At 71.8% G+C, this 113,990-nt stretch carries 105 protein-coding genes and 3 pseudogenes (2 of these 108 cut by a window edge); 39 read left to right on the plus strand and 69 right to left on the minus strand.

Features of this window, described 5'->3' with window-relative positions; all coding sequences use genetic code 11:
- Positions 1-632, plus strand: partial view of an enoyl-CoA hydratase/isomerase family protein gene (locus AMK16_RS09995; protein WP_073912026.1) — the 3' portion only. The gene continues 172 nt to the left of window position 1, outside the view; 632 of the gene's 804 nt are visible here — the last part of the coding sequence; its start codon lies off the left edge, out of view; it ends in the stop codon at positions 630-632.
- Between the two features lie 82 nt (positions 633-714).
- On the opposite strand, the gene AMK16_RS10000 is transcribed toward AMK16_RS09995, so the two are convergent.
- Positions 715-1,305 carry a DNA-3-methyladenine glycosylase I gene (locus tag AMK16_RS10000; protein WP_073912029.1) on the minus strand — a complete coding sequence of 197 codons (591 nt, stop codon included), beginning with the start codon at positions 1,303-1,305 and terminating at the stop codon, positions 715-717.
- Between the two features lie 8 nt (positions 1,306-1,313).
- Positions 1,314-1,718 (minus strand): DivIVA domain-containing protein, encoded by a 405-nt coding sequence (locus tag AMK16_RS10005; RefSeq protein WP_443333547.1) that lies wholly within the window; start codon positions 1,716-1,718, stop codon positions 1,314-1,316.
- Between the two features lie 82 nt (positions 1,719-1,800).
- On the opposite strand from AMK16_RS10005, the gene folP reads away from it, so the two are divergent.
- Entirely contained in the window at positions 1,801-2,661 is an 861-nt protein-coding gene (gene folP, locus AMK16_RS10010; RefSeq protein WP_073912035.1) for a dihydropteroate synthase, read from the plus strand.
- A gap of 306 nt (positions 2,662-2,967) precedes the next feature.
- Here folP and AMK16_RS10015 read toward each other — a convergent pair.
- Positions 2,968-3,729, minus strand: a pseudogene (locus tag AMK16_RS10015) (TIGR00730 family Rossman fold protein); the annotation flags it as partial.
- Positions 3,730-3,793: 64 nt separating this feature from the next.
- Positions 3,794-4,873: a succinyl-diaminopimelate desuccinylase gene (gene dapE / locus AMK16_RS10020; RefSeq protein WP_073912038.1), complete on the minus strand. Its 1,080-nt coding sequence runs from the start codon at positions 4,871-4,873 to the stop codon at positions 3,794-3,796.
- An 86-nt stretch (positions 4,874-4,959) separates the two neighbouring features.
- On the opposite strand from dapE, the gene AMK16_RS10025 reads away from it, so the two are divergent.
- Entirely contained in the window at positions 4,960-6,003 is a 1,044-nt protein-coding gene (locus AMK16_RS10025; protein WP_443333548.1) for a hypothetical protein, read from the plus strand.
- 226 nt (positions 6,004-6,229) lie between these two features.
- Positions 6,230-6,658: a hypothetical protein gene (locus AMK16_RS10030; protein WP_073912042.1), complete on the plus strand. Its 429-nt coding sequence runs from the start codon at positions 6,230-6,232 to the stop codon at positions 6,656-6,658.
- An 82-nt stretch (positions 6,659-6,740) separates the two neighbouring features.
- Here AMK16_RS10030 and dapC read toward each other — a convergent pair whose 3' ends face one another.
- On the minus strand, positions 6,741-7,835 hold the full coding sequence (dapC, locus tag AMK16_RS10035; RefSeq protein WP_073912045.1) for a succinyldiaminopimelate transaminase: 1,095 nt from the start codon (positions 7,833-7,835) through the stop codon (positions 6,741-6,743).
- A 113-nt stretch (positions 7,836-7,948) separates the two neighbouring features.
- Positions 7,949-8,278: a ferredoxin gene (fdxA, locus tag AMK16_RS10040; protein WP_030713714.1), complete on the minus strand. Its 330-nt coding sequence runs from the start codon at positions 8,276-8,278 to the stop codon at positions 7,949-7,951.
- A 117-nt stretch (positions 8,279-8,395) separates the two neighbouring features.
- Between fdxA and AMK16_RS10045 the strand changes: the two genes are divergently transcribed.
- Positions 8,396-9,385: a GNAT family N-acetyltransferase gene (locus AMK16_RS10045; protein ID WP_073912048.1), complete on the plus strand. Its 990-nt coding sequence runs from the start codon at positions 8,396-8,398 to the stop codon at positions 9,383-9,385.
- Complete coding sequence (locus AMK16_RS10050; RefSeq protein ID WP_073912051.1) at positions 9,382-10,179, plus strand: transglutaminase-like domain-containing protein; 798 nt, start codon at positions 9,382-9,384, stop codon at positions 10,177-10,179. Before AMK16_RS10045 ends, AMK16_RS10050 begins: the two co-directional genes overlap by 4 nt.
- Positions 10,180-10,396: 217 nt before the next feature.
- Here AMK16_RS10050 and AMK16_RS10055 read toward each other — a convergent pair whose 3' ends face one another.
- The 21 genes from AMK16_RS10055 to AMK16_RS10155 form a co-directional block, all read right to left on the minus strand.
- Positions 10,397-11,014: a response regulator transcription factor gene (locus AMK16_RS10055; RefSeq protein WP_073912054.1), complete on the minus strand. Its 618-nt coding sequence runs from the start codon at positions 11,012-11,014 to the stop codon at positions 10,397-10,399.
- Positions 11,011-12,243 (minus strand): sensor histidine kinase, encoded by a 1,233-nt coding sequence (locus AMK16_RS10060; protein ID WP_079191430.1) that lies wholly within the window; start codon positions 12,241-12,243, stop codon positions 11,011-11,013. The genes AMK16_RS10055 and AMK16_RS10060 overlap by 4 nt, the downstream gene beginning before the upstream one ends.
- Positions 12,244-12,247: 4 nt before the next feature.
- A complete protein-coding gene (locus tag AMK16_RS10065) occupies positions 12,248-12,988 on the minus strand; it encodes an ABC transporter permease (protein WP_073912057.1) in 741 nt (246 codons plus the stop codon).
- Positions 12,985-13,926 carry an ABC transporter ATP-binding protein gene (locus AMK16_RS10070; RefSeq protein ID WP_073912060.1) on the minus strand — a complete coding sequence of 314 codons (942 nt, stop codon included), beginning with the start codon at positions 13,924-13,926 and terminating at the stop codon, positions 12,985-12,987. Before AMK16_RS10070 ends, AMK16_RS10065 begins: the two co-directional genes overlap by 4 nt.
- A 128-nt stretch (positions 13,927-14,054) precedes the next feature.
- Positions 14,055-16,019 (minus strand): peptidoglycan binding domain-containing protein, encoded by a 1,965-nt coding sequence (locus AMK16_RS34970; protein ID WP_338014432.1) that lies wholly within the window; start codon positions 16,017-16,019, stop codon positions 14,055-14,057.
- A gap of 354 nt (positions 16,020-16,373) precedes the next feature.
- The gene (locus AMK16_RS10080; RefSeq protein ID WP_073912066.1) at positions 16,374-16,757 is read right to left on the minus strand and encodes a DUF6113 family protein; all 384 of its coding nucleotides are present in this window, start codon (positions 16,755-16,757) and stop codon (positions 16,374-16,376) included.
- Entirely contained in the window at positions 16,754-17,671 is a 918-nt protein-coding gene (mshB, locus tag AMK16_RS10085) for an N-acetyl-1-D-myo-inositol-2-amino-2-deoxy-alpha-D-glucopyranoside deacetylase (protein ID WP_073912069.1), read from the minus strand. Before mshB ends, AMK16_RS10080 begins: the two co-directional genes overlap by 4 nt.
- A 73-nt stretch (positions 17,672-17,744) precedes the next feature.
- Positions 17,745-17,939, minus strand: a complete 195-nt coding sequence (locus AMK16_RS10090; protein WP_069921796.1) for a hypothetical protein — start codon at positions 17,937-17,939, stop codon at positions 17,745-17,747.
- 364 nt (positions 17,940-18,303) lie between these two features.
- Positions 18,304-19,365 (minus strand): ABC transporter ATP-binding protein, encoded by a 1,062-nt coding sequence (locus AMK16_RS10095; protein WP_073912072.1) that lies wholly within the window; start codon positions 19,363-19,365, stop codon positions 18,304-18,306.
- A complete protein-coding gene (locus AMK16_RS10100; RefSeq protein ID WP_073912075.1) occupies positions 19,358-20,341 on the minus strand; it encodes an ABC transporter ATP-binding protein in 984 nt (327 codons plus the stop codon). Before AMK16_RS10100 ends, AMK16_RS10095 begins: the two co-directional genes overlap by 8 nt.
- A gap of 12 nt (positions 20,342-20,353) precedes the next feature.
- Positions 20,354-21,376, minus strand: a complete 1,023-nt coding sequence (locus AMK16_RS10105; RefSeq protein WP_073912078.1) for an ABC transporter permease — start codon at positions 21,374-21,376, stop codon at positions 20,354-20,356.
- The gene (locus tag AMK16_RS10110; protein WP_073912081.1) at positions 21,369-22,292 is read right to left on the minus strand and encodes an ABC transporter permease; all 924 of its coding nucleotides are present in this window, start codon (positions 22,290-22,292) and stop codon (positions 21,369-21,371) included. The genes AMK16_RS10105 and AMK16_RS10110 overlap by 8 nt, the downstream gene beginning before the upstream one ends.
- A 70-nt stretch (positions 22,293-22,362) precedes the next feature.
- The gene (locus AMK16_RS10115; RefSeq protein WP_073912084.1) at positions 22,363-23,988 is read right to left on the minus strand and encodes a peptide ABC transporter substrate-binding protein; all 1,626 of its coding nucleotides are present in this window, start codon (positions 23,986-23,988) and stop codon (positions 22,363-22,365) included.
- A gap of 107 nt (positions 23,989-24,095) precedes the next feature.
- A complete protein-coding gene (locus tag AMK16_RS10120; RefSeq protein WP_073912087.1) occupies positions 24,096-25,031 on the minus strand; it encodes a GNAT family N-acetyltransferase in 936 nt (311 codons plus the stop codon).
- Positions 25,032-25,197: 166 nt separating this feature from the next.
- Positions 25,198-26,244, minus strand: coding sequence for an ABC transporter ATP-binding protein (locus AMK16_RS10125; protein ID WP_073912090.1), 1,047 nt, complete (start codon positions 26,242-26,244; stop codon positions 25,198-25,200).
- Positions 26,237-27,292, minus strand: coding sequence for an ABC transporter ATP-binding protein (locus AMK16_RS10130; RefSeq protein ID WP_073912093.1), 1,056 nt, complete (start codon positions 27,290-27,292; stop codon positions 26,237-26,239). Before AMK16_RS10130 ends, AMK16_RS10125 begins: the two co-directional genes overlap by 8 nt.
- A gap of 13 nt (positions 27,293-27,305) precedes the next feature.
- Positions 27,306-28,271: an ABC transporter permease gene (locus AMK16_RS10135; protein ID WP_073912096.1), complete on the minus strand. Its 966-nt coding sequence runs from the start codon at positions 28,269-28,271 to the stop codon at positions 27,306-27,308.
- Entirely contained in the window at positions 28,264-29,208 is a 945-nt protein-coding gene (locus AMK16_RS10140) for an ABC transporter permease (RefSeq protein ID WP_073912099.1), read from the minus strand. The genes AMK16_RS10135 and AMK16_RS10140 overlap by 8 nt, the downstream gene beginning before the upstream one ends.
- 93 nt (positions 29,209-29,301) lie before the next feature.
- Positions 29,302-30,924, minus strand: a complete 1,623-nt coding sequence (locus AMK16_RS10145; protein ID WP_073912102.1) for a peptide ABC transporter substrate-binding protein — start codon at positions 30,922-30,924, stop codon at positions 29,302-29,304.
- Between the two features lie 448 nt (positions 30,925-31,372).
- The gene (gene typA, locus AMK16_RS10150; RefSeq protein ID WP_073912105.1) at positions 31,373-33,277 is read right to left on the minus strand and encodes a translational GTPase TypA; all 1,905 of its coding nucleotides are present in this window, start codon (positions 33,275-33,277) and stop codon (positions 31,373-31,375) included.
- 366 nt (positions 33,278-33,643) lie between these two features.
- Complete coding sequence (locus AMK16_RS10155) at positions 33,644-36,037, minus strand: ABC transporter family substrate-binding protein (RefSeq protein WP_073912108.1); 2,394 nt, start codon at positions 36,035-36,037, stop codon at positions 33,644-33,646.
- A gap of 346 nt (positions 36,038-36,383) precedes the next feature.
- On the opposite strand from AMK16_RS10155, the gene AMK16_RS10160 reads away from it, so the two are divergent.
- From AMK16_RS10160 to AMK16_RS10175, 4 genes are all read left to right on the plus strand, one after another.
- Positions 36,384-36,617, plus strand: coding sequence for a hypothetical protein (locus tag AMK16_RS10160; RefSeq protein WP_073912111.1), 234 nt, complete (start codon positions 36,384-36,386; stop codon positions 36,615-36,617).
- 258 nt (positions 36,618-36,875) lie between these two features.
- On the plus strand, positions 36,876-37,700 hold the full coding sequence (locus tag AMK16_RS10165) for a hypothetical protein (RefSeq protein ID WP_073912114.1): 825 nt from the start codon (positions 36,876-36,878) through the stop codon (positions 37,698-37,700).
- A 1-nt stretch (position 37,701) separates the two neighbouring features.
- The gene (locus tag AMK16_RS10170) at positions 37,702-39,636 is read left to right on the plus strand and encodes a fumarate reductase/succinate dehydrogenase flavoprotein subunit (protein ID WP_073912118.1); all 1,935 of its coding nucleotides are present in this window, start codon (positions 37,702-37,704) and stop codon (positions 39,634-39,636) included.
- Positions 39,633-40,409 (plus strand): succinate dehydrogenase/fumarate reductase iron-sulfur subunit, encoded by a 777-nt coding sequence (locus tag AMK16_RS10175; RefSeq protein ID WP_073912122.1) that lies wholly within the window; start codon positions 39,633-39,635, stop codon positions 40,407-40,409. Before AMK16_RS10170 ends, AMK16_RS10175 begins: the two co-directional genes overlap by 4 nt.
- Before the next feature lie 185 nt (positions 40,410-40,594).
- Here AMK16_RS10175 and AMK16_RS10180 read toward each other — a convergent pair whose 3' ends face one another.
- The 7 genes and pseudogenes from AMK16_RS10180 to AMK16_RS10210 form a co-directional block, all read right to left on the minus strand.
- Positions 40,595-43,213: a SpoIIE family protein phosphatase gene (locus AMK16_RS10180; protein ID WP_443333549.1), complete on the minus strand. Its 2,619-nt coding sequence runs from the start codon at positions 43,211-43,213 to the stop codon at positions 40,595-40,597.
- 178 nt (positions 43,214-43,391) lie between these two features.
- Positions 43,392-43,820 (minus strand): ATP-binding protein, encoded by a 429-nt coding sequence (locus AMK16_RS10185; protein ID WP_073912129.1) that lies wholly within the window; start codon positions 43,818-43,820, stop codon positions 43,392-43,394.
- A gap of 152 nt (positions 43,821-43,972) precedes the next feature.
- Positions 43,973-44,410 carry a (deoxy)nucleoside triphosphate pyrophosphohydrolase gene (locus AMK16_RS10190; RefSeq protein WP_073912132.1) on the minus strand — a complete coding sequence of 146 codons (438 nt, stop codon included), beginning with the start codon at positions 44,408-44,410 and terminating at the stop codon, positions 43,973-43,975.
- Positions 44,411-44,451: 41 nt separating this feature from the next.
- Positions 44,452-44,637 (minus strand): hypothetical protein, encoded by a 186-nt coding sequence (locus AMK16_RS10195; protein ID WP_073912136.1) that lies wholly within the window; start codon positions 44,635-44,637, stop codon positions 44,452-44,454.
- Between the two features lie 423 nt (positions 44,638-45,060).
- A complete protein-coding gene (locus AMK16_RS10200; RefSeq protein ID WP_073912140.1) occupies positions 45,061-45,813 on the minus strand; it encodes a GntR family transcriptional regulator in 753 nt (250 codons plus the stop codon).
- A gap of 137 nt (positions 45,814-45,950) precedes the next feature.
- Positions 45,951-47,144 carry a DUF4190 domain-containing protein gene (locus AMK16_RS10205; protein ID WP_079191431.1) on the minus strand — a complete coding sequence of 398 codons (1,194 nt, stop codon included), beginning with the start codon at positions 47,142-47,144 and terminating at the stop codon, positions 45,951-45,953.
- A 125-nt stretch (positions 47,145-47,269) separates the two neighbouring features.
- Positions 47,270-48,187 (minus strand): annotated as a pseudogene (locus AMK16_RS10210) (S8 family serine peptidase); the annotation flags it as partial.
- On the opposite strand from AMK16_RS10210, the pseudogene AMK16_RS36605 reads away from it, so the two are divergent.
- The 3 genes and pseudogenes from AMK16_RS36605 to AMK16_RS10220 all read left to right on the plus strand — a co-directional run.
- Positions 48,184-48,369, plus strand: a pseudogene (locus tag AMK16_RS36605) (S8 family serine peptidase); the annotation flags it as partial. The pseudogenes AMK16_RS10210 and AMK16_RS36605 sit on opposite strands and share 4 nt — an antisense overlap.
- Before the next feature lie 210 nt (positions 48,370-48,579).
- Positions 48,580-49,692 (plus strand): pyridoxal-phosphate dependent enzyme, encoded by a 1,113-nt coding sequence (locus AMK16_RS10215; protein ID WP_073912147.1) that lies wholly within the window; start codon positions 48,580-48,582, stop codon positions 49,690-49,692.
- Positions 49,693-50,304: 612 nt separating this feature from the next.
- Positions 50,305-51,141, plus strand: a complete 837-nt coding sequence (locus AMK16_RS10220; RefSeq protein ID WP_073912151.1) for an isocitrate lyase/PEP mutase family protein — start codon at positions 50,305-50,307, stop codon at positions 51,139-51,141.
- 122 nt (positions 51,142-51,263) lie between these two features.
- Here the strand turns inward: AMK16_RS10220 and AMK16_RS10225 are convergent, their stop codons facing one another.
- The 4 genes from AMK16_RS10225 to AMK16_RS10240 form a co-directional block, all read right to left on the minus strand.
- Positions 51,264-52,055: a trypsin-like serine peptidase gene (locus AMK16_RS10225; RefSeq protein WP_073912154.1), complete on the minus strand. Its 792-nt coding sequence runs from the start codon at positions 52,053-52,055 to the stop codon at positions 51,264-51,266.
- Entirely contained in the window at positions 52,052-53,143 is a 1,092-nt protein-coding gene (locus AMK16_RS10230) for an alpha/beta hydrolase (protein WP_073912158.1), read from the minus strand. Before AMK16_RS10230 ends, AMK16_RS10225 begins: the two co-directional genes overlap by 4 nt.
- A 120-nt stretch (positions 53,144-53,263) precedes the next feature.
- Entirely contained in the window at positions 53,264-54,418 is a 1,155-nt protein-coding gene (locus AMK16_RS10235; protein WP_073912161.1) for an alpha/beta hydrolase, read from the minus strand.
- A gap of 264 nt (positions 54,419-54,682) precedes the next feature.
- On the minus strand, positions 54,683-55,120 hold the full coding sequence (locus AMK16_RS10240) for a MarR family winged helix-turn-helix transcriptional regulator (RefSeq protein ID WP_199885400.1): 438 nt from the start codon (positions 55,118-55,120) through the stop codon (positions 54,683-54,685).
- A gap of 122 nt (positions 55,121-55,242) precedes the next feature.
- Between AMK16_RS10240 and AMK16_RS10245 the strand changes: the two genes are divergently transcribed.
- The gene (locus AMK16_RS10245; protein WP_073912164.1) at positions 55,243-56,253 is read left to right on the plus strand and encodes an SMP-30/gluconolactonase/LRE family protein; all 1,011 of its coding nucleotides are present in this window, start codon (positions 55,243-55,245) and stop codon (positions 56,251-56,253) included.
- Positions 56,254-56,455: 202 nt separating this feature from the next.
- Here the strand turns inward: AMK16_RS10245 and AMK16_RS35730 are convergent, their stop codons facing one another.
- Positions 56,456-56,896 carry a hypothetical protein gene (locus AMK16_RS35730; protein ID WP_158071215.1) on the minus strand — a complete coding sequence of 147 codons (441 nt, stop codon included), beginning with the start codon at positions 56,894-56,896 and terminating at the stop codon, positions 56,456-56,458.
- 487 nt (positions 56,897-57,383) lie between these two features.
- Between AMK16_RS35730 and AMK16_RS10255 the strand changes: the two genes are divergently transcribed.
- A complete protein-coding gene (locus tag AMK16_RS10255) occupies positions 57,384-57,965 on the plus strand; it encodes a Uma2 family endonuclease (RefSeq protein ID WP_073912170.1) in 582 nt (193 codons plus the stop codon).
- 257 nt (positions 57,966-58,222) lie between these two features.
- Here the strand turns inward: AMK16_RS10255 and AMK16_RS10260 are convergent, their stop codons facing one another.
- The 3 genes from AMK16_RS10260 to ychF form a co-directional block, all read right to left on the minus strand.
- Positions 58,223-58,696, minus strand: coding sequence for a hypothetical protein (locus tag AMK16_RS10260; protein ID WP_143196807.1), 474 nt, complete (start codon positions 58,694-58,696; stop codon positions 58,223-58,225).
- Positions 58,693-60,312, minus strand: coding sequence for a restriction endonuclease fold toxin-2 domain-containing protein (locus AMK16_RS10265; RefSeq protein ID WP_242438672.1), 1,620 nt, complete (start codon positions 60,310-60,312; stop codon positions 58,693-58,695). The genes AMK16_RS10260 and AMK16_RS10265 overlap by 4 nt, the downstream gene beginning before the upstream one ends.
- A gap of 221 nt (positions 60,313-60,533) precedes the next feature.
- The gene (gene ychF / locus AMK16_RS10270; protein WP_073912176.1) at positions 60,534-61,622 is read right to left on the minus strand and encodes a redox-regulated ATPase YchF; all 1,089 of its coding nucleotides are present in this window, start codon (positions 61,620-61,622) and stop codon (positions 60,534-60,536) included.
- Between the two features lie 214 nt (positions 61,623-61,836).
- Here ychF and AMK16_RS10275 point away from each other — a divergent pair, with 214 nt between their 5' ends.
- The gene (locus AMK16_RS10275) at positions 61,837-62,271 is read left to right on the plus strand and encodes a DUF6542 domain-containing protein (protein ID WP_242438673.1); all 435 of its coding nucleotides are present in this window, start codon (positions 61,837-61,839) and stop codon (positions 62,269-62,271) included.
- A 100-nt stretch (positions 62,272-62,371) separates the two neighbouring features.
- Here AMK16_RS10275 and ppgK read toward each other — a convergent pair whose 3' ends face one another.
- Together ppgK and AMK16_RS10285 are read right to left on the minus strand one after the other, a co-directional pair.
- Positions 62,372-63,109 carry a polyphosphate--glucose phosphotransferase gene (ppgK, locus tag AMK16_RS10280; RefSeq protein ID WP_073912183.1) on the minus strand — a complete coding sequence of 246 codons (738 nt, stop codon included), beginning with the start codon at positions 63,107-63,109 and terminating at the stop codon, positions 62,372-62,374.
- A gap of 21 nt (positions 63,110-63,130) precedes the next feature.
- Complete coding sequence (locus AMK16_RS10285) at positions 63,131-64,135, minus strand: 4-hydroxy-3-methylbut-2-enyl diphosphate reductase (RefSeq protein WP_073912186.1); 1,005 nt, start codon at positions 64,133-64,135, stop codon at positions 63,131-63,133.
- An 86-nt stretch (positions 64,136-64,221) separates the two neighbouring features.
- Between AMK16_RS10285 and AMK16_RS10290 the strand changes: the two genes are divergently transcribed.
- The 4 genes from AMK16_RS10290 (at position 64,222) to AMK16_RS10305 (ending at position 68,014) form a co-directional block, all read left to right on the plus strand.
- The gene (locus tag AMK16_RS10290; protein ID WP_073912189.1) at positions 64,222-65,604 is read left to right on the plus strand and encodes an APC family permease; all 1,383 of its coding nucleotides are present in this window, start codon (positions 64,222-64,224) and stop codon (positions 65,602-65,604) included.
- A 33-nt stretch (positions 65,605-65,637) separates the two neighbouring features.
- Positions 65,638-66,849, plus strand: a complete 1,212-nt coding sequence (xseA, locus tag AMK16_RS10295; protein ID WP_073912192.1) for an exodeoxyribonuclease VII large subunit — start codon at positions 65,638-65,640, stop codon at positions 66,847-66,849.
- Between the two features lie 146 nt (positions 66,850-66,995).
- Positions 66,996-67,214, plus strand: coding sequence for an exodeoxyribonuclease VII small subunit (locus AMK16_RS10300; RefSeq protein WP_073912195.1), 219 nt, complete (start codon positions 66,996-66,998; stop codon positions 67,212-67,214).
- A gap of 209 nt (positions 67,215-67,423) precedes the next feature.
- Positions 67,424-68,014: a malonic semialdehyde reductase gene (locus tag AMK16_RS10305; RefSeq protein WP_073912198.1), complete on the plus strand. Its 591-nt coding sequence runs from the start codon at positions 67,424-67,426 to the stop codon at positions 68,012-68,014.
- A 205-nt stretch (positions 68,015-68,219) separates the two neighbouring features.
- On the opposite strand, the gene AMK16_RS10310 is transcribed toward AMK16_RS10305, so the two are convergent.
- Complete coding sequence (locus tag AMK16_RS10310; RefSeq protein WP_199885425.1) at positions 68,220-68,738, minus strand: DUF4245 domain-containing protein; 519 nt, start codon at positions 68,736-68,738, stop codon at positions 68,220-68,222.
- A 260-nt stretch (positions 68,739-68,998) separates the two neighbouring features.
- Here AMK16_RS10310 and glpX point away from each other — a divergent pair, with 260 nt between their 5' ends.
- Entirely contained in the window at positions 68,999-70,039 is a 1,041-nt protein-coding gene (glpX, locus tag AMK16_RS10315) for a class II fructose-bisphosphatase (protein WP_073912200.1), read from the plus strand.
- A gap of 120 nt (positions 70,040-70,159) precedes the next feature.
- Here the strand turns inward: glpX and AMK16_RS10320 are convergent, their stop codons facing one another.
- Both AMK16_RS10320 and AMK16_RS10325 read right to left on the minus strand, forming a co-directional pair.
- A complete protein-coding gene (locus AMK16_RS10320; RefSeq protein ID WP_443333550.1) occupies positions 70,160-70,558 on the minus strand; it encodes a WhiB family transcriptional regulator in 399 nt (132 codons plus the stop codon).
- A 397-nt stretch (positions 70,559-70,955) separates the two neighbouring features.
- Positions 70,956-71,717 (minus strand): DUF1707 SHOCT-like domain-containing protein, encoded by a 762-nt coding sequence (locus AMK16_RS10325; RefSeq protein ID WP_073913568.1) that lies wholly within the window; start codon positions 71,715-71,717, stop codon positions 70,956-70,958.
- Positions 71,718-71,866: 149 nt separating this feature from the next.
- Here AMK16_RS10325 and AMK16_RS10330 point away from each other — a divergent pair, with 149 nt between their 5' ends.
- From AMK16_RS10330 to AMK16_RS10355, 6 genes are all read left to right on the plus strand, one after another.
- Positions 71,867-73,531 carry a fumarate hydratase gene (locus AMK16_RS10330; protein ID WP_073912203.1) on the plus strand — a complete coding sequence of 555 codons (1,665 nt, stop codon included), beginning with the start codon at positions 71,867-71,869 and terminating at the stop codon, positions 73,529-73,531.
- 126 nt (positions 73,532-73,657) lie between these two features.
- Complete coding sequence (locus AMK16_RS10335; protein ID WP_073912206.1) at positions 73,658-75,097, plus strand: hypothetical protein; 1,440 nt, start codon at positions 73,658-73,660, stop codon at positions 75,095-75,097.
- 11 nt (positions 75,098-75,108) lie between these two features.
- A complete protein-coding gene (locus AMK16_RS10340; protein WP_073912209.1) occupies positions 75,109-75,720 on the plus strand; it encodes a hypothetical protein in 612 nt (203 codons plus the stop codon).
- 43 nt (positions 75,721-75,763) lie between these two features.
- Positions 75,764-76,615 (plus strand): histidine kinase, encoded by an 852-nt coding sequence (locus AMK16_RS10345; protein WP_073912212.1) that lies wholly within the window; start codon positions 75,764-75,766, stop codon positions 76,613-76,615.
- A gap of 75 nt (positions 76,616-76,690) precedes the next feature.
- The gene (locus tag AMK16_RS10350; RefSeq protein ID WP_073912216.1) at positions 76,691-77,131 is read left to right on the plus strand and encodes a hypothetical protein; all 441 of its coding nucleotides are present in this window, start codon (positions 76,691-76,693) and stop codon (positions 77,129-77,131) included.
- A gap of 288 nt (positions 77,132-77,419) precedes the next feature.
- Positions 77,420-78,190 (plus strand): glycerophosphodiester phosphodiesterase, encoded by a 771-nt coding sequence (locus tag AMK16_RS10355; RefSeq protein WP_073912220.1) that lies wholly within the window; start codon positions 77,420-77,422, stop codon positions 78,188-78,190.
- A 77-nt stretch (positions 78,191-78,267) separates the two neighbouring features.
- On the opposite strand, the gene AMK16_RS10360 is transcribed toward AMK16_RS10355, so the two are convergent.
- Positions 78,268-79,794, minus strand: a complete 1,527-nt coding sequence (locus AMK16_RS10360) for a ricin-type beta-trefoil lectin domain protein (RefSeq protein WP_073912224.1) — start codon at positions 79,792-79,794, stop codon at positions 78,268-78,270.
- A gap of 108 nt (positions 79,795-79,902) precedes the next feature.
- Here AMK16_RS10360 and AMK16_RS10365 point away from each other — a divergent pair, with 108 nt between their 5' ends.
- From AMK16_RS10365 to AMK16_RS10375, 3 genes are all read left to right on the plus strand, one after another.
- Positions 79,903-81,306, plus strand: a complete 1,404-nt coding sequence (locus AMK16_RS10365) for a class II fumarate hydratase (RefSeq protein ID WP_073912228.1) — start codon at positions 79,903-79,905, stop codon at positions 81,304-81,306.
- Between the two features lie 111 nt (positions 81,307-81,417).
- Positions 81,418-82,128: a cytidylyl-2-hydroxypropylphosphonate hydrolase gene (fomD, locus tag AMK16_RS10370; RefSeq protein WP_073912232.1), complete on the plus strand. Its 711-nt coding sequence runs from the start codon at positions 81,418-81,420 to the stop codon at positions 82,126-82,128.
- A gap of 796 nt (positions 82,129-82,924) precedes the next feature.
- Complete coding sequence (locus AMK16_RS10375) at positions 82,925-84,802, plus strand: SpoIIE family protein phosphatase (protein WP_443333555.1); 1,878 nt, start codon at positions 82,925-82,927, stop codon at positions 84,800-84,802.
- A gap of 68 nt (positions 84,803-84,870) precedes the next feature.
- Here AMK16_RS10375 and AMK16_RS10380 read toward each other — a convergent pair whose 3' ends face one another.
- Positions 84,871-87,144 carry a transglycosylase domain-containing protein gene (locus AMK16_RS10380; RefSeq protein WP_073912236.1) on the minus strand — a complete coding sequence of 758 codons (2,274 nt, stop codon included), beginning with the start codon at positions 87,142-87,144 and terminating at the stop codon, positions 84,871-84,873.
- A 231-nt stretch (positions 87,145-87,375) separates the two neighbouring features.
- Between AMK16_RS10380 and AMK16_RS10385 the strand changes: the two genes are divergently transcribed.
- Both AMK16_RS10385 and AMK16_RS10390 read left to right on the plus strand, forming a co-directional pair.
- Positions 87,376-88,281 carry an SPFH domain-containing protein gene (locus AMK16_RS10385; protein WP_073912239.1) on the plus strand — a complete coding sequence of 302 codons (906 nt, stop codon included), beginning with the start codon at positions 87,376-87,378 and terminating at the stop codon, positions 88,279-88,281.
- Complete coding sequence (locus AMK16_RS10390; protein ID WP_242438674.1) at positions 88,278-88,547, plus strand: hypothetical protein; 270 nt, start codon at positions 88,278-88,280, stop codon at positions 88,545-88,547. The genes AMK16_RS10385 and AMK16_RS10390 overlap by 4 nt, the downstream gene beginning before the upstream one ends.
- Positions 88,548-88,594: 47 nt before the next feature.
- Here the strand turns inward: AMK16_RS10390 and AMK16_RS10395 are convergent, their stop codons facing one another.
- Positions 88,595-89,542: a hydrogen peroxide-inducible genes activator gene (locus AMK16_RS10395; RefSeq protein ID WP_073912246.1), complete on the minus strand. Its 948-nt coding sequence runs from the start codon at positions 89,540-89,542 to the stop codon at positions 88,595-88,597.
- 135 nt (positions 89,543-89,677) lie between these two features.
- Here AMK16_RS10395 and AMK16_RS10400 point away from each other — a divergent pair, with 135 nt between their 5' ends.
- Both AMK16_RS10400 and AMK16_RS10405 read left to right on the plus strand, forming a co-directional pair.
- Positions 89,678-90,232 carry a peroxiredoxin gene (locus tag AMK16_RS10400; RefSeq protein ID WP_073912250.1) on the plus strand — a complete coding sequence of 185 codons (555 nt, stop codon included), beginning with the start codon at positions 89,678-89,680 and terminating at the stop codon, positions 90,230-90,232.
- Between the two features lie 3 nt (positions 90,233-90,235).
- Positions 90,236-90,772 carry an alkyl hydroperoxide reductase gene (locus tag AMK16_RS10405; RefSeq protein ID WP_073912254.1) on the plus strand — a complete coding sequence of 179 codons (537 nt, stop codon included), beginning with the start codon at positions 90,236-90,238 and terminating at the stop codon, positions 90,770-90,772.
- Positions 90,773-90,881: 109 nt separating this feature from the next.
- Here AMK16_RS10405 and AMK16_RS10410 read toward each other — a convergent pair whose 3' ends face one another.
- The 4 genes from AMK16_RS10410 to AMK16_RS10425 form a co-directional block, all read right to left on the minus strand.
- Complete coding sequence (locus AMK16_RS10410; protein ID WP_073912257.1) at positions 90,882-92,234, minus strand: AI-2E family transporter; 1,353 nt, start codon at positions 92,232-92,234, stop codon at positions 90,882-90,884.
- Between the two features lie 115 nt (positions 92,235-92,349).
- Positions 92,350-93,060 (minus strand): transglycosylase SLT domain-containing protein, encoded by a 711-nt coding sequence (locus AMK16_RS10415; protein ID WP_073912261.1) that lies wholly within the window; start codon positions 93,058-93,060, stop codon positions 92,350-92,352.
- A gap of 414 nt (positions 93,061-93,474) precedes the next feature.
- Complete coding sequence (locus AMK16_RS10420; protein WP_073912265.1) at positions 93,475-94,791, minus strand: PhoH family protein; 1,317 nt, start codon at positions 94,789-94,791, stop codon at positions 93,475-93,477.
- Positions 94,792-95,133: 342 nt separating this feature from the next.
- The gene (locus AMK16_RS10425) at positions 95,134-95,895 is read right to left on the minus strand and encodes an isoprenyl transferase (RefSeq protein ID WP_030385783.1); all 762 of its coding nucleotides are present in this window, start codon (positions 95,893-95,895) and stop codon (positions 95,134-95,136) included.
- Positions 95,896-96,019: 124 nt separating this feature from the next.
- Here AMK16_RS10425 and mgrA point away from each other — a divergent pair, with 124 nt between their 5' ends.
- Positions 96,020-97,057, plus strand: coding sequence for an L-glyceraldehyde 3-phosphate reductase (gene mgrA, locus AMK16_RS10430; RefSeq protein WP_073912268.1), 1,038 nt, complete (start codon positions 96,020-96,022; stop codon positions 97,055-97,057).
- A gap of 142 nt (positions 97,058-97,199) precedes the next feature.
- Here the strand turns inward: mgrA and AMK16_RS10435 are convergent, their stop codons facing one another.
- Positions 97,200-98,147 (minus strand): prepilin peptidase, encoded by a 948-nt coding sequence (locus AMK16_RS10435; RefSeq protein WP_073912272.1) that lies wholly within the window; start codon positions 98,145-98,147, stop codon positions 97,200-97,202.
- A 586-nt stretch (positions 98,148-98,733) separates the two neighbouring features.
- On the opposite strand from AMK16_RS10435, the gene AMK16_RS10440 reads away from it, so the two are divergent.
- From AMK16_RS10440 to AMK16_RS10450, 3 genes are all read left to right on the plus strand, one after another.
- Positions 98,734-99,102, plus strand: a complete 369-nt coding sequence (locus AMK16_RS10440; protein ID WP_073912276.1) for a DUF192 domain-containing protein — start codon at positions 98,734-98,736, stop codon at positions 99,100-99,102.
- Between the two features lie 59 nt (positions 99,103-99,161).
- Positions 99,162-99,779: an SMI1/KNR4 family protein gene (locus AMK16_RS10445; protein WP_079191435.1), complete on the plus strand. Its 618-nt coding sequence runs from the start codon at positions 99,162-99,164 to the stop codon at positions 99,777-99,779.
- A gap of 332 nt (positions 99,780-100,111) precedes the next feature.
- Positions 100,112-101,404, plus strand: coding sequence for an extracellular solute-binding protein (locus tag AMK16_RS10450; RefSeq protein WP_073912280.1), 1,293 nt, complete (start codon positions 100,112-100,114; stop codon positions 101,402-101,404).
- Positions 101,405-101,546: 142 nt separating this feature from the next.
- Here the strand turns inward: AMK16_RS10450 and AMK16_RS10455 are convergent, their stop codons facing one another.
- On the minus strand, positions 101,547-102,206 hold the full coding sequence (locus tag AMK16_RS10455; RefSeq protein ID WP_073912283.1) for a hypothetical protein: 660 nt from the start codon (positions 102,204-102,206) through the stop codon (positions 101,547-101,549).
- 268 nt (positions 102,207-102,474) lie between these two features.
- Positions 102,475-104,163: an MDR family MFS transporter gene (locus AMK16_RS10460; protein WP_242438675.1), complete on the minus strand. Its 1,689-nt coding sequence runs from the start codon at positions 104,161-104,163 to the stop codon at positions 102,475-102,477.
- 121 nt (positions 104,164-104,284) lie between these two features.
- On the opposite strand from AMK16_RS10460, the gene AMK16_RS10465 reads away from it, so the two are divergent.
- Entirely contained in the window at positions 104,285-104,863 is a 579-nt protein-coding gene (locus AMK16_RS10465) for a TetR/AcrR family transcriptional regulator (protein ID WP_073912287.1), read from the plus strand.
- 144 nt (positions 104,864-105,007) lie between these two features.
- Here AMK16_RS10465 and AMK16_RS10470 read toward each other — a convergent pair whose 3' ends face one another.
- From AMK16_RS10470 to AMK16_RS10525, 12 genes are all read right to left on the minus strand, one after another.
- Entirely contained in the window at positions 105,008-105,646 is a 639-nt protein-coding gene (locus AMK16_RS10470; protein WP_073912291.1) for an OmpA family protein, read from the minus strand.
- A 4-nt stretch (positions 105,647-105,650) separates the two neighbouring features.
- The gene (locus AMK16_RS10475; RefSeq protein WP_073912295.1) at positions 105,651-106,235 is read right to left on the minus strand and encodes a hypothetical protein; all 585 of its coding nucleotides are present in this window, start codon (positions 106,233-106,235) and stop codon (positions 105,651-105,653) included.
- Positions 106,236-106,273: 38 nt separating this feature from the next.
- Positions 106,274-106,906, minus strand: a complete 633-nt coding sequence (locus AMK16_RS10480; RefSeq protein WP_073912298.1) for a pilus assembly protein TadG-related protein — start codon at positions 106,904-106,906, stop codon at positions 106,274-106,276.
- Positions 106,906-107,154, minus strand: a complete 249-nt coding sequence (locus AMK16_RS10485) for a hypothetical protein (protein WP_073912301.1) — start codon at positions 107,152-107,154, stop codon at positions 106,906-106,908. Before AMK16_RS10485 ends, AMK16_RS10480 begins: the two co-directional genes overlap by 1 nt.
- A gap of 110 nt (positions 107,155-107,264) precedes the next feature.
- On the minus strand, positions 107,265-107,951 hold the full coding sequence (locus AMK16_RS10490; protein ID WP_073912304.1) for a response regulator: 687 nt from the start codon (positions 107,949-107,951) through the stop codon (positions 107,265-107,267).
- The gene (locus tag AMK16_RS10495) at positions 107,948-109,189 is read right to left on the minus strand and encodes a sensor histidine kinase (protein WP_073912308.1); all 1,242 of its coding nucleotides are present in this window, start codon (positions 109,187-109,189) and stop codon (positions 107,948-107,950) included. The genes AMK16_RS10490 and AMK16_RS10495 overlap by 4 nt, the downstream gene beginning before the upstream one ends.
- Before the next feature lie 3 nt (positions 109,190-109,192).
- The gene (locus AMK16_RS10500; RefSeq protein ID WP_073913575.1) at positions 109,193-110,083 is read right to left on the minus strand and encodes a DUF5936 domain-containing protein; all 891 of its coding nucleotides are present in this window, start codon (positions 110,081-110,083) and stop codon (positions 109,193-109,195) included.
- A 13-nt stretch (positions 110,084-110,096) separates the two neighbouring features.
- Positions 110,097-111,035, minus strand: a complete 939-nt coding sequence (locus AMK16_RS10505; protein WP_073912311.1) for a type II secretion system F family protein — start codon at positions 111,033-111,035, stop codon at positions 110,097-110,099.
- A complete protein-coding gene (locus tag AMK16_RS10510) occupies positions 111,032-112,375 on the minus strand; it encodes a CpaF family protein (protein WP_073912315.1) in 1,344 nt (447 codons plus the stop codon). Before AMK16_RS10510 ends, AMK16_RS10505 begins: the two co-directional genes overlap by 4 nt.
- A complete protein-coding gene (locus AMK16_RS10515; RefSeq protein WP_242438676.1) occupies positions 112,372-112,740 on the minus strand; it encodes a TadE/TadG family type IV pilus assembly protein in 369 nt (122 codons plus the stop codon). The genes AMK16_RS10510 and AMK16_RS10515 overlap by 4 nt, the downstream gene beginning before the upstream one ends.
- Position 112,741: 1 nt before the next feature.
- Complete coding sequence (locus AMK16_RS10520) at positions 112,742-113,110, minus strand: TadE/TadG family type IV pilus assembly protein (RefSeq protein WP_073912318.1); 369 nt, start codon at positions 113,108-113,110, stop codon at positions 112,742-112,744.
- Between the two features lie 3 nt (positions 113,111-113,113).
- Positions 113,114-113,990 carry the 3' portion of an AAA family ATPase gene (locus AMK16_RS10525; RefSeq protein ID WP_073912322.1) on the minus strand. 407 nt of this gene lie beyond the right edge of the window, so only the last 877 of its 1,284 coding nucleotides appear in the window; the start codon falls outside the window, past its right edge; it ends in the stop codon at positions 113,114-113,116.

The following is a 113,990-nucleotide window of genomic DNA, read 5'->3' on the forward strand; positions in this document are numbered from 1 at the left end:
ACCGGGCCTTCTGCGTGGGCCAGGACCTCAAGGAGCACATCGGGAACCTGGCGGCCGACCGCGAGACCGGTTCCCGCCTGACGATGAGCACCGTCGCCGAGCACTACAACCCCATCGTGCGGGCGCTCACCGAGATGCCGAAGCCGGTGGTGGCCGCGGTGAACGGCGTCGCGGCCGGGGCGGGCTTCGGTTTCGCGCTGGCCGCGGACTTCCGGGTCGTCGCCGACACCGCCTCCTTCACCACCTCGTTCGTCGGGGTGGCGCTGACCGCCGACTCCGGGGTCTCGTGGACCCTGCCCCGCCTGATCGGCGCCTCCCGCGCCAGTGACCTGCTGCTCTTCCCGCGCTCGGTGAAGGCGCAGGAGGCGTACGAGCTCGGCATCGCCAACCGCCTGGTGCCCGCCGGTTCCCTGCGCGCCGAGGCCGAGTCCGTCGCCCGGGCCCTGGCCTCGGGCCCCACGGTCGCCTACGCGGCGCTGAAGGAGTCCCTGGCCTACGGCGCCTCGCACTCCCTCGCCGAGTCGCTGGAGCGCGAGGACGTCCTGCAGACCCGCGCGGGGGCCTCCGAGGACCACTCCATCGCCGTGCAGGCCTTCCTGGCGAAGCAGCCGCCGCGGTACCTGGGCCGCTGAACCACCCGCCCGCGGCGGGCAGTGCCGTCCGTCCCGCGGACCCGGACCCGCACCTCCGCGGACGGCCCCGCCGCGGCCCGGCTCAGGCCGGGTCGCGCGCGGCGCGGTCCGCCAGGTCGCGCGAGGCGCAGTCCGCCAGGTGGTCGTTGACCAGGCCGCAGGCCTGCATCAGGGCGTAGGCGGTCGTGGGCCCCACGAACCGGATGCCGGCCTTCTTCAGGGCCTTGGCCAGGGCGGCCGACTCCGGGGTGACCGCGGGGACCTGGGTGAGCGCCCGCGGGGCCGGGCCGGGCTCCTGCGGGGCGTGGGACCAGATCAGGGCGTCCAGCTCGCCCGGCTGCCAGCCCGCCAGGACCTTCGCGTTGGCGAGCGTCGCCTCGATCTTGGCCCGGTTGCGGATGATCCCCTCGTCGGCGAGCAGCCGCTCGGTGTCCCCTTCTCCGAAGGCGGCGACCGCCTCGATGCGGAAGTCGCAGAAGGCCTTACGGAATCCCTCCCGGCGGCGCAGGATCGTCAGCCAGGACAGCCCCGACTGGAAGGCCTCCAGGCACAGCCGCTCGTACAGCGCGTCGTCGCCGTGGACGGGGCGGCCCCACTCGCCGTCGTGGTAGGCGACGTAGTCCTCGGTGGACAGCGCCCAGGGGCAGCGCAGCAGCCCGTCCGCGCCCGCCATTGCAGCGCTCACCGCTGCTCACCCTTGCCCAGGTCGACGTGCCCGGGCGCCTCCGCCGGCCCGGAGGGCGCGTCCGCGGGGGCGCCGCCGCGGGTGCCCGCGGAGCCGTCCTCGGGGGTGGCGGGGGTGCGCGCCGCGGCCGTCAGCTGCGCGATCCGCGCGTCCCGCTCGGCGAGTTCCGCCGCGAGCCGTTCCAGTACGTCGTCGACCTCGGCCATCCGGTAGCCGCGCGGCGCGACCGGCAGCCGCAGCGCGTCGATGTCCTCCCGCACGACGGGCCGGGTCTCCGGCAGCGCGTCGGCCACCCGGTCCGGCTCCGCTTCCGGCAGGACGGCCTGCGAGCCGCCTCCGATCACCGCCAGGGTGACCGCTGCCACGACCACGACCAGCGCGATCATCAAGAAGAAGAACACGATCAACTCCCCTGAGAGACTCCGGCCACCAGGTTAAGGTCGCTGGCGAGGCGCGAGGGCCGCCGAAGGAGGAAAGAGCAGGATGCTGCGACTGGGCAGGCGCGAGTTCGACACCCACGAGCCGGTGATCATGGCCATCGTGAACCGGACTCCGGACTCCTTCTACGACCGGGGTGCGACGTTCCGCGACGAGCCCGCGCTGGAGCGGGTCGAGCAGGCCGTCGCCGAGGGCGCCGCGATCATCGACATCGGCGGGGTCAAGGCGGGCCCGGGCGAGCACGTGGACGCGGCCGAGGAGGCCCGGCGCACGGTCGGCTTCGTCGCCGAGGTCCGCCGCCGCCACCCGGACGTGGTGATCAGCGTGGACACCTGGCGGCACGAGGTCGGCGAGGCCGTGTGCGAGGCCGGCGCGGACCTGCTGAACGACGCGTGGGGCGGGGTGGACCCGGAGCTGGCCGTGGTCGCCGCCCGGTACGGCGCCGGACTGGTGTGCACCCACGCGGGCGGCGCCGAGCCGCGCACCCGGCCGCACCGGACCGCCTACGAGGACGTGATGGAGGACATCCTGCGCGTGACGGTCGGGCTCGCGGAGCGGGCGGTCGCGCTGGGCGTGCGCCGGGACGCGGTCATGATCGATCCGGGGCACGACTTCGGGAAGAACACCCGCCACTCGCTGGAGGCCACGCGCCGGCTGGAGGAGATGACGCGGACGGGCTGGCCGGTGCTGGTCTCGCTGTCGAACAAGGACTTCGTCGGCGAGACCCTCGACAGGCCGGTCAAGGAGCGCCTGCTGGGCACCCTGGCCACGACGGCCGTCTCGGCCTGGCTGGGCGCCCGGGTCTACCGCGTCCACGAGGTCGCGGAGACCAGGCAGGTCCTGGACATGGTGGCCTCGATCCAGGGCCACCGGCCCCCGGCGGTCGCCCGCCGCGGCCTGGCCTGACCGCCCGGCGCCGTACGGACGGCGCCGTACGGGCGGCGCGGGCGGGGCGGGTCGTGCGCGCCGCGTGCGCCCTGCGCCGCGCTTGCGAGACGAGCGGCGGCCCCGGACGGCCCGGGCGGTGAGGCGGGGCCCCGAAACCGGGCGCAGGGGCGGGGGCCCGGCACGGGCCGGGCGCAGGGGCGGGGGCTCAGGCGGAGCCGGACCGGACCGGAGACCCGGCCCCGCCCGCCTGGCGGCCCGCTAGTCGCCGGTCTCCCGGGCCGCCTCTTCGGTGGCGGCGAGGACGGCCCGCTCGTTCGTGCCCTCCCCGACCTCCTTGCTGACCAGCGTCACCGCTTCCTCCACGTCGTCCGTGACGTGGAAGAGCATCAGGTCGAACTCGGACGCCTTGCCCTGCGCGATCACCGTGTTCTTCAGCCAGTCGATCAGACCGCCCCAGTACTCCGTGCCGAACAGCACGATCGGGAACCGGGTGATCTTCCGGGTCTGGACCAGGGTCAGCGCCTCGAACATCTCGTCCAGCGTGCCGAGGCCGCCGGGCAGGACCACGAAGCCCTGGCTGTACTTCACGAACATCGTCTTGCGGACGAAGAAGTAGCGGAAGTTCAGGCCGAGGTCGACGTGCTCGTTCAGTCCCTGCTCGAAGGGGAGCTCGATGCCGAGGCCGACCGAGATGCCGCCCGCCTCGCGGGCGCCCTTGTTGGCCGCCTCCATCGCGCCCGGACCGCCGCCGGTGATCACGGCGAAGCCGGCGTCGACGAGCGCGCGCCCGATCCGCACGCCCGCGTCGTACTCCGCCGATCCCACCGGGGTACGGGCCGATCCGAACACGCTGATCGCCGGCGGCAGCTCCGCCAGCGTGCCGAACCCCTCGATGAACTCCGACTGGATGCGCAGGACCCGCCAGGGATCGGTGTGCACCCACTCGGAGGGCCCGTCCGAATCCAGCAGCCGCTGGTCCGTCGTGCTGCCGCCCGCCTGGAGCTGGCTCCGCCTCCTCAGCACCGGCCCGAGCTGCTGCTCCTCGGGCCGACGAGCGTACCCGCCGGGATTGCCGTGGTTGCCCATGATGTGCTCCCTCCTGCTGATCGTTGGATCAGGGTAGGCGCACAGAGGTGACGAGAAGCGGAATTCAGGAGGTCAGCCAGGCGCGGAGTCGCTCCTCGCAGTGCAGGATCGCCTTCGTCCCCACGCGTTCGTCGACCTTGTGGGCCAGCAGGGCGTCGCCCGGGCCGTAGTTGACCGCCGGGACACCGAGCGCGCTGAAGCGCGACACGTCCGTCCAGCCGAACTTCGGCATGGCGTGGCCCCCGACGGCCTCCATGAAGGCCGCGGCGGCCGGGTGGGACAGGCCGGGGAGGGCGCCGGGCGAGGAGTCGTCGACCACGAAGGCGTCGATGTCGCAGTCCGCGAAGACCTCGCGGACGTGGGCCAGCGCGTCGGCCTCGGTGCGGTCCGGGGCGTAGCGGAAGTTGACCGTCACCGTGCACGCGTCCGGGATGACGTTGTTGGCGACGCCGCCCTCGATGCGGACGGCGTTGAGGCCCTCGTGGTACTCCAGGCCGTCGATGACGGGCCGGCGCGGCTCGTAGGCCGCCAGCTTCGCCAGGATCGGGCCGGCGGAGTGGATGGCGTTGGAGCCCATCCAGCTGCGCGCGGAGTGGGCCCGCTCTCCCCTGGTGCGCAGCAGGACCCGCAGGGTGCCCTGACAGCCGCCCTCGACCTCGGCGTTGGAGGGCTCCAGGAGCACGGCGAAGTCCCCGGTGAGCCAGTCGGGGTGGGCGGCGGCGACCTTGCCGAGGCCGTTGAGGTCGGCCGCGACCTCCTCCTGGTCGTAGAAGACGAAGGTGAGGTCGCGGTTGGGCTCGGGGACGGTGGCCGCGATGCGCAGTTGTACGGCGACCCCGGACTTCATGTCGGTCGTGCCGCAGCCCCACAGGACGTCGTCCTCGTCGAGGCGGGAGGGGACGTTGTCGGCGATCGGCACGGTGTCGAGGTGGCCGGCGAGCACGACGCGCTCGCCGCGGCCCAGGTGCGTGCGGGCGACGACGTTGTTGCCGAGGCGGTCCACGGTCAGGTGCGGCAGGGTCCGCAGCGCGTGTTCCACGAGGTCGGCGAGTACCTTCTCGTCGCCGCTCACGGACGGGATGTCGACGAGCCGGGCGGTCAGCTCGGCGGCGTCCAGGGTGAGGTCCAGCTCGGATGGGGACATGGACCCGACCCTAACCCCACGGGCCGCGGCGCGGCCCGCCCGTCCGGCCGCCGGACGCGTCATATGCCTCAAGTACGGTGGGCCGCGTGTCCGAGATCCGTGATCCCCGCCCCCGTCGCCGCAGGCCGCTGCGCGTCGCCGTCGGTCTGCTCGTCCTGCTCGGGGTGATCGGCTACTTCGTGGTCCAGAAGTACTCCGACGGCGGCGCGGGAGCCCCGCACTGCACGGCGGCGGCTACCGGCGCCGCGGGATCGGGATCCGCCACCGCGGTGCAGACGTACGAGATGAGCCCGGAACAGGCGGCGAACGCGGCGACGATAACCGCCGTCGGCATCTCCAAGGGGCTGCCGGACCGGGCGGTGACGATCGCGCTGGCGACGGCGATGCAGGAGTCGGCGCTGCGCAACCTCGACCACGGCGACCGGGATTCGCTGGGCCTGTTCCAGCAGCGCCCCTCGCAGGGCTGGGGCACGGCGGAGCAGATCATGGACCCGGTGTACTCGGCCGGGATCTTCTACGACCGCCTGGTCGACGTGCCCGGCTACTCGCGGCTGCCGCTGACGGTGGCGGCGCAGAAGGTGCAGCGCAGCGGCTTCCCGCAGGCGTACGCCAAGCACGAGACGGACGCGTCGGTGCTGACGGCGGCCTTCGGCGAGAACGGCACGCTGTCCTGCTCGGGTCCGGCGCCGCTGCAGGGCGATCCGGAGAAGGTCAGGACGGAACTGGGCCGGGCCTTCGGCAAGGAGGCCGTGGGCGGGGTGCGGGGCGGTGAGCCGGCCGGACGGACGGAGGCCGGCGGCACCGGTGGCAGCGGCAGCGGCAGCGGCAGCGGTGGATCCGGCCGCGGCGGGCCGAGTGCGGCCGGCGGATCCGGTGAGGCCGAGATCAGTCTGCGGCTGAAGCGGGACGGCGGGCCGGGCGAGCAGCGCCGGGGCCGGGCGATGGCGCACTGGGCGGTGGCCCGGTCACAGGAGCTGGGCATCTCCCGGGTCTCGTACGACCTGTCGTCCTGGGTCGCGGGCCGCCAGGGCGGCCAGTGGCGGCCCACCGCCGGCGGCGGAACCAAGGGCGGCCGCACGGACCCCATGGGCCCGGTGCCGGACGAGGTGCGGATCTTCATCGCCCGCTGAGACCCGGTCGCGCGTGCGAAGGGGTCACTCCTGCGGGGGTGGCGTGCGCCGGCGCCCCCAGGGGTCACGGACGGACAGAAGGCCAGGTCGGCGGGGAATCAATGCGCTTGTCGCGGAAGCCGATTAAACGATGCGTTACCCATCCTTTACCCGTCCTGTCCGCAACTCCACCCGGGTCCCGAGCGGTTGTACACGGCGTACTCAGCCGCTACCGCTTAGGAGCATCATGTCCCTCCCCCTGACCCGTCGGATCGCCCGTGCCGCGCTGCTCGTCGCAGCCGGGGCAGCGCCCGTGGTCGGTGCGGCCGGCGCGGCCAGCGCTGCGGGCCTGGAGTCCGTGCCGCAGCTGGGCGCGCTCACCGCCCCTGACGCCACGGGCGCCACGGGCGCCACGGGTGACGCCGCCGCCGTCGCCGGCGACACCGCGGCCGCGGCCACCGGTACCGTCGCCAAGGCCCTCCCCGCCGCTCCGGCCCCCGATGTGGCCGCCACCGCGGGCGGCCTCCTCGGCGGCCTGCCGGCCGCCAAGGACCTGCCGGTGCGCGAGCTGCCCGCGGGCGACGCCCTGCCCGGCGGCGTCGCGGGTGGCCTGCCGGGCGGTCTGCCCGACGGCCTGCCCGGCGGTCTCGCGGGCGGTCTGCCGCTGGGCGGCTGATCACCGCGGGAACACCGAGGGGGCCGGGAGCACGAACTCCCGGCCCCCTCGGGCTTGTCCCGCGCAGACCCGCCGGGCCCGGTCAGCCCAGGCGCTTGACCGCCGCCTCGACGCGCTCATCGGTGGCGGTGAAGGCGACGCGCACGAACCGGGCGCCCGCCTCGCCGTAGAAGTCGCCCGGTGCGACGAGGATGCCCAGCTCCGCGAGGTGGGCGACGGTGTCCCAGCAGGGCTCGTCCCGGGTCACCCAGAGGTAGAGGCTCGCTTCGCTGTGCTCGACCCGGAAGCCGTGCGCCTCCAGGGCCGCGCGCAGGGCCGCGCGGCGGGCGGCGTAGCGCGCCCGCTGCTCCTCGACGTGGTGGTCGTCGCCGAGGGCCGCGACCGTGGCCGCCTGGACGGGGGCCGGGGGCATCATGCCGCCGTGCTTGCGGATCTCCAGCAGTTCGCCGAGGACGTCGGCGTCGCCGGCGACGAAGGCCGCGCGGTAGCCGGCCAGGTTGGACCGCTTGGACAGCGAGTGGACGGCCACGAGGCCCTCGTACGAGCCGCCGCACACGTCGTCGTGCAGGACGGAGACCGGCTCGGCCTCCCAGCCCAGCTCCAGGTAGCACTCGTCGCTGAAGACCAGGACGCCGTGCTCGCGCGCCCAGGCCACGATCCGGATCAGGTCCTCCTTGGGGAGGACCTTCCCCGTGGGGTTGGAGGGCGAGTTGAGCCACAGCAGCTTCACCGCGGCCGGGTCGAGCTCGGTCGGGTCGTCGTAGACCACGGCCTCGGCCCCGCAGAGCCGCGCACCGACCTCGTACGTCGGGTAGGCGAGGCGGGGGTAGGCGACCTTGTCGCCCGCGCCGAGCCCCAGCTGGGTCGGCAGCCAGGCCACCAGCTCCTTGGAGCCGACGACCGGCAGGACGTTGCGGTGCCCGGCGGCGCTCGCGCCGAGGCGGCCCCGCACCCAGCCCGTGATCGCGTCGCGCAGGGCGGGCGTGCCCCACACCGTCGGATAGCCCGGCGAGTCGGCGGCCTCGACGAGGGCGCGCTGGATCAGCTGCGGCACCGGGTCCACGGGTGTGCCGACCGACAGGTCGACGATGCCGTCCGCGTGGGCCGCCGCCGTCGCCTTGTACGGCTCCAGCTTGTCCCAGGGGAAGGCGGGAAGACGGTCGGATACTGCGGCCACGGTGGTCTCTGCTCTCTCTGGGTGCCGGGTGCCCGGTGCCGGGCGGGAAAACGCCTCGGTCCCGTGCGGCGGGAAGGCCGTACGGGACCGAGGGGCGCTTCTGCCGTGGAAGGTCAGTGCTCGCCGTTGATGCCGGCGGGCAGCGCAGCGATGAAGGGGTGGTCGCGCTCGATCAGGCCGAGCTTGGAGGCACCACCGGGCGAACCGAGCTCGTCGAAGAACTCGACGTTCGCCTTGTAGTAGTCCTTCCACTCCTCCGGGGTGTCGTCCTCGTAGAAGATGGCCTCGACCGGGCAGACCGGCTCACACGCACCACAGTCGACGCACTCGTCCGGGTGGATGTACAAGGACCGCTGGCCCTCGTAGATGCAGTCGACGGGGCACTCTTCGATGCATGCCTTGTCCTTGACGTCGACACAAGGCTCCGCGATGACGTAGGTCACGCTCTCGTTCCTCCTCGGTAGGGCTTTCCATATCGCGCGGGAGCGCGGCGTCGTCGATGCCCGCACCTAGTATCTCCGTTCCCGGGCACGATCCGAACAGGAGGGGCGGACAGAGCTGTGGAAATAACTGCCGGTGGGCTGCTGGAGGTCCGTATCACCCCGGCTGACGTGGGTAAACGAGTCTCTGTACGACGGGTGGAGCACGGGTCGGGCGGATCGCCCGAGTTCACGGACACGGTCGGGGTTCTCACATCCTGGAACGAGGGTGTGCTGCTGATCACACGAAAGGACGGCCGGTCCGTCCGCATCGCGGAACAGGCGCTGGTGGCGGGCAAGGTCGTACCCCCCGCGCCGGCCCGCCGGCGGGGTCCCGCGGCCTCCTTCGAGGAGCTGGCCCCGGTCATGGCGCGCTCCTGGCAGCCGCTGGAGAGCGAGCGGTTGGGCGGGTGGACGCTGCGGGCGGCCGCCGGTTTCACCCGGCGGGCCAATTCGGTGCTGCCCCTCGGCGATCCGGGGATGCCGCTGGACGACGCGCTGGCACGGGTGGGCGCCTGGTACGCCGGGCGGGGCCTCCCGGCGTACGTGCAGGCCGCCACGGGGGCCGTGGGCACGCAGGAACTGCTGATCGGGGAACTGGAGCGGCGGGGCTGGGCGTCCGAGGTGTCGGCGGAGGTACGGACCGGGGCGCTGGCGCCGGTGGGCGATGTGGACGCGCCCGCGGCCGGGGACGTACGTCTGACGCGTGCCCCGGACGAGGAGTGGCTGGCGCGCTACGGCAGGGTCGCCGACCCGGACCTCGCCCGGCGGATGCTGGTGGAGGGGCCGTCGGTGTGGTTCGCGGCGCTGCCCGGGGGCCGGGCCGTCGGACGGTGCGTGGTGGACGGGAGGTGGGCCGGCTTCGCGGCGGTGACCGTCGATCCGGCGTACCGGCGGCAGGGGCTGGCGACGGCGGTGATGGCGGCGCTGGCGCGGCGGGCCCTGGAGGAGGGCGCGTCGGCGGCGTGGCTGCAGGTGGAGACGGACAACCCGGGGGCGCTGGCCCTTTACGACGGCCTCGGCTTCGCGACGCACCACATGTACCACCACTACCGGGCGGCGGGACAGTGAGCGCGGCGGCCCGGCGGGAGCAGTTCGCGGCGCAGGCCCGGTCGGAGCGGCCGGACCTGGCGCTTCTGTGCCTGCTGATGGCGGCGGAGGGGGATCCGGAGCTCGACGAACGCGCCATGGACTGGGCACAGATCGAGCTGGACCGGCTGGCCGGGATGCTGCCGTACGGGTTGCGGGGCGGGCGGGCCTGGGCGTCGGCGGTCACCGAACTGCTGGGCGCACGGCTCGGCTTCCACGGCACCCCGGCGGACTACGACCGGCTGTCGTCCTCGCTGCTGCACGAGGTGCTGCGGCGGCGGCGGGGGCTGCCGATCCTGCTGTCGGTGGTGTGGCTGGAGGTCGCCCGGCGGGCGGGGGCGCCGGTGTACGGGCTGGGGCTGCCGGGGCACTTCGTGGTGGGTTTCGGGGATCCGGAGGAGGGCGTGGTGGTGGACCCGTTCGCGGGCGGCGCCTCCCTGGGGGCCGGACCGGCGGAGCTGGCGCAGGGGGGGCCGCGGACGCCGGCCAGCACGCTGGACATCGTGCTGCGCATCCTGAACAACATCCGCGCGTGGGCCGCGACCCGTCCGGAGCAGTCGGGTGTGGCGCTGTGGGCGCTGGAGCTGTCGCTGCTGCTGCCCTCGCACCCGGCGTCGCTGCGGTACGAACGGGCGCGGCTGCTGGTGGAGCGGGGCTCCTTCCGGGAGGGGGCGGCGGAGCTGGACGCGTATGCCGAGGTGGTGGACGCGGTGGACGCGGGCGCGGCCGCCCGCATCCGCGGCGAGGCCGCCTCCGCGAGGGCCCTGCTGAACTGACGGCGCCGGCGCAGGCGGGGCCCGGGGCGGGACGGGGGCCAGGACCGGGGCGCGGGCCCCGCGTCGCGCGCGCCGGCGCGGCGGAGGGGCCGGCCGGGTCCCGGGCGTAGTCGGGTGGGCCGGCAGCGCGGAGACGTGCGGTGCCGGGCAGCGCGGGCCCGGCAGGCTCCGGAAGAGACGGCCTGGCCGCCCGGGGCCGTCTCCCGCCGCCGGCGGGCTACAGCCAGCCCTTCTCGCGGGCCGTGCGGACGGCCTCCGCGCGGTTGCGGGCCGCCAGTTTCTGGATCGCCGTCGAGAGGTAGTTGCGAACGGTGCCCTGCGACAGGTGCAGCCGCTGCGCCAGCTCGGCGTTGGTCGCCCCGGATTCCGCCGCGCGCAGCACCTCGCGCTCGCGGTCTGTCAGCGGATTGGCGCCCTCCGCCAGCGCGGCCGCGGCGAGCGTCGGGTCGATGACCCGCTCCCCCTCCAGGACCTTGCGCACCGCGGCCGCCAGCTGCGCGGCCGGCGCGTCCTTGACCAGGAAGGCGGAGGCGCCCGCCTCCATCGCCCCGCGCAGGTAGCCGGGGCGGCCGAAGGTGGTCAGGATGACGATCCGGATCCCGGGCAACTCGGACCGCAAGGCCGCGGCCGCCTCGATCCCGGTGAGCCCGGGCATCTCTATGTCCAGCAGCGCGACGTTCACGTCGTGCCCGCGGGCCGCCTCCACCACCTCGTCGCCGCGGGCGACCTGGACCAGCACCTCGATGTCGGGTTCCAGGCCGAGGAGGGCGGCGAGGGCCTCGCGGACCATCGACTGGTCCTCCGCCAGGAGGATGCGGATGGGGCGTGGGCTCATGACGGCGATCCTAGGGGGACGCGGGCGACCAGCCGGAAGCCGGTCCTGGCCCCGGCGGCCGTCAGACCGCCCAGACCGCCCGATCCGCCCCGGCCGCCCCGGCCGACCGGGCGGCTGCCCGGCCCCGCCGACAGGCTGCCCCCCACCGCCTCCAGGCGCTCCGACAGCCCGGTCAGGCCGTTGCCGGCCACCGGCACGGCCGGTCCCGCGGCGCCGTCGTCCGACACCGTCAGCTCGGCCACCGGCCCCGCCAGCGTCTGGTGGGTCTCCAGCGTGACCCGGCACCGCTTCGCCCCGCTGTGCCGGACCACGTTCGTCACGGCCTCGCGCAGGGACCAGGCCAGGGCGGATTCCACGTCCTCCCGGAGGTCCTGCGGCGGCTCCGCCGGCAGGTCCGCGACCACGCCCGCCGCGGCCAGCGCCGTCCTGGCGCCCGCGAGTTCGCCGGGCAGGGTGGCCCGCCGGTAGCCGCTGACCGCCTCGCGCACGTCGACCAGCGCCTGCCGGCTGACCGCCTCGATGTCCGCCACCTGCAGGGCCGCGGCCTGCGGCTGTCCGGGCAGCATCCGGCCCGCCAGCTCGCTCTTGAGCGTGATCAGGGACAGCGAGTGGCCCAGCAGGTCGTGCAGGTCGCGGGCCATCCGCAGGCGTTCCTCGTTGGCCGCGAGCTGCGCCACCGTGGCCCGGGCCTGACGCAGTTCCATGGTGGTGCGGATCATCGCGCGCACCCCGACCATCGCGAAGCCACCCATCAGGGCCGGGATCAGCAGCCCCGCCAGGTAGGCGTCGCCGTCCGGGACGGCGTTCGCCGTGACCGCCAGCAGGGCGGTCGTGCCGAGGACGGTCCAGCGGGAGATCTCCGCGGGCAGCGCCGCGCCGGAGGAGATGGCCACGTAGACGAAGAGCACGAGCCACTCGCGGCCCAGGGTCAGTGACAGCACGGCGGCCTGGGTGGCGAGCACCGCCACGGAGAACAGGACCCGGGGCACGGCCATCTGGCGGGCGGTGCGGATGACGAGCACCAGGTACCAGCCGACGAAGACCGTGAGGCCCAGGCCGCCGAGCACCCGCGCCTGCGTGCCGTGGCCGCCGCGGACCAGGTCGGTGACGGGCGCGCTCAGGTAGAAGAGCCAGATGGCGGTCCACAGGGCCTTCACCGTCTTGTGGCGGCGCGTCTCGGGCGTCCTGACGATCGTCGCGAGGTCGTCGTCTTCCTGCGTCAGCACCACGGGTTCATGCCTTCAGTGAGTCCTTGCGGTACAGCCAGGCGGCGGCACCGGTGAACAGTACGAAGTACACGGCCAGGATCGCCACGTCCTTCAGGTGCGGCGCGTCCCCGAGCTCGATGGCCTGCCCGAGGCCCGCGTAGGCGTGGGTGGGCAGCCAGTTCGCGAAGGACTGGAGCCACTGCGGGAAGTTCGCGGTGGGCATCCACAGGCCGCCGAGGATCGAGAGGCTGAAGTAGCACAGCATCGTGAGGGGGCGGACGTTGTCCCCGCTGGCCAGGTAGCCGATGGCGACGCCGAGCGCGGCGAAGACGAGACTGCCGGCCCAGATCGCGCCGGTGAGGGCGAGCCACTGCCAGAGCTCGAAGCGCACGCCCTTCGCGGCGGCCGCCACCGCGAAGACGACCAGGATGGACGGCAGGGAGAGGACCCCGGCGCTGGCGGTCTTGGCGAGGACGTAGCCGCGGCCCGGCAGGGCGGTCAGCCGCAGCTGGCGGACCCAGCCCTTCTCGCGTTCCTTGGCGATGCGTTCGCTGTTGCCCATCAGGACGGCCGTCAGGGCGCCGAAGGAGGCCATGGCGACCATGTAGAAGGCGGGCATGGTCAGTTCGGTGCCCATGACCTTGGTGGTGCCGTCGAGGGTGCCGCCGAGCATCAGGAAGAGGGCGGCCGGGTAGAGCACGGTGAAGAAGAGGTACTTCTTGTTGCGCAGGGCGCGGGCGATTTCCAGTGTGACGAGCGCGTTCACTTCGAGGTCTCCTCGGTGAGGGCGATGAAGGCCTGTTCCAGGCCGAGGCCCGCGACCTCCAGGTTGCGGGGGTAGAGCCCGAGCGCGTACAGCGCGTGCACGGTCGCGTCGGCGTCGCGGGTCTGGAGCCGTACGGTGGCGCCGTGCCGCTCGTAGGCGGTGAGCGCCGGCAGGGCGCGCAGCACGTGCTCCTGCGCCGCGTCCCGGTCGTCCAGGTCGAAGGAGACCTTGCGGGCGCCGGCCTTGGCCTTGATCTCGGCGGCGGTGCCGTCGGCCAGCAGCCTGCCCTTGGCCAGGACCAGCACCCGGTCGGCGATCGCGTCGGCCTCCTCCAGGTAGTGCGTGGCGAACAGGACGGTGCGGCCCTGGGCGGCCTGTTCCCGCATGGTGGCCCAGAAGGCCTGGCGGGAGGTCACGTCCATGCCGGTGGTCGGCTCGTCCAGGATGATCAGGTCGCCGCGGCCGGCGGTGGCGAGGGCGAAGCGCACCCGCTGCTCCTGGCCGCCGGAGAGCTTGTTGACCATGCGGCCGGCGATGTCGTCGACTCCGGCCCGGGTGAGGACCTCGTCCACCGGGTACGGGCGCGGGTGCAGGGAGCAGCCGAGCGAGACGAGTTCGCGTACGGTCACGTCCTCCATCAGGCCGCCGCTCTGGAGCATCGCGCCGACGCGGCCGGCGGCGACGGCCTCGCGGGGGCTGGTGCCGAAGAGCCGCACGGATCCGGAGTCCGGGGGGCGCAGGCCCAGCAGGAGGTCGAGGGTGGTGGACTTGCCGGCGCCGTTGGGGCCGAGGAGCGCGACGGTCTCGCCCGGGTGGAGTGCGAGGGAGAGGCCGTCGACCGCCCGGACCGGGCCGTAGCTCTTGGTCACGTTCTCGAAGCTCACCACGGTGTCGGCGGCGGTGGGCGGCTGCGCGGTGCGTGTCGCGGTCGTCGTCATGGCCCAAGATTCGCCCGTACGGGGCCCCGCGCGGCAGTGTCGCCCGTCGTGGGTGCCGCATGACGGATGTCATGCGGCGGACATGACAGTGCCCCCGCCCGGCCGGGGCGGGGGCACGTGCGGGCGCTCTAGCCGGCGTTGGTGTCGACCACGACGATCCGCTCGGCGGGCGTCTTGCCGCGCAGGGCCTTGCCGAGGGCGCCGGCGATGTCCTGCGGAGTGACCGCCGTCCTGGCTCCCGTGCCGCGGGTGATCAGGATGCCGTCGAAGGTGTTCCCGTAGGTGTCCTTGAGGGCTTCCAGGTCGAGCTTCTCGACGAGGTGGCCGTCGACGGGCTGCATGCTGAGGATGCGGGGCAGGGACTTGCTGCCGAAGGCGATGGACTTGGCGCCGACCTTGACCGTGGCGTTGGCGGACATCGCGGGTTCGGCGAAGTCCTTCATGGCCCGGTTGAGTTCGGCCTCGTTGATGACCGGTTCCTTGGTGGCGACCGGCAGTTGCGCGACATCGGCCTTGCCGGTGGCGACCATGTCGCGGAAGGCTTTGGTGACCTGTGCGACGGAGGCGTCCACGTCGAGGGTGGTCCCGGGGGTGCCGGGAACGGCGACGGCCTTGCCGGTGTCGAACTTGATCGTGCCTTCGGTGGCCGTGCCGGCGCTGCCCGCGAGTTCCTGGAGCGCGACCTGGAGCTTCTCCTCGTCGACCGGCATGACGGCCTCGGCCTTGCGCTCGTTGCCCAGGAGGGAACCGATGACGGTGACCGGGTTGTAGTCGCTGCCGGCCGCGTTGCGGACGGTGGTCTGGCTGTCGAGGGTCAGGCCGGCCTTCTCGGGCTTGAGCTCGACCTGCTTGCCGCCGACGCCGAGTTGGAGCGGGGCGGCGGCGCGGGTGCCGAAGGCGGTCTGGAGCTTGGTGACGGCCTCGTCGCGGCTGCCGCTGATGTCGACGCCGAGGACGGTGGTGCCCTTGGGGACGTCGGAGTGGTTCAGGAGCAGTCCGGCGCCGTAGGCCAGGCCGAGCAGGGCCACGACGCCGCCACCGAGGAGGACCAGTTTGGAGCGGCCCTTCTTGGCGGGCTTGGCGGGCTTGGCGGGCTTGGCTGCGGAGGCCTTCTGCTGCGGGGGCGCGGGCCGGGGGGCGCCCGGTGCGGGCGCGGGGACCGGGGTGGGCGCCGGGCCCGCCTCGGGTCCGGGCCAGCGCGGGCCTCCGTCGGCCCGCAGGCCGTCGGCGGGGGCTCCCCCCGGGCCGCCGACGGCGCCGGTGGCGAAGCCGCCTCCGGTGGGGCCGGCGGGGAAGGCCTCACCCTGGCTGCCGTAGACGGGGAAGGCCTCGGTGACGGGGCCCGCGTCCTCGGCGGGCCGGCCGTTGCCGTACGCCGGGACGCCCTGGGCCGGGCCGGCGCCGGGGCCGGCCGGGGGCGGGCCGGCGGGCGCGGAGCCCTGCGGGAAACCCTGCCCGTAGTCGGAGACCGGCGGCGGCGGGGTGCGCGGCGGGGCGAAGCCCGCGTCCGGCGCCGGCGGGCCCTGGGTGCGGGGCGGCGGGAAACCCGCGCCCGGTCCTGCCGGAGGCGGCGGGGTGGTCCCCTGACCGGGCGCCGGGCCCGGACGCGGCGCGGGAGCAGGCTGAGGCACGGGAGCCGGCCGTGGGGCCGGCGCCGGACCGGCGCCGGGCCCGCCGCGCGGCGCGGTGGGCGCGGGACCCGGACCGGGCGCCGGAGCGGGGGCAGGGGCCGGGGCGGGGGCAGGGGCCGGGGCGGCGCCCTTGCGGGGCGCGAACCAGTTGCTGCCCGACTCCCCGGCCTCGCCCGGGCCCTGCCCGCGGCCGGGCTCCGCCTCGGCCTCGATGCGCGTCGGCCGGGGCTTCGGCCGCCGCTCCAGCGGCGGCTCGGCCGCCCGCGCGGGCGCGGGTTCCTGCCGCGGCGTCGGCGGTTCGTCCGGCTCGGCGCCGGGCGCACCGGCGCCGGGGCCCATCGCCTTGCGGACGACCACCGGCGGGATCGGCCGCGAACCCGGGATGTTGATCCGGATCCGCGTCGTCAGGGTGGTCTCGGTCTTGGGCCCGTCGGATTCGGGCGTGGACGGCTTCGAGGTCACAGGGTTCTCCTCCGGGGCGGTCGTCGCGCCAGGCCGCGGCACAGTCGTGGACGGGGGCTGGCCGGTTCCGTACGGCGGTGTACCCGAGGGGTAGGCGGCTCCGCCGTGCCCCGTGGGCCCGGAGGACGAACTGTCGGTTTCACGACTCAAGGCAGGTTCTCCCGGTTGGCTCCGCCGCCCGTCATACCGTGCGCGGGCAGCTCGGCGGCCCGTCCACCATACTGGCCGCCGCCCTCGCGCAACTGACCACCGGGAATCAGCGGTTCCCCATGGCCCCCGCCGAACCCCCCTGAGCGGGCCCGGGAGCTGCCGCGCCGTTCGTCCCGCCGGCCTCATGAAGAGTCCGACACCACGTCACTTGGCGGGCCGGGCGGCCGAAACCGGCCGATCCTGCGGACCGCGCATCGTGGCACACATCACAGCGAGCACCGTTCCCCCCAAAAGGTAGGCGTACATACCGATTCCGGACGAACCGAGCAGGAAGTCTCCCTCCGGCCGCGGGACACCGAGCAGGACGTACGCGAGGAACCAGCCGGCCGCGGGCCCGCCCACGCCGAAGCCGACCCCCAGCGCGATGCGGCCGCCCAGGAACAGCCCGAGGAGCGCCGCCAGGGCGAGCAGCAGCCCTCCTGGGGACCACAGGTCCACCACCAGCCAGCCGGCCGCGCCGGTGAGGGCGCCCACGACGAGCAGGGCGAGGCCCCCGGCGATCCGCCAGGGGGTCGTCTTCCCCCTCACGCCTCCACCCCCGCGAAGAGGTCCCGCTCGCGCTCGCCGGCCGGCGCGCCGGACCGGCCGGCGACCAGCTCGTAGTACTCCCGCGCGAACAGCGGCTGCGCCAGTTCGTTGGAGAGGGCGAAGGAGGACCCGTCCACGGCGATCTGGGTGGCGTGGGCGCGCATGGCGGCCGCCTTCGCCGCCGCGTACCGCTCCGCGCCGCCGATCTCGGCGGTGATCCGCGCGTCGGCGACGACCCCCGGCACGTCCTGCGGGGAGGCGAGCCCGGGCGGCGGCCCGGCGCCTTCCGCCTCCGGGCCGTGCCCGCGGGCGGCGCGCAGTGCGGCGAAGCCCTCCTCGACCACCGAGAGGGGGACGCGGTTCCAGTAGATCTTCTCGACGGTGTGCGGCTCGCCGAGTTCGGGCCGGTACGCGGCCCCCGCGGCCAGTTCGGCCGCGCGCATGGCGACCCGGTGCGCCTGGATGTGGTCGGGGTGCCCGTAGCCGCCGTCGGGGTCGTAGGTGACGAGGACCTGTGGGCGCACCTCCCGGATGACCTCCACGAGGTGGACCGCGGCTTCGTCCACCGCGGCGGACCAGAAGGACCCGGGGTGGTCGTTCTGCGGGGCGCCCCTCATCCCGGAGTCCCGGAAGCGGCCGGCGCCGCCCAGGAACCGGTGGTCGGCGACGCCCAGTTCGGCCATGGCGGCGGCGAGCTCGCCGACGCGGTGGGCGCCGAGGGTGTCGTCGCGGTCGGCCGCCAGATGGGCGAGCCCGGGCGGGATGACCTCCCCCTCCTCGCCGAGGGTGCAGGTCACCAGGGTGACGTGCGCGCCTTCGGCCGCGTACTTGGCCATGGTGACGCCGTTGTTGATCGACTCGTCGTCGGGGTGCGCGTGCACGAGGAGCAGACGACGGGCGGGGAGACCGTTCATGGGGCCCAGCCTACGAGGCGGGGCCCCGGCGACACGACCTGGTGCTGTGACCGGGGTTCACCGGTTCACAGCACTAGAACTTGAGGCCGCTGATCATGCTGGCCACGTTCGAGGTGAGCTGGTTGAGGGTCGGGGCGATGGTGGAACTCGCCAGGTAGAAGCCGAGCAGCACACAGACCACCGCGTGTCCCGCTTTCAGGCCCGACTTTCGGACCAGCAGGAATACGACGATCGCCAGCAGCACCACGGCCGAGATCGAGAGTGCCACGGCGGTTCACCTCCACGTCGAGCGGACATCGGTTCGCGTATTCGTGCTCGGCGGGAGTCATACCCACCGTGCGCTACGGATCATAACTATCCGTACCAGCGCATCGATCGAAATCCGGCAGCACAAGGGGCGCACGACGCGCATGGACAGGGTCACGGGGGAGGCCGGCCAGGGCGCCCGTACGCCGCTCCGTCCGGCTGCCGGCCCCTGTGAGGCCGCCGGTGCCCGGAGCGCATGCCCCGGATCTCGGGTCAGAAACGGTCAAGTCGCCCGCGTGCGGACGGCGTTGCCGCGGCGGCGCCGGTTGCGGATGGCATACCCGCGCGTGGCGTGAAATGAGCGGTCGCGGCGATCGGTTTCGAAACTACTCCCCCACCGGCGGACCGGCCGGCGGGGGCCGTTCCCCGGCCTGGGGAACCACCTGTTTCTCCGCCGCGAAGTGACAGGCCGACGGGTGCGCCGCGGGACCGGTGGGGAAGGCCTCCGGGACCGCCAGCAGCGGCACCTCCACCGCGCACCGCTCCCGGGCCTTCCAGCAGCGGGTGCGGAAGCGGCAGCCCGAGGGCGGGTTGGCCGGGGAGGGGACGTCGCCGGTGAGGATGATCCGCTCGCGGTGGGCGCGGGCCCCGGGGTCGGGGACGGGCACGGCCGACAACAGGGCCTGGGTGTAGGGGTGGGTCGGGTGGTTGTAGATCTGGGCGTCGGAACCGATCTCGACGATCCGGCCCAGGTACATGACGCCGACCCGGTCCGAGATGTGCCGGACGATCGAGAGGTCGTGCGCGATGAAGACGTAGGAGAGGTCGAATTCGCTTTGCAGGCGGTCCAGGAGGTTGACCACCTGCGCCTGCACGGAGACGTCGAGCGCGGAGACCGGCTCGTCGGCGACGATGATCTCGGGCTGGAGTGCGAGGCCGCGGGCGATGCCGATGCGCTGGCGCTGGCCCCCGGAGAACTGGTGCGGATAGCGGTTGATGTACTCGGGGTTGAGGCCGACCACGTCCAGGAGCTCCTGGACCTTGCGGCGCCGGTCGCCCTTGGGGGCCACCTCGGGGTGGATCTCGTACGGCTCGCCGATGATGTCGCCGACCGTCATGCGCGGGTTGAGCGAGGTGTACGGGTCCTGGAAGACCATCTGGATGTTGCGGCGGACCGCCTTCAGCGCGCGCCCCGACAGCTTGGTGATGTCCTCGCCCTTGTAGGAGATCGCACCGGCCGTCGGCCGCTCCAGGTTGACCAGCAGCTTGGCGACGGTCGACTTCCCGCAGCCGGACTCGCCGACGATGCCGAGCGTCTCGCCGGCGCGCAGGTCGAAGGAGACCCCGTCGACAGCCTTGACCGCGCCGATCTGCTTGCGGAAGACGACGCCCCGGGTCAGCGGGTAGTACTTGACCAAATCCTTCACCACCAGAAGGGACTCAGGCATGGAGGCACTCCTTCCAGAAGTGGCAGGCGCTGGCGCGGGGCACCGGCGACCCGGTCACCTCGTACAGCGGCGGGACCTGGGAGCGGCACAGGTCCCGCGCCATCGGGCAGCGCGGGTGGAAGGCGCAGCCCGGCGGGATGGCCAGCAGGTTCGGCGGCAGGCCCTTGATGGCGTAGAGCTCCTGGCCCTTCTGGTCGAGGCGCGGGATGGAGTCGAGCAGGCCGCGGGTGTACGGGTGCGCGGGCGCCCGGTAGATCTCGTGGACGGGGGCCGCCTCCACGATCCGCCCCGCGTACATGACGGCGATCTTGTCCGCGACGTCGGCGACGACGCCGAGGTCGTGGGTGATCAGGATCAGGCCCGTGTTCATCTCGCGCTGGAGCTCCGCCAGCAGGTCCATGACCTGGGCCTGGACGGTGACGTCCAGCGCCGTGGTCGGCTCGTCCGCGATGATGAGGGAGGGCTCCAGGGCCATCGCCATGGCGATCATGATGCGCTGGCGCATGCCGCCGGAGAACTGGTGCGGGTAGTCCCCCACCCGTTCCTTCGCCGCCGGGATCTTCACCCGGTCCATCAGCTCGACGGCCCTGGCCCGGGCGTCCTTGCGGGACATCCCCCGGTGCACCTCGTACATCTCGCCGAGCTGGGCCCCGACGCTGAGCACGGGGTTCAGGGAGGACAGGGCGTCCTGGAAGATCATGGCCATGTCGGCGCCGCGGATCCTCCGGCGGTCCTCCTCCTTCATCTTCAGCAGGTCCTCGCCCCTGAAGAGGATCTCGCCGCCCGCGATCCGGCCCGGTGGCACGTCCAGGATGCCCATCACGGCCTGGGCGGTCACCGATTTGCCGGAGCCGGACTCGCCGAGCACGGCCAGGGTCTCGCCCTCGTCCACCGAGTAGCCGACGCCGTTGACCGCCTTCGCGACTCCTTCGCGCGTCGTGAATTCCACGTGCAGGTCGCGGACTTCGAGCAGCATGTGCGGGGCTCCTCAGCGCAGCTTGGGGTCGAGGGCGTCGCGCACCGCGTCGCCGAGCATGATGAAGGCGAGCACGGTCAGGCTGAGCGCGCCCGCCGGGTAGAGCAGCATGTGCGGGGCGTTGCGGATCTGCGAGGCCGCGTTGGAGATGTCGATGCCCCAGGAGACGGTGGGCGGGCGCAGCCCGACGCCGAGGAAGGACAGCGTCGCCTCCAGGGCGATGTAGGTGCCGAGCGCGATGGTGGCGACGACGATGACGGGCGCGACGGCGTTGGGCGCGACGTGGCGCAGCATCATCCGGCCGTTGCCTGCGCCCAGCGCCCGGGCGGCCTGGACATAGTCGTTCTGCTTGACGGTGATGACCGAGCCGCGGGCGATGCGGGCCAGCTGCGGCCAGCCGAGCAGCACGATGAAGCCGACCACGGGCCACACGGTGGTGCTGGTGACCACGGACAGGAAGACCAGTCCGCCGAGGATCACCGGGATGCCGAAGAAGATGTCCGCGACGCGGGAGAGCAGCGCGTCCGACCAGCCGCCGAAGAAGCCGGCGAGTCCGCCGAGCGCGGAGCCGAGGAGGGCGGCGCCGAGGGTGGCGCAGATGCCGACCGTGATGGAGGCGCGTGCCCCGTAGACGGTACGGGTGTAGACGTCGCAGCCCTGGGTGTCGTAGCCGAAGGGGTGCCCGGGGGCGGAGCCCTGCTGGGACTTGGACAGGTCGCACTGGAGCGGGTCGCCGTCGGCGATGAGCTGGGGCCAGATGGAGATGACGACGAGGAAGAGGATCACCAGGGAGGAGGCGATGAAGAAGGGGTTGCGGCGCAGCTGGTGCCAGGCGTCGGACCACAGGGAGCGGGCCTTCTCCTTGGTTCCGGAGCCGCCGGCGGGGCCCTGTCCGGGAGCCTTGTCCAGGCTGTCGGCCTCTTGGAGGGCCAGGTCCATGACACCGCCCTGGCCGGTGGGCGAGACCGCCTCGCGGGGGCGGGGGCCGACGGGGTCGTAGCCGCCGCGGCCTTCGGAGCGCTCGGGCTCAGGCATAACGGATCCTCGGGTCCAGGACCGCGTAGAGCAGGTCGACGAGCAGGTTCGCCAGCAGGAAGACGATGACGAGGATGGTCACGAAGCCCACGACGGTGGGGGCGTTGTTGCGCAGGATGCCCTGGTAGAGCTGGTAGCCGACGCCGTGGATGTTGAAGATCCGCTCGGTGACGATGGCGCCGCCCATCAGGGCGCCGATGTCGGTGCCGATGAAGGTCACCACCGGGATCAGCGAGTTCCGCAGCAGGTGGCGGGTGACGACGCGGCGTCGGGGCAGGCCCTTGGCGGTGGCGGTGCGGACGTAGTCGGCTTTGGCGTTCTCGGCGATCGAGGTCCGCGAGAGGCGGGTGACGTACGCGAGGGAGACGAGGGCGAGGACGATGCCGGGCAGGATCAGCTCGCTGAAGGGGGCGTCCGGGGAGACGGTGGGCCGCACCCAGCCCCATTCGACGCCGAAGAGGTACTGGAGCAGGTAGCCCGTCACGAAGGTCGGCACCGAGATGACGACGAGGGTGAGCACCAGCACGGAGGTGTCGACGGACTTGCCGCGGCGCAGGCCGCTGACGACGCCGAGGGTGATGCCGACGACGATCTCGATGACGATGGCGACGACGGTCAGGCGCAGGGTGACGGGGAAGGCCGACGCCATGAGCTCGGTGACCTCCTGCCCGTTGAACGCCGTGCCGAAGTCGCCCTGGAAGATCTGGCCCATGTAGTGGAGGTACTGCTTCCACAGGGGCTGGTCGAGGTACAGGTCCTTGCGGATGCGCGCGGCGGTGGCGGGATCGGGGGCCTTGTCGCCGAAGAGGGCAGCGACCGGGTCACCGAGTGCGTACACCATGAAGAAGATCAGGAACGTGCTGCCGATGAACACCGGGATCATCTGGAGCAGCCGCCGGATCACATAACGTCCCATGGGGGTCTCCAGGGTGTGTGCGGGCCCCCCGCGGGGCGGGGGGCCCGGATCCGTTCGGTCGTGCGGCGGGTCAGCTGACCTTGATCGCGTTGTAGACCGGGACGCTGAACTGGTTGAGCGCCACGTCCGAGATCCGCTCGGAGTGTCCGGCGCTGCCGTTCTGGTACCAGAGCGGGATGGACGGCATCTGCTCGGCGAGGATCTTCTCGGCGTCCTGGAAGGTGGCGGTCGCCTTGGCGGCGTCGCTCTCCTGGTTGGCCGCGTCGACGAGCTTGTCGAAGTCGGGGTTGCTGAACTTGCCGTAGTTGGAGGAGGCGCCCGTGTAGTACAGCGGCTGCAGGAAGTTCTGGATGAGCGGGTAGTCGGCCTGCCAGCCGGAGCGGAAGGGGCCGGTCAGCTTGAAGCCGCTCTGCTGGTTGCGGAAGTCGGCGAAGGTGCCGACGGGGTTGACCGTGCAGACCGGGCCCTCGCCCAGGGCGTTGTTGATGCTGTTGCAGACGGCGTCCATCCAGTCGCGGTGCGAGCCGGTGTCCACGTTGGAGGTCAGGGTGACCTTGCCGCCCGGCAGGCCCCCGCCCTCCTGGATGAGCTTCTTGGCCTCGGCGGGGTTGAAGGTGCAGGCATCGCCGCAGACGGTGGCCTTGAATCCGCCCTTGTCGCCGAGGGCCGGGGAGGTCCAGTCCTTGGCGGGGGTGCGGGTCTCCCGGAAGATCTGCTTGGTGATCTCGTCGCGGTTGATGGCCATCGAGATGCCGCGGCGGACCTTCTCCATGCCCTCCTTGCTCCACTGGGGGTCGTACAGCGGGAAGGTGAGGGTCTGGATGATGAGGGCCGGCTGGTTGATGTAGCGATCGCCGAGGTCGTTCTTGACGTTCTTCAGCTGCTGCGCCGGGACGTCGTCGACCAGGTCGAGGTTGCCGGAGATCAGGTCCGTGTAGGCGGTGTTGTTGTCGGTGTAGACCTTCAGGTCCACGCCGCCGTTCTGCGCCTTGTCCTCGCCGGGGTAGCCGTCCCATGCGCGCAGCTTCATGCCGGTGCCCTTGGTGTACGACTCCACCGTGTACGGGCCGTTGCCGACGGGCTTGGCGAGCCAGCCGGCGTGGTCGGTGAAGAAGGCCTTGGGCAGCGGGGAGAAGGCCTGGTAGCCCAGGGTCTCGGGCCAGGTGGAGAACTTCGACTTGAGCGCGACGGTGAAGGTCCTGGCGTCCTTGACGACCAGTCCGGACATGGTCTTGGCCTTGGGGTCGCCCGACTTGGGGTGCAGGTCGTCATAGCCGACGATGTCGGAGAAGAAGGGCGAGTTGTTCTGCTTGTTGCGCACGTCGGCGCCGTAGTTCCAGGCGTCCGTGAAGGACTGGGCGGTGACCGGCTCGCCGTTGCTGAACGTCCAGCCGTCCTTCAGTGTGATCGTGAAGTTCTGGCTGTCGGTGGTGTCGATCTTCTCGGCGAGCCAGTTCACCGCGGCGCCGGTCTTCGCGTCGTACCGCTTCAGGCCGCGGAAGAGCATGTCGAGGACCTTGCCGCCCTGCACCTCGTTGGTGTTGGCCGGCTCCAGCGGGTTCTGCGGGTCACCCCACGAGGAGCTGATGACTCCCGCGCCGCCCCCGCCGCTGTCGCTCCCGCCGCCACAGGCCGTCGCCGTGAGGGCGACGGCGACCGCACATGCGGCCCACTTGGCGTGGGTGGCTGCGCGCATGGAGTGCCTCCTAGGGGTCCCGAGACTCGCTTAGGGGCCAATGTCACCCCATGAGGGGTCCGGCACACTCCCCGTTGGACCGATTGCACCCGCGCCCGCGCCGCCTGTCACCCCTCCGGGTGCAATGCCAGCTCCCATGTGTCCACCGCGTAGTGCAGGCCCATGCCGTGCGCCTCGTAGAGCGCGAGTGCACCCGTTTCGTTGAGGGTGTCCACGCCGAGGCCCACGGTGTCGCGGCCCCGGGCGGCGTAGACGGCGAAGCCGTGGCGCAGCAGGCAACCCCCGATGCCGCGGCCTCGCACGTCCTTGCGCACACCGATGCGGCTGAACCAGCCCATGCTCGTACGGTCGTCCCGCGTGACGAGTACGGCGACGTCGCCCTGGCCGGGCAGGGCGGCGATCCACACCAGCGACCAGTCGAGCGCGTGGGCGTCGATGTGCTCCAGCCAGGTTTCGTACGCGCGCTCCACGTGTCCGAAGTGCGCCGCGAAGGTCTCCTCGACCAGGGCGTGGGCGCGGCGGCGGTCGGCCTCGTCGGCGCCGCAGTGGCGCAGGGTGAGCCCGGCGGGCACGGCCGGCGGGGCCGGCGCGTCCGGGGACAGGGCGCGGGTCATCACCTGGTAGCGGCGCACGGTGCGGTAGCCGCGCTCGCGCAGCAGGGAGAGGTCGAGGGTGGGTTCGACGTTGAGCTGGAGGCTCAGCCGGCCCGCCGCGGCGGCCGCGAGTTCGCGGGCGCGGGCCTCCATCAGCTCCAGCAGCCGCAGCGCGGCCCGCGGACGGCCGGGCAGGACGTAGTGGTCCCCGTCGACACGGCCGGGGCCCGAGTCCGCCCAGACCAGGGCGTAGGCGACGAGCCGGCCGCCCTGGAAGGCGAGCCAGGAGTCGGTGGCCAGGTCGACGCCCGGGTGGCACAGGTCCGCCTCGACGGCGGCGAGGTCGGTCTCCGGGCGGCCGATCTCGATCACGTCGATGGCGTTGAGCAGGGCGCAGATGTCGGACGCGTCCCCGGGCCCGGCGGGCCGGACGGTCAGCATGGCGGTCATCGCCCAACTGTCGTGCCGCGCGGGCCGCGCCCGCAACCGGCTTCCCCCGGAAGGGACTTCACCCGGAGGGGACTTCGCACGCCGGCCCCGGCGCGGGCAAGGCGCGACGGCCGGTCCCCGGCGCCGCGCGGGCGCCGGTGACCGGCCGTCGGGTCACACGGAGGGGTCAGACCGCCAGAACGGCCCTCTCCTCGGCGAAGTGGCACGCCGATTCGTGCGCGGCCGGGGTGGTCGCGCTCACGAAGCGCTCCGGGATCGCCAGCAGCGGCTCCTCGGTGGCGCACTTGTCCTGGGCCTTCCAGCAGCGGGTGCGGAAGCGGCAGCCCGACGGCGGGTTGGCCGGGGACGGGACGTCACCGGTGAGGATGATCCGCTCGCGGGCCTCGCGGACCGCGGGGTCCGGGACCGGCACCGCGGAGAGCAGCGCCTGCGTGTACGGGTGGGTCGGGTGCTCGTAGATCTCGGCGTCGGAGCCGATCTCGGCCATCTTGCCCAGGTACATGACGCCCACGCGGTCCGAGATGTGCCGGACGATCGAGAGGTCGTGCGCGATGAAGACGTAGGAGAGGTCGAACTCGTCCTGCAGCTTCCCCATCAGGTTGATGACCTGGGCCTGAACCGACACGTCGAGCGCGGAGACCGGCTCGTCGCAGATGATGATCTCCGGGTTGAGCGCGAGGCCGCGGGCGATGCCGATGCGCTGGCGCTGGCCGCCGGAGAACTGGTGCGGGTAGCGGTTGATGTACTCCGGGTTCAGACCCACGACGTCCAGGAGCTCCTGGACCTTGCGGCGCCGGTCGCCCTTGGGAGCCACCTCGGGGTGGATCTCGAAGGGCTCGCCGATGATGTCGCCGACCGTCATGCGCGGGTTGAGCGAGGTGTACGGGTCCTGGAAGACCATCTGGATGTTGCGGCGGACGGCCTTGAGGGCCTTGCCGGACAGCCGGGTGATGTCCTGGCCCTTGTAGAGGACCTCGCCGGCGGTGGCCGTCTCCAGGCTCATCAGCAGCTTGGCGACGGTGGACTTGCCGCAGCCGGACTCGCCGACGATGCCGAGGGTCTCGCCCTGGTAGAGGTCGAAGGAGACCCCGTCCACGGCCTTGACCGCGCCGACCTGCTTCTTGAACAGGATGCCCTGGGTCAGCGGGAAGTGCTTGACCAGGTTGCGCACCTGGAGGATCGGCTCGCCCTTGGGCTTGGTGAGGTCAGCCATGGATCTGCTCCTTCCAGAAGTGGCACGCGCTGCCGCGGCCGGGCAGCTCGGTGCCGTCCCGCTCGGTCACCTGGTGCAGGACCGGAACGTCCGTGCGGCAGATGTCCTGCGCCTTGGGGCAGCGCGGGTTGAACGCGCAGCCCGGCGGGATGTTGAGCAGGTTGGGCGGCAGGCCCTTGATCGCGTAGAGCTCCTGGCCCTTCTGGTCCAGACGCGGGATCGAGTCCAGCAGGCCGCGGGTATACGGGTGCGCGGGGCGCTTGTAGATCTCGTGGACCGGGGCGTTCTCCACGATCCGGCCGCCGTACATGACGGCGATCTTGTCCGCGACGTCGGCGACGACGCCGAGGTCGTGGGTGATCAGGATCAGGCCCATGTTCATCTCGCGCTGGAGCTCCGCGAGCAGGTCCATGACCTGGGCCTGGACCGTCACATCGAGAGCCGTGGTCGGCTCGTCGGCGATGATCAGGTCGGGCTCCAGGGCCATCGCCATGGCGATCATGATGCGCTGGCGCATACCGCCGGAGAACTGGTGCGGGTAGTCACCCACGCGCGCCTTGGCGGCGGGGATCTTCACCCGGTCCATGAGCTCGACGGCCTTGGCCGTGGAGTCCTTCTTGGACATGCCCCGGTGGACCCGGAACATCTCGCCGAGCTGCGCGCCGACGGTGTGCACCGGGTTCAGCGAGGACAGCGCGTCCTGGAAGATCATGGCGATCTTCTGGCCGCGGACCTTGCGGAACTCCTCGGCCGGGAGCTTCAGCAGGTCGGTGCCCTGGAAGAGGATCTCGCCGCGCGGGATCCTGCCGGGAGGCATGTCGAGGATGCCCATGATGGCCTGCGCCGTCACGGACTTGCCGGAGCCGGACTCGCCGAGGACGGCGAGGGTCTCGCCGGCGTTGACGGAGTACGAGACACCGTTGACGGCCTTGGCCACGCCGTCGCGGGTGTGGAACTCGACGTGCAGGTCGCGCACTTCGAGCAGCGGGATGCCCGCCGGCGCCGATCGGGGCGCGGGGACGTTCGAGGTCTTGTCGATGATGGTCAACGTACGCCCTTCCTCAGCGCAGCTTCGGGTCGAGGGCGTCGCGCACCGCGTCGCCGACCATGATGAACGCGAGCACCGTGATGCTGAGCGCGCCGGCCGGGAAGAGGAGCACGTGAGGTGCCTGGAGCCAGCGGACGGAGGCGTCGCTGACCATCAGGCCCCAGGAAATGCCGGGCGGCTGGACACCGATGCCGAGGTACGACAGGGCCGCCTCCGCACTGATGTACACACCGAGACTGATCGCGCCGACCACGATGACGGGGGCGACGGCGTTCGGCAGGATGTGCCGCATCGTGATGCGCAGGGTGCCGGCGCCGAGCGCACGGGCCGCGACCACGTAGTCGTTGTTCTTGTTCTGCAGCACCGAGGACCGCATGATGCGGAAGATCTGCGGCCATCCGAGGGTGGCGAGCACGACCGAGACCGTCCAGGCGTTGCCCTTGCCGAGCCCGGACATGATCAGCATGCCGCCGAGCAGCAGCGGGATGGCGAAGAAGATCTCGGTGAAGCGGGACAGGATGCTGTCGACGAACCCGCCGGCCCAGCCCGCGAGCAGGCCGAGCAGGCCGCCGACGAGGAGCACCAGGGTGGTGGTGACGACGCCGACGATGATCGAGTTGCGGGCGGCCCACACGGTACGCGTGTAGACGTCGCAGCCCTGGACGTCGAAACCGAACCAGTGGTCGCTGCTCGGGGTCTTCAGGGAGTCCTGGAGCTTGCAGGCGCCCGCCTGGAAGGGGCTGCCCGAGGTGAACCACTGGGGCACCACGGACAGCACGACCAGGAAGACGACCAGGGCGGCGCCGATCAGGAAGATGGGGTTGCGGCGCAGGTCCGCGAGGGCGTCCGACCAGAGGCTGGCCTCGCGCTCCTTCTTGGGCTTCTTGCGGGAGTTGCCGGTGACGGGGCCGGTCGCGGAGGGAGCTCCGGCGGTCTGGGTGTCGGTCAACTCGTCCCCCACCGTAGTTGTGTCACGCATAGCGGATCCTCGGGTCGAGCACGGCGTACAGCATGTCCACGATCAGGTTGCCGACGAGGTAGACGATGATCAGGAGCGAGACGACGCCCACGATCACGGTGCCTTCCTTGCGGTAGACCGACTCGGCCAGCAGGCCGCCGATCCCGTGGATGTTGAAGATCTTCTCCGTGATGACCGCGCCACCCATCAGCGAGCCGAGGTCGGCGCCGAGGAAGGTGACGATCGGGATCAGCGCGTTGCGCAGCGCGTGGCGGCCGACGACACGGCGACGGGGCAGGCCCTTCGCGGTGGCGGTACGCACGTAGTCCGCGCGCATCGTCTCCATCAGGCTGGTACGGGTCAGTCGGGCCACGTACGCCAGCGAGGTCGAGGCGAGCACCAGCGCCGGGAGGATGTAGGCGCGGATGCCGTCGTTCTCGTTGAAGGAGACCGGGAAGAAGTCGATGCCCCAGCTGTTCTTGAGCTGTACACCCAGCGTCAGCTGGAGGATGAAGCCGCTCACGAAGACGGGGATCGAGATGACCATCAGGGTGGAGAGGAGCACCAGCTGGTCAAGGAACTTGCCGCGGCGCAGGGCGGCCATGATGCCGGCCAGCACACCGACGCCGGCCTCGATCGCGAAGGCGACGAGGGCGAGGTTCATGGTGTACGGGAAGGATTCGGTGATCTTGTCCCACACGGAACGACCGGTCAGGGTCTCACCGAAGTTCCCCTGGAACAGGTTGACCATGTAGTTCCAGTACTGCGACAGGAACGAGTCGTTGAGGTGGTACTTCTCGCGCAGCATCGCCGCGACGATCGGGTCTGCCTTCTTCTCGCCGGCCAGTGCCTGAATCGGGTCACCGGGGAGCTGGAAGGACAGGTAATAGATGAGGAACGTGGCACCGATCAGGACAGGGATCGCCTGTATGAGTCGGCGGATGAGGTAGCGGCCCATCAGACCTCCAACAAAGAGCAGGGGGAAGGGGCAGGCAGGCGGAATACCGTCTTCCGCCTGCCCGCCCCCGTTTCCCCTTGGTGAAGAGGGGTGTTAGTTGAGTTCGACCTTGGCCAGGTCCATGCGGCCCTGGGCGTCGACCTCGACGTTCTTCACGGTCTTGGAGTAGGCCGAAGAAGACATGTAGGTGAAGACCGGGATGTACGGAAGGTCCTTGATGATGATGTCATCGGCCTTCTGGTACAGCTTCAGGCCCTCGGCCGGGTCGGTGGCCTTGTCGGCCGCCGCCAGCGTGGACTCGAACTCCTCGTTCACGTAGTGACCGTAGTTGGAGCCGTTCTCGATCGCGACCTTCGAGAAGATCGGACGGAGGTAGTTCTCGGCGGCCGGGTAGTCCATGACCCAGGCCATGCGGAAGGCGCCCTTGTACTTCGAGGCACCCAGGTCGTCCAGCAGGTCACCGAACTTGGTGAACGGCTTGGCGGTGACCTCGATGCCGAGGTTCGCCTTCAGCTGGTTCGCGACGGCCTCGATCCACTCCTTGTGGCCGCCGTCGGCGTTGTAGCCGAGCTCCAGCTTGTTGCCGGGGACGCCGCCCGCCTGGGCCAGGAGTTCCTTGGCCTTGGTCGGGTTGTACGTGCCGGCCTCGCCGAGCGCGCCCTTGCGGTAGCCCGGGATGATCGGGCTGATGAAGTCGTCGGCCGGCTTGCGGGTGCCGTTGAAGATGGTCTTCGTGATGGCCTCCCGGTCGATGGCCATCGAGATCGCCTTGCGGACCTCGGGCTTGCCGAACGCCTCGGGGTTCTGCTCCAGCGGGAGACCGATGTAGCCGACGCCGGACTCGGGCTTGTAGATGTAGCGGTCGCCGAACTCCTGGGAGACGGTGGCCATCGCCGAGATCGGGAGCTTGTCGACGATCTGGATGTTGTCCGAACGCAGGTCGTTGTACGCCGTGTCCAGGTTGTCGTAGATCTTGAACGTGACGCCCTCGAGCTTCGCGCGGCCCTCGGCCGGGTACTTGTCGTAGCGCTTGATCTTGATCTGCTTGTTGTGGTCCCAGGCGCCGTCCATCTGGAACGGACCGTTGCCGATCGGCGCCTCGCCGAACTTCTTCGGGTCCGCCTCGAAGGCCTCGGGCAGCGGGTAGAAGGCGTTGTAGCCCAGCATCGTCTTGAACTGGGAGAAGGGCTCCTTCAGCGTGACGGTGAAGGTCTTCTCGTCAACGAGCTTGAGGCCCTTGAGCTCCTTGGCGGTGGGCTTCTTGTCCTTGCCCGGAGCCAGCTCCTCGGAGCCCTCGATCTTCGTGAAGAACGGCATGCCCTCGGCGGCGTTGTCCTGGTTGGCACCCCAGTTCCACGCGCGGACGAAGGACTTGGCGTCGACCTTCTCACCGTTGTGGAAGGTGAAGCCGTCCTTGACCTTGATCGTCCAGGTCTTCGAGTCCGTGGACTCGATGGACTCCGCCGCCGCGAGCTGCGGCTCGTTGGTCTTGTTGTCGTAGGACACCAGACCGGTGAACAGCGCGTTCAGGACCTCGGCGCCCTCAGACTCGGCGGTGTTCTGACCCACCAGGCCGTGCTGCGGCTCGCCAAGCACCACGGTGATGTTCCCGCCGGCCTTGCTGCCCGCGTCGTCCTTGCCGGTACCACAAGCCGTGGCAGCCATCGCCACGATGACGGCACCCGCGACCCACTTGGCGCTCGTTGCTCCGCGCATGGGTAATTGCCTCCTCAGGAGTCACTGTTGATACGTGAAGGTCCGGCCTCCGCTGACACCCCTGACAGCGAATTCCGGCCCCATCGTGTGTGCTCGTGAGTCGGCGCTCCCCACAGCGCATGACCCATTGACCCGAGCTCAATGGAGCCATCCTCGGGGACACCCAGACCGTAAACCACACTTAAGTGGTCTCGTTTTCACAACATCACCCCAGGCCGAAAACCCGATATCCGGACAAACGGATAGGAGACAGACACGTGCGAAACGGACGGTTAGCTCACCTTCCGGAGTGTCACGGTCGGAATGCGGACACCTGAACGCAATAATCCGCTTGACAGACGCGAACAGCCCCTCGCATCACGGACGTCGTGACGCGAGGGGCTGCTGCGTTCAGCGGGGTTTCGGCCAACCGGTCACCGCACGAGCGGTGACCCGGCCGACCGGGGTGCTACTTGGCGGACTTGGCGCGCGACGCGGTGCGCGAGCGCTCCTTCTGGTCCAGGACGACCTTGCGGATGCGGACGGCCTCCGGGGTCACCTCGACGCACTCGTCGTCACGGCAGAACTCCAGGGCCTGCTCCAGGGAGAGCTTGCGCGGGGGCACCACGTTCTCGGTGTTGTCCGCGGAAGCCGCACGCATGTTGGTGAGCTTCTTCTCCTTGGTGATGTTCACGTCCATGTCGTCGGAGCGCGAGTTCTCGCCGACGATCATGCCCTCGTACACCTCGGTGCCGGGGTCGGTGAACAGGACGCCGCGCTCCTGGAGGTTGATCATCGCGAACGGCGTGACCGAGCCGGCGCGGTCGGCGACCAGGGAACCGTTGTTACGGGTCACCAGCTGGCCGAACCACGGCTCGTGGCCCTCGTGGATGGAGTGGGCGATGCCGGTGCCGCGCGTGCCCGTCAGGAACTCCGTGCGGAAACCGATGAGGCCGCGGGAGGGGACGACGAACTCCATGCGGACCCAGCCGGAACCGTGGTTCGACATGTTGTCCATGCGGCCCTTGCGGACGCCCATGAGCTGCGTGACCGCGCCCATGTGCTCCTCGGGGACGTCGATCGTCATGCGCTCGACCGGCTCGTGCACCTTGCCGTCGATCTCCTGCGTGACCACCTGGGGCTTGCCGATGGTCAGCTCGAAGCCCTCGCGGCGCATCTGCTCGACCAGGATGGCGAGCGCGAGCTCACCTCGGCCCTGGACCTCCCAGGCGTCGGGGCGCTCGGTGTCCAGGACGCGGAGCGAGACGTTGCCGACGAGCTCGCGGTCAAGGCGGTCCTTGACCTGGCGGGCGGTGACCTTGCGGTCCTTGACCGCGGACTTGGCGTCCGCGCCCTTGCCGCTGCCGCCGCGGCCGACCATCGGGGAGGTGTTCGTGCCGATGGTCATGGAGATCGCCGGCTCGTCCACCGAGATCAGCGGAAGCGCGATCGGATTCTCCGGGTCGGCCAGGGTCTCGCCGATCATGATGTCGGGGAAACCGGCGACCGCGCAGATGTCACCCGGGCCCGCCACCTCGGCCGGCTTGCGGGTGAGCGCCTCGGTCATCATCAGCTCGGTGATGCGGACGTTGGAGACGGTGCCGTCACGCTTGATCCACGCGACGGTCTGGCCCTTGCGCAGCTCGCCCTGCTCGACGCGGACCAGGGCGATGCGGCCGAGGAAGTTGTCGGCGTCCAGGTTGGTGACGTGGGCCTGCAGCGGGGCCTCCTCGTCGTACACCGGGGCGGGGACGTGCTCCAGGATGGTGGAGAAGAACGGCTCCAGGCTGTCGCTGTCCGCGGGGACGGTGCCGTCCTCCGGCTTGGTCAGCGAGGCGACGCCGTCACGGCCGCAGGCGTAGACGATCGGGAATTCGATCTGCTCCTCGTCCGCGTCCAGGTCCAGGAACAGGTCGTAGGTCTCGTTGACGACCTCGTCGATCCGGGAGTCCGGGCGGTCGGTCTTGTTGATGCAGAGGATGACCGGCATCTTCGCCTGCAGGGCCTTGCGCAGGACGAAGCGGGTCTGGGGCAGCGGGCCCTCGGAGGCGTCCACCAGCAGGACGACCGCGTCCACCATCGACAGACCGCGCTCGACCTCACCACCGAAGTCGGCGTGGCCGGGGGTGTCGATGATGTTGATCGTGATGGGCGCCCCGCCGTCCTTGGGGTGGTACTTCACCGCCGTGTTCTTGGCGAGGATCGTGATGCCCTTCTCACGCTCCAGGTCGTTCGAGTCCATCATGCGGTCGTCGAGGTGCTGGTGGGCGGCGAAGGCACCGGCCTGCTTGAGCATGGCATCGACGATGGTCGTCTTGCCATGGTCGACGTGGGCGACGATGGCGACGTTACGGATGTCGTGGCGCGTGGGCACTTCGGCGCTTCTCCCGGGATCGTGGATGGCGTCGCGTACGGCCTGGCACGCGCGCCTCGACCGGGCGAAAACCTGCCACGGCCTTACCCCATGGTACGTCGCGCAGCGGGAACCGCCTGCCGGGGGGCTGTCAAGAGGCCGGACGAATGAGCGGGGCCGGATGCGGGGTGGGGTGTTCCGGCCCCCTGTCCAGCCGGTAATCATGCGGGTCAACGGGTATGCACGACCTTGCCCGCCGCAGATCCGGCGGGCAAGGAACTTGAGTCACATCTGAGGTTGTGACCCGCGGGTCAACCCGACAGGCACCCCTTTGTCACCACTTCTTCGCCCGCTCTCCTCATCCGGCCTTCCCGGCGCGCGGCGGGGCTAATTTTTCTTGTCGTCCTTGGCGGAGGCCGGCTTCTTCCATCCGATGTCCTGGAAGCGGGGAGCCCCGAGGCCGAAGGCGCCCGCGTTGACCAGGGACGGCTTGACGGCCACCAGCTCCGGGCGCTGGTAGAGCGGGACGGAGCCGGCGGCGGCCCAGATCCGGGCGTCGGCCTTGCGCATCAGGTCGCGGGCCTCCCCCTCGTCCAGTTCGCCGAGGGCCTGGTCGAAGAGCTGGTCGATGTGGTCGGTGCCGACCCGCGTGTAGTTCTGCTCGACGAGCAGCGAGCCGTCCGCGGCCGGCTCCGGCTTGGCGAAGATCGGCCGGGCGTCGGTGGCCGGGTAGGCGGTGGCGGGCCAGGAGTAGAGCGCGAGGTCGTACTGGCCCGAGGCGACGTGGTCCTTGAAGAAGCTGTCGTCGGCCACCTTGGTGATCTCGGTGTTCACACCGATCTTCCGGAGCATCTGGGCGATCCGCTCGCCGACCGTGCGCAGGGACTCCGACCCCGGTCCGGCGGGCAGGACGAAGCGCAGGCTGAGCGCCTTGCCGTCCTTGGCCAGGGTCGCGCCGGAGGTGCGCGTCGCCTGCTTGGCCGGGGGCGTGGAGGCCTTGCCGGGCTCGGCCGCCTCCCCCTCGCGGGCCGGGCTGTGCTTGTCGTCGTCGACGCTTCCCGCGGCGGCGGACTGGGCGAGGAGTGAGAGCTCCTGCTGGGCCGCGAACGGCGCGGGGGCCAGCACCGGGGAGCGGCGGTCCCGGTCGGCGCCCGGGGTGAAGGCTCCCCCGGCTGCCGCCGGGGGTGCCCCCCGGTCGGCGTTCTCGCCGTCGGGGCCCTGGGCTTGGTCCTCGGCGAGCACGCCGTCGCCGGCGTGGTCGGCGGGGCGGCCCTCGCCGTGTGCGGCGCCGTGGTCGCCGTTGCGCTCGTCGTCCTGGCCCACGATGTACAGACCGTCGTTGCCGGTGCCGGGGCCCGACGGGGTCTTCCCGTCGTCCTGCTTGGTGCTCTCGGCACCCGCCTTCGCGCCCGGCGGCTCGGTGATCTTGCCGTCCCGGCGCCAGCCCGCGTCCGCGAGGAGGGCCTGGGCCGCCTGGGTGTCCTGGCCGCCGAGGGCCTCGCTGTTGTCGGCGTACGCCTGCTGCCCGGCCAGGGCCAGGTGGCTGCCGACGGGCTTGGCGGGCAGCCCCAGCGGCTTCAGCACGAGCTCGGCGAGCTCCTTGCGGTCCAGCGCCCGGGCCACCGCCCGGCGCACCCGTTCGTCGGCCAGCGGGCCGGTGGCGCCGTTCATCGCGAGCTGCGTGTAGGCGGGTTCCAGGGACTTGCGGACGGTGAAGCCGCGCAGGGCCGTCTGCTCGTCGGCGTACCGCTTGACGGACTCGGCGTGCTTCTGGCGCGCCTCCTGCTCCTCGGCGGCCTTGCCCTCGTCGGCGCCGAAGGCGGCCGCCCACGAGAGGGTGGCCTGCGCGGCGGTCATCGAGGCGGCGGGACCGTGGGCCGGGGCCCCGCCCGCGCCGGCGCCCTTGGCGCCGGCGTCCCGCTGGGCCAGCGCGATCCGCTCGGCTCCCGCGCGGTCGATCTCGGCCATGTCCAGCTTCCCGGCGGCGAGCGCGGCCGGCCGGTCGGCGCGCGGCACCGCCGTCAGGACCAGGCTGTCGAGCTTGGCCGGCCGCCCCCACCAGCGCGGATTTCGGTTAAGGGCGGCGGTGCCCGTCTTCTTGTCGATGGCGCCGAGGCCGAAGGGGCCGGCGGTGACCTTGAGTGCGCCCCGGGCTCCCTCGTTGAAGGCGTCCGGCGTGCCGGTGACCTGCTTGGGGTACAGCGGGCTGAAGAGGGAGCGCCAGTCGGCGTACGGCTTGGCGAAGGTGACCTTGACCTCCAGGTCCGTCTTGCCCCGCTCGATCTTCTCGATGCGCTCGTAGCCGGCGTTGCGGGCCGTCCAGTAGCCCGAGTCCTTGCCGTTCAGGGCCCGCCACTGGGCGACGAAGTCGGCGGCGCCGATCTCCCGGCCGTCGCTCCACACCGCCTGCTGGTTCAGTTTGTACAGGACGACCTGCTTGGGCTCCCGTTCGACGACCGAGGCCTTCTCCAGGTAGTCGGGATTGGCCACCGGCCGGCCCTTGGCATCGAGCACGTACAGCTGCGGCAGCACGGCGGCCGCGATCCGGCTGGTGGTGGCGTCGGCGTCGGCCTGGAAGGTGTTCAGGGTCTCCGGGAGGGAGTCGACCGCCCACCGCAGCACACCCCCGTCCGCGACCTTGTCCCGGGCGGTCGTCGCGATGTCCGGTCCGGCCGCGACCGGACCGCCCTCGTCCTCACCCGCGCCGCAGCCCGTGAGCAGCGGCAGTGCGAGGACTCCCGAGGTCAGGAGCGCCACTGACCTGCGCCTTCTCTGGGACATGGGTGGTACCTCCGGGGCGGGGCGTGGGGGGAAGCATGATCACGTTCGGCGGTATATGGAGCTGATCACACCGGTTGCCGGGACCCACTGAAATCGACCGCTCCCCGCGCCCCCCGCAGCCGCCTCGCGCCACGCCGCGAACCCCACCCGTGCGGACCAATCCGGCTTGTGCGCAGCCCGCCGCCCGGGCGGGACGGGAGGACGGCGGGTGCCCGCCGGGGGCGCACGGTTCACGCCTGCGCGCCCGCAATCGACGCACGTCCCTTCACAACGGGGGACAGGAGGCGCGACACTCGCAGGCGCACATGAGCGTTGCCACCGCACCCCGCGGAAGTGAGGGCAAGTCATGTCCCTGCAAGACGACCTGCATGCCGTACGGCGCCACCTGGACGAGCTGACCCGCAAGGTCGAGCGGCTCGAACAGCAGGCCGGGCGGCAGAAGCCGGCGGCCGGGCGGGTTACCGCCGCACCGCCCGACCCGTCCCGGATGGTGACGGTCCCGGACACCCCGTACGACAGCTCGCTGTGGACGGACTCCGACGACGAGGGCCTGGGCGCGCGCGACCGCCGCGCCCCCTGAGCTCCACGTCTCCCGAACCCCACGAGCCCCACCGGCCCCACCAGCCCCACCAGCCCCACCGGCCCCACCGGCCCCACCGGCCCCACGAGCCTCACGCGCCCGTCGGCCACAGGCCCGTAGACCGACGGGCCCGCCGGTCCACGGGCCGCCGGTCCACGGGCCTGCCGGCATCGTCCGGCCACCCCGTCCCCCATCTGGCCCGGCCGCCTGCGGCGGGGCCTCCTGGGCCACCCTTCATCACTCCACCCGGAGTCCCCTTTGGCCACAGGCACACGACCTCCTCAGCAGCGGCCCGGCGGTGTCCACGGCGCCTCCCGGGCCGCGATCGCCGCCCGCCACCTGCGCACCGACCGGTGGTGGCTGGCCCCCGCCGGCACCGCGGCCGGGCTGCTCGCCTTCATCGCCTACTCGACGTGGCGCGCCTTCGCGAACGCCGACTACTACGCGGCCCCCTACGTCTCCCCGTTCTACTCCCCGTGCCTCGCGGAGAACTGCCGGGAGATGCGCGGCGGCCCCAACTGGGACCTCTTCGGCAGTTGGTGGGGCCTGTCGCCGGCCCTGCTGATCCTGGTCTTCCCGCTCGGTTTCCGCCTGACCTGCTACTACTACCGCAAGGCCTACTACCGGGGTTTCTGGGCCTCCCCGCCCGCCTGCGCGGTCGCCGAACCGCACGCGGCGTACACGGGCGAGACCCGCTTCCCGCTGGTCTTGCAGAACATGCACCGGTACTTCTTCTACGCGGCGCTGCCGGTGGCGGGCATCCTCACCTACGACACCGTGCTGACCTTCCGCGACACGCACTACGCCTGGGGCCACATGGGCCTGGGCACCGTGCTGTTCCTCGTCAACATCGCCCTGATCTGGGCCTACACGCTGTCCTGCCACTCCTGCCGCCACATCATCGGCGGCCGGCTCAGGCACTTCTCGAAGCATCCGGTGCGCTACCGCCTGTGGGGCTGGGTCAGCCGGCTCAACTCCCGCCACATGCAGCTGGCGTGGGCCTCCCTGCTCAGCGTCGCGCTCTGCGACTTCTACGTGTACCTGGTGGCCAGCGGCGCCTTCACCGACCCGAGGATCTTCTGAGATGGCTCAAGTGGAACGGCAGCAGTGGGACGTGGTGGTCGTCGGCGCGGGCGGCGCCGGGCTGCGGGCCGCGATCGAGGCGCGCGAGCGCGGCGCCCGGACGGCCGTGATCTGCAAGTCCCTCTTCGGCAAGGCCCACACCGTGATGGCGGAGGGCGGGATAGCCGCCTCCCTGGGCAACGTCAACCAGGGCGACAACTGGAAGGTGCACTTCCGCGACACCATGCGCGGCGGCAAGTTCCTGGGCCAGTGGCGGATGGCCGAGCTGCACGCGAAGGAGGCACCGGACCGGGTCTGGGAGCTGGAGACCTGGGGCGCCCTTTTCGACCGCACCCCCGACGGCAGGATCTCCCAGCGCAACTTCGGCGGCCACGAGTACCCGCGCCTCGCGCACGTCGGGGACCGCACGGGGCTGGAGCTGATCCGCACCCTCCAGCAGAAGATCGTCCAGCTCCAGCAGGAGGACTTCCGGGAGTGCGGGGACCACGAGGCGCGCCTGAAGGTCTTCCAGGAGTGCACCGTCACCCGGGTCCTCAAGACCGGGCCCGCCGGCAGCTCCGCCGCGGACTCCCGGGTCTGCGGGACCTTCTGCTACGCACGCGAGTCGGGCCGCTTCTTCGTCCTGGAGGCCCCCGCGGTGGTCCTGGCCACGGGCGGGATCGGCAAGTCCTTCAAGACCACCTCCAATTCGTGGGAGTACACGGGCGACGGCCACGCACTGGCCCTGCTCGCGGGCGCACCCCTGCTGAACATGGAGTTCGTGCAGTTCCATCCGACCGGCATGGTCTGGCCGCCCTCGGTGAAGGGGATCCTCGTCACCGAGTCGGTGCGCGGCGACGGCGGGGTGCTGCGCAACAGCGAGGGCCGGCGGTTCATGTTCGACTACGTCCCCGACGTGTTCAAGGAGAAGTACGCCGAGTCGCAGGAGGAGGGCGACCGCTGGTACGAGGACCCGGACCACAACCGGCGCCCGCCGGAGCTGCTGCCCCGCGACGAGGTGGCCCGGGCCATCAACTCCGAGGTGAAGGCGGGCCGCGGCTCTCCGCACGGCGGGGTCTTCCTGGACGTGTCCACGCGGATGCCGGCCGAGCGGATCAGGCGGCGGCTGCCCTCGATGTACCACCAGTTCAAAGAGCTGGCCGACGTGGACATCACGGCGGAGCCGATGGAGGTCGGGCCGACCTGCCACTACGTGATGGGCGGGATCGCGGTCGACTCCGAGACGGCCGCCGCGGTCGGCGTGCCGGGGCTCTTCGCCGCGGGCGAGGTCGCCGGCGGCATGCACGGCTCGAACCGGCTCGGCGGCAACTCCCTCTCCGACCTGCTGGTCTTCGGGCGGCGGGCCGGTCTGTACGCGGCGCAGTACGCGTCCGCCTCCCCCGCCGGGCGCCCCGCGCTCGCCGAGGCGCAGATCGACGAGGCGGCCGCGGAGGCGCTGGCCCCCTTCCACGCCGCCGAGGGCGCGGAGAACCCGTACACCCTCCACCAGGAACTCCAGACGACGATGAACGACCTGGTCGGCATCATCCGGCGGGCCGGCGAGATGGCCGAGGCGCTGGAGCGGCTGGCGGACCTGCGCGTGCGGGCCTCCCGGGCCGGGGTCGAGGGGCACCGGCAGTTCAACCCGGGCTGGCACCTGGCCCTGGACCTGCGCAACATGCTGCTGGTGAGCGAGTGTGTGGCCCGGGCGGCACTGGAACGCACCGAGAGCCGGGGCGGGCACACCCGTGAGGACTGCCCCGCGATGGAGCGGAGCTGGCGTCCGGTGAACCTGCTGTGCGTCCCCGTCGAGCACGGCCCGGCCCCGGTGGATCCGGCGGCCGACCGGATCAGGCTGGTCCGGACCCGTACCGATCCCATCCGCCCGGACCTGCTCGCACTGTTCGAGAAGGAAGAGCTGGTCAAGTACCTCGCCGAAGAGGAGCTCCACGAGTGACCACCTACGACGCGCGCTTTCGGATCTGGCGGGGCGATGCCGGGGGCGGATCGCTCACGGACTTCACCGTCGAGGTGCACGACGGCGAGGTGGTCCTGGACATCGTGCACCGGCTCCAGGCCACCCAGGCCCCGGACCTCGCGGTGCGGTGGAACTGCAAGGCCGGCAAGTGCGGCTCGTGCAGCGCGGAGGTCAACGGCCGGCCGCGCCTGATGTGCATGACGCGGATGTCGGTCTTCGACCGGGAGGAGACGATCACGGTGACCCCGCTGCGGGCGTTCCCCGTGGTCCGGGACCTGGTCACGGACGTCTCCTTCAACTACGCCAAGGCGCGGGAGGTCCCCGCCTTCGTGCCGCCGGAGGGGGTGGCGCCGGGCGCGTACCGGATGCAGCAGGTGGACGTGGAGCGCTCGCAGGAGTTCCGCAAGTGCATCGAGTGCTTCCTGTGCCAGGACACCTGTCACGTGGTGCGCGACCACGAGGAGAACAAGGCGTCCTTCGCCGGTCCGCGCTTCCTGATGCGGGTGGCGGAGCTGGACATGCACCCTCTGGACGCGGCGGCGCAGGCGGGTCTGGACCGCAAGCGCTCCGCGCAGGAGGAGCACGGGCTGGGTCTGTGCAACATCACCAAGTGCTGTACGGAGGTCTGCCCCGAGGGCATCAAGATCACCGACAACGCCCTGATCCCGTTGAAGGAGCGGGCGGTGGACCGCAAGTACGACCCGCTGGTCTGGCTGGGGAACCGGATCGGGCGCCGCTCCGGCCCCGCGTGACACCGCCTCCCGGGCCCCCGGCGACCGCCGTGCCGTGGGCCCGGGAGGCGCGGGCCGCTCTGGTCGCCGCCGCGCCGCTTTCGCTCGGCGGCCTGGAGGCGGCCGGGGCGCCGCCGGCCGCGGCGGGGGGCGGGTCCGGCCGCGGCGGGTCCGGCCGCGGCGGGGCCGCAAGCGGCCGGGGCCGGTCAGCCGTACATGTTCAGCAGCTGCTCCGCGGACAGCTCCGCGACGGCCTCGGCGGCAGCCCCCGGCAGCGGCAGTTCGAACCAGACGGTCTTGCCCCGGTGGGTGCGCCGGGTGCCCCAGCCCGCCGACAGCAGGCCCACCAGTTGCAGGCCGCGGCCGCCCTCGTCCGTGTCGCGGGCCCGCCGGCGCCGCGGCTGCACCAGGTTCGCGTCCCACACCTCGCAGACCAGCGTCCGGTCCAGCAGCAGGCGCAGCCGGATCTCACCCTCCCCGTAGCGCAGGGCATTGGTGACCAGTTCGCTGACCAGCAGTTCGGTGGTGTCCAGCAGTCCCTCCAGGCCCCAGGCGGGCAGCTTGGCCCGCGCCAGCTCCCGCGCCCGCCCCACCGAGCGGGCCTCGCGGGGCAGTTGCCAGTCCCCGACCGCGTCCTGGGGCAGGCCCTGCACGCGCGCCATCAGCAGGGCGATGTCGTCCTCCCCGTGCCGGGTGTCCAGCGTGTTCAGCACGTGGTCGCAGACGTCCTCCAGCGGCCGCACCGGATCGGTCAGGGCCTCCCGCAGCCCGCGCAGCCCCTCTTCCAGCGGGTGGTCCCGCGATTCGACCAGTCCGTCGGTGTACAGCGCGAGCAGCGCGCCCTCCGGCAGATCCACCTCGACCTCCTCGAAGGGCTCCCCGCCCACTCCCAGCGGCATCCCCGGCGGCACCTCCAGCAGCAGCGCGGGCCTCGGCGCCCCGCCCTCGCCCGGCGGCTCCACCAGTACGGGCGGCATGTGGCCCGCGTTGGCGATCGTGCAGCGGCGCGTCACCGGGTCGTAGACGGCGTACACGCAGGTGGCCAGGTACACCTCCGAGCGGTCCGCGTCCCTGGAGTGCAGGGCCGCCCGTGAGGCCTGCTGGGATCCGCCGGGCGCCCCGAGGCCCCGGGCGATCTCGTCGAGCGCGGTCAGCACCTCGGCGGGTTCGAGGTCCAGCAGCGCCAGGGTCCGTACGGCGGTGCGCAGTTCGCCCATGGCGACGGCGGCCCGCAGCCCCCGCCCCATCACGTCCCCGACGACCAGCGCCGTGCGGTGGCCGGGCAGCTCGATGACGTCGAACCAGTCGCCGCCGACCTCGGTGGCCGCGTTCCCCGGCAGGTAGCGGCAGGCGATGTCCAGGCCGGCCGCCTCCGGATCGCCGGGCGGCAGCAGGCTGCGCTGCAGTATCAGGGCCCGCTCGTGCTCGCGGCGGTAGAGCCGCGCGTTGTCGATGCAGACGGCCGCCCGCGCGGCCAGCTCGACCGCGACCGCCCGGTCCCGTTCGCCGAAGGGTTCGCTGCCCTTCGTACGGGAGAACTGCGCGAGGCCGACCACCGTGTCGTGGGCGACCAGCGGCACGACCAGGGTCGACTGGACCAGGTCGTCGGGCCCTCCGCCCTCGATCAGCCGCGGTCGCGCCGTCCGCAGCGCGAGCGCCCCCGGCGAGGCCGCCGGGTAGCGGTGGATCTGCCCCACGGAGACCGGTACGCCCGGCCCCGAGAGCGGGGCGTCCGACACGGCCGAGGCGAAGGCGACCCTGCGCAGCTGCGCGGACGGCGCCCGTCCGGCCCCCTGCCCGGGCAGCGAGGGCACCCCGGGGCCCTGCGGCCGGGCGGGCCGGTCGTCGTCACCGAGCAGCAGCCCCTGGTAGAGGTCGACGGAGGCCAGGTCGCAGAAGCCGGGGACGGTGACGTCGAGGAGTTCGCGGGCGGTGGTCTCCAGGTCGAGGGAGTTCCCGATGCGGTGTCCGGCCTCGTTCAGCAGCGCGAGGTTGCGCCGGACCCCGGCGGCCTCGCGCGCGGCGAGGTGACGGCGGGTGACGTCGGTGCCGATGCCGGCGACGCCGACGGGGCGTCCGGTTCCGCCGTGCACGCGGTAGAGGTTGATGGACCAGTGGCGGTCCTCCCGGCTGCCGGGGGCGGCCCCGGTGATCCGCAGGTCGGTGACCGAGTCCCCGGTGTCCAGCACCCGGCGCAGGGCCTCGGCCATCCGGTCGGCCTCGTGGGCCGGCAGGTAGTCGTGGACGGTCCGGCCCCGGTGCTCCTCGGCGGCGCCGCCGAAGACCGTGGCGAAGCGCCGGTTGGCCCGCTGCACGGTGAGGTCCGTACCGAAGAGCAGGAAACCGAAGGGCGATTGGCCGAATATGGCCTGCGAGGCCGCCAGATCGGATTCGATCCGGCGCAGCGCGCGGACGTCGACGACGACGCACAGCGCGGCCCGCTGGGCGGTCGCGGTCTGGGTGGGCATCACATAGATCTCGGCCACACCGTGCGCCCCGCCCCCGCCGGGGATCCGGAAGGGGATCAGGCCCGTCCATTCCTTGCCGTCGAGGATTTCGGCGACCCGGCGGTGGGCGTCGGCGCGCAGCTCGGCCGGCATGAAGGCGTCGACCGGGTCGCGCCCCACGGCCTGCGCGGCCGTCAGACCGAACAGGTCTTCGGCGCGCAGGCTCCATTGGTCGATGAGGCCGTCGGGCCCGATCGAGAAGGATGCGACCTTTATGTAGTCATATATCGAGCCAGGCAGACTGCTGTGCCACAGGGAGTCGTGCCATGCCTCCCGGGGCACACCGGTCTGATGTGCCTGCGCAGGTATCTCGCTCACGCGACCGTCCCCTCCAGCTCACCGCAACCGGACCGGTCATGGACCGAAGTATTCAGCACCACGGCTCCCGACGGCACGGCGTTCACGATCACAAAAAGGTCCCGTTAGTTTCGGCCATGCCGTGTGGTCTGCCCCCGGACTTCCTCAAGGGGGTGTCCCCGGGCCACCCTTCACCTTGTTACTCACCAGGAAGAGCCAACTCGAACCACACAGTCTTGCCCGACTTCCCGTGGCGGGTTCCCCAGCGCTGCGAGGAGACGGCCACCAGGTGCAGTCCGCGGCCGCCTTCGTCGTCCGTCCGGGCGACGCGTTCCCGGGGCGGATCCGGAAGCGGATCGGAAACTTCCACGAGCAGGGCGGCCCCGCCCGCCGTGCCGTCGGCGGCTTGATCGCGCCGTACCAGGCGGACGCCGATGGGGCCGGAGGCGTAGCGCAGGGAATTGGTGACGAGCTCGCTGACCAGCAGGACGGTCACGTCGCCGACGGCTTCCAGGCCCCAGTCGTGGAGCGTCCCGCGCACGGCGTGCCGGGCGGTGCGGACGGCGCCGGGCTCCGCAGGGAAGGCCCACTGGACGCACTCACCGTCTGGGTCGAACACGCCGATCACTTCCCGGGCCAGCTGCGGACCCCGTCCGGTTCGCCTGCGAGAAAGAAGGACGAGATAGGGATCAATAGCGACATACCCGATATTTGGGGCGTCGTACCACTGACTTCCGCACCTGCGGCGCACTGGGGCGCAGACGGCCTAGAGCGCGAGCGTCACGCGCCCCCGGCGCCGCCGCCCGGACTGCGAGCGGACCTGTGGCCGGCCGTCAGCCTGCGGCCGGCTTCGGCGACCGCGGGCCGGTCCTGGTCCAGCCAGTCGACGGAATCCAGCTCGCCGGGCGTCAGCCAGCGCAGCTCGTCGTGGTCCTCCAGCGGCGCCGGCTCGCCGGAGACCAGGCGCGCGGTCCACACGTGCAGGACCAGGCCGGGCTTCAGCGGCCACTCCCCAGGGATCCGCTCCAGCGGCTCGGCCTCGATGCCCAGCTCCTCGCGCAGCTCGCGCACCAGCGCCTCGGGGACGGACTCGCCCGGCTCGGCCTTGCCGCCCGGCAGCTCCCAGCGGCCGGCCAGCTCGGGGGGCGCACTGCGGCGGGCGGCCAGCAGGCGGCCCTCATGACAAAGGGCTCCGCCCACGACCACGCGTTCCGTCATGGGGCGGAGCCTATGCCAGCGCCGCGACAGCCGCGGCGCGCTCAGTTCATCGTGGCGGTCTGACCGATCCGCTCGACCCAGTAGAGCTGCTTGTGCACGCCGTCGTCGAGGCTGTCGACGACCTTCTGGGCTTCGGCCCGGGTGGGGTAGCGGCCCACCCGGTAGCGGTTGCCGTTGTCGTCCTGACGTATGACCAGCCACGGGAGCAGGGCACCGCTGTCGTTCATCGCGTTTCACCCTCCGCCGACGTACCTGCCCGGGAAACCGCATTGCGCATATGCCCGAGCTTACGCCCGACCTTTACGGAGCGGATACGGTTTTTCACGAACAGGTACCTCGCGGGCGTAGGCATCCGGCCATGCGTACGAGTGCGCCGTGTGCGCCGGCTCGGACCCGGCGCGCGAAGGGCGTCGGGAGGAGCACCGCCCCGCCTCTCGCGCCGCCGCTTGTTGATCACGAGGGCGGCGGCGACCACGGCGATCCAGGCCTGCGGGGCGGGGCCGCCGCGTGACGGCCCGTCACCCCCGGCGCACTGCCTGCCGCCTTACGCCGCCCCACCGGAGCTCAACGGGCGGCCCACGCCCCCTGCCCGCTCTGCGGTACGCCCACACGGCCGGGGCCCGGACGCCGGGGCTCTCCCGCGGGACCGATCACCTCACCGGCAGGTGGTAGGCCAGGCGGTAGCGGTCCGCCGGAACCACCACATCGGCCGTTTCCACCGCGCGGCCGGAGGCGAAGTAGGTGCGGCCGATGACCAGCACCACGTGCCCCGGGACCCCGCCGAGGAGGACGAGCTCCTCGGCCAGCCCGGGCCGGGCGCCGACCTCCTCGACCACGTTGTCCACGACGACGTCGATCGCGGCCATCCGGTCCACCACGCCGGAGCCGCCCAGCGGGCCCTCCTCCGGCAGCATCACCGGGGTCCGGCCGGTCACGGCGAGCGGCTCCCAGGAGGTCGACAGCATCATCGCCTCCCCCGCGTCGCGGAAGACGTAGCGCGTCCGCATCACCCGCTCGCCCGGTTCGATGCCGAGCCGTCCGGCGATCTCCGCGGACGCGGGCCGCTGCTCGCTGTTCGACTCCCACGTGCCGCGCGCGCCCGATTCCGCCTGTTCCTGCCGGAACGGCGTCGAAGTGCCGCCCGTGCGGTAGCCGGAGCGGGCGACCCGGCGGGGCACCGGCTGCTCGCGCACGTACGTACCGGAACCGGACCGGCCCTCGACCAGCCCCTCCGCCATGAGGACCTTGCGCGCCTCCAGTGCCACGGTGTCGGACACCCCGTACTCCTCGCGGATGCGGGCCTGCGAGGGGAGCCGGGCGTGCGGGGGCAGAGAACCGTCCACGATCTTCCGTCGCAGGTCCCCGGCCACGCGCAGATAGGCCGGCTGCTCACCGAAAGTCACTGGCCACTCCCATCAGGTTGACAGACAGCTACAGCCTGGCAACCGGCGGTTGTACGCCGCAAGCGAAGGCCAGAGTTTCACCCGAAGTGATGAAACCTGGTCACACAAACCCGTTACCGCGCGTTACCCCGGGGGCGTCACGCGGCCTGGGACGAGGGGCCTCGCCCGGCACCGTTCCCGGGGCCGCCGCCCGGGCCGTTCCCGGGCCCGTTCCCGGGGCCCCCGGGGGACTCCTCCAGCCACTGCGGCACCTCCGTCGCCAGCCCGTAGGCGCCCCTCAGCGCCTTCTCCGTCTCCACGGACAGCGCGCCCAGGGCGCCGTCCCACTCCCGGTCGAACTCCGCCGCCGTCCTCGCCCGCGAGCTGCGCTGCCACGCCGCGCGGGCCGCCTCGATCTCCCGGAGCCGCGCCCGGACGGCCTGCTCCATCCCCGGCCGGGCCCTGTGGCCTTCCAGCACCTTCGCCTCGTCGCCCAGTGCCGAGTCCACCTCGCGGGCCCACGCCCGGTGCTCGGCCAGTGCCTCGTCGAGGTCCCCCTCGGGCGGCCGGCCGATGGCGAACTCCACGGCGTTCGCGGCCTCCAGGAAGGCGGACTGCTCGGGCCCCAGCATGTCCCTGTCCTGCCGCAGGCTGCCCCGCCGCTCCTGGTCCGTCGTGCCGATCACGCACAGCAGCCGCCGGTCCCCCAGCCGCCAGGACCGGCGCGAGGGCGCGAAGTAGTACATCCGCGCGTCCGCGGGCAGCGCCCACGTGTCCATGGCGTAGCCGTCCTGGGCCTTCCAGCACGCCTCCTCGGCGGCACGGACCGCCCCGGCCGAACCGGGCTCGTCCGCCTGCTCCAGCAGCTGCGAGGCGGTGACCTCGCCGTCGTGCACCCGCGCGCAGTCGATCGCGTACGTACGGGGCCGGTCGGCCAGCAGGTCCCCCCGCGGGACGTTGAAGCAGTCGCCCTGCCGCAGGTCGTCCAGGTCGGTGAGGTCCCCCTCGGCGGACCCGCCCAGGGCGCCGAGCCGCTCGCGCACCGAGCCGGCGAACTGGCCGGCGGTGACGGCCAGGACGGCGGTCGTCACCAGCGACACGACCAGGCCCACGACGGCGAGCGCCCGGCCCCGCTGGCGGCGCCTGCCCGCCTGTACGAGTGCCACGGCCGCGAAGACGACGCCCAGGGGCGGCAGACACAGCAGCCCGACCAGGAGCGAGGCGAGCGCGAAGCCGTTGAGCGGCGCCGGGGAATGCGGCCCGTCACCGGGCGGCGGCCCCCATCCCGGCTGCGGCGCCGGCGGGGGCCAGGAGGGGCCCGGTCCGGGCGGAGGGGGCGGCAAAATGCTCACGGGGTGAGGTGCTCCATCACAGGGGGCGCGAACGAATGCGCGAATAGTACGCAGCGGGGGCGACCGTCCGCCGGTCGCCCCCGCCCGTTCCGCGCGGCCCGGTGGCCGTGCCCGGTGGCGGTCCGTCAGAACTGCAGCGCCCAGGAGTCGATCTTGCCGGTGTCGGCGTTCGCGTTGTCGTTCACCCGCAGCTTCCAGACCCCGTTCGCGACCTCGGAGGAGGCGTTGACGGTGAAGGTCCGGATGATGTTGTCCGCGCTGCCGCCGGTGCGGTCGGACAGGGTGTAGACGCTGCCGTCGGGGGCGACCAGGTCGACCTTCAGCTCACCGGAGTAGGTGTGCTTGATGTCGACCGGCACGCTGAGCGCGGCCGGGGCGCTGCCGGAAACGCCGCTGACGGTGATCGGCGATTCGACGGTCGCATTGTCGTTGACCGCGTAGTCCGCGGTGTTCTCGAAGCGCGGTCCGGGCGGGACGGTGCCGCCCGCGCCGACGTGGAGCAGCCGGTTCGGGGAGCCCGCGCCCGGGCTGGTCACGACGTTCGGCGTCGAGGCGCTCACCAGGCCCGCGGCGACCTGCGCCGGGGTGCTGGAGGGGTTCTGCGAGAGGTAGAGGGCGCCCGCGCCCACGACGTGCGGCGTGGCCGTGGAGGTGCCGGAGATGGTGTTGGTGGCGGTGTCGCCGGTGCCCCACGAGGAGGTGATGGAGGAGCCCGGAGCGAAGACGTCCAGGACGGAGCCGTAGTTGGAGTAACCGGCCCTGGCGTCCGTGTTGGTGGTGGCGCCGACCGTGATGGCCTCGGTGACGCGCGCCGGGGACTTGGTCGAGGCGTCGGTGGACTCGTTGCCCGCGGCGACGCCGTAGGTGATGCCGGCGGCTATCGAGTTGCGCACGGCGGTGTCGAGCGCGGAGTCCGCGCCGCCGCCGAGCGACATGTTGGCCACGGCGGCCTTGACCGCGTTGCGGGTCACCCAGTCGATGCCCGCGACGACCTGGGCGGTCGTGCCGGAACCGTTGTTGTCCAGGACGCGGACGCCGACGATCCATCATCGACACCGGCGTGCGCATCACCCACCAGGACCTCGCCGGCCACGCCTCCTACGGCTACGACGCCATCGACAACGACAACACCGCCCAGGACGGCCACGGCCACGGCACCCACGCCGCCGGCACCGTCGCGGGCAGCTCGTACGGCGTGGCGAAGAAGGCCCGGCTGGGTGGCGTCGACGGTGAAGACGCGGTTCTGCACGACCGACGTGACGGCCGGGTCGGCCGCCAGCTTCCTGGCCTGCGCCATGTACATGACAAAGATTTCGGCCCAACGGGCTGCCGCCTCCGAAAGGTTGGCCCATCCCCGGCTCGTCCCACAAGAGGACAACGGACGCGTAACATCCGTGCCATACAGCGGCCATGATCGAGCAAAGGCGTTCCGCACATGACGCATGCACTCCCCGGATACGTCTGCCCCGAGGACGGCACGCGCGCGGACGTCCGCACCGCCCCGTGGTGCTGCCCGCTCTGCGGCGGCCCGTGGGACCTCGACTTCGCGCCCGATCCGGCCATCGCGCTGGATCCGGCCGCCGGACCGAATTCGCTGTGGCGGTACGCACCGGCCCTGCCGCTGCCGGGTGCGTTCTCCGTCTCCCTGGCGGAGGGGCACACTCCGCTGGTCCCGCTGGCGGAACGCCTCCACGCCAAGCTCGACTTCCTGATGCCGACCCTCTCCTTCAAGGACCGGGGCGCGGTGATGCTGGCGGAGCTGGCCCGGCGGCTGGCTCCGGAGCGGGTCGTAGCGGACAGCAGCGGCAACGCGGGGACGGCGGTGGCCGCGTACTGCGCCCGGGCCGGGCTGAGTTGTGAAGTCTTCGTGCCCGGGGGCACCTCCGAGAAGAAGACCGACCAGATGCGGGCGCACGGTGCGGTCGTACGGGTCGTCCCCGGCGGCCGCGAGGCCGCGGCGTCGGCGGCCCGGGAGGCCGCCGACGGGCCGGGGGTCTTCTACGCGAGCCACGTCTTCAACCCGTACTTCCTCCACGGCACCAAGACGTACGTGTACGAGGTGTGGGAGGAGCTGGGCGGCCGGCTGCCGGAGGCACTGGTCGTCCCGGTGGGCAACGGCACCCTGCTGCTGGGGGCCGCACTGGCCGTGGAGGAGCTGGCCGGGCGCGGTGTCCGGCCGCCGGCGCTGATCGCCGTCCAGGCGGAGGCGGTGGCCCCGCTGGCGCGGGCGTTCGCGGCGGGCGCGCAGGACGCCGATCCGGTGGAGCAGCGGCCCACCCTGGCGGAGGGCATCGCGATCCCGGCGCCGCCACGCGCCCGGCAGGTCCTGGCCGCGGTCCGCAAGTCCGGTGGGACCTTCCTCACCGTCCCGGACGCCCGCCTGCGCGAGGCCCAGCGGGACCTGGCCCGGCGCGGACTGTTCGTGGAACCGACGGCGGCGGCCTGCTGGGCGGCGGTCGGCCCCCTCGCCCCGGACGACCCCTTGCAGGGCCGCACGGCAGTCCTCCCCCTCTGCGGCGCCGGCGCCAAAACGGGCCTGGCCCCGTAACAGGCCGGACCGGAATCCCGGCCGACACGGCCCCCGGGGCCCCCAGGCCCCCGGTGGACCGGGCCCCCGGCCGACGCGCCGAGGGCCCAGCCCCGCGGTTCGAGGCCCTCCGGCGTCGCGCCGAGAACCACGCGGCCCCGGAACCGCGCCGGACCGGAACCACGGCTGGGCGGCCGTTCCGTCAGACCGGCCCCAGGACCCCCGTGGCCCGGAACCACCGCACCGGCCCGGCCCGGTGGCCACCTCCCCGGAACGCCGCCTGCCGACCCCCGGGGGCCCCGCCGGACCGGAACCCTCGCCGTCGCGCCGAGGACCAGCCCCGGCGTCGCGCCGAGGAGCAAGCCGGACCGGCACCACGGCCGACGCGGCCCCGGGACCCCGGTGGACCGGAACCACCGCACCGGCCCGGCCCGCCTGCCCGCCGCCCCCGGGGCCCCCGCCGGGCAGGCGGCCGCGGGGGGGAGTTCGAGTCTCGGGCTCCGGGGCGCAGCCCGGGCCACGGGGCCATCGGAGCCCCGCGCCCCCGCGCCCGGCCGCCGAACCGCGTCCCGCGCCCACGCACAGGTCGGAAACTCGCGCGCCCGTGACCCGGTCCTCTGCTGGACTGACCCCATGACCAACGCCCCCAGCGCCGAAGCACGCGCCCAAGCCCGCGCCGCCGCCCTCGTCTTCGCCCGGCTCCACACCTCCGCCGCCCCCCTCGCCCTGGCCAACGCCTGGGACGTCGCCAGCGCCCGCATCGTCGAGGCCGCCGGCGCTCCCGCCGTCGCCACCACCAGCGCCGGAGTCGCCTGGTCCCTCGGATCACCCGACGGCGACGCCCTGGCCCGCGACCGCGCCCTCGATCTGGTGGCGCGCGTGGCCGGCGCCGTCTCCGTCCCCGTCACCGCCGACATCGAGAGCGGCTTCGGCGCCGACCCCGCCGCCGTCGCGGAGACCGTCGCCGGGGTCCTGGCCGCCGGCGCGGTCGGCATCAACATCGAGGACGGCACCCGCGCCCCCGCCGAGCACGCGGAGCGCGTGGCCGCCGCCCGCTCCGCGGCCGAGGCCGCCGGGATCCCGCTGTTCGTCAACGCCCGCATCGACACCTACCTGTTCGGCCTCGGCGACCCGGCCACCCGCCTCGACGAGACCCTCGCCCGCGCCGCCGGCTACCTCCGGGCGGGAGCCACCGGCATCTTCGTGCCCGGCGTCACCGATCCGGCCACCATTGCCGAGCTGGCCCGGGGCATCGACGCCCCGCTCAACATCCTCGTCGGCCCCGGCGCCCCCTCCGTCGCCGAACTCGGCGCCCTCGGCGTCTCGCGCGTCAGCCTCGGCTCCTGGGTCGCGGGAGCCGCGTACGCCGTGGTGCGCCGCGCCACCGAGGAGCTGGTCGCCGACGGCACCTACGGTCCGCTCGCGGACTCTCTCCCGTACGGGGAACTGAACGGCCTGCTCAAGGGCTGACGAACCCGGCAGCACCGGGCGGCCCGCACGGGCAGGCGGCCCGCACGGCCGGGCGGGCCGGCAGCCGAACGGGCCGCCTGCCTGTCCGGCCCGCGCGGCCGGGCCGTCCCGGGCCCTCGCGCTCAGCCCAGGGCCGCCCGCTCGTACAGCGCCTTCGCGTGCTCGTCGAACAGCGCGGCGGTGGAGTCCACGTCCGTGTTCCCTCCGCTCAGCACACCGATGAGCTGCCCCGGGCGGTCCGACCCGCCCCGGTCGGCGATCCAGGGACTGCCGCTGGTGCCCGTCCAGAAGCCGGCGCAGCTGATGTAGAGCATGTCGGGGTCGTCGTCGGCGTGGCGGGTCTGCGTCGTGCAGGAGACGGGCTTGTTGTGCGGGTTGTGCTCGGACTCCGGGTAGCCGATGACGGTCACCTCCCGCTCGTAGCCGGAGGTCCAGTCCGGCGCGGGCGCCTCGGCACGGCCGCCGACGGCTTCCTGGAGGCTGCGCCCGTCGGCGTCCGGCTCGATGCTGAGGAAGGCGAAGTCGGCGGTCTCCTCGCCCCACTTCGTCCAGCGGTCGTCCACGTGGATCGAGCGGACCTTCCACCTGCCCAGCGGCTGGGTGCCGGCGCCCTCGCCGGAGAAGGCGGGGGCGAAGGCGAGCTCGCCGATGGCCAGGCCGTCGTGGGCGACCTCGCCGGGCCTGCCCCCCTCGCCGGCCGGGGCCACGCAGTGCGCGGCGGTGGCGACGACATTGCCCTTCGGGCTGTCGACGACGCTCGCCGTGCACCAGTGCTCCCCGTTGGCCATGAGGACGCCGACGGTGGGGAAGGGGTGCACCTGCCGGTCACCTGGCGCCTCCATGAACGCGACGGCGAACACCACGGCGATCCCCGCCGCGGCGGCCGCGGACGCCCCCTTCGCCACCGCGCTCATCGCACGGCGGGGTCGGGTGTCGGTGCCAGCATCACCTTGCTGATCCACGCCAGGGAACCCTCCCTCATGCCGCGTACGTACGACTTTCCGTTGTGCTCACCATCCTGGATCACCTGCAGCCAGGTGTGCACGGGACCCTTCCCGTACTGCGCCATGAACCGCTCGGCCTTGTCCCGGCCGCTCTCCTTGGTGCCGATCTGGAAGTTGATGTAGACGTCCGGGCCCCCCGCCTCGATGAGCTTCTGCGCAAGCTTCTCGGGGTTGTTCGCGTCCATGGCCTGCGTGTTTCCCTTCCACAGGGGCGAATCGGGGACGATGTCGACGCCGCTCGCGATGGCCGCCTTGAAGCGGTCGGGGTACTTCAGGAGGTGCTTGAAGGCGCCGAATCCGCCGGCCGAGGAGCCCATGAAGGCCCACCCGTCGCGCGAGGTGAAGGTCCGGAAATTGGCCTTGGTGAAATCCGGGATGTCCTCGGCCATCCAGGTGCCCATCTTGGGCTCTCCGGGGATGTCCGAGGCGTCGAAGTGGTGCTTGGTGTCGGCGTTGTGCACCGGCATCACGAGGATGAAGGGCAGGCTCGTACCGGCCTTCGCCCCGTCGCTCACGGCCTTCTGGAGGCCGAGGCCGGGGCCCGTGCCCCAGTAGTTCGTGGGGTACCCGCGGCCGCCGGGCAGGGAGATCAGGACCGGGAAGGCGCTCTTGGCGTACTTCGGGTCGTCGTACTCCCTGGGCACCCACACCCACACGTCACCGGTGAAGCCGGACTTCGCGCCGGTGAGCGTCGTACGGGCGATCTGCGTGCCGTCCGGCAGCCTGCTGGTGCGGACGAACTCGGCCTTCGGGCCGGTCGGCATCCGTACGCCCGGTCGGACGTCGGTGGCCGTGGCGGCCTTCTCGTGGGCCTGGACCTTCCCGAAGGAGACCGGATCCCCTATGTCCGAGAAGAGCCCGTACGCGTACGCCGCCGCGCCGCCCCCGGCGGCCAGGGTGAGCGCGAGCCCACCGCCGATCAGCTGCAGGCGCAGGCGTTCGGGGCGACGGCCGCCCGTGGTCGTGGGGCTGCCGTCGCCTTGCTGGTCATGCTGCACGGAATTGTCCCGTTCCCTCTCCGGCGCTCACTGCGGGAGCGCGGGCCGGACCGATCGGTCCCCCTTACACCCTTTACAGAGGTATGAACGACGGGATGGGTTGCCTGGGACGGGCAGCCGTCAGCCGGTGGTGTCGGGCCGCGGAGCCTTGAGCACCTTGCTGATCCACTCCAGGGAGCCTTCCTTCATGCCCCGGACGTAGTGCCAGCCGTTGTGCTCGCCGTTCTGTATGTCGCGGATCGTCGTCTTGACCGGGCCCTTGCCGAACTGCTGCTGGAACTTCGTCATCCGCTCCTTCCCGGTCTCCTTGGTGCCGATCTGGAAGTTGATGTAGACCTCGGGCCCCTTGGCGTCGATCAGCTTCGCGGCGAGCTTCTCCGGGTTGTTCGCGTCCATCTCCGCCTGGTGGCCCTTCCAGAGCGGGGAGTCGGGGACGATCTCGCCGCCGCTGGCGATCACGGCCTTGAAGCGGTCCGGGTACTGCAGGACCGTCTTCATGCCGACGAAGGCGCCCGAGGAGGAGCCCATGAAGGCCCAGCCGTCGCGGGACTTGTAGGTACGGAAGTTGGCGCGGGCGAAGTCCGGGACGTCCTCGGCGATCCAGGTGCCCATCCTGGGCTGGCCGGGTATGTCGGCGCCGTCGTAGTAGTACCTGTTGTCCGGGTTGAGCACCGGCATGATCACGACGAAGGGGAGGCTGGTGCCGGCCTGGACCCCTTCGCTGATGGCCTTCTGCAGGCCGAGGCTGCGGTCGGACCAGTAGTTGGCCGGGAAGCCGTTGCCGCCGGGCAGCGCGATGAGCACCGGGAAGCCGCTCTTGGCGTACCTCGGGTCGTCGTATTCCTTGGGCGCCCACACCCACACGTCACCCTCGAAGCCGGACTTCGCGCCGGCCAGGCGGGTCTTGGCTATGACCGTGCCGTCGTCCAGCCTGGTGGTCTGCTTGAAGCCGGACCGGGGGCCCGTCGGCATCAGCACGTCCGGGTCGCCGGAGGGCTTGGCCGCCGGGGACCGGCTGGGGCCCTTGTCCTCGGCGACGGGCGACGGGGCGGCCTTGCCGAAGCTCACGGCCTCGCCGTCGCCGGAGAACCAGTCGAGCTTCCAGGCGGCGAACCCGCCACCGCCGAGCAGGAGCGCGAGGGCGAGCACCGCGCCGATCCCCGCACGGCGGCGGGAGCGCGGGGCGGACGGGACGGGCAGGGCGGGCGGGGCGGGCGGGGTCTCCTCGTAGAACTGCTGGTCATCAGGCCGCGGGCGCTGCGGGTACTGGTGCACGGACTTCGCTCCGAACGGTCTGGACTGACTGCCCCCGAGGGCAGAACGGCTGGGGCATCCCCTAGTGCTGATGTGCGAATGCTCCCGCACAGTTCCAAATCCGAGCAAAAACATGACGGGGATCTCAACCGGACGGAGCGGTCTTCCCAGGCGGGAGGGCTCGGGCGGAGGGGAGCCGGCTGCTCGGGCGGACGGGGCCGGCCTCTCGGCGGTCCCAGGCGGGGGCCGGTCCCTCAGACGGACGGGGCGGGCGCGGCCCCGGTCTCAGCGCCGGCCGTCGAGGACCTCGGCGCAGCGGCCCAGCAGCCGGATGAGCTGGTCCCGTTCCTCACCCGTGAAGGCCGCGGCCAGTGCCCGCTCCACCCGCACCGCGCCGGAGTCGGCCAGCTCCAGCGCCGTACGCCCCTCGTCCGTGAGCCGGGTCTCCAGCACGTTGCGGTGCCACTCGTGCGGGGTCCGCTCGATGAGGCCGCGCTCCTGGAGGTTCTTCAGCACGGTGTTCATGGTCGGCGGGGTCACCCCGCACAGCCGGGCGAGCGCGGCGGCGGAGATGCCGGGCTTCTCGGCCAGCCAGAGCAGCGCGGCGTACTGCGGGACCGTCACTCCGGCCGGCTTGCACGCGCCGTTCTTGGCCGCGAGAAGTGCCTGCTCGGCGCGTTTGAGGTGAGAGCCAATGCGCTCCTCGGGGGCCATGGAGGTCATGACCGCATCCTACGACCCTTGCATGCATTAGAGCTCTAACATAGATTCGCCCTCACCTACTCAGTAGAGGACACCTAATGATGCGCGCAACGATCCCTGAGGCACGGACGCCGAGGAAGCGGATGCCGGGGACCACGCTCCCGGGCCGGGGCCCCGCCCTCTCCCTCGCACTGACCGCGGTCCTGGCGGGGGCACTCACCCTGGGAGCGGCTCCGGCCCGGGGCCAGGACCCGTCCGGCGGTGCCCGTGTGTCCACCGCTTTCACCCTGCCCGGCTCGAAGGTCTACCCGGAGGGCATCGCCACCGACCCCCGCACCCGCACCGTCTACGTCGGCTCGTACGCGGACGGCACCGTCTACCGGGCCCGCCCCGGCCGCCGCGCGGCGGAGGTCTTCCTGCCCGCCGGCACCGACGGCCGCCACACGGCGAACGGCCTGCGCGTGGACGGGCACGGCCGCCTGTGGGTGACGGACTCCACCGCCGGCGTCGCCGTCTACGACACCGCCACCGGGGGCCGCCTGGCCCGGTTCGAGGCGCCCGGAGCACCGTCCGGCCACTTCGTCAACGACCTGACCATCACGCCGGACGGCACCGCGTACCTGACGGACAGCGTCCGCGGGGTGGTCTACCGCGTGACCCCGGCCCAGCTCGCCACGGGCGGCGGCACTCTCACGGAGGCGTACGACCTCACCCCGGCACTGCGTCCCCGCCCCGCGGGCACCATGAGCCTCAACGGCATCACCTCGGACCGGGCGGGCCGCTACCTGTTGACGGTCGACATGACGGCGGGCGACCTCTACCGCGTCGACCTGCGCACGGGAGCCGTCCGCCGGGTCGACCTGACCGGCGGCGACCTGAAGGCCGGCGACGGCCTCGACCTCTCCCCGGACGGCACCCTGAGGGTGGCGCACAACGTGACCAACACGCTGACGCGCTGGCAGCTCACCGCGGACGGCACCCGCGGCCGCCTGGTCCGCTCGCTCACCGACCCGTCCCTCCAGATCCCCACGACCCTCACCCACACGCCGGGCCGCACGCTGGTGGTCCGCTCCCAGTTCGACAAGGGCGGCCCCATGACCCCCGACACGGGCCCCCCGACCACCTTCACGATCGCCACGGTCCGAAACCTCTGACGCCCCCGACCCGGCCCGCGGCTCGTGCGGTATCTCCTGGAGGGGGAGGGAGCCGGGCTCCCCGCTCCCGGACCGGAAGGGACGGGCGAAGGCCCTGGCGGCCGATGTGACGCCGGCCCTCGCCCCCGCCGACCGCGGGCGCCCGCGGAAGTTGAACGACCCGCGCACGGACGAGCGGCGGCAGGCTCTCCGACAATCCCCTTCACCGCACACCGCGGCGGGAGATGCCCTCCCTGCCCCGAGACCGATCACCGGTCCCGCACGGTCCAACCGCTCCATCGTTGGCGCCACCTGACGCCGACTGATGTGGCGTCAGGATGTCCAGCACCGATCCAGCGCGGTGATGGCGAATGTCCGCCCCGCGTTCCGGGCTCTGACGCTCCAGCGCCCTCTGGATCTGACGGCTCAGTGCTTCGAAGGAGCGCGACTGCCCTTCCTGCGCATCCGCACTTCTCTTGAGGTGTCTGGCGATCTGGTGCGCGCTCCACTCCGTCGAATCGGTCTCAGGGGCACCGTCCCTGAGAGCTTCGAGATCCACCGTGTAGGTGCGCGGGTCCACGCGACCGAAGGGTCCGTCCGACTCCACCCGGAACTCGTAGACCTTGGGCAGTTCCGAGGAGAACAGTTGATGGCCCACATCCATGACGAAGGGGATGCGGCGCTTGGGAGGAAGGGTCGCGATGCGCCGGCCAACAGCACGGTTGAGGGTCTCGGCCCGCTCGGCCCCCAAAGTGGTCTGGAGGGGAGGTCACCGAGATGCGCACGTTGCGGGCCAACGTCTGGCCGATGTTCTCAATCACCAGCACAAGCAATGACGAACCAGGGATGCGGGGCCTGATGTCGACGATGACGTACGGTTCCGCCTGCTCCCGTTGAGCCTTCTCCGTGAGGGCGTTGGCTTGGGCAACCGCCCTCGTCTGACGCCGGTTGTAGACGAGAGCCGAAATAGCGGCCGTCGTGGAGAAGACGAGAGCCGCAACGGAAATGACCACCGTGGCGATCTGAACCACCGAATCGCTCATGACCGGATGCTGGGCAGATGACGGGTTACAGCGTGGAAAGTTGCCGAAAATCAACCGGCCGAGATCGTTGGCTCTCCACCCTGAGCTTCAGGCCGCTACCGTGAACCCATGACCGCACTGCCCGACTGGATGCGCCCGCCGCGCGCGGAAGGCTGGTTCGCGGAGGACCTCGACCGCCTCCCCGAGGCGCCCCGCCACACCGAGCTGATCGACGGAGCCCTCGTCTTCATGATGTCGCCCCAGCGGTCCTGGCACGGCCGCCTCGTCACCGCCCTGACCACCACGCTCATGGCGCAGGCGCCGGCCGGCTTCGAGGTCGAGCGCGAGATGACGATCCGCCTGGACGCCCGCAACCGCCCCGAGCCGGACCTTCTGCTGACAGACCTGCCGTACGACCCCGACCGGACCTGGTACGCCCCAGAGGACGTGAAGCTCGTCGTGGAGGCGGTCTCACCCGAGTCTGCCCATCGTGATCGCACAGTAAAGCTCCGCAAGTACGCGGAGGCCGGCATCCCGCACTACTGGTGCATCGAGGACGAGGACGGGGCACCCGTCGTCCACGTCTACGAGCTCGACGTGCCAACCGGCGCCTACGCGCCGGCCGGGATCTTCCGGAGCACCCTCCAGCGCCCGGTGCCCTTCGAGATCATCCTGGACCTCGACAAGCTCACGCCGCCACGCAGCAGCTGAAAAGTCAGCACCAAGTCAGCACGGGAACGCAGAAGAGGTCGGACTCACCAGAGTCCGACCCCTTCTGACCTGCACACTTGACGAAATAACCTAACGCGCGGTAATGAGACGACTACACGTTGAAGCGGAATGCTTACGGCCCGAGTCTGACCTGCGGCGGAGCCCCGTAAAGGGCCCTGACCAGGCGTTTCTCCGTTGGCGAGCGTTGGGTCCCGACGGTCGCTTACGGGCGTCCTGCGGACTGTCTGCGGACTGACCTACGGGGTCTCGACGGAGTCGAGGTGCCTGCGCAGCTCCGCCGCGATCTCTTCCCCCCCACCCTCGGCCGGCAGCGGCCACGGGTCCTGCTCGCCGTTCGCCACAGCGAGGCTGCTCGCGAACCAGACGAGGTGCGGTGCGGGCACAAAGGAGTCCCGAAGCCACCGCGCGAAGACAGCGGCTTCGCCGGCGGTCACGTCGGTCAAAGTGATGTAGGCATAGTCGGGCTTAGGCATCGACGCCGTCCCGTCGATCCATACGCCAGGCGCCAGCTCGATCTCGAAATCGAGGACGGGCACACTGTGGATCCCCGAGATCCGATACTCCACGGCCGGCTCGGGGAACGCCTCCCTCAGAGCCCTCTCCAGAGACTCGGCCGTGGCTCGCCAAGCTCCGCCGTCGCCCTGGGGCGGGTAGAAGGCAAAATTGGTTCGGATATTCCGTTCAGTGGGCACGGTCTTCCTCTGTCTCACGGCACGTATCGCGTCGAGCCCGGCGTACCCGACATCGCCATCATGGACTGCCAGTAGGCAGCGTTGTCCTTGCCGTTCGTGACGATCTCCAGACCCCGTATCTCGCTGTTCGCGGGGTTTTCCATTGCTTGCTTGTACCGGACCAGCTCCTTCTCGTCACCGGCGTACATGGAGTCGATGACGGGATCCCAAGCGATCTTTCCCTGCGAGTCCACCTTGACCGGTTTGGTCAGAGTCTCTTCCAAGCGGTCAAGGGATCGGAAGCTCTTCTTCTTGCAGTCGGGATCACGAACGTGCTTCGCCTCGACGAGGTATCCGTCAACGGGCCGTATGCCGTCCACCATCAGTCCACGGTTCTTCCCGGCCAGTGGCACCTCCCGTTCCGGGTACCCGGAAGTGCGCAGCTGATAGGCGTTATCCGGGTCGCTAGGGCCTCCGCCGCCAGCGAAGCCGCCAGGCGTGAGCGAGTTCATCCACGTACGGAACTGCTGCTGCTCCGAGGCCGTGAGTAGCTTGGTAGTACCGGGCACCGGGGCAATGGGATCAGCGAACGGGATGCCGGGGTCGACAGAGTTGACCATCGGCAGGAGTGCAGGGGTCCCCGCGTACGACGCGAGCCTGATCGGCAAGGGAACGGGCAGGCGGATGAGCGGGGGCAGGAACGGCACCCCGGGGAGCCCCGGAGCCGCCGGGCCTCCTGCATCGGGGAGCGTGACTCGCGCTGCGGAAGAGTCGAGCGCGTGGGCGACGTCTCCCAGGTCGTGTATCCAGGAGTCGCCGAGAACGGCATCGTGCAGCCCGCCATCGTAGCCGTTGCCTCCGAACATGGGTGTGTCCCAGGGCATGTCCACTTCGAACAGGTCGCTCTTGTGGTCCCGGATCTTCGCCTTGGCGGCCTCCACGTGATCGGCGTACCGAGCACATGCCTTTGCCAGCTGAGAGCACGCGGCCACCAGGTTCGTCACCAACGGCTCGTCCTGCTGCGCCTTTGCTGGAGGGCAGGTAAGACCCACGCAGTGCTTGAAGTACGACTGGAAGGCATCCGCTGCCTCCCCCGAGTGCGTTTTACTTGCGGTCGAGGCGTAGGTCTGGGCATCTTCCAGGAACCGCTGCAAGAGGGAGCCGGCGTGCTGCCAGGACCGACCAACGTCGCGGATCTTCTCCGGTGAACCACGGAACCGGTCGCTACGTCCTGCTGGCGCGTACTGGTCGTACCAAGCGGTTTCGCCCACCACTCCGGGGAGCTCCTGCCCGAGGCCGAGGTAGCTCTCCGAACAGTCGGCGCCCGGGTCACCCATGCCCACAGTCAGGTCGACCTGTTTCCCCAGGAACGCCGACGCCGTGCGGCTCTCCTGAGCCATGAATTCACGGGCATTACGCATCAAACCACGGCTCGTGGCCCCGAGGATGTAGGAGCTGAATCCCATCTTGTCCAGAGCTGTGGACGCCGCTGGCGTGTAGACCTTGGCAAACGAGCGTCCTGCGTCGTCGTCACCGGCCATCCCCTGCTGCCGTGCCAGCTCATGCCCCAGCGCAATGGCGGTGTCCCGAGCCCCACGCATCGTCTCGATCAATCCCATGGAACCGCGGATCATGCCCTCCGCGATGAACTCCAAGTCAGGCGCAAGCCCACTCACGACGCCCCTCCCCACCGCTGACGTGAACGATCAAGCTAACGCACGAATACGGCGACGTCTGCGCGACATTGCGCCTGCAGTTCGAAGGACCCAGCGGCGTACTGATTCCCCCTCCGGATCGACCCGATCTGCGGACTGTTGCGGACAGCACCACGCCCTGACCCGCGTTCTAGCAGGTCAGGGCGCCTCTAGGGATGCGATCAGACGTTGAAGCGGAACTCCACCACGTCGCCGTCCTGCATGACGTAGTCCTTGCCCTCCATGCGGGCCTTGCCCTTGGCGCGGGCCTCGGTCACCGAGCCGCATTCGACCAGGTCCGCGAAGGAGATGACCTCGGCCTTGATGAAGCCGCGCTGGAAGTCCGTGTGGATCACGCCGGCGGCCTCGGGGGCGGTCGCACCCTGCTTGATCGTCCAGGCGCGGGTTTCCTTCGGGCCGGCCGTCAGGTAGGTCTGCAGGCCCAGGGTGGCGAAGCCGACGCGGCCGAGGGTGGCCAGGCCCGGCTCGTGCTGGCCGACCGACTGGAGGAGTTCGAGGGCTTCCTCGTCGTCCAGCTCGGCGAGGTCCTGCTCCAGCTTGGCGTTGAGGAAGATCGCCTCCGCCGGGGCGACCAGCGCGCTCTGCTCCGCCTTGAAGGCGTCGTCCGTCAGCTCGTCCTCGTCCACGTTGAAGACGTAGAGGAAGGGCTTCGTGGTCAGCAGGTGCAGCTCGTGGAGGAGGTCGCCCCGCTCCGTGCCCTTGGTGATGCCCTTGGAGAAGAGGGTGTCACCGGCTTCGAGGATCTTCTGGGCCTCGGTGACCGCCGCCAGGACCGCGACCTTCTCCTTCTGGAGGCGGGACTCCTTCGTCAGGCGCGGCACCGCCTTCTCGATGGACTGGAGGTCGGCGAGGATCAGCTCGGTGTTGATCGTCTCGATGTCGTCCTTCGGCGAGACCTTGCCGTCGACGTGCACGACGTTCTCGTCCTTGAAGGCGCGGATGACCTGGCAGATCGCGTCCGACTCGCGGATGTTCGCCAGGAACTTGTTGCCGAGGCCCTCACCCTCCGAGGCTCCGCGCACGATGCCCGCGATGTCGACGAAGTCGACCGTCGCCGGGATGACCTTCTGCGAGCCGAAGATGCCGGCGAGGACCGCGAGGCGCTGGTCCGGGACGCCGACGACGCCGACGTTCGGCTCGATGGTGGCGAACGGGTAGTTGGCCGCCAGCACGTCGTTCTTGGTCAGGGCGTTGAACAGGGTCGACTTGCCGACATTCGGCAGGCCGACGATTCCGATCGTGAGCGACACGTTGGCGACTTCCCGTAGCTGGAGGGGCGGCGGCCCGGAGGTGGGCCGTCGGACAGTTTACTTTCCGATGAGTGGCACTGGATGTACGCGCGTGTCCGGGCCCGGATCCGGGGGCCCGCCCGCCTAGTTTGGTGGGGTGGAGCAATACAGGACGCGACCGGCCCCTCACCCCAGGCGACCCCCGGCCCAGCGCAGGGTCGCGCGGCGCCCCACCGTGCCCGTCCAGGGCGGCGGCGCGCTGCCCGCGCTCGGACGCAGACTGCCCCGGCCCCGGCTGACCGGGCTCGGCGGCGGGCTGTTCGCGTGCGCCGCCATGGTGCTGGCCGGCGGGATCTCCTGGCTGGTCTTCGGGTCCTCGCTGTTCGTCTACGGGCTGCTCTCCCTGCCCGTGGCGGCCGTCACCGCCCTGTGGGTGCGGCCCGCCGACCTGATCACCGCGCCGATCACCGTGCCGATCGCCTTCGCCGCCGGAGTGTGGCCCATCTCCGGCGGCTCCGGCGGTATCGGCGGGCAGCTCATGGGGCTGGTGTCCGCCCTGTCGCTGCACGCCGGCTGGCTGTACGCGGGGACGCTGGTCGCCGCGCTGATCGTGGTCGTGCGCAAGGCCGTGCTCATCGGCAAGCGCCGGCTGCCCCGCAGCACGGCCTGAGCCGGGCCCGGCCCCGCGCGCCCAGCCCGACCACCGCGCCCGCCCAGGCCGACCAGGCCGCCCGGCACGGCCCGGCCCGGGCCGCCCGGCACGGCATTGCCTAGTGCTTGGCCGCCATCGCCGCTCCGACGATGCCCGCGTTGTTCTGGAGCGCGGCGGGGACGATCTCGGCGCGGATGCCCTCGATCAGGGGCAGGAACTTCTCCGGCTTGCGGCTGACGCCGCCCCCGATGATGAAGAGGTCCGGGGAGAAGAGCATCTCCACGTGGGCCAGGTACTTCTGGACGCGGTGCGCCCAGTGCTCCCAGCTGAGGTCGCCGTCCTCCTTGGCCTTCACCGAGGCCCGCGTCTCCGCGTCATGGCCCTTCAGCTCCAGGTGGCCGAGCTCGGAGTTCGCGACGAGGTGCCCGTCGGTGAACAGGGCGCTGCCGATGCCCGTGCCCAGCGTGAGCAGGATGACCGTGCCGCCGCGGTCGCGCCCGGCTCCGTACGTCATTTCCGCGACGCCCGCCGCGTCCGCGTCGTTGAGGACCGTCACCGGGCGGCCGTCCAGACGGCTCGAAAGGAGGGCGGCCGTGTCGACGCCGACCCACGCGGCGTCCATGTTGGCCGCCGTACGGGTCACGCCGCCGGTCACGACACCGGGGAAGGTCACTCCCACCGGGCCGTCCCAGCCGAAGTGGCTGACCACCTCGACGACGCGGTCGGCCACTCCCTCGGGGGTGGCCGGCTGCGGTGTCGCTACTTTGTGGCGTTCTTGCGCCAGATCGCCGCGGTCCAGGTCCACGGGCGCGCCCTTGATCCCGGTACCGCCGATGTCCACACCCATGATCTTCATGGACATACCGTACGAAACGACTTACTTCTCGGCGACCAGTTCTGCCGCTTCTGCCCGCAGATCGCGGCGCAATTCCTTCGGCAGCGAGAAGACGATGGACTCCTCGGCGGTCTTCACGATCTCCACGTCCGCGTACCCGCGCTCCGCGAGCCATTCGAGCACCTGCTCGACGAGGACCTCCGGTACGGAGGCGCCCGAGGTCAGGCCGACCGTGGTGACGCCCTCCAGCCATGCCTCGTCGATCTCGCTCGCGAAGTCCACGAGGTGCGCGGCGCGCGCGCCGGCGTCGAGGGCGACCTCGACCAGCCGGATCGAGTTCGAGGAGTTCTTCGAGCCGACCACGATGACCAGGTCGGAGTCGGCGCCCATCGCCTTGACCGCGGCCTGCCGGTTGGAGGTGGCGTAGCAGATGTCGTCGCTGGGCGGCGAGACCAGCAGCGGGAACCTGGTCTTCAGCGCGTCGACCGTCTCCATCGTCTCGTCGACCGACAGCGTGGTCTGCGACAGCCAGACGACCTTGGACTCGTCGCGCACCTCGACGTCCGCCACGTCGTCCGGGCCGTCCACGATCGTGATGTGGTCCGGGGCCTCGCCGGAGGTGCCGATGACCTCCTCGTGGCCCTCGTGGCCGATGAGGAGGATGTCGAAGTCCTCGTTGGCGTACCGGATGGCTTCCTTGTGCACCTTGGTGACCAGCGGGCAGGTCGCGTCGATCGTCGCGAGCCGGCCGCGGGCGGCCTCCTCGTGCACCACCGGCGCCACCCCGTGCGCGGAGAACATCACGATGGAGCCCTCGGGCACCTCCTCCGTCCGTTCGACGAAGATCGCGCCCTTCTTCTCCAGGGTCTGGACGACGTACTTGTTGTGCACGATCTCGTGCCGGACGTAGACGGGCGCACCGTACTGCTCAAGGGCTTTCTCGACGGCGATCACGGCTCGGTCCACGCCCGCGCAGTAACCGCGGGGCGCGGCGAGCAGGACACGGCGGGAAGCGGGAGCAGGGGCGGGAGCAGTCATGCGCTCCATCGTACGGGGGTCTCCAGGAGGTCACTCGTCGCCCGTTCGGCAGAAACTGGGGCGAAAGCCTGTCCCGCCTATCCCCCGGAGGACGGATGGCGTCCGTTACGGATTCCAGCGAGGCGGCGCCGGCCGCGCTGCGGCGGAGCCTCGGCTTCCGGGATCTCGTCGTCTACGGCCTGCTCTTCATCGCGCCCATGGCCCCGGTCGGGGTCTTCGGCACGCTGGACGCCACCTCGCACGGCGCCGTGGCCCTGGTCTACCTCGCCGCGACCGTCGCCATGGCCTTCACCGCCTTCTCCTACGCCCAGATGGTGCGGGTGGCCCCGCAGGCCGGTTCGGTCTTCACCTACGCGCGCGAGGGCCTGGGCGAGGGGCCGGGCCTGATCGCCGGCTGGATGGCCATGCTCGACTACCTGCTGATCCCGGCGGTCGCGTACCTGTTCTCCGGGATCGCGATGAACGCCCTGGTGCCAGAGGTCTCCCGGTGGGTGTGGACGGCCCTCGCCGTCGCGGTCACCACCCTGCTCAACCTGTGGGGCGTCAGGGCGGCGGCGCGCGTGGGCTTCGCGGTCCTGGCGATGGAGATCGTGGTGCTGCTGGTCTTCCTGGCCGCCGCGGTGGCCGTGCTGGTGCAGGACGGGCCCCGGCGCGGCTGGCTCTCCCCGCTGACCGGCGACGGTTCGCTCGGCTTCTCGGTCGCCGCCGTACTGGGCGCCGTCTCGGTGGCGGTGCTCTCCTACCTCGGCTTCGACGCCATCGCCTCCTTCGCGGAGGAGGTCACGGGCGGGTCGGCGCGGGTGGCCCGGGCGGTGCTGTTCTGCCTGGCGCTGACCGGCGTGCTGTTCATCGCCCAGACCTACCTCGTCGCGCTGCTCAGCCCCTTCTCCTCGGCGGAGCTGGCGGCCGATCCGGCGAAGCAGGGGCCCGCCTTCTACGACGCGGTGGAGTCCTCGGTCGGCTTCTGGCTGCACGACCTGGTGGCGGTCGGCAAGGCGATCGGAGCGGCCTTCGCGGCACTGGCGGGGCAGGCGGCGGCCGGCCGGCTGCTGTTCGCGATGGCCCGGGAGCGGCGGCTGCCGCGTGCGCTGGCCCGGACCTCGGGCGGCGGCACCCCGCGGCCGGCCCTGCTGGCGGCGGCCACCGTCACGCTGGTCGCGGCCGTGTGGGCGGCCCGCCGCGACGACGGGCTGGACCACCTGGTCTCGGTCGTGGACGTGGGGGCCCTGGTGGCCTTCACCCTGCTGCACGCCTCGGTGGTCGGCTGGTTCGTCGTCAAGCGCATGGAGGGGCCGCCGAACTGGTGGAAGCACCTGGTGGCCCCGGCGCTGGGCGCGGTGGTGACGGTCGCAGTGATCGTCGGAGCCTCGTGGACGGCGCAACTGGTGGGGGCGGTGTGGCTGGCGGTGGGGCTGGTCCTGCTCGTCGCACAGCGCGGCCGGCGGGACCCGGAGCCCGACGTGCACGCCGGAGGCTGAGACGCTGTCACCGCGGCCCGTTAGCCTGCGTGCATGGGTCTGAATACGTCGGCCGAGGCGCCGCTGCCGGTAGGCCGGGTGTCCCGGCTCATCGGGGGCTGGATCGAACGGCTCGGACAGGTGTGGGTGGAGGGGCAGATCACGCAGCTCTCGCGGCGGCCGGGAGCGGGGGTGGTCTTCCTGACGCTGCGCGACCCCTCGCACGACATCTCCGTCAGCGTGACCTGCTTCCGCCAGGTCTACGACGAGGTCGCGGACGCGGTCTCGGAGGGTGCGCGGGTGGTCGTCCTGGCCAAACCGGAGTGGTACGCCCCGCGCGGGCAGCTGTCCTTGCGGGCCACCGAGATACGGCCGGTCGGGATCGGGGAGCTCCTCGCCCGGCTGGAGCGGCTCAAGCGGTCCCTCGCCTCGGAGGGACTGTTCGCGGCGGACCGCAAGAAGCCGCTGCCCTTCCTGCCGCAGCTGATCGGGCTGGTGGTCGGGCGGGCCTCGGCGGCCGAGCGCGACGTGCTGGAGAACGCCCGGCGGCGCTGGCCGGCGGTCCGCTTCGAGGTGCGCAACGTCGCCGTCCAGGGGGTCCACGCGGTGCCCCAGGTGATCGAGGCGGTCAGGGAACTGGACGCTCTGCCCGAGGTCGATGTGATCATCGTGGCGCGCGGCGGCGGCAGCGTCGAGGACCTGCTGCCCTTCTCGGACGAGGAAGTCGTACGGACGGTCGCGGCGGCCCGCACCCCGGTGGTCTCGGCGATCGGCCACGAGCCGGACTCCCCGCTGCTGGACCTGGTCGCGGACCTGCGGGCCTCCACGCCCACGGACGCGGCCAAGAAGGTCGTCCCGGACGTCGGCGAGGAGCTGGAGCGGGTGCGCCAGCTGCAGGGCCGTGGGCTGCGTGCGGTGGGCGGGCTGCTCGACCGTGAGGAGCGGGGGCTCGCGCACGCCCTGGCCCGGCCGGTCTTCGTCCACCCCCAGCGGATGGTCGAAACCCGCGAGGACGAGGTGGAGGCGCTGCTGGCGCGCGGCCGGCGCACGCTCGGCCACCTGCTGGACCGGGCCGACTCGGAGCTCGCGCACACCCTCGCCCGGGTGGTGGCGCTGTCCCCGGCGGCGACGCTGGAGCGGGGCTACGCCGTACTCCAGCGGGCCGACGGGCACGTGGTGCGCTCGCCGGAGGAGGTATCGGACGGGGAGGTGCTGCGCGCCAGGGTGACGGAAGGCGAGTTCTCCGTACGGGTCGCCTCGGACTGACGGGCGGGGGCGGGGCCGGGAGCGGGAGCGCAGCAGGGCCCGCAGCGGGAAGGCAGCCGGGCCCGGAGCGGGAACGCGGCCGGCCCCAAAGGGGCCTCACCGCCGCAAACAATTCGTCGTACTACGCACACAGGGTGGAAAAGGGAATGGCAGAGGCCGAGACGGCGCTGGGGTACGAGCAGGCCCGTGACGAGCTCATCGAGGTCGTCCGCAAACTGGAGGCCGGCGGGACCTCCCTGGAGGACTCCCTCGCGCTCTGGGAGCGCGGCGAGGAGCTGGCGAAGGTCTGCCGGCACTGGCTGGAGGGCGCACGGGCCCGGCTGGACTCGGCGCTCGCGGCGCGCGAGGCGACCGAGGAGGAGTAGGCGCGGGGCGCAGGAGGAGCAGGCGGGGGGTGGCGGCTTCCGGCCGCCCCCGGCGCGGGGCCCCGGCGGAGCCGCCCGGATCCGCCGGAGCCGCCGGAGCCGGAGCGCGTGATTCCGGTCACGCCCGAGTGGATTTAGTTGAAAATTCATCTATCGCCGCCGTACAGTCGGAGCAACGCTTCACCACCGTACGGAAGAAGGCTTTCCCGATGTCTCTCGTTCTTGACTCCGCCGCGCAGGACCTGCTGTTCCGCGAGGCCCGCACCGCCAACTCGTTCTCCGACGAGCCGGTCACCGAGGAGCAGGTGCAGGCGATATACGACCTGGTGAAGTACGGCCCCACCGCCTTCAACCAGACCCCGCTGCGCATCACCCTGGTCCGCTCCCCCGAGGCCCGCGAGCGCCTCGTGAAGCACATGGCCGAGGGCAACGCCGCCAAGACCGCCGCCGCGCCGCTGGTCGCGATCCTCTCCGCGGACAACGAGTTCCACGAGGAGCTGCCGCAGCTGCTTCCGCACTTCCCGCAGGCCAAGGACGTCTTCTTCGCCGAGCGCCCGGTCCGCGAGCAGTCCGCGCTCCTCAACGCCGCGCTGCAGGCCGCCTACTTCATCGTCGGCGTCCGCGCCGCCGGCCTGGCCGCGGGCCCGATGACCGGCGCCGACTTCGCCGGCATCCAGAAGGAGTTCCTGGACGCCGACCACACCCCGCTGATGGTCGTCAACATCGGCAAGCCCGGCGAGGACACGGGCTTCCCGCGCTCCCCGCGCCTGGAGTTCGACCAGGTCATCACCACCGTCTGAGCCGGTCCGGCCGCCTGAGACGCGAGAACGGCCGCGCGCCCCGGGATTCCGGGGCGCGCGGCCGTTTTCGCATGCCACCTGCCTGCGGGGCGGCTGGGCGGGGGCGGGGCCACGGCGTGCCGTTCCCCGGCGCACCAGCCCTGCCGCGCCCGGGCCGACGGCCCGCCGGCCCGCCGGCCGTCTGGCCTTACCGATTTTACCGGCTTTACTGACCCTGCTTGAACTCCAGGGCCGCCGCCATCGCGCCCAGCTGCTCGAAGGAGGCGGTGCCGGTGACCACGGTGACATGGCCCTGCTCCTGCTTCACGAGCGCGTCGTACTTCTCGCCGTCCCAGCGCTCCCAGGCCGCGTCGCCGACCTGCTGCGTCCGGCCGGTGGGCTTCGCCCTCTGGGTGACCGAGCCGACGTACTTGGCCGAGGTGTCGCTGGACTGCTCCACCGCCACGTACTGCCGGTCCGGGTCCTGGAAGCCCAGGTGCCAGGCGTTGGCGTTCTTGCGCTCGAACGCCACCGACGTCGCCCGCCACTGCTCCGGCAGCCCCACGGGGGCGGCCACCGGGTACGGGGCCGCGCGCCGGGCCGTCAGCGTCTCCACGCGGTAGTCGACCGCGTGCGTCGGGTCCGCGTCCTCGTCGTGCGGGATGAAGAGGTAGATGCCTCCCACCACGATGCCGATCACCGCCAGCGACCGGACCATGTCCCAGACCGTCTGCTTGCCTTTCATACCTGCCACGGCACCATCGTCCCGCATCACCGGAGGCGATCACCGCCGGGGTGCCCCCGGAGCGGCGCGGCGGGCGGCGCGCGGCGGACCGCGAGTCGGCGGCGCGGCGGGACCGCAGCAGGTGCAAGACGGCCGCTCAGGCCAATCGGCTGACCGGTATCCCGCTCATACGTGACCCGCGCTGCTCAATTTATCGACGTACCGATAGAGTTCGAGCACCCTCACATCCCGGTCGTCGTCGTACAGAAAGGTGCGCTCCGATGTCCGAGCACAACCTGCCGCCCCAGCTCGAAGTCTCCCCCGAAGCCCCCGACCGCAACCTCGCCATGGAACTGGTCCGGGTCACCGAGGCCGCCGCCATGGCCGCCGGCCGGTGGGTCGGCCGCGGCGACAAGATCGGCGCGGACGGCGCCGCGGTCAACGCGATGCGCACCCTGATCTCCACCGTCTCGATGAACGGCGTCGTCGTCATCGGCGAGGGGGAGAAGGACGAAGCCCCCATGCTCTTCAACGGCGAGCGGGTCGGCGACGGCACCGGCGCCGAGGTCGACATCGCCGTGGACCCGATCGACGGCACCACCCTGAACGCCAAGGGCATGCCGAACGCGATCGCCGTGCTGGCCGCCGCCGACCGCGGCACCATGTTCGACCCGTCCGCCGTCTTCTACATGGAGAAGCTGGTCACGGGTCCCGAGGCCGCCGACTTCGTCGACATCAACGCCCCCGTCTCGGTGAACATCCGCCGCGTCGCGAAGGCCAAGGGGATGTCCCCCGAGGACGTCACCGTCGTCATCCTCGACCGCCCCCGCCACGAGGGCATCGTCAAGGAGATCCGCGAGACGGGCGCCCGGATCAAGTTCATCTCGGACGGCGACGTCGCGGGCTCGGTCATGGCGGTGCGCGAGGGCACCGGCGTGGACCTGCTCCTCGGCATCGGCGGCACCCCCGAGGGCATCATCTCGGCCTGTGCCATCAAGTGCCTCGGCGGCACGATCCAGGGCAAGCTGTGGCCCAAGGACGAGGCCGAGCGCCAGCGCGCCCTCGACGCCGGCCACGATCTGGACCGCGTCTTGACCACGACCGACCTGGTCTCCGGCGACAACGTCTTCTTCGTGGCCACCGGCATCACGGACGGTGAACTGCTGCGCGGCGTCCACTACCGCCGCCAGACCGCGACGACGTCCTCCCTCGTCATGCGGTCGAAGTCGGGCACCATCCGGCAGATCGACTCGACGCACCGCCTGTCGAAGCTGCGCGCGTACAGTGCGATCGACTTCGACCGCGCGGTGGGCCCCCAGTAGGCGTGCGCCAGACGTAGGCCGCCGCGGCATACGTGAGGGGCGGTCCCTGTGCGGGGGACCGCCCCTTCGCCGTGTCCGGACACCTGGTGACAGGGCCTGGGCCCGCCCCGGCGGCGCGGTTCAGCCCGCGGCGGCGACGGGCCCGGCTGCCGGGGCCTGGCGCAGTTCGGTGGTCCTGCGCCGCATCCGCCCCAGCAGCACACGGCGCTCGGCCGCGGTGAGACCGCCCCAGACCCCGTAGGGCTCGGGCTGGAGCAGGGCGTGCTCACGGCAGGCGACCATGACCGGGCAGCGGGCACAGACCCGCTTGGCGGCATCCTCGCGGGAGAGCCGGGCCGCGGTGGGCTCCTTGGAGGGGGCGAAGAAGAGCCCCGCCTCGTCGCGGCGGCACACCGCCTCCGCGTGCCAGGGGCCGTCCTCTTCCCTCGCCGGCACCCTCGGCCTGGGCACGGCGGCCGAGCGCTCCTGAAGGCTCTGGACGGCGGCAACCTGCAGGGACTGATGCGGCGGATGCGGCACGGTCTACTCCTGACGACGGATACGCGAGCGAGAGACGATGCACCTGTCCCTACCCGCTGTACGCGCCCCTAAGCACGGCGTGTCGCGCACCGGAGCAGGTTCGTCCGAAACGCGACGGCACGGTTCCACCCCGTCAGCGCCCTTGCCCGGCGGGGCGGTTGCCGCGCCTCCCGGTCGTCTGCCGGCCCCGCTCCGAGCGCTGACCTCGGCCCGGATCGCCGGAGCGGACGGGCTCGGGCGACGGCCGGGCGCGGCGCTGCGCGTGCTGCGTACGCCCCGCCTACCCGCGTCGGGCCGTCCCACGCACCTGCGTCCGCGCGGCGGGCCGGGGCGGGCGCCTTCGGCCGGATCCCCACCCCGGCGGGCCGCTCGGCCGTGGCCGGCGGCCCGGCCCTGCTCAGCCGTCGAGGCCCTTGCGGATCCGGCCGGCGAGATCGACCAGTCGCGAACCGGGCTTGGGCCGGGCCTCGATGTTGCCGAGCAGGGCGAAGCCGCGGACGATCACGACGGGGGCCTGCGGATCGGCCTCCGTACGGCCCTCGCCGTGCACTTCGAAGTTGCCGAGGACCCCGCTGCCGTAGCCGCGCAGGGTGACGTTCTCCGCGACCAGGACCTCGACGTTCCCCAGGACGCAGGTCACGTTGATCTCGGTGACCTGCTGCTCGAAGACCGCCCCGGTGAGGTCGATGGTGATGTCGCCCATGACCGAGACCGCACGGGTGTTCCCGCCCGGCCGCCAGCGGCCCTTGCGGGCGGCGCTGCTGCACACGGCCAGGACGGTCTCGACCGGTCCGCCGAGCACGCCGCCCGGCGCGGGGGTCGCGTACGCCGCCGAGCCGTAGGCGGGCCGGGCGTGGGCGCCGCCGGGGGCGGGCAGGTCCCGTACGAGCACGTCCAGCTCGCCCACCGTCTTGACGGCGTACAGCGAGTCCAGGCGCTCGGAGTGCTCCTCCGAGGTCAGCCGGCCCTCCGCGAGGGCGTCGGCCAGGATCTGCGCGATCCCGTCCCGGTCGGCGTCGGAGGCGCGCAGCCCGGACGGGGCGGTCGCCGCCGCGGGGGCGGTCGTCGCCGGGTCAGCGGCCGGCACGCGGGCGGTTGCCGGCGCGGCGGCGGGGGCGGTTGCCGGCGCGGGGGCGGCGGGATGCTTTTCCAGGTCCACGCCACCCAGCATAGCGAGACACGATAGATCGCGATACTGGCGAGTGAGCCTTACCTCACAACCACCGGCTGTACGGAAGGTCCTACGCTGGTGGACGCGCTGCCAATTGGTCGTCAGCGCTGTCTGCCGAGTGAGGAATGACTGCCGTCATGCCAGAGTTTGCGTACACCGACCTGCTGCCCCTGGGCGAGGACACCACCCCGTACCGGCTGGTGACCTCCGAAGGCGTCTCCACCTTCGAGGCCGACGGCCGTACGTTCCTCAAGGTCGAGCCCGAGGCCCTGCGCAAGCTGGCCGAAGAGGCCGTCCACGACATCCAGCACTTCCTGCGCCCGGCCCACCTCGCGCAGCTGCGCCGCATCATCGACGACCCGGAAGCCTCCGCGAACGACAAGTTCGTGGCCCTCGACCTGCTGAAGAACGCGAACATCGCGGCGGCCGGCGTGCTGCCGATGTGCCAGGACACGGGCACCGCGATCGTCATGGGCAAGCGCGGCCAGAACGTCCTCACCGAGGGCGGCGACGAGGAGGCCCTCTCCCGCGGCATCTACGACGCCTACACGCGGCTGAACCTGCGCTACTCGCAGATGGCCCCGCTCACCATGTGGGAGGAGAAGAACACCGGCTCCAACCTGCCTGCGCAGATCGAGCTGTACGCGACCGACGGCGGCGCCTACAAGTTCCTCTTCATGGCCAAGGGCGGCGGCAGCGCCAACAAGTCCTTCCTCTACCAGGAGACCAAGGCGGTCCTCAACGAGGCCTCCATGATGAAGTTCCTGGAGGAGAAGATCCGCTCCCTCGGTACGGCCGCCTGCCCGCCCTACCACCTGGCGATCGTGGTCGGCGGCACGTCGGCGGAGCACGCGCTGAAGACCGCGAAGTACGCCTCGGCGCACTACCTGGACGAGCTGCCGCGCGAGGGCTCCCCGCTGGGCCACGGCTTCCGCGACGAGGCGCTGGAGCAGCAGGTCTTCGAGCTGACCCAGAAGATCGGCATCGGCGCGCAGTTCGGCGGCAAGTACTTCTGCCACGACGTGCGCGTGGTGCGCCTCCCCCGGCACGGCGCCTCCTTGCCGGTCGCGATCGCCGTGTCCTGCTCGGCGGACCGCCAGGCCACCGCGAAGATCACGGCCGAGGGCGTCTTCCTGGAGCAGCTGGAGACGGACCCGGCGCGCTTCCTGCCGGAGACCACGGACTCGCACCTGGACGACGCGGCCGACGTCGTCTCCATCGACCTGAACCGGCCGATGGAGGAGATCCTGGCGACCCTGACCGAGCACCCGGTCAAGACCCGGCTCTCGCTGACGGGCCCGCTGGTCGTGGCGCGCGACATCGCGCACGCCAAGATCAAGGAGCGGCTGGACGCCGGCGAGGGCATGCCGCAGTACCTGAAGGACCACCCGGTGTACTACGCCGGTCCCGCGAAGACCCCCGAGGGTTACGCCTCGGGCTCCTTCGGCCCGACGACGGCCGGCCGCATGGACAGCTACGTCGAGCAGTTCCAGGCGGCCGGCGGCTCCAAGGTCATGCTGGCCAAGGGCAACCGCTCCCGGCAGGTGACGGACGCCTGCGGCACGCACGGCGGCTTCTACCTGGGCTCCATCGGCGGCCCGGCGGCGCGCCTGGCCCAGGACTGCATCAAGAAGGTCGAGGTCCTGGAGTACGAGGAGCTCGGCATGGAGGCGGTCTGGAAGATCGAGGTCGAGGACTTCCCGGCCTTCATCGTGGTGGACGACAAGGGCAACGACTTCTTCCAGAACCCGGCCCCGGAGCCGACGTTCACGCACATCCCGGTGCGGGGCCCCGGCCTGTAACACGTCCCCGGTGGCCCTCCCCCGAGCGGCGGCGGGCCACCGGCCGACCCGGTACCCCTGACGGGTGGCCGGAACCGGATGTATAAGCTGCCGGGTGGTCTTGATCGACACGCGGCGGGGAGCGGCATGCTGACGTACCAGGAAGTGATGACGACCGACTACGGGCGCCTCCTGACTGCGGCCGACAGATGGCAGTCCATGGCGGAGCAGATCCACAAGGTCGAGGGGCGCTACCGGGACAGCGTTCAGAAGATCCACACGACCGGCAACTGGATCGGGCTCAGTTCGACCGCGTCCTCCACGAACTTCGCCGCGACCCGGTACGAGTACCAGGCCGCCCAGACGCAGGCGAAGGCGACCGCCACGCTGCTGCGCAACGGGCACCAGCAGCTCACCGAGCTCAAGAAGAAGCTGGAGGACGCGCGCGCCGACGCGGTCAAGGCGGGCATGAGCGTCTCCGGGCAGGGGGTCGTGGCCTTCGACTACGACAAGCTCAGCGCCGCCGAGAAGAACGCCATGCGGCACGACCCGGACTACCTGCGGAGCGTCAAGACCGCCGAAGAGTCCTGGCGCGAGTACATCAAGGAGTGCGTCAAAGCGGTCGACGAGGCCGACCAGGATCTGCGCAAGGACCTGGAAGCCGTCGTCAAGGACGGCTCCGGCGGCAAGGGCGACGGCACGCTGGGCACCGGGTTCAACGGGCAGGCCGGTGCGGTCGCGAAGGCCGACGACGCGCAGAAGCAGGAGCGCCTGGACCTCGCCTGGTTGAAGAAGAGGGACAACGAGACCCTCGACGACTACATGGAGCGGCTCCAGAAGGAGGGCGTGACCCGTCTGACGGGCAACCCGAAGCTGGCGGAGCTCGTCTCCAACGTCAGCAAGGGCACCGCGACGGCCGGCGCCTTCGCCGCGGCGCTCACTGCGGCCGGCATGAACTCCTGGAAGCTGTCGAAGTACTTCAAGGACGTGAAGGCCGGCAACTTCCCGAAGGCCTTCACCGCCCCGGGCACCCTGATGTCGCGCGAGGCCAACGCGCGGCTCGCGGGCGCGGCTCCGGGCAGCCTGATGAGCAAGCTGCCCCCCAATGTCGCGGCCGTGTTCACGGGCTCCGACGAGGCGGCCATGTGGGGCGGCAAGATGCAGAACGGCCGCTTCTTCATGCCGACGGCCGCCGAAGCGAACCTCGTGACGGTCGCCCGGCAGGGCGGCGCGATGAACGCCATGAAGGCGGCCGGCGCGCTGCGCGGCCTGGGTGTGGTGGGAGGCGTCGCCGCCACCGCGTACGGCATGGCGAACCTGGCCACCTACGACACCGACATGATCAAGAAGGACCCGGCGAAGTTCGCCACCGACCTGACCGGTACGGCGTTCAGCGCTTCCATGACGGCGCTGACCGTGGCGCCCACTCCGGTCACCGCCGCCCTGGCCGTGGGAACCGGTGTCGCGTACGGGGCCGCGCTGATCTGGGACAACCACGAAGCCATAGGCAAGGGCCTGGAGAAGGCCGGAGACAGCCTGGCCAGCGGCGCCAAGAAGCTCGGCAGTGCGCTGAACCCGTTCGACTAGGAGGCAGGGACATGCACACCCAGAGCACCGCGTTCACGCTGGGCAAGTGGCAGGGCGGCGAGAAGGGCCAGGCCCGCCGGACCGGCTGGCAGGGGACGTCCCCGGAGTGGGGCGAGATCACCGTGTCCTCGGTACCCCACGCGCTCGACAACGTCCGTGCCGTCGAGGTCACCGGCGGACGGATCCCCACGGTCGCCTACCAGTCGCGCGGCATCCAGGTCATGGCCACGGAGCGGCCGACCCTGAACGGGGCGACCCTGCGCGTCGGGGGCGCGGCGGTGTACCTGACGCGGAACCGGTGGGGAGCCACGCACCGGGGCCGCGCCCTGCACATGACGTACGCGGGCGACCGGTACCGGCTCTGGGCGGTCAGCCGCCAGGAGTACGTCGTCATGCGCGAGGCGGACAACCAGGACCGCGGTGTCACCGTGACCGTCAGGGAGTCCGGCTTCGGCAAGAGGAAGCGCGTCGAGGTGAGCGTGGCGGGCCGCGCCGTCGGGGCCGACATCGCGCTCGCCGTCCTGTTCGCCGGGGTCGACCGGTCCGTGCTGACCCGGCGGGGCGCGGTGCGCGCGGGTGTCTCGCGGGTCTTCCACGTGGCGGCGGATTCCGCCATGACGTGATCCCCGACCGACCGATCAGCCGACCGACGAAGCGAGTGAGCGCATGCCTTCCTATGACCTGTCCCGAGCCCGGTTCCGCCTGAGCGACGAGCACGTCCACGTCCTCGTCCAGGAGGCGACCGGGGAACCCGTACCGGGCGAACTCCTCGCGGAGCGCGAGGAGCTGCGGGCGTGCGGGCTGATCGACGAGAACGGGCAACTGGCCCACGTGCTCATGCCCCTGCTCGACACGCTGATCACCCCGGTCGTGGTCGTCTCGCTGGAGGCGGCGGCCCGGCAGGGCGAACTGCACCACGGGCTGTTCATCGGACAGGACCACGCCATCTCCCACCAGGCGTGGCCGCAGGCGCGCGAGTCGGAGTACGCCTGCGTCGAGCCGAAGATGGCGGTGTGGGCCCTGGCGAACATGGTCAACCTCCAGCACTCCGCATCCCCGGTCGGGGCCGACCCCGTCGCGCAGCCGGCCGGCACGGTGGTCGAGACCCGGCTCGGGACGGTCGAGGCCGGTCTCACCGCTCTCAAGGGTGTTCCCCTGGCCGAGGCCGCGGGATCCGAACGGTCTTACATCCGCAAGGCACTGGCGCAGGACGCGGCCCTCGGTGAAGCGCGGGGGGCGCTGCTCGCCGACCTGATCGCCGAACTGCGGTCGAGCTGGCGGATGACCGCGGCGTGGCGGGGCCACGAGGAGGGCCAGGACGGCGTGGCGGGACGCGGTTTCGCGATGTGGGACTGCGGCCCGCTGGGGTACTGGCACCGGGAACTGCCGGCCGAGCCGGTGGCCGCGGGCCAGGTCGGTCAGGACAGCACCATGCGGCTCGTCCGGGTGGAGCCGAAGCGGGTCTGGGACATGATCGCGGAACTCCTGCCCGGAGAAGGCGAACTGCGGCGCGCCTGAGGTCCTGACGGCGGTGCGCGCCGTGGGTCGGGACAGAGGGTCATCCACGGAAGAGGACGAAGGTGAGGACGGGACATGTCGGAGCGCTTTGACCAGGGGTCGGACCAGCCGGGTGTCGGCGGACCCGGTCAGCAGGTGGACATGCGGCTGAACGGCGCGGGTCCCGCCGGGCCGCCGGTCCCCGGGGGGCCGGGAAACTTCGGCTCCACGCCGGCCGAGAAGACGGCGGCGGCGAACACGATCGAAACCGAGCTGCAGCCGGACACCAAGACGGCCACGGAGCACGCGGACGAGGCAATGACCAGCGCGGTCGCCGGCTTCGACGGGTGGGAGACCGCCAAGGGCCTGAAGAAGGTGGCCGACACCTGGGACCAGCAGGTCAAGACGCTGATGGGGCGGCTCGCGTCCGAGAAGAGCGCGCTGCGGGGCACCGCCGGCCTCTTCGTGCGCAATGACATCGGCGTGGGCGGCCAGTTCCACCCGATCGGTGGCCAGTCGAAGCTGAACGGCCTGTAAAGGGGCGTCGCCTGCCGGCGCGGCCTCCATGGCGGGGTGCCGCTCCGGCTTTCCGGGGCGGTCGCGTGCGGGGCAGGGCGGGTGCGGGGCGGGTGCGGGGCGGGTGCGGGGCGGGCAGGTCGGGTGCGGCAGGGCGGCTGCGGCAGGGCGGCTGCGGCGCGGGCGGAGCCGCCGTGGACGGCCGCGGCATGGCGCCGGCCTGCCCCGCCCCGGGAGCCGTGTATCCGGTTAACGTCGGTGACACGGCGTCGCACCAGGCCGTTCATCCCGGTTCGCAAGGATTTGCCCATGACTTCTCCGCCCTCCGCCCGCACCGCCCGCGCGACGCGGGTGATCGCCCACCGCGGGGCCTCCGACGAGCACCCCGAGCACACCCTTGCCGCCTACCGGCAGGCCGTCGACGACGGGGCCGACGCACTCGAATGCGACGTACGGCTGACCGCCGACCACAAGCTGGTCTGCGTGCACGACCGGCGCGTCGAGCGGACCTCCGACGGCCGGGGCGTGGTGTCGGCGATGACCTACGAGGCGCTGTCCGCCCTCGACTTCGGAGGCTGGAAGGGCCCCGGGCACGCCGGCGCCCGGGTGCTGCTCTTCGAGGACCTGCTGCGGGAGGCACTGGCCGCGCCCCGGCCGGTGGGACTCGCGGTCGAGACCAAGCACCCGTCCCGCGCGGGCGGGCGACTGGAGGCCGAGCTGGTGCGGATGCTGCGGGAGTACGGACTGTCGGACGGCTCCGCGGGCCGCGTCGAGGTGATGAGCTTCTCCCGCAACGCGCTGACCCGGCTGCACCGCCTCGCGCCCGGGCTGCCGGCCGTGTACCTGATGGAGCGGCGGCTGCGCCCGGTGCGTCCGCCGTACGCCACGCACGCGGGCCCGGGTATCGACCTCGTGCGCCGGGATCCGGGACTGGTGGGGCGGCTGAAGGCCAGGGGGCTGTCCGTACGGGTGTGGACGGTGGACGAGCCCGAGGACGTGGAACTGTGCCTGCGCCTGGGCGTGGACGCGATCATCACCAACCGGCCGCGGCAGGTGCGGGAGCAGCTGGAGGACCGCTGAGGCCCCGGCCGGGCGCCCCACCCGGCCGGTGTGCACCGGCCGGGTGGGGGGTCCCGGGTGTGGGGGGCGCGGGAGCGTTACGCGAAGCGCTGGGCCGCCGAGCCGTCGCAGGTCTGCAGGCGCAGCGGTTCGTGGGCGGCCGAGAGCGTCAGGCACATGCCGGGGGCGGCCGCGGGGCGGAGGGTGGCGCCGTCGCGGACGAACTGCTGGTTGGCCCCGCCGTGGCAGTTCCAGAGGATCAGTGCGGTGCCGGCGCCGTAACCGGATCCGGGGGCGTCGAGGCAGCGGTCCTGGGTCAGCTCGACGTGGAGGGTGTTGCGGGGGGCGTCGTACCACCAGCCCTGGTTGCGGCCGCCGTGGCAGTCCCAGCCCACGACCTTGGTGCCGTTGGCGCTGGCCGCGCCATCGGCGTCGAGGCAGTCGCCGGTCGCCCCGTTCTTCAGCGGCGCGTACAGGGCGTCCCAGGCGCCGGCCTGGAGGACGGGGGTGCCGGTGCTCGCCGGGTCGGCGCAGGAGGCCTCGCGCAGGCCCGACGCGTAGAGCTGGGTCAGGCAGGAGGCGAAGGCGCCGTGACCGCGGTAGTTGGGGTGGAAGGACTGGCGGGCGGTGTTCTCGTCCCACGGGAAGTGGTCCCCGAGGTCGAGGTACAGGCCGCGGGCCCAGGCGTCCTCCATGCACACCTCATGGCCGTGGAAGAGCCGCGAGTTGTCCAGGTAGGTCGCGCCGGAGGCGAGGGCCGCCGCGCGCATGCCCTTCTCGAAGGCGGGGACCGCGTGGTTGCGGCCCCAGGCGGCGTCGGAGTCGTAGCCCGCGCAGCCGCCGGGGAGTTTGCCCGGGAAGCCGGGGTTGTCTTTGAAGTCGGGCCCGATGGGGCTGGGGTAGCCCATCACGACGAGCTTGTAGTCGGAGTCGGCGTACCCGGCGTCGCGCATGACCGTCCTGAGGTCGGCGACCGTGGCCTCGACCTTGGGTTTCAGGCCGTCGACGCGTGCCTGCCAGCCGGGGCCGTACTTGGGCTCGCAGGTACCCTGGCTGAGGACCCAGCGCGTGACGCAGTCGGTCATGACCGGACCGAACTGCAGGTCGTCGTTGGCCCCGGCGACCAGCACCACCATCTTGATCTTCGCGTTGCGTGCCTTGACGGCCAGGTTGTCGCTCTGCACCAGCTCGTCGGCGTACTGCTTCGCGCCGCCGATCCGGATGTTGCCGGTGTACCCGCCGGAGCAGGCGACGTTGAAGGTGAGGTCGGCCGGGATGCCCGTGCGGTGGATCGCCGCGTCGGGCGAGCGGTGGCACTGGTTGGCGGCCGTGTTGGTCGCGGGGTCGTAGGTGCCGACGCCCTCACCCGAGATCTCGCTGTCGCCCAGCGAGATCAGGCCGGTCTTGCGCTGGTTGGGCGGCCGGACGGCCGCATCGCCGTAGATCCTGACGGATTCCGCCGCGCGGATCGCCTCCAGCTCGGGCGGGAGGGGAGTGACGGCCGCGGCGGGGGTCGCCGCCTGGGCCATGGGGGTGACGGCGCTGATGCCCCCGAGGGCGGCCGCGACCGCCGCGACGGCGGCGAGGGTAGATCTGAGCCTGGATTTCTGCGGTGCACGTGCCATGAACGCCTCCCCGGATGCCAGTGTTACCCACGGTATTTACTGGTCGGTAGGGGAGTTGGGAACACTTCGAACAAGACAATTGCTCAACTTTTTGAGGAGGCCACCAACATGACCGAAGACCAGCAGGCCGACGCGTTCCGCACCGAGCACGACTCCATGGGCGACGTACGGGTGCCCGCCCACGCCAAATGGCGTGCCCAGACCCAGCGCGCGGTGGAGAACTTCCCCATCTCGGGGCAGCGGCTGGAGCGCGCCCACATCGAGGCGCTCGCCCGCATCAAGGCCGCGGCCGCCGCGGTGAACGCGACGCTCGGCGTGGTGGACCAGGACATCGCCGACGCGATCGCCTCGGCCGCCGCCGAGGTCGCCGAAGGCCAGTGGGACGACCACTTCCCCGTCGACGTCTTCCAGACCGGCTCCGGCACCTCGTCCAACATGAACGCGAACGAGGTGATCGCGACCCTGGCCACCGAGCGGCTGGGCCGCGACGTGCACCCCAACGACCACGTCAACGCCTCGCAGAGTTCCAACGACGTCTTCCCGTCCTCCATCCACATCGCCGCCACCGCCGCCGTCACCGGCGAGCTGATCCCGGCTCTGGAGCACCTCGCCGGCGCGATGGAGCGCAAGGCCGCGGAGTTCGAAGAGGTCGTCAAGGCCGGGCGGACGCACCTCATGGACGCCACTCCGGTCACCCTCGGCCAGGAGTTCGGCGGCTACGCGGTCCAGATCCGCTACGGCGTCGAACGGCTGCGCGCGGCCCTGCCCCGGCTCGCCGAACTGCCCCTGGGCGGAACCGCCGTGGGCACCGGGATCAACACCCCGCCCGGCTTCTCCGCCGCCGTGATCGCCGAGGTGGCCGCGGCCACCGGGCTGCCGCTCACCGAGGCCCGCAACCACTTCGAGGCCCAGGGCGCCAGGGACGCCCTGGTGGAGACCTCGGGGATGCTCCGCACCGTCGCCGTCTCGCTCACCAAGATCTCCAACGACCTGCGCTGGATGGCTTCCGGACCCCGCACCGGATTGGCCGAAATCAACCTCCCGGATCTCCAGCCGGGCTCCTCGATCATGCCCGGGAAGGTCAATCCGGTCGTCCCGGAGGCCGTCCTGATGGTCGCCGCGCAGGTGATGGGGAACGACACCGCCGTCGCCGTGGCGGGCGCCGCCGGCAACTTCGAGCTCAATGTGATGCTCCCCGTGATGGCCAGGAACCTCCTCGAATCCATCCGGCTGCTGGGCAACGCGAGCCGCCTGCTGGCCGACCGCACCATCGACGGGATCACCGCCAACACCGCCCGGGCCAGGGAGTACGCCGAGTCCTCGCCCTCCGTCGTGACTCCGCTCAACCGGTACATCGGCTACGAGGAGGCCGCCAAGGTCGCCAAGCGGGCCCTCGCCGAGCGCAAGACGATCCGGGAGGTCGTCCTGGAGTCCGGCTACGTCGACCGTGGCGCGCTCACCCTGGAGCAGCTCGACGAGGCCCTGGACGTGCTGCGCATGACCCGCCCCTGACACACCCGCAAGCCCCCCGGGCGGGGGCCGGATTCGGTCGATTCCCGTCCCCGAACCCCTCCGTGACCTGCACCGCAGCGGGGGCGCGGGCCCCCGCCCTAAGATCTGCGCATGACAGGTACCTTCCGGCCCGGCAGCGGCGCGGCCGCGCGCGGCGGCGTCCCGGGCACGCGCTGGGCACCCGGGGACCAGATCCTCTGGCGCTACCGCGACCACGCCCCGGGGCCGAAGGGCCAGGTCCACATCTGCCGCCCGGTGACCGTGGTGCGGGACACCGAGGAGCTGCTGGCCGTCTGGATGGCCCCGGGCACCGAGTGCGTCAAGCCGGTCCTCGCCGACGGCACCCCGGTCCACGAGGAGCCCCTCGCCACCCGTTACACGGCGCCGCGCACCACCGTGCGGGCGCGCTGGTTCGGCGCGGGCGTGCTCAAGCTCGCCCGCCCCGGGGACCCGTGGTCGGTGTGGTTGTTCTGGGACCACGGCTGGCAGTTCAAGAACTGGTACGTGAACCTGGAGGAGCCCCGGACGCGCTGGTACGGCGGCGTCGACTCCGTCGACCACTTCCTCGACATCTCCGTCTATCCGGACCGCAGCTGGAAGTGGCGGGACGAGGACGAGTTCGCCCAGGCACAGCGGTCCGGCCTGATGGACCGGCAGCAGGCGCGGCGCGTGCGGGACGCGGGACGGGCGGCGGTCCGTGTCATCAAGGAGTGGGGGGCGCCGTTCTGCGACGGCTGGCAGGACTGGCGGCCGGATCCGGCCTGGACGGTCCCGGCCCTGCCGGAGGACTGGGACCGCACCCCGGCGCATATGACCTCATGAGACCCTTGATGCGCCCCCGGGGTCCAAACGTAGGATCGTCCTCCGCAGGCTCGCGCAGGCGGGACGGCGCGGCCGGACCGGGTGGGCGCAACTGTCCTGCCGCCCGCGGGACTTGACCGGAGGCCGACGCCGAGCGAGAGGTGACGACGGGGGTCCCGCGGAGGAAGTCCGGGGGAGGATACGCGGGGCGATGGTGCCCCGGCCGCTGAGCGGGTATACCGCGACTGACCGAGTTGAGTGCAGCGCACATCCAGCGCAAACGGACGGAATTCCACGCGTGACGGAGTACCCCACCTCTCAGGAGGGCCCGCAGCCCGCGGCGGCCACCGCGACACCCGCCCCGGGCGGCTCCGGCATGGCCGCCACCGGCGGGAGCAAGCACCTGGCCGCCGGCGGGGCCGAGCGCGTCGCCCCCGGAGCCGGTGAGCACGCGGCCCCGGGCGCGGGCCGCGCGGCCGCTTCCGGCCCGGGCCACGACGCCGCGTCCCATGCGGGCCGGCAGGCCGCCCCCGGCCCGGGCCGGCACGCGGCCGCCGGCGCGGGGACGGACGAGCCCGGCCACGGCAAGGCGTCCGTCCCGGCGGTGGAGGCCACCCGTCCGGAGATCCCGGCGGCCCGCCAGGCGTCCGGCGAGGGCGCGGGAACGGGCACCGGCACCGGCACCGGCACCGGTCACGAGAACTCCGACGCTCCGGACCCCACCGGCGTCCGGCCGGCGTCCGCCGGACCCGGCCTTCCCGGCCCGCACCACGCCGCCGACGACACCGCGGACCGCACGGGCGACGCCCGCGACGCCATGGCGGCGCGGGGCGCTGCCGTGACGGGAGTCCCCTACCCCGCGGGCGGCAGTGGCGGGACGGGCCTGCCGGGCGTCCCGGGCGCCGGGGACACCGCCGCCCGCCGCGAAGGGGACCGGCTGCGCTTCGTCGGCGCCGCCACCCGGCGGATCGCCCGCGGCATCGACCTCGACGAGATCGTGCTCGGCCTGTGCCGGGCCACCGTGCCGACCTTCTCCGACGCCATCCTCGTGTACCTGCGCGATCCGCTCCCGGTCGGCGACGAACGACCCGTCGGGCCGGTCGTTTTACGGCTCCGGCGCACCGACCGGCTCCGGCCGATCGACGACCTGACCGACATCGGCAGCACGATCGGCGCGGGGATGGACCTCGCCGGGGCCGCGGGGGCCACCGGCGGGCTCGACTTCAGCCAGCTGCCGCTGGTGGGCCCGCAGGGTGACCTGCCCGCGGCCGAGCTGTGCGAGATCACGCCCGGCGGCGCGCTCGCCGAGGTGCTGCGCGGCGTACGGCCCGTCTTCGGGTCCTCCGCCGCCGCCCGGGCCGCGTTGCCCGAGCTGCTGGGCGTGGACCATCCGCTGCCCCGGGGCAACCGGGCCGTCCTCGCGCCGCTGCGCGGCCGGCGCAGGGTGATCGGCGCCGCCGTCTTCCTGCGCAGTCCCGAGCGGCCCGCCTTCGAGCAGAACGACCTCCTGGTCGCCGCGCAGCTGGCCACCCACACCGCGCTCGGCATCGACAAGGCGGTCCTGTACGGCCGCGAGGCCTACATCGCCGACGAACTCCAGCGCACGATGCTGCCCGACAGCCTGCCCCAGCCCACCGGGGTGCGGCTCGCCTCGCGCTACCTGCCGGCCGCCGAGACGGCCCGGGTGGGCGGCGACTGGTACGACGCCATACCGCTGCCCGGCAGCCGCGTCGCGCTCGTCGTCGGCGACGTCATGGGCCACTCCATGACCTCCGCGGCGATCATGGGTCAGCTCCGCACCACCGCGCAGACCCTGGCCCAGCTGGACCTGCCGCCCGCCGAGGTCCTGCACCACCTCGACGAGCAGGCCCAGCGCCTGGGCTCCGACCGCATGGCCACCTGCCTGTACGCCGTCTATGACCCCGTCTCGCATAGGATCACCATCGCCAACGCCGGGCACCCGCCGCCGGTGCTGCTGCACCTGGGCGGACGCGCCGAGGTGCTCCGCGTACCGCCGGGCGCCCCGATCGGCGTGGGCGGCGTGGACTTCGAGGCGGTCGAGCTGGACGCGCCCGCCGGGGCCACCCTGCTGCTCTACACCGACGGCCTGGTGGAATCGCGGCTGCGGGACGTGTGGACGGGCATCGAGCAGCTCCGCGAGCGCCTGGCGACGACCGCGCAGCTGACCGGCCTGGACCACCCGCCACCGCTGGAGGCCCTGTGCGACGACGTTCTGGACATGCTGGGCCCGGGCGACCGGGACGACGACATCGCGCTCCTCGCGGCCCGCTTCGAGGGGATCGCGCCCAGTGACGTGGCGTACTGGTTCCTGGACCCGGAGGAGACCGCTCCGGGCCGGGCCCGCCGGTTCGCCCGCCGGGCCCTGACCCGTTGGGGCCTGGAGGAGCTGAGCGATGCGCTGGAGCTGCTGGTCAGCGAGGTGGTCACCAATGCCGTCCGGTACGCCGAGCGGCCGGTGACCCTGCGCCTGCTGCGGACGGACGTGGTGCGCTGCGAGGTCGGCGACGACTCCCCGCAGCTGCCGCGCCAGCGCCGCGCCCGGGACACCGACGAGGGCGGGCGCGGCCTGTTCCTGGTGAACCGGATGGCCCGCCGCTGGGGTGCCACCCGCCTCAGCAGCGGGAAGGTGGTCTGGTTCGAACTCGCGCTGCCGGGGGTGCAGGAGCGGCGCTGACGGCGTCCGGCCGGCCGTGGAAGACCGCCGCCCCGCAGCCTGGAGGCTGCGGGGCGGCGGTCTGTGCGTCACCGGTCCTGGTGCTGCGGCGGGAACAGCGGCGGGTCCGGCGGCTTCGGCGACGGGTCCGGGGACTTGGAGGTGCTCTTCGTCGGATCGGGCGACTTGGAGGTGCTCTTCGTCGGGTCCGGCGACTTGGACGTGCTCGGCGAGGGGCTGGTGCTCGGCGAGGGGCTGGTGCTGGCCGGCGGGCTGGAGGAGGGGCTCGGCGAGGGCGACGGGGAGGCGCTGCGGGAGGGGACCGCGGCGGGGCCCATGTCCGCTTCCGACAGGTCGAACTTCCCCGTGTTCACGCCCTTGAGCGCGGCGAGCGTGTACGCCTTCCAGATCTCGGCGGGGAAGCTGGAGCCGCCGGCCCGGCCGCCGCCGGCGGTGCCGGTCAGCGTGACCTGCTTGTGGGTGCCGGGCTCTTCGCCGAACATCGCGACGACGGTGACCAGTTCCGGGGTGTAGCCGGTGAACCAGCCCGCCACGTTGGACTCGGTGGTGCCGGTCTTGCCCGCGGCCTCGTAGGCGCTGCTCTTGACCTTGTTGGCGGAGCCGTCGTTGACCACGCCGGTGAGGACCTTGGTGACGGTGTCGGCGGTCTCGCGGCTGATGGCCTGGGCGCCCACGGGGGGCTCGAGGGGCTTGTAGTCGAAGTCCTTGTGCTCGGCGGACTTGATGATGGTCGGCGTGACCTTCTTGCCGTGGTTGTCGAAGGTCGCGTAGACGCCGGCCATCTCCACGGTGTTGGCGCTCATGGTCCCGAGCGACATGGCCGGCTTGTCCTCGGGCCAGCCGTCGCGGTCCTTCATGCCCAGGGCCAGGGCCTTCTTCTTCACCTCGGGAGGCTTCACGTCCACGATCATCTGGGCGTAGACGGAGTTCACCGAGTAGTTGGTGGCGTCCTGGACGGTGATTTCCTTGCCGTAGTCCTTGTCGTCCTGGTTCTGCGGGTTGAAGGGGATCTTGCTTCCCACCACGGGGCGCTTGCTGGTGCCGTCGTAGAGGGTGTTGGGCTGGATCAGCTTGCCGTCCTGGGTGGTCGCCTTGGTCTCCAGGGCGGAGGCGAGGACGACCGGCTTGAAGGTCGAGCCCGGCTGGTAGTCCTTGCGCAGGGCGTTGCTCGACCACTGCTCGGACAGGCTGGTGCCGCCGTACATCGCGACGATGGCGCCGGTCTTCGGGTCCACGGAGGTGGCGCCCGCCTGCACGCTCTGGTCCTGGGGCCGTCCCTTGGTGTCCTTGCGGTCGAGCTTGGACTCCAGCTCGTCCTGGACGGCCTTCTCCAGGGCGGCCTGCTTCTTCGGATCGATGTTGAGCGTGATCGTCCATCCGCCGGCGTCGATCTGCTTCTTGTTCAGCACGCCGCCCCTGATGAGCTCGGCGTCGGCCGCCTCGACCAGGTAGCCCTTCTGGCCGTCCATGCCGGCGCGGCCCTTGGGCTTGATCGGCTCCTGGAAGGTGACCGAGCTGCGCTTGGCGGGGTCCAGCTCGCCCATGTCGACCATGTTGGCGAGGGTGCCGTTGAAGCGGACCATGACCAGGTCCCGGGCCTTGGGGCCGGCGACCGCCCAGTCGTACTGGCTGGGGGCCTGGAGGAGGGCGGCGAGGTAGGTGCCCTGCGCCAGGGTGAGCTTCTCGGCGTCGACCCCGTAGTACGCCTGGGCCGCGGCCTGGATGCCGTAGGCCCCGCGCCCGAAGTAGCTGGTGTTCAGGTAGCCCGCGAGGATCTCCGGCTTCTTCATCCTCTGGTCGACCTTGATGGAGATCACCATCTCCTTCAGCTTGCGGGTCGCCGTCTGGTCCTGCGTCAGGTAGTAGTTCTTGACGTACTGCTGGGTGATGGTGGAACCGCCGGCCTTGCCCCGGCCCGTGACGGTGTTGAACAGGCCTCGGGCCAGGCCCTTGAAGTCGACGCCGCTGTCCTTGTAGAAGGACTTGTTCTCGATGGCGATGAACGCCGCCTGGACGTCCGCGGGGATCTTGTCGATCGGCAGGATCTCGCGGTTGACCTGGCCGGTGCTGGCCATGGTCGAGCCGTCGGCCCACTTGTAGACGTTGCTCTGCTGGATCGCCTGGGCGTTGGGGTTGGGCTCGTCGACGTAGAAGTACAGCGCGACCAGCGCCGCCACGGCGAGCAGGATCGTCCCGAAGAGCGTGCCCAGGACCTTCTTCCAGGTGAAGAAGCGGCGTATGCCACTGCGCTTGCCGGCGCTCCCCTTGCCCTTGGTGCCCGCGCTCGGCGCCCGCCGCGCACCGCGCTGCTGCTGCGCCTTACGCGCTTCTGCTCGGCCCATCGCTCCCGCTCCGCTCGATTACCCCCGACGTCAGCTCAGAAAGCTAACACCGCAGGCTGTGACAAAGGCTGGCCAACCGTGGCCATTACCGGTCAATTCGGACGTGAGAATCAGCACCCACACCACAGGAACCGACGCACGTGGAGCCGGAAGGGTTGCCGTCCGCCGAAAAAGTGATATCACTTTGCTAAGCGACCCGACCGGTCGCGACCACGAGAAACGGGGCAAACGATGACGAACCCTGTCACCACACCGCAGGGCATACGGGAATTCGACGCGCGCAGCGTCGGCGGCGGGCTGGCGCTGTCGCTCGGGCTGGCGGGCGTCCTCGCGGGGGCGGGCCTGGTGGCCTTCGGCGCCTCCGCGGACGGTGGCCTCAAGGCGGCCCTGACAGCGGCCGGCATCGTCCTGGCCCTGGCCGCCTTCGTCGCGATGAGCGGGCTGAACACGGTGGCTCCGGGCGAGGCCCGGGTGGTCCAGCTGTTCGGCCGCTACCGGGGCACCATCCGCGCCGACGGACTGCGCTGGGTCAACCCGCTGACCTCCCGCGAGAAGATCTCCACGCGCGTGCGGAACCACGAGACGGCCGTCCTGAAGGTCAACGACGCCTACGGCAACCCGATCGAGCTGGCGGCGGTCGTGGTGTGGCGGGTCGAGGACACGGCGCGGGCGACCTTCGAGGTCGACGACTTCACCGAGTTCGTCGAGACCCAGACCGAGGCGGCGGTGCGCCACATCGCGATCGAGTACCCCTACGACGCGCACGAGGAGGGCGGCCTCTCCCTGCGCGGGAACGCCGAGGAGATCACCGAGAAGCTGGCCGTCGAACTGCACGCCCGCGTGGAGGCGGCCGGGGTGCACATCATCGAGTCCCGCTTCACGCATCTCGCGTACGCTCCGGAGATCGCCTCCGCGATGCTCCAGCGCCAGCAGGCCGGAGCGGTCGTGGCGGCCCGCAAGCAGATCGTGGAGGGCGCGGTGGGCATGGTCGAACTGGCCCTGACCCGCCTGCAGGAGGAGGACATCGTGGAGCTGGACGCGGAGCGCAAGGCCGCCATGGTCTCCAACCTGATGGTGGTCCTGTGCGGGGACCGCGCCGCGCAGCCGGTGCTCAACACGGGCACCCTCTACCAGTGACCCCGCCCGGCAGCACACCGCCCCCGCCCGGCCCGGCCCCCGAGCCCGGGGCCCGGCCGGCGGCCCGGCAGACGCGCAAGCAGGTGCTGCTGCGACTGGACCCGCAGGTGTACGACGCGCTGGCCCGCTGGGCGGGCGAGGAGCTGCGCAGCGCCAACGCGCAGATCGAGTTCCTGCTCCGGCGCGCCCTCGCCGAATCGGGCCGCCTCCCCTCCTCCCCCGGCCCCATCCCCCGCCGGGGCCGGCCGCCCAAACCGACGGACTGACCCGGAGCCGGCGAGGCCGGCCGTCGCCCGCGCGAGGAGGCCCCCCGCTAGTCGGTGGGCCACACCGGGAGCGGGCGGACGGCTTCGCGCAGCGCGGCCGCGATCGCCCGGAACTCCTCCTGCCGGGCGGTCCCGGTCCGCATGGCGAGGGCGATCCGCCGGGTCGGCGCGGGCTCGGCGAAGTACCCGGTGGCCAGGTGCTCGTTGCGGGCGGTCTCCAGTCTCAGCGCGGTGCGCGGCAGCAGGGTGACGCCCAGTCCTCCGGCGACCAGCTGTACGAGAGTGGACAGTCCGGCGGCGGTCGTGGTGACGTCGGCCCCCTCGCCGCGGCCCGCCTCGCGGCAGATGTCCAGGGCCTGGTCGCGCAGGCAGTGTCCCTCGTCGAGCAACAGCAGCTGCAGGCCGCGCAGTTCCTCGCGCGAGATGTCCCTGCGGCCGGCCAGCGGGTGCTCCCGGGGGGCGAGCAGGACGAAGTCCTCGTCGAAGACGGGCAGTTCGGTGACGCCGGGGAAGCCCAGCGGCACCGCGAGCAGCAGCAGGTCCAGCCGTCCGCCCGCGAGCCCTTCCAGCAGCGAGGCCGTCTGCTCCTCGTGCACCTGGAGGTCCATCCGCGGGTAGCGGCGGTGGAAGAGGCCGAGCACGGTCGGCAGCAGGTAGGGCGCCACCGTGGGGATCACCCCGAGCCGCAGCGCGCCGGTGAAGGGCGCCCGCACGGCCTCGGCCTCCTCCAGCAGACCGCCGACCGCTTCGAGGACCGCCCGGGCCCGGGCCGCGATCCGTTCACCCGCCGGCGAGAGCAGCACCTTGCGGGTGGTGCGCTCCACCAGCTGGACCCCGAGGGCCTCCTCCAGTGCGCCGACGGCACCCGAGAGCGCGGGCTGGCTCATGCCGATGGCTGCCGCCGCGTCGCGGAAGTGCAGGTGCTCCGCAACCGCCGTGAAGGCGCGCAGCTGAGCGAGGGTCGGCTGCTTCGCCCCCCTGTTGCCTACAGCCACTGATAGGTACCTCCGATCACTCACAACAAGAGTAGCGATTTCTGTAATCAATGCAGGTGTGTCAGCATGTGAGATCCGTCCAACCCGCTCGGAAAGCCCCCAAAAGGGTTACTTTCCCGTTCGCAAGGAGAGCACGTGCTCACTGTCGGCGACAAGTTCCCCACCTACGATCTGACCGCTTGCGTCTCGCTCGAAGCCGGCAGCGAGTTCGCCCAGATCGACCACAAGACGTATGACGGCAAGTGGCGCGTGGTGTTCTTCTGGCCGAAGGACTTCACCTTCGTCTGCCCGACCGAGATCGCGGCCTTCGGCAAGCTGAACGACGAGTTCCTCGACCGCGACGCCCAGATCCTCGGCGTCTCCGGCGACTCCGAGTTCGTCCACCACGCCTGGCGCAAGGACCACGCCGACCTGCGTGACCTGCCCTTCCCGATGCTGGCCGACTCCAAGCACGAGCTCATGCAGGCCTGTGGCGTACAGGGCGAGGACGGCTTCGCGCAGCGCGCCGTCTTCATCGTCGACCAGAACAACGAGATCCAGTTCACGATGGTGACCGCCGGTTCCGTGGGCCGTAACCCCAAGGAGGTCCTGCGGGTCCTCGACGCCCTGCAGACCGACGAGCTGTGCCCCTGCAACTGGACCAAGGGCGAGGGCACGCTCGACGCGGGCGCCCTGCTGGCCGGTGAGTGACGGATGTCCCTCGACTCCCTCAAGGCAGCCGTTCCGGACTTCGCCAAGGACCTGAAGCTGAACCTCGGTTCGGTCATCGGCAACAGCGGCCTTCCGCAGCAGCAGCTGTGGGGCACGGTCCTGTCCTGCGCGATCGCCGCCCGCTCCCCGCGCGTCCTGCGTGAACTGGAGCCCGAGGCGAAGGCGAACCTCTCCCCGGAGGCGTACACCGCCGCCAAGTCCGCTGCGGCGATCATGGCGATGAACAACGTCTTCTACCGCACCCGGCACCTGCTCTCGGACCCGGAGTACGGGACCCTGCGCGCGGGCCTGCGGATGAACGTCATCGGCAACCCGGGCGTGGAGAAGGTCGACTTCGAGCTGTGGTCGCTCGCGGTCTCCGCGATCAACGGCTGCGGCCAGTGCCTGGACTCGCACGAGCAGGTCCTGCGCAAGGCCGGTGTCGACCGCGAGACCGTCCAGGAGGCTTTCAAGATCGCTTCGGTGATCCAGGCCGTCGCGGTCACCCTCGACGCGGAAGCGGCCCTCGCCGCCGAGTAGTCGCGCGGCCCGGACACCGGATCCGCGTGGGCCGGTCCGGCGTTCCGGCGTCCGGACCCACGAGTCCCTGTGCCCCCGCAGCCCCACGGGCTGCGGGGGCGCCGTGCGTTCAGGCGCGCTGCTCGTCCCCGGCCGTCTCCGGGAGGGCGATGTCGAGGGCGGTCGCCCCGTGCGGTCCCGGTCCCGCGGGCGGGGACCCGTGGTGCAGCTGCGCGCGCGAGTACGTCCTCAAGTAGCCCACCACGGTGTTGGTGACGGCCACCAGCGGAACGGCGACCACCGCCCCGCCGATGCCCGCGATCATGCCGCCCGCCGCCACCGACAGCACCACCGCGAGCGGGTGCACCCGTACCGCCCGGCCCAGGATGAAGGGCTGGAGCACGTGGCCTTCGATCTGCTGCACGGCCAGGACCACCAGCAGCACCATCAGGGCGCTGAACACGCCCTGCGTCACGAGCGCGACGACCACCGCGAGGGCGCCCGAGACCACCGCGCCGACCAGCGGGATGAAGGCGAACAGGAAGATGAAGACGGCCAGTGGCACGGCCATCGGCACCTTGAGGAAGTAGATGCCGAGCCCGATGAAGATGGCGTCGATGAGCGCGACGAGGACCGTGCCCCGGACGTACGCGGTCAGCGTGCGCCAGGCGCGCGGTCCGGCCCCCGCCATGCCGGGCCGGGCGGCGGCCGGGACGAGCCCGAGCACCCAGGTCCAGATGCGCTTGCCGTCGTAGAGCAGGAAGAGCGTCGAGAACATCGCGAGCAGGATGCCGGTCAGCACCTCGACCAGGACGGTCACGCCCTGTAGTCCCGCGGAGGTGATCTCCTCGGTGTTGGTGCCGATGGTCTCGCTGAGGTTCTTCGCGATGTCGTTGATCTGCTTCTCGGTCACGTGGAACGGACTGTCCAGCGCCCAGAGTTTGAGCTCGTTGATGCCGTCGCGGACACGGTCGGAGAGGTCGTCGAGGTTCTCCATGACCTGCCAGACCACGAACCAGCCGACGAGTCCGATGACGACGAAGCCGAGGATCGCGGTGCCGGCGGTGGCCAGGCCGCGCGGTATCCCCAGCCGGCGCAGCCGGACCACGAAGGGCTGGAGCAGCGCGGTGACCAGCAGGGCGGCGGCGAAGGCGAGGACGACCAGGCGGACTTCGCTGATCACCTTCATCAGCACCCAGAGCATCCCGGCGAGGAGCAGCAGCCGCCAGCTGACCTCGGCGGCGACCCGCATCCCCCACGGGACCACGCTGACCGGGTCGGGACGCTCGATGCGGACCGGGGCGAGGACGGAGCGCCCCTCCGCGCCGGACGCTGCGGGGGCCGGCTCGCGGCCGGAGGCGGCCCGGCCGGGCAGCTCGCCCCCGGTCTCGGCCTCCACCTCGGCGCGCCGCTCGTGGAGCAGCGCCTCCATCCGGTTCAGCCTGTTCCCGAGCCGGCCGAGCCAGCCTGCCCTCTTCGTCATCACGTTCCCTCTCCCCCGCCTCACGGTTCACACCACCGAAGACCGTACACGCGAGGAGCCCCGCACCGTCGAACGGTGCGGGGCTCCCGGAGCCGGGCGGGATGCGCGGCTGCGGCTAGTACCAGCCGTTGGCCTGGTGGAAGCTCCAGGCCGAGCACGGGCTGCCGTACCGGTCGTTCATGTAGTTCAGGCCCCACTTGATCTGCGTGGCGGGGTTGGTGCGCCAGTCGGCACCGGCCGAGGCCATCTTCGAGCCGGGAAGCGCCTGGACCAGACCGTAGGCGCCCGAGGACGAGTTGACGGCCTTGTAGTTCCAGGTGGATTCCTGGTTGATGATGTTGGAGAAGCACTGGAACTGGCCGGCGGGGACCATCTGCTGTGCGATGGCCTTGACCTGGGCGACCGTGTAGGAGCCCTGGACCGCGAAGTCCCCGGCGTCGCGGGCGGCGGACCGGCTGGCGACCTGCTCCTTCTCCTCGCGCTCCTTCTTCGCCTTGGCGTCGGCCTCGGCCTTGGCCTTCTCCGCCTCCGCCTTCTTGGACTTGGCGTCCTCGGCGGCCTGGATGCGGGCGGCTTCCTCGGCCGAGCGCTTGGCGTCGGCGTCGGCGGCGTGGACGATGGCGTCGGCCTGCTGCGTCAGGGACGCGCTCTGGACCTGCGCCTGGTCACCGACCGGGATGTCAGTGAGGAGAGTCGCCCCGGACGCGGTCGTCTCGAGATCGTTCGAGGCGGTGGGGTCGCCGGTGGCAACTCCCACGACTGCGCCGACGGTGGTGACCGCGGTGGCCGAAGCCACTGCGAACCCCCGAACCGAGATCCGGCTCACACGGTGTCCTTCCAGCAGCGTCCGCAGTGACCGCGCGGCGCAAGAGTGCCCCTGGCACTGGTCTCCGTGGTTCTGCGGTCACTGGAGACGCGGGCCCGTGGACAGCTCCCCTGCGGGGGCTGCCGCGTGAAACTCCGGGCGGCATACGGCAATCGGCTGTGGAGTTGTGGTGCTGCGCGTACCTCACGGGAGATACAGGTGTGCCGTATGCGGGGCCTGACGGAAAACAGACTCTGCCGGACCGCGACGCCGCAGGGCAATTCTCCGTTGCGTGGGAAAGGTCACACCTGCCGCCTTCCCGCTACTTCGGCGAAAAGCCTGTGCAGCACGACGCCGCCCGGCTAGGCTCTGCGGCCTTTGCCGGGCGGCGTCAACTCGCCCTCCCGCTATGGGGTTTTTGACCCTTCCGTCCGGTCAGAGGGTTTCGAGCATCTCGGTGACCAGCGCGGCGATCGGAGAGCGCTCGGAACGGGACAGCGTGATGTGCGCGAAGAGCGGATGCCCCTTCAGCTTCTCGACCACGGCGACGACTCCGTCGTACCGGCCGACCCGCAGATTGTCCCGCTGGGCCACGTCGTGGGTCAGGACGACCCGCGAATTGGCGCCGATCCGGGACAGAACGGTCAGCAGGACGTTGCGCTCCAGTGACTGCGCCTCGTCCACGATCACGAAGGCGTCGTGCAGCGAGCGGCCGCGGATGTGCGTCAGCGGCAGGACCTCCAGCATCCCGCGGCCCAGCACCTCCTCGATGACCTCGCGCCCGGCGACCGCCGAGAGGGTGTCGAAGACCGCCTGCGCCCAGGGGCTCATCTTCTCGGAGGCGTCCCCGGGCAGGTAGCCGAGGTCCTGGCCGCCCACCGCGTACAGCGGACGGAAGACCATCACCTTCTGGTGCTGCCTGCGCTCCAGCACGGCCTCCAGCCCCGCGCACAGCGCCAGGGCCGACTTGCCGGTGCCCGCCCGGCCGCCCATCGAGAGGATCCCGATCTCCGGGTCGAGGAGCAGGTCGAGCGCGATCCGCTGTTCGGCGCTGCGGCCGTGCAGCCCGAAGGCCTCGCGGTCACCGCGTACGAGCTTGACGTTGCCGTCGGCGGTGACCCGGCCCAGCGCCTTGCCGCGCTCGGACTGCAGGACCAGCCCGGTGTGCACCGGAAGCTCCGCCACCTCCGGCACGTAGAGCCGCTCCTCCGAGTAGAGGAGGTCCACCTGTTCCCCGGAGAGGGCGAGCTCGCTCATGCCGGTCCATCCGGCGTCCGTGATGGCGAGCTCCGCGCGGTACTCCTCGGCGAGCAGGCCCACGGAGGAGGCCTTGATGCGCAGCGGGAGATCCTTCGAGACCACCGTGACGTCGTAGCCCTCGGCCTGGAGGTTGCGGGCGACCGCGAGGATCCGCGAGTCGTTGTCCCCCAATCGGAAGCCGGCGGGCAGGACACCGGGGTCGGAGTGGTTGAGCTCGACGCGCAGGGTGCCGCCCAGATCGCCCAGCGGGATGGGGGCGTCGAGGCGTCCGTACCGGACCCGGAAGTCGTCGAGCAGGCGCAGGGCCTGTCGCGCGAAGTAGCCGAGTTCGGGATGGTGCCGCTTGGCCTCCAGCTCGGTGATCACCACGATCGGGAGCACGACCTCGTGCTCGTCGAAGCGGGAGATCGCGTTGGGGTCTGCCAGCAGGACGCTGGTGTCGAGGACGTAGGTCCGCCTGTCTGGCAGGCGGCGCTTTGTGCTGGTCACCACGGAAGGACGTACCCCCTCGGAAGAGGTCGGGCCATGAAGACCGGACCGGTCATCGGCCGCCCTGCCGGGGCCGATTTCCGGCCCCCCACTCCGTCCGTGCGAACCGCACGTGCGTCCTGGTGCAAAGGGCCTCCCGGGCGGACGGCCCCATGCCGTCCGCTGAGATTCGACACCCGTGGATCGGACGTCGACCTGAAAGGGGTATTCCCAGATCGGGCCGGGGCCATGCCATGGCATATGACGGACGCTCGGTGAATCCCTGGTGAAGGGTCCGCGCGGAGGGGCGGCGCGGGCGCGAGGGGGTTCGCCGGGCCGAGGGGGCGTCAGACGGCCGCGGCCGGATCAGGTGCCGTAGCGCCGGTGGCGGGCCGCGTAGTCGCGCAGCGCCCGCAGGAAGTCGACCTTGCGGAAGGCCGGCCAGAAGACCTCGCAGAAGTAGTACTCCGAATGCGCGCTCTGCCAGAGCATGAATCCGGACAGCCGCTGCTCGCCGCTGGTGCGGATGACGAGGTCCGGGTCGGGCTGGCCGCGCGTGTAGAGGTGCTCGGCGATGTGGTCGATGTCCAGGATCTCGGCGAGCTCCTCGAAGGAGGTGCCCTTCCGCGCGTGCTCCAGCAGCAGGGAGCGGACCGCGTCGGCGATCTCCTGGCGGCCGCCGTAGCCGACGGCGACGTTGACGAGTATCCCGTCGACGTCGTGGGTGGCCTGTTCGGCCTCCTTCAGCACCGTCTGCGTGCGGGCGGGCAGGATGTCGAGGTTGCCGACGTGGTGGACGCGCCAGCGGCCGTCCGCGGCGAGGCCCCGCACGGTGTTCTCGATGATGTTGAGCAGGGGGCGCAGCTCGACCTCGGGCCGGTCCAGGTTGTCCGTGGAGAGCATCCACAGGGTGACGACCTCGACGTCCGTCTCGGTGCACCAGCCCAGCATCTCGGAGATCTTGTCGGCTCCGGCCTGGTGGCCCTGTTCCGTCGTGCCTCCGGACGCCTTCGCCCAGCGCCGGTTCCCGTCCAGGATGACGCCGATGTGCTTGGGCGCCGCGTCATGGTCGAGTCGGCCTTCCACCCGGCGTGCGTAGAGCCTGTACACCAGGTCGCGCAGCTTCACGATCTCCAGCCCCTCCGTGCAGTGCCCCCGTGCGAATTGCGGTCCCCCGAGTGCGCCACATTACTGCGCGCCGGGATCGGGTACCCAACTCGGTCGGTCACAGCCACGTGATAGGGAGGACAACGTGACTGATACCAATCCCTATCGGGCAGAGCCCTCGCGCTACGACTCCATGGAGTACCGGCGCACCGGCCACAGCGGCCTCAAGCTCCCCGCCATTTCCCTCGGCCTCTGGCACAACTTCGGCGACGACAGGTCGCTGGAGTCCCAGCGGGCGATCCTGCGCCGGGCCTTCGACCTGGGCATCACCCACTTCGACCTGGCCAACAACTACGGGCCGCCCCCCGGCTCGGCCGAGTTGAACTTCGGCAAGATCTTCGCGCAGGACTTCGCGTCCCTGCGCGAGGAGCTGGTCCTCTCCACCAAGGCCGGCTACCTCATGCACCCGGGGCCCTACGGGGAATGGGGCAGCCGCAAGTACCTGCTCGGCTCGCTCGACGCCTCGCTGCGGCGGATGGGCGTGGACTACGTCGACGTCTTCTACTCCCACCGGTTCGACCCGCAGACCCCGCTGGAGGAGACCATGGGCGCGCTGGCGTCCGCGGTCCAGCAGGGCAAGGCGCTCTACGTCGGCGTCTCCTCCTACACCGCGGAGCAGACCACCGAGGCGGTGCGGATCCTGGGCGGCAGGGGCGTGCGCCCGCTGATCCACCAGCCTTCGTACTCCATGATCAACCGCTGGACGGAGGAGGACGGCCTGCTGGACACCCTGGAGGACGCCGGGATGGGCTGCATCGCCTTCGCACCGCTGGCGCAGGGCCTGCTGACGGGCAAGTACCTCAAGGAGATCCCCGAGGGCTCGCGGGCCACCCAGGGCAAGTCGCTGAACCCGGACCTGCTGTCGCAGGACGTCCTGCGACGGCTGGGCGGGCTGAACGAGATCGCCGGGCGGCGCGGTCAGTCGCTGGCGCAGCTGGCGCTGAAGTGGGTGCTGCGCGACGACCGGATGACCTCGGCGCTGATCGGTGCGTCGAGCGTGGGGCAGCTGGAGGAGAACGTGGCCGCACTGGCCGGGGAGCCGCTGTCCGAGGCGGAGTTGACGGAGATCGACTCCTTCGCGGTCTCCACCCCCGGCACCAATATCTGGGCCCAGCGCGGCTGACCTGCGCTGATCGCCCGGGGCCCGCGCAGGGGCGGGGGAAACGAAAAACGGGCCGGTCCGTGGGGGGGATACGGACCGGCCCGAGGGGGGGGTTCCACCATAACCCTTCGTAAAGCGTGCTGTGTGCACCGGCGCGCCACGACTACGCTCCGAAACCGCCCAGCAGCACTCCGGTGAGGGCCCCGGCGGCCATGAAGGGGCCGAAGGCGTAGCCGTGGCGGCTGCCGCCGGGACCGCGCAGGACCAGCACCAGGCCGTACAGGGCCCCGTAGAGGAGGCCCAGGAAGGCCCCGGTGGCCCATACCCCCCACCCGTACCACCCAAGAGCGACCCCCAGCGAGAGCGCCAGCTTGACGTCGCCGAAGCCCATCCCGTCGGGGTTGATCAGGAAGAGCACCAGGTACCCGGCGCCCAGGAGGCAGCCGCCCAGCAGGGCGAGCGGCCAGGACCCGGCAGAGCGGGGCGCGAGGGCGGCGGCGCCGAGCAGGGCGGGGGCCGCGGCGGCGAGGGGGAGGGTCAGTACGTCGGGCAGCCGGTGCACGGCGCGGTCGACGAGGGCGAGCAGCAGGACCAGCGGGGCGAGGCCCACGTACGCCACGGCTTCGGGCCGCGCCCCGACGGCCGCCCCCAGCACGGCGCAGACGCCCCCGCCGAGCAGGGCGAGGGGCGCGGCCCGCCGGCCGTAGCCGTGCCCGCGCCCGTGCGCGTCCGGCCGCGCCCCCGGCCGGCCCGGGCCGCCCCCCGGGGACCCGGCGGCCCCCGGCCCCCCCGCCACGCCCCCGGAACCGCCGACCGCCCCCGGCGCCCCCTCCGGACACCCCCCGGGCCCCCCCGCCACGGCGGATCCACCTGCGGAGCTGGGGCCCGGGGCGGCGGGGTGGGCCGCGGGGGTGGGGCCCGGCTGTGCGGGGCCGCCCGCGGGGGTGCGGCAGCGGGCCGGACCGAGCCAGCCCCGCAGGGGGTGGCCCTGCGGGCAGCGGTCCCGCCAGGGTTCACCCGGTTCGACGGACAGACGGTGGACAGCGCGCGGCAGCAGCAGCCCGGCGGCCACCCCGTACGCGGCGGCGAGAACGATCACGACCACACCCATCCGGCGACGGTAGGCCCCACCGCACCCCGGCGGCCAGCCCGTCCCGGGCCCGGCCGGATCCCGCCCGCCCGGCCGGCGGCGGCAGCGCGGCGGGATCCGGGCGGGCGGTGGCAGCGCGGCGGGCGCGCGGCGCAACGCGGCAACGCGGCGGGGTGCGGCAGCACGGCCCAACGCGGCCACGCGCCCGGCGCGCGGCGCGGCGCGGCGCGGCAATGCGGCGGGATGCGGCGCAGCGCGGTGCCGCGTTGCGGGATCCGGGCGGGCGGTGGCAGCGCGGCGGGCGCGCGGCGCAACGCGGCGGCGCAACGCGGCAGCGCAACGCGGCAGCGCAGCCCGACGCGGCAGCGCGGCGGGATCCGGGCGGGCGGTGGCAGCGCGGCAACGCGGCGGGATGCGGCGCAGCGCGGTGCCGCGTTGCGGGATCTGCCCGGCCCCGGCAGGCCGCCGACGTCGGTGTCGGGGCACCACGGGGCCTGTCGGTCGGCGGGGGGCCGCCCAGGGCTTCGGCGACGGGGTCGGGGGGACCCGGGCGCCCGACGCCCCAGGGCCCGGCGTCATCGGCGGATGACCCCCTAAGGTGGCCGCCATGGCGAACTGGCAGGACGGCGAGGGCACCCTCCGCATCGGGGAGGTGGCCGTCCCGCTGGAGATTGCCGCCTCCTACCGGGCCCGCACCCGGGGCCTCCTGGGGCGGGACGGCATCGGCAGCGCCATGCTGCTCACGCCCGCGACAGGGGTGCACACCTTCCGGATGCGGTTCGCCATCGACGTGGCGTACCTCGACCGGCGGTTTCGCGTCCTGGCCGTCGTCACCATGGCTCCCGGGCGGCTCGGACTGCCCCGGCCGCGCTCCCGGCACGTGCTGGAGGCCGCCGCGGGGGCGATGGCCGCTTGGGGCCTGCGGGTCGGTACCGCCGTGAAGGTGGACGTATCCGGGCGTCTCACTCCCGGCTAGGCGCGATCCCGCCCCGGCGGTAGGTTGGGGCGGTTGAGCTGGGGTGTCAGGGGAGCGGCATGACGGAGAACGCGCGGATCAAGGCGCTGGAGCAGATCATGCCGGCGACGCACGGCGCCGACGAGGACATCGACTGGCAGGCGGCCGAGGCGGCCTGGGGCACCCGTTTCCCGGCCGACTTCGTCGCCTTCATGGGCCGCTTCGGTGCGGGCTCCATCAACGGCGAGGCCAGCATCCTGCTCCCCCTCCCCAAGCCCGGACTGCAATGGGACCCGGCCGAGATGGCCGAGGAGACCGACAACGCGCGCCAGGTGTGGGAGGCACAAGGCGGCCGGTCCGCCTTCGACGTGGATCCCGAGTCGATCCTCGCCTGGGGTGTCACCGGCGGGTCCGACATCCTGTGCTGGCTCACCTCCGACCCCGATCCGGACCGGTGGCCGGTGCTGGTGTGCGGGCGGCACACCGCCGACTCCTTCGCCGTGTACCCGTACGGCATGGCGGAGTTCCTGTACCGGCTGTGCTCCGACGAGTTCGACGTCAGCCCCGTCAGCATCACCTTCTGGGACGGCGGCCACCTCAGCTTCGTCCACTGGCGCAAGGCTCAGCGGCGCTGGCAGGAGGGCCGCAACCCCGAGACGGGTGAGCCCGACCCGTACGCGGGCGAGTTCGCCGACTGACCGCCGGCGCCACGGCCCCGGCCCCCGGCCCGGACCGGGGCCCCGCAGGTCCGCAAGCCCCCGCAGGCACCCGCAGGCACCCGAGCCCGTTTCCCCACCGGAAACGGGCTTTTCGTCATGTCTACGCGCGTCCGATTCGCCGATCGCATATCGGAAAACACCATTCGGAAAAGCCCCAGTTGGAGCATTGACCACAAGTGCACCCCCAAGGGAATCAACCACCCCGCCTCCGGGAGAGAATTTCGGCCAACGGGCCGTCAAAAGACACACCCCGGCCCGGAGCAACGCATAAGCAATGACGTGATCCAAAAGAAAATCAGGGGAACACACCCGTGCGACGAATAATCTTCGGCCCGGCCGCCACCACGGCCGTGCTCGGCCTGCTGATACCCCTGGCCGGATGCGGCGGCTCCGGCGGCGGCGCAGGTGACCGCGGGACACTGCACCTCGTCGCCGCCGAATACGGCGACTCTCCGGCCACCAGCTCAAAGGCGTTCTGGGACAAGGTGACCGGCGATTTCACCTCCGCCAACCCCGGCATCAAGGTCGACGTCCGGCTCCTGCCGTGGGCCGACATCGACCGCGAGGTCTCCCGCATGGTCAAGGACGGCCACGCCCCCGACATGGCCCTCATGGGCTCCTATTCGGACTTCGCGGCCCAGGGCAAGCTCTATTCCGCCGACGAACTCCTCTCGGTGAATGCCGAGGCCAACTTCCTGCCGCCGCTGGCCGACGCGGGTTCCGTCGGCAACACCCTCTACGGCCTGCCCTTCGTGGCGAGCAGTCGTCTGCTCTTCTACAACGAGGCGCTGTTCCGGCAGGCCGGTCTCGCCACCGCGCCCGCCCCGAAGACCTGGTCGGACCTGAAGGCCGCCGCGGTCAAGCTCAAGGAGAAGGGGGTGAAGTACCCGTACGCCATGCCCCTGGGTCCCGAGGAGGCGCACGCCGAGGCGATGATCTGGGAGCTGAGCAACGGCGGCGGCTACGCCGACAACAGCGGCAACTACAACCTGGCCTCCGACCAGAACGTCCAGACCTGGCGCTGGGTCAAGGAGAACCTGGTCGCCCCCGGCCTCACCGGCCCCACCCCGCCGCCCCAGCTCAACCGGGCCGACGCCTTCGCCGCCTTCCTGCGGGGCGAGGTCGGCATGCTCAACGGCTATCCCTCGCTCGCCCACGAGGCCCGCGCCAAGGGCATCGGCGTCGGCGCCGTCACCATGCCGGTCTCCGACACCCTTGGTTCCGGGGAGAGCACGCCGACCGTGGGCGTCGCCGACTGGATGACCGCCTTCCGGCAGAACGGCAAGCGCGCCGAGATCGGCACGTTCCTGGACTTCGTCTACCGGGACGAGAACCTCTCCGACTTCGCCACCCGCTACCACCTGCTGCCGTCCACCGTCTCCGCCTCGCGCACCCCGGCCGGCGGCGGCCTCGACACGAAGGACGAGGAGTTCCTGACCGCCCTGCGCGGCGCCCAGCTCTACCCGGTCAACGACCCCTCCTGGGTGACGGTCAGCGACACCATCAAGCGCAACATCGGCCGCGCCGTGGAACCGGGGAGCGACCCGAAGGCCGTCCTGGACGACATCGCCGCCCAGGCGAACCAGGCGCAGAAGAAGCGCTGAATGCCGAAGGGGTCCCTGGGACGGGACCCGCCCCCTGCCGCCGAGCACCCCGCGTGCGGCACGACGACCACCGCGGCCCTCGATCAGAGGCCGCCGGCCCAGTCGCCCGACGAGCACCCACAAGGTGCCGGGGCGGCCGGCCTCAGCGCTGTCCGCCGGCGCCGGCCCCCTTGGCCGCGCCCGCCCCGTTGTCCGGGGCGAAGGCCGTACGGTACTGCTCGCAGCCGGAGTCCCAGCGCAGCGTGCCGGTGAGCGTGCCGTAGCCCGAGCGTGTGAGCGACCACTCCACCGTGTACTCCCCGGTGTCGCAGCCGACGCGCTTGCCGCCCGCGATCTTCTCCCGGCCCGTCGCCGGCTTCCCGGCCAGTTCCCGGTGCACCTCGCCCACCACGGCGCCCTTCGGGCCGCGCAGCACGGCGTGCACGACGATCGGGTGCGTACCCTCCTTGGTCGTCACGGCCTTCTTCACCAGCGTCGAATCCGACACCGACCAGGCGAACTCGTACGAGGGCTGCCACGCCAGGGTCGCGGGGTCGGGTGCCTGCCGTTCGACATCGGGGGCTCCGACGGGGCCGGGGCGGGTGACGGTCCTGTACTGCACACCGGTGTGGAAGCGGAACTGTCCCTCCACCTTGTGCATCTCGTCCTCGGTCCACATCGACTTCATGGCCTTCTCGCCGCCGGCCGGGTCCTGGAGGTACGCCGACGGCTCCGCGGCGGTGGCCGCCGCCTGGAAGAAGACGGGGGCGAGGGCGGCGGTGGCGGTGGCGAGGGCGAGAGCTGCGGTGCGGATGCGCTTCATGCCCGGCCCAACGGGCCCCCGCGGCGGGCCGGAACGAGGTGGGGACTGCTTTCACCCGTACGGGAGGCCCGCTTCCGGCCATCCGAAATGATCAACTCCCCTTGTCGCGGGGGCACGGGGCGGGGCACGGGCACGGGGCGCGGGACCGGCGGGGCGCGGGGCCGGCGGGGCGCGGTACGCACGAGGCCCGGCCCCGGTGGAGTCCATCCACCGGGGCCGGGCCCTGCCGACCGGAGCCGGCCGTCGTGTCGCGTCGTGTCGCGTCGCGTCAGTGCGCGAGGGACTCCTGGGGGGCGGAGCCGCTCTGCACGCCGTCGGCTGCGGTCCTGCCGTCCGCCGTCGCCTTGCCGTCCGCGGCCGCGGACGGCTTCCCGTCCGCGGCCGTCTCGCCGTCGGCCCCCTCGGCCGGGGCCGGGGCCGGGCCCGCGCCCCGCAGCGGGACCTCCTTGACGAACCAGGCGGCCACGAAGCCGAGGAGGGCGATGGCCGCGCCGAGCAGGAAGGCCGAGTGCGTACCGGCGGCCACCGCGTGCTGGTAGGCGTCGCGCACGGCCTCCGGCAGCTTGGCCAGGCTCGCGGCGTCCAACTGGGCGGAGCCGGCCGCTCCGCCCGCCTCCGGACCGAGGCGCTCGGACATGGTGTCCGTGACCCGGGTGGTGAAGAGCGAGCCCATCAGGGCCACGCCGAAGGAGCCGCCCAGCGTACGGAAGAGGGTCGCCGAGGAGGACGCGACGCCCATGTCCTTCATGTCGACGCTGTTCTGCGCCACCAGCATGGTGATCTGCATCAGGAAGCCGAGCCCGGCGCCGAGTACGGCCATGTACACGCCGGAGACGAGGCGCGTGGTGCCGGTGTCCATGGTCGCGAGCAGGAAGAGCCCGACGACCATGAGCGCGCCGCCGATGATCGGGAACATCTTGTACTTGCCGCTGTTGGTGGTGACGCGCCCCGCTATCAGCGAGACGACCATCATCGAGAGCAGCATCGGCAGCAGCAGCAGCCCGGAGTTGGTGGCCGAGGCGCCCTGCACCGCCTGCTGGAAGAGCGGCAGGTAGAGCACGCCGCCGAACATCGCGAAGCCGACGAGGAAGCCGATCACGGACATCAGGGTGAAGTTGCGGCTGCGGAAGATGTGCAGCGGCATGATCGGCTCGGCGGCCTTGGTCTCGACGTAGAGGAACGCGGCGATCGACAGCACGCCGGCGACGATCAGGCCGATGACCTGGCCGGAGCCCCAGGCGTACTCGGTGCCGCCCCAGGTGGTGACCAGCACGGTGGAGGTGATGGCGACGGTCAGGAGCGCCGCACCCAGGTAGTCGATCCGGGGGCGCTGCCCCTGTCCGGTCTTCTTGGGAAGGTGCAGGACGGCGGTGACCATGGCGAGCGCGACCGCGCCGAGCGGCAGGTTGATGTAGAACGACCAGCGCCAGCCCATGTGGTCGGTGATGGTGCCGCCGACCAGCGGACCGCCGATCATGGCGAGGGCCATCACGCCGGCCATCATGCCCTGGTACTTGCCGCGCTCACGCGGCGGGATCAGGTCACCGATGATGGCCATGACGCCGACCATCAGACCGCCGGCGCCCAGGCCCTGGATCGCGCGGAAGCCGATCAGCTGGCCCATGTCCTGGGCCATGCCGCTGAGCGCGGAGCCGATCAGGAAGATGACGATCGAGGTGAGGAAGGAGCCCTTCCGCCCGTACATGTCGCCGACCTTGCCCCAGATGGGGGTGGAGGCGGCCGTGGCCAGCGTGTACGCGGTGACCACCCAGGACAGGTGTTCCAGACCGCCGAGCTCGCCGACGATCGTGGGCATCGCCGTACCGATGATCATGTTGTCGAGCATGGCCAGCAGCATCGCGATCATGAGTGCCATGAGCACCACCCGCACGCTGCGCGGCTTCACTTGCGCGTCCACCTCCCCCGAGGGCTCCGCCGTCTTGACTGTGTCGCTCATGTCCACTCCCCTGGCACTTCTTCCCGCACCGGCACTTACTTGCCGCCCGGCTAGTTCACTACACTGGGGAAAATAGACCCGTAACTAGCCGGGCGTCAAGTAAGTAAGTGTGGGGAGAGCCATGTCCAGCAGCAGTCCGCAGCAGCGCCGCGGCAACACGCGGCAGCGCATCCAGGACGTCGCACTGGAGCTCTTCGCCGAGCAGGGGTACGAGAAGACGTCGCTGCGCGAGATCGCGGAGCGGCTGGAGGTCACGAAGGCGGCGCTGTACTACCACTTCAAGACCAAGGAAGACATCATCATCAGCCTCTTCGAGGACCTGACGCGGCCGATCGACGAGCTGATCGCGTGGGCGGAGGGGGAGCCGAGCACCCTCGAGACCAAGCGGGAAGTACTGCGGCGCTACAGCGAGGCGATGGCGGCGGGCGCGCCGCTGTACCGCTTCATGCAGGAGAACCAGGCGACGATGCGCGAGCTGAGCATCGGCGAGACCGTGAAGAAGCGCCTCTTCCGGCTGGTGGAGCTGCTGCGCACGGAGGAGGCGCCCCTGGCGGACCAGGTGAGGTGCGTGAGCGCGCTCTTCACGCTGCACGCCGGGATGATGTTCCTCCAGCACGTGGAGGGCAACCCGGAGGAGACGCGCCAGGCGGCCCTGGAGGTCGCGACGGACCTCATCACGCGGGCGCACCACCACCTTTAGGAGCGGGGGCCGATGGCTGCCGCGGCCGGCGGACGCCTGGCCGGCGCGGGTGACTTGGCGGCCGGCGGCCGCTGCCGGTGCCCGGCCGTCGGCCCCGAAGGCGTCCGCGCCGGGGGCCCGGCGCCGCCGTCCTGGCGGCCGCGGCTACTTCTCGCCGCTGCGCGGGAAGGTGATCTCGACTCGGCGGTTCTTCTTGCGGCCTTCCTCGGTGCTGTTGTCTGCGATCGGGTAGTCCTCGCTGTACCCGCGGACGTCGAAGACGACGCCGGGGCCGGTGACGGTCTTGGCCAGCTCCGCCTGCACGGCATCGGCCCGCTGCTTGGACAGCTCCTTGCCGTGCTCGTAGCTCCCCTGGTCATCGGTGAACCCGAAGACCCGCACGCGGGTCGCCTTCTGCGTGTTGATCTCATTGGCGACGGCCTGGATGCGGGCCGCCGCCTGCGCGTTGAACACGGCGCTGTTCTCGGGGAACAACACCTCGGACTGCAGCGCCATCATGACGGTCTGATTGGTCTCCTGCCGCCGCTGCTCCCCTCCGAGGTCCTCCACGACCTCGGCGATGTCGAGCACCTTGACCGGTGCGAGGGTCCCGCCCTGCGGGATCTTCAGCCCGGGCGCCTGCGAGTCGATGGCCACGGGAGCGGAGGCGGACGGCTCCGTGCCCGGTGGAACGGAAGGCTTGACGTCATCCGCGTACGCGGCAGTGGCGCCTGCCAGATGGGCTCCCGCGATCACGAGAGCGGAGATCGCTGTGGCTGCGGCTGCACGATGTCGTGAGGTCATGGGGTCACCCGGAGATTTTGACAGTGGCCGTGGCAAAGGTGGGAAGGCTGAACTCAACCTCGGTGGTGGTGGCCGGCGGCGCCGGGAACTGCGCGAAGAACGGCACCACCTGACCTGGTCCGACGCTTGAGATGCCCGTGGTGCACAGGCACCTGGCCTCCGTGTCGCGCAGGACGTAATAGCGCTTCTTGCCGGCCTTGTCGACCAGAGTGGCACCCGCCACGGACTCCCCCGTCCCCTTCAGCTCGATGCCGCGCCAGGCCGATGTGCCGGCGAAGGACTCGGTGCCGGTGTTCTTGATCTGCCCGTTGACGGTGAGGAAGCCACCGGGGTCCCGCTGCAGGGAATTGACCGTCAGGACCATGCCACTCGCCCCGTTGACCGTGGCGAGGACTTCAGTGGGCTCGGAGCTCTTGCCCGCGCTCGGGTCCGGGGCCTGGGATCCCGCCGCCTTCGACTGGGGCGCCGACGGCGTCTGCGGCTCCTTGGGCTTGCCGCCGTCACCGCACCCGGCCAGGGCAAGGGCCAGGACCGCCACAACCGCGGCGGCCGCTCCCCCGCGGACCTTCGCCGTCTGCCGCATGCTCATCTGCACTGCTTCCTCTGCTCGGTCGATCGGTCAGTGGGTCAGTCGGTCAGGTACACGTCGAACATCTTCCTCGCCAAGGCGTTCCACGTGCCGGGGTGCTTGGGGTCGAAAGCGATTTCCTTGCCCCCCTCGCACTGGATCGTGAAGCGTCCAGGCTCGGCCGGAAGGCTCTCCGTGGGGGCGCGGGTCTCACCCGCCGGCAGCTCCCCGAGATGGCAACGGGGCTTGATGACCGCGGTGGCGTCAGCCGTCCCGTGCATGACGTCGGTCCCGGGGATCACCGACTTCCCCACCGTCTCGTGCGTCTTCACGGCAACCGTGAAGCGGAGGGGCGAGGGGACACACGTCGTCGCCTCGGCGGCGTTCTTCTCGGCGAAGGCCTCCGCCGCCTCACAAGCGTCCTCCGTGAAGAACCGCTCACCGTCGAGGATCTTCTCCCATGCCGCAGGCTCCAGGTCCGCGAGGACCAGGCCAGGGACCAGGTGGTCACGCGCATGGCGCGCGGCCGCCAGGGCCGCCGCGTCGGCGGCGCCTTGGGCGTCGCTGCGGGTCGCCGAAGCCTGCCCCACGACGAAGAGCGCGAGCGCGGCGAAGAGCAGACCCGCCACCACCACGACGTAGAGGGGGAAGGCCTGCCCGCGGTCGGCCGTGCGCCCGTCACGCGAGGCCATTAGCCGGCTTTGATGTCGTCCACTGCCTTTTTGATCTTGGTGGTGATCTCCGAGCCGATGCCCGAGCCGACGATGGCACCGATGATCACCAGCACCACCAGGATGATGCCCAGGTATTCGAAGGCGGTCTGTCCGCTGTCGGGCCGCTGTGCATAGCGCTCGCGCATCTTCGCCACCGCCGTGTCCGTCCATCCACTCAGACGGATCTTCGTCTCGACGGACGCTTTCAGCAGCGCGTTGTGTGACATGGGGTATTCCTCCCGGGCAGGTGCCGCTGTCAGTGTGCGGACCGTACGGCGAGTCACCGTTCGTTACCAAGGGTCCCGGGGCCCAATTACGGACCCACTGCGCACCGCGTCTACCCATGACCGGTCAGTCCTGGACGGGCCGTTCCCAGCCAGCGGGCTATCGCCTCGCTGCGCGTGGCGCTCTGGAGCTTCGCGAAGATGCGGTTGATGTGGTTCTTCACCGTCTTCTCGCTGATGAAGCAGGCGGCGGCGATCTGCTGATTGTTCATCCCGGACGCGATCAGGTCCATGATCTCCCCCTCCCGGGAACTGAGCCCGAAAAGCTCGCAGTTGTGCAGCCGCTCTGAAGACTGTGCCACAAGTCGTTGCGGTTGCGAAGGGGTACGCAGTGCCGAGAGCAGTGCACTCGCCGCTGTCGGCGTGAAATGGGGCCGCCCCTCCCGGACGTCCCGCACGGCACGGAGCAGCTCGGACGCGGTGAACTCGCCGTGGACGAGGTAACCGCCCGCGCCGAGGAGCAAGGACTCGCGTACCACTTCGGCATCGCGGCTGTACGTCAGCATCAGCACCGGCGCCAGCCGTACCAGGTGCGGGAGGGCGGAGATGCCGTCCACGCCCGGCATCCTGACGTCCAGGAGGATCACGTCCGGAGTGTGCGAGCGGGTCAGTACCAGCGCCTCGCGGCCGTCGGCGGCCTGGGCGACGACGTGCAGGTCCTCGACGGTGTCCAGGAGCGCGGCCAGGCCCGCCCGGACCACCGGGTTGTCATCGGCGATCAGGACGCGGACCGGCCTCACCGGTCCCGCTCCGGGGTCAGGGCCGCCAGCGGCAGGTCGAGGCGGACCCGCGTACCCGCCCCGGCGGGGCGGGATCCCACGTGCAGGCGGGCGCCGATCGCGGCCGCGCGTTCCTCCATGCCGAGCAGCCCGAAATGGCCGGTGCCGCGCAGCGAGGGGAGGTCCGGACAACCGCGCGGCAGGCCTCGTCCGTCGTCGTCGACGATGAGGATCAGGTCGGCGCCGTCGCAGCCCACTTCCACCACGACGTGGGCTGCGTCCGCGTGGCGGCGGGCGTTCTCCAGCGCTTCCGAGACCACGGCCACGAGGTGTCGTGCCACCGGCGAGGGGACGGCCGGCGCCACGCCGCTCACCCGCAGCTCCTCCGCCGGGGGACGGGTCAGCGACCGGAGTTCGGACGCGATCGAGACGCCGGGCGCATCCAGGTCGCGCCTCAGGTCGGTGAGGAGTTCCCGGGACTCCGCGGCCGCACGGCGGGCCGCCGCGGCCACCAGATCGGCCTGTCGGCGTACCTGTACCGGATCCGTGGCACGCGCCAGAGCGTCCGCCGCCAGGGCCAGGCCGTGCAGGGTCTTGGACACCGAGTCGTGCATCTCGCGTGCCAGGTGCTCGCGTTCCGCCCGGACGGCCTCGGTCACGGCCAGCCGTGCCCGCGTCTCCACCAGCGTCTGACCGGCCGAACCGAAGCGGTACAGCAGGTCGCGCAGGCACACGCCGGCCGCGCCCGCCAGCAGGCACAGGGCCGGCAGGGTGAGCCCGCTCCCGGCCGCCGTCACGCACAGGGCCTGAACCGCCGCGTAGAGCGCCGAACCTCGCCAGCCGTACACCAGGCCGGCCAGCAGGGGGGTGCAGAGACAGACCGGTCCGAGCGGGGAATCGGGGGTCGCCGTGATCAGGAGCAGCGTGCCGAACGCCATGTCCACCGCGAGCAGCCAGCGGTGGCGCAGCAGCAGCGGTCCGAAGCGCTCCCAGTCACGGAAGAGGACGTAGGAGAGCATGAAAGTGAGCAGCACGGCGCCGCTCACCAGGTACACGGGCACCCCGTGGGCCGTCCGGCCCAGTGCCAGTGGAGCGCCCAGGGCGATCATCACGAGGCGGAAGGCGAAGACCCGCCGGCAGAGGGCTTGGAGGGCGTTCGCCTGCAGTTGGAGGGCGTTCGCCTGCAGGGCGAAGGGCGGCCTGGCCGGGTGTCCGGCGGCCCGGCCCCGCCCGGCGGCGGCGATGTCGAGGGCCGCCACGGCTCACCCGCCTCCGAGCAGGGCGCCGAAGTCGACGTTCGCGCCGTAGACGAAGCCGCACACCAGCAGGATCAGGGTGCCGGGCAGCATGAACACGGTGACGGCGAAGGTGGCCTTCGGGACGGCCCGGGCCGCCCGCCGGCGGGCGTTCTGGGCGTCGGTGCGGCGCATGTCCTCGGCGATCGCGATCAGGGTGTCGACGATCGGGGAACCCAGTTCCTCGCCTTGCTGGAGGGCGGTGACGAACTGGGCGACCTGTTCGGAGTCGTTGCGGCGGCGCAGTTCGTCGAAGGCCTGGCGGCGGCTGACGCCCATGTTCATCTGTTGCAGGGTGATCCGGATCTCGTCCGCCCACGGGCCCTCGTACTTGGCCGCCACCCGCTCCAGCGCCTGCCGGAAGCCCAGGCCCGCGCTGACGACGACCGCGAGCACGTCCAGGAAGTCGGGCAGGGTGCGCTCGATGTGGTCGCGGCGGACACGGATGGCGGACCACAGGCCCACTTCGATCCAGAACAGGCCGAAGGCGATCATGAGCAGGGCCGGTACGAGCTGCCCGTTGACCAGCATGGAGAAGGCGCCCAGGCCACCCAGGAGGCCGTACACCGCCCGCCGGGCCGCGTAGCGGTCGATCGTGAGGCCGGCCGGGTTTCCCGCCATGTCGATCTGGCGGCGCTTGCGCGCCACCTGGTTCGGTCCCATCAGGCGCAGGACCAGCGGAGCCCAGCGGATGCCCATCCGGTCCACGGCCGATCCCACGGCGGTGGTGCGGGTGGCTCCCACTTCCAGGGCGAGCGCGAGGTCGGTCGGGAGCTTGACGTCGGCCCGGTAGAGCCGGATGCCGTGGAAGGCCCCGAGCACGGACACCGCCACGAGCGCGGCCAGGAGAAGAGCGATCATCCCGGTCCCCTCAGACGTCGATCTTGGACAGGCGGCGGATGAGCAGGAATCCCAGCGTGAACAGGCCGAGTGCGACCAGGACCGCGCTCTGGCCGAAAAAAGCCCCCGTCATGCGGTCCAGCGCACCCGGCATCATCATGTCCACCAGCAGCAGCGAGCCGAGGCCGATCGCCGGAACCAGATACGCGGTGACCGTCACCTGGGAGAGCTGGGTGCGGATCTCCCTCCTGGTTTCCTTGCGCTGCTCCAGCGTCACCGTCAGGTTGCGGAGGCTGTCCACGATCGCCCCGCCCGCACGCGCCGACAGGACGAGGGTCGAGACCAGGACGACAAGTTCCCGGGAGGGGAGCCGCTCGGTGAGCTCACCGAGCGAGTCGTCCATCGAGTGGCCGACCGCCAGCCGGTCGGCCACCCGTGCCAGTTCCTCCCCCGCCGGAGCCTCCAGTTCCTCGGCCGCCATGCCGATGGCCGTGCGCAGCGCGAGGCCGGCCTGGGTCGCGTTGGCGAGGATGCGCGCGAGGTCGGGGAGCTGGCCGATGAACCGTTCGGTGCGCCGGGTGCGCTGCCAGTTGAGGAAGGCGTTCGCCGCCCACAGCCCGATCAGGCCGGCCACCGGTCCGAAGAAGGGGGCGAGCAGGCTCGACGCGACGAGCCAGACGCCGGCGACGGACAGGACCATGTAGCCGAAGAACTCCCCCGGCGTCAGGTCCAGCCCCGTCGTCGCCAGCTTCAGTTCGATGCGGCGGCCGAAGCGCGTCCTGCGCAGCCGCCGGTCGATCCCGGCGAAGCGGCGGCGGCGGCCCGGGGATTGCGGGTGGCCGGTTTCCGAGAGGCGTTCGATGAGGGCGGAGCGCTGGGCGCGGCCCGCCGTGTAGGCGTGTACGCCGAGGATCACGAGGACGCACGCCAGCAGGGTGGCGCCGAGGGTGAGGAGGATCAGTGGGTTCACAGGGCGGTCCGGGTGATGCGTGCGGTGAGGGGGTCGTCCGGCGCGACCCCGAAGGCCTGCGGGACCGGCTGGTTGTTCATGTAGAGGCGGTCCGCGACGGGTCGGGGCAGCGGGTAGTGCTCGAAGTAGCCGTGCACCCGTCCGTCGGCGCCCATGGGCTGCGCCGCGAAGCGGCAGACCGTCGTGATCCGGAAGGGTTCGCGGCCGTGTGAGTCGAGGACGGAGATCTCGGTGATGCGGCGCGAGCCGTCGCCGAAGCGGGTGAGTTGCACGATGACGTTCACGGCGCTGTTGATCTGGTCCTGGAGCGCCTCGAAGGGGATCTCCACCTCCGACATGGAGGCCAGGGTCTGCAGGCGCATGAGCGCGTCCGAGGAGCTGTTGGCGTGCACGGTGGCCAGGGAGCCGTCGTGGCCGGTGGACATCGCCTGGAGCATGTCGAGCGTCTCCCCGCCGCGGACCTCGCCGACGATGATGCGGTCGGGCCGCATGCGCAGGGAGTTGCGGACGAGGTCGCGGATGGTGATCTGCCCCTTGCCCTCGACGTTCGCCGGGCGCGACTCCAGCCGGATCACGTGGGCCTGCTGGAGCTGGAGTTCGGCGGAGTCCTCGATGGTGATGATGCGCTCGCCCTCGGGGATCAGGCCGGAGAGGGCGTTGAGCAGGGTCGTCTTGCCGGTGCCGGTCGCGCCCGAGACGATCAGGTTCATCTTCGCCGCCACCAGCCCGGACAGCAGCAGGAGCATCTGTTCGTCCAGCGAGCCGAGGGCGATCATCTCGTGGAGGGTGAAGGCCCGCGGGAAGCGGCGGATGGTGAGGGTGGCGCCGGTCAGCGAGAGCGGCGGGATGATCACGTTGACGCGCTCGCCGCTGGGCAGCCGCGCGTCGACCATCGGGTTGGCCTCGTCGACACGGCGGTTGACCGTGGAGACGATCCGCTCGATGGTCTGCATCAGCTGCTCGTGCGAGGCGAAGCGCAGCGGGAGCTGCTCCACGCGGCCCGAGCGCTCGACGAAGATCTGGTCGGGGCCGTTGACCATGATCTCGGAGATGGAGGGGTCCTCCAGGAGCGGTTCGAGCACGCCGAGGCCGAGGGCCTCGTCGACGACGCGGCGGATCAGCTGCGCGCGCTCGGCCGTGGACAGGACGGGCCCTTCACGGCTGATGATGTGGCCCAGCACCCGCTCCAGGCGCGCCCGGCGCTCGGCGGGGGCGAGCGCGGACATCTCGGCGAGGTCGATCTCCTCCAGCAGCTTGGCGCGGTAGGAGGAGACCAGCCGGCCGTCCTCGCGCGGGCCGTGGCGGTCGTCGGGGGCGCTGACCCGGGAACGCAGGCTCATGGTCCGGTCACCTTCGGGTCGTCGTTGGGCATGACCGCCGTGGCCCTGGCGTCGGGGATGTCCAGGCCCGGCACGATGGAATTGACCTTGATCGTCGCGACCGCGGTGACGGCGTCGGAGGTCTTGGTCACCTCGACGTGCGCGCCGAGCCCGGCCCTGACGGCCGCCACGCCCGCCGCCTCCCCGCCGCTGCCGTGCCGGGCCTCCACGCGCGCCGCGGTACGGGCGGCGGTGTCGGCCTGCTCGTGGACGTACCCCACCCAGCCGAGCTGGATCCCGCAGAGCGCGACGAAGAGCAGGATGGGCACGAAGCCGATGTACTCGATGGCGACCTGGCCCCGGTCGGAGCGCATGCGTCCGTTCACCTCAGCCCTCCTGCCTCTCCATGGCCGCGCCGCCCGTGCCGTCGATCGCGCCGAACCCGAGCCCCGGGAACAGGACGGGGATCTGCAGCGTCACCTTCGCCTTGTAGACGTCTCCCGCCCGGCCGCACTGCGTCTCCACGCCCCAGGCGCCGGAGATGTGCTCCCCCGCCGCCGCCTCGCAGGCGGCCTTCCCGTGCACGGCCCCCGCCCGCGCCGCCTCGTCCGCCGCGTTGCCCGCCAGTGAGAAGGCGTACCCGATCAGTACGCACTCCCAGACCGCCGCCACGAGCAGCAGGATCAGCGGCACCGTGCCGAGGAACTCGATCGCGACCTGGCCTCGGTCGTCGCCGCGGGCTCCGCGCGGGCGCACGTCTCAGCCCTCCCGGCCGCGGCGCAGGCGGGCCACCGGTCCGGGGGTGCGCACCGCAAGGGTGGCGCCGGATGCGGCGCCCCGGGGGGTCGAGGCGGCCGAGGGCGTGTCCGGAGCCGCGAGGAGACCCAGTTCGCCGGCCAGGGTCCACAGGGCCTGCTTCACCGTCGAGCGGTTGTCCAGGTCCTGGACCCGGCCCGCGTCCACCACAGCCTGGAGTTCCTTGAAGGCCGCCGGGACGGGGGTGCGGGTGGGGCGGGTCTTGGTGATCTTCGCGATGAGGGCGGGCTGTATCTCGGTGTGCCTGCTCCAGCGGTTGACGACCAGCGCGGTGTCCTCCGCCTTGCGCACCTGGAGCCGTTCCCACATCCGGACCGTGCGCTTCGCCGCCCGGACCGCGACCACGTCCGGGGTGGTGACGAGCACCGCCACGTCCGCCGCCTCCACGACCGCGGCGTTCGCGCCCGTCAGCTGGCTGCCGCAGTCGATGACGACCAGCTCGTAGCGGCCGCGCAGGGCGGCGATGACGTGGCGGGCGGCCCGCTCGTCGACCTCCTCGCCCCGTTCGCCCTCGGCGGGGGCCAGGAGCAGCGCCAGGCCCGTGCGGTCGTCGTAGACCGCGTCCTGCAGGACCCGCGGCGAGATGTCCTGGATCCCCGCGAGGTCGGCGATGGAGCGCCGGAACTGCACGTCCAGGTAGGAGCCGACGTCGCCCGCCTGGAGGTCCATGTCCACCAGCGCGGTACGCAGGCCCGAGGCGGCCGCGGCCAGCGCGAACTGGACGGCCGCGAAGGTGGTTCCGACGCCGCCCTTGGCACCGGTCACCGTGACCACCCGGCCGCCGGGCCCCGTGGGGGTCTCGGCCGCGCCGCGCCCCAGG

The sequence above is a fragment of the Streptomyces sp. CB00455 genome (genome assembly GCF_001905445.1).
Taxonomy (GTDB): Bacteria; Actinomycetota; Actinomycetes; order Streptomycetales; family Streptomycetaceae; genus Streptomyces.

Coding starts and splice junctions, on each gene's coding strand:
- AMK16_RS10455 (WP_073912283.1), bottom strand. CDS start 102,206: ATGAAGCGCATCCGCACCGCAGCTCTCGCCCTCGCCACCGCCACCGCC.
- glpX (WP_073912200.1), top strand. CDS start 68,999: ATGTCCGAGCACAACCTGCCGCCCCAGCTCGAAGTCTCCCCCGAAGCC.
- folP (WP_073912035.1), top strand. CDS start 1,801: ATGCTGCGACTGGGCAGGCGCGAGTTCGACACCCACGAGCCGGTGATC.
- AMK16_RS10385 (WP_073912239.1), top strand. CDS start 87,376: ATGACGAACCCTGTCACCACACCGCAGGGCATACGGGAATTCGACGCG.
- AMK16_RS10170 (WP_073912118.1), top strand. CDS start 37,702: ATGGCTCAAGTGGAACGGCAGCAGTGGGACGTGGTGGTCGTCGGCGCG.
- AMK16_RS10480 (WP_073912298.1), bottom strand. CDS start 106,906: ATGGCCTCGCGTGACGGGCGCACGGCCGACCGCGGGCAGGCCTTCCCC.
- AMK16_RS10070 (WP_073912060.1), bottom strand. CDS start 13,926: ATGACGACGACCGCGACACGCACCGCGCAGCCGCCCACCGCCGCCGAC.
- AMK16_RS10300 (WP_073912195.1), top strand. CDS start 66,996: ATGGCAGAGGCCGAGACGGCGCTGGGGTACGAGCAGGCCCGTGACGAG.
- xseA (WP_073912192.1), top strand. CDS start 65,638: ATGGGTCTGAATACGTCGGCCGAGGCGCCGCTGCCGGTAGGCCGGGTG.
- AMK16_RS10410 (WP_073912257.1), bottom strand. CDS start 92,234: ATGACGAAGAGGGCAGGCTGGCTCGGCCGGCTCGGGAACAGGCTGAAC.
- AMK16_RS10255 (WP_073912170.1), top strand. CDS start 57,384: ATGACCGCACTGCCCGACTGGATGCGCCCGCCGCGCGCGGAAGGCTGG.
- AMK16_RS10290 (WP_073912189.1), top strand. CDS start 64,222: ATGGCGTCCGTTACGGATTCCAGCGAGGCGGCGCCGGCCGCGCTGCGG.
- AMK16_RS10440 (WP_073912276.1), top strand. CDS start 98,734: ATGGCGAACTGGCAGGACGGCGAGGGCACCCTCCGCATCGGGGAGGTG.
- AMK16_RS10195 (WP_073912136.1), bottom strand. CDS start 44,637: ATGAACGACAGCGGTGCCCTGCTCCCGTGGCTGGTCATACGTCAGGAC.
- AMK16_RS10465 (WP_073912287.1), top strand. CDS start 104,285: ATGTCCAGCAGCAGTCCGCAGCAGCGCCGCGGCAACACGCGGCAGCGC.
- AMK16_RS10030 (WP_073912042.1), top strand. CDS start 6,230: ATGTCCCTCCCCCTGACCCGTCGGATCGCCCGTGCCGCGCTGCTCGTC.
- AMK16_RS10100 (WP_073912075.1), bottom strand. CDS start 20,341: ATGCTGCTCGAAGTCCGCGACCTGCACGTGGAATTCACGACGCGCGAA.
- AMK16_RS10115 (WP_073912084.1), bottom strand. CDS start 23,988: ATGCGCGCAGCCACCCACGCCAAGTGGGCCGCATGTGCGGTCGCCGTC.
- AMK16_RS10285 (WP_073912186.1), bottom strand. CDS start 64,135: ATGGAGCGCATGACTGCTCCCGCCCCTGCTCCCGCTTCCCGCCGTGTC.
- AMK16_RS10310 (WP_199885425.1), bottom strand. CDS start 68,738: ATGAAAGGCAAGCAGACGGTCTGGGACATGGTCCGGTCGCTGGCGGTG.
- AMK16_RS10155 (WP_073912108.1), bottom strand. CDS start 36,037: ATGTCCCAGAGAAGGCGCAGGTCAGTGGCGCTCCTGACCTCGGGAGTC.
- AMK16_RS10095 (WP_073912072.1), bottom strand. CDS start 19,365: ATGCCTGAGTCCCTTCTGGTGGTGAAGGATTTGGTCAAGTACTACCCG.
- AMK16_RS10330 (WP_073912203.1), top strand. CDS start 71,867: ATGCCAGAGTTTGCGTACACCGACCTGCTGCCCCTGGGCGAGGACACC.
- AMK16_RS10190 (WP_073912132.1), bottom strand. CDS start 44,410: ATGACGGAACGCGTGGTCGTGGGCGGAGCCCTTTGTCATGAGGGCCGC.
- AMK16_RS10000 (WP_073912029.1), bottom strand. CDS start 1,305: ATGGCGGGCGCGGACGGGCTGCTGCGCTGCCCCTGGGCGCTGTCCACC.
- AMK16_RS10445 (WP_079191435.1), top strand. CDS start 99,162: ATGACGGAGAACGCGCGGATCAAGGCGCTGGAGCAGATCATGCCGGCG.
- AMK16_RS10245 (WP_073912164.1), top strand. CDS start 55,243: ATGCCGGGGACCACGCTCCCGGGCCGGGGCCCCGCCCTCTCCCTCGCA.
- AMK16_RS10460 (WP_242438675.1), bottom strand. CDS start 104,163: ATGAGCGACACAGTCAAGACGGCGGAGCCCTCGGGGGAGGTGGACGCG.
- AMK16_RS10125 (WP_073912090.1), bottom strand. CDS start 26,244: ATGGCTGACCTCACCAAGCCCAAGGGCGAGCCGATCCTCCAGGTGCGC.
- AMK16_RS10240 (WP_199885400.1), bottom strand. CDS start 55,120: ATGACCTCCATGGCCCCCGAGGAGCGCATTGGCTCTCACCTCAAACGC.
- AMK16_RS10135 (WP_073912096.1), bottom strand. CDS start 28,271: ATGCGTGACACAACTACGGTGGGGGACGAGTTGACCGACACCCAGACC.
- AMK16_RS10120 (WP_073912087.1), bottom strand. CDS start 25,031: ATGACCGCCATGCTGACCGTCCGGCCCGCCGGGCCCGGGGACGCGTCC.
- AMK16_RS10220 (WP_073912151.1), top strand. CDS start 50,305: ATGACCAACGCCCCCAGCGCCGAAGCACGCGCCCAAGCCCGCGCCGCC.
- AMK16_RS10405 (WP_073912254.1), top strand. CDS start 90,236: ATGTCCCTCGACTCCCTCAAGGCAGCCGTTCCGGACTTCGCCAAGGAC.
- AMK16_RS10485 (WP_073912301.1), bottom strand. CDS start 107,154: ATGTCACACAACGCGCTGCTGAAAGCGTCCGTCGAGACGAAGATCCGT.
- AMK16_RS10110 (WP_073912081.1), bottom strand. CDS start 22,292: ATGGGACGTTATGTGATCCGGCGGCTGCTCCAGATGATCCCGGTGTTC.
- AMK16_RS10360 (WP_073912224.1), bottom strand. CDS start 79,794: ATGGCACGTGCACCGCAGAAATCCAGGCTCAGATCTACCCTCGCCGCC.
- AMK16_RS10475 (WP_073912295.1), bottom strand. CDS start 106,235: ATGAGCATGCGGCAGACGGCGAAGGTCCGCGGGGGAGCGGCCGCCGCG.
- AMK16_RS10145 (WP_073912102.1), bottom strand. CDS start 30,924: ATGCGCGGAGCAACGAGCGCCAAGTGGGTCGCGGGTGCCGTCATCGTG.
- AMK16_RS10340 (WP_073912209.1), top strand. CDS start 75,109: ATGCACACCCAGAGCACCGCGTTCACGCTGGGCAAGTGGCAGGGCGGC.
- AMK16_RS10380 (WP_073912236.1), bottom strand. CDS start 87,144: ATGGGCCGAGCAGAAGCGCGTAAGGCGCAGCAGCAGCGCGGTGCGCGG.
- AMK16_RS10355 (WP_073912220.1), top strand. CDS start 77,420: ATGACTTCTCCGCCCTCCGCCCGCACCGCCCGCGCGACGCGGGTGATC.
- AMK16_RS35730 (WP_158071215.1), bottom strand. CDS start 56,896: ATGGATGTGGGCCATCAACTGTTCTCCTCGGAACTGCCCAAGGTCTAC.
- mshB (WP_073912069.1), bottom strand. CDS start 17,671: ATGAACGGTCTCCCCGCCCGTCGTCTGCTCCTCGTGCACGCGCACCCC.
- fomD (WP_073912232.1), top strand. CDS start 81,418: ATGACAGGTACCTTCCGGCCCGGCAGCGGCGCGGCCGCGCGCGGCGGC.
- AMK16_RS10365 (WP_073912228.1), top strand. CDS start 79,903: ATGACCGAAGACCAGCAGGCCGACGCGTTCCGCACCGAGCACGACTCC.
- AMK16_RS10140 (WP_073912099.1), bottom strand. CDS start 29,208: ATGGGCCGCTACCTCATCCGCCGACTCATACAGGCGATCCCTGTCCTG.
- AMK16_RS10350 (WP_073912216.1), top strand. CDS start 76,691: ATGTCGGAGCGCTTTGACCAGGGGTCGGACCAGCCGGGTGTCGGCGGA.
- AMK16_RS10215 (WP_073912147.1), top strand. CDS start 48,580: ATGACGCATGCACTCCCCGGATACGTCTGCCCCGAGGACGGCACGCGC.
- AMK16_RS10225 (WP_073912154.1), bottom strand. CDS start 52,055: ATGAGCGCGGTGGCGAAGGGGGCGTCCGCGGCCGCCGCGGCGGGGATC.
- AMK16_RS10435 (WP_073912272.1), bottom strand. CDS start 98,147: ATGGGTGTGGTCGTGATCGTTCTCGCCGCCGCGTACGGGGTGGCCGCC.
- ppgK (WP_073912183.1), bottom strand. CDS start 63,109: ATGAAGATCATGGGTGTGGACATCGGCGGTACCGGGATCAAGGGCGCG.
- AMK16_RS10510 (WP_073912315.1), bottom strand. CDS start 112,375: ATGAGCCTGCGTTCCCGGGTCAGCGCCCCCGACGACCGCCACGGCCCG.
- AMK16_RS10105 (WP_073912078.1), bottom strand. CDS start 21,376: ATGCCTGAGCCCGAGCGCTCCGAAGGCCGCGGCGGCTACGACCCCGTC.
- AMK16_RS10470 (WP_073912291.1), bottom strand. CDS start 105,646: ATGACCTCACGACATCGTGCAGCCGCAGCCACAGCGATCTCCGCTCTC.
- AMK16_RS10055 (WP_073912054.1), bottom strand. CDS start 11,014: ATGAGCCCACGCCCCATCCGCATCCTCCTGGCGGAGGACCAGTCGATG.
- AMK16_RS10335 (WP_073912206.1), top strand. CDS start 73,658: ATGCTGACGTACCAGGAAGTGATGACGACCGACTACGGGCGCCTCCTG.
- AMK16_RS10375 (WP_443333555.1), top strand. CDS start 82,925: ATGGCGGCGCGGGGCGCTGCCGTGACGGGAGTCCCCTACCCCGCGGGC.
- AMK16_RS10345 (WP_073912212.1), top strand. CDS start 75,764: ATGCCTTCCTATGACCTGTCCCGAGCCCGGTTCCGCCTGAGCGACGAG.
- AMK16_RS10160 (WP_073912111.1), top strand. CDS start 36,384: ATGTCCCTGCAAGACGACCTGCATGCCGTACGGCGCCACCTGGACGAG.
- dapE (WP_073912038.1), bottom strand. CDS start 4,873: ATGTCCCCATCCGAGCTGGACCTCACCCTGGACGCCGCCGAGCTGACC.
- AMK16_RS10305 (WP_073912198.1), top strand. CDS start 67,424: ATGTCTCTCGTTCTTGACTCCGCCGCGCAGGACCTGCTGTTCCGCGAG.